Consider the following 112,087-nt stretch of genomic DNA (forward strand, 5'->3'; position numbering starts at 1 on the left):
GAGCTGGAGAGGGCTACCGCGTCGGCGCCGGTCGTATGGAGGTGCGCGATGAGGTGCGAGGTGGGGAGCTGGGCGCCGAGGTAGTCGATCCGCCAGCCGCGCAGCTTCAGGACCTCGGCCAACAGACGGGCAGGCAGCGCATGCCATTCACCATCGACGCAGGCCACCGTGATGCGGCCCCGAGAGATTGCGGTGCGGGCGGCGGGGTGGACTCCGAGGGAGGTGATGACCCTTTCATTGATGGCGGTGGCGGCGTGCTCCTGGGCCACGCTGATCCGGTTCTCCGCCCATTCCTGACCGACCTTGCCCTGTACCACTGCGATCACGTCGAGCAGGATGCTCTCCGGATCCGCCCCTTCGTCGAGGGCGCGGAGTACCAGCTCGATGGCGGAGTGCTCGTCTCCGCCAAGGGCGGCGTTCAACAGCCGGTTCGCCAGCCGATCCGGGTGGCGACTGCCCGGGAGGGAGGGAAGGGTGCTCGTGCTCATCCGGTGAACCTGCCCCGAGTGTGCCCGTTCACCGCGCTCAGATGGTGGGTGCGGGGCGCTGCGATCACGACAACGGCCATGTCGTCGTGACGCCGGTTGCCCAGCCACTGGGCGGCCAGCATCTGCACGTGCTCGACGATGCCTTCGGCGGTCATCCCCGCACATGCGGAGAGGGCCCGCTTCAGGCGCTCGTCGCCGAACAGGGCGTCGCCCATCGGCCCGCCCTTGGCTTCGGTGATTCCGTCGGTGTACAGGACGCAGCACTCCCCCGGCGCGAGGGTGACGGCAGTGGTGCGGGCGGATACCTCTCTGATGGCTCCGACCAGGGTGCCGCGAGTGTCGGCTTCTTCGACGGTGCCGTCCCCCCGGATGATCAGCGGGGTCGGGTGGCCTGCGCTGGTCAGCTTGAGGTGCACCTCGTTGCCCCGGAGAACGGCGGAGGCCAGAACCAGGGTCGCGAACCGTGCGTGATGGGAGTTGAGGAGGGCGGTGTTCAGCAGCGAGAGCATCCGCTGGTGGTCATCCGCCAAAGGCAGCAGGGCGTGCAAGGTACTGCGGATCTTGCCCGTGAGGACGGCGGCCGCGAGGCCCTTGCCGCACACGTCCCCGAGAGCGACCAAGGAGGCTCCGCCCTCGGTGGCAGGGTGAACGTCGTAGAAATCCCCGCCGATGCGCTCATGGTCGGCCGACGGCCGGTAGCGGCCGGCGAAATCCACTCCGGAGACCTGTTCCAGGGTCGGGGGCAGCAGCTCCCGCATCAGCACGTCGGTGATGGCGGTCTGCTCCGCGTAGAGGCGGGCCGCCGACATCGCCGCTCCTGCACGAGCGGCGAACAACCGGGCGAAGACCTCCTCCTCCTCGCTGAAGGAGTCGGTCTTCGCCTTGCGAAGCAGCACCAGCGCCCCGGCCGGGACACCGTGCCCGGGCAACGGGGTGATCACTATCGCTCCGACCGGCCCGAAGCCCTCGGGCACCAGCCACTGCGGCGCCGTCGACGGATCGATCCACCGGGAGGGCACCGGCGGAAACCCACGCAGCGCCTCGCCCAGACCCGGCACGTCGTCCGGGTCCACCGTCTCGTGCGAAAGTTCGGGCACGCCGCCCCGCAGGCAGGTCACCACCGGAAGCCTGCGCCCACGGCTCGGGGCGATCGCGAGCGCCGCATCCGCAAGACTCTCAGCGGCCATCTGCGCGGTCACGTCCATACAGCGCCCCAGATTGAGGGTGGAGAGCAGGGCGCTGGACGCCTTGGCGAGGAAAGCGGTCCGCTCCCGCTCCGTGTGCAGGGCGTCCCGAACGAGCTGGTGATCGGTGTCATCGACCAGCCACCAGGCCACCGTGCCGTCATCCCTCACACGCGGGTGGGCCTCGAAACGGCGCCCGCCGATCACCCCGGACAGCGCTGGATGCGCGTCCCGCGCACCGTACGAGCCGGGGAGATCCACGGTGCGGTGCGCTGCGGCGAGCCAGGCCGGAGCCACATCGACCAGAGGTGTCCCGGGCGCCGCGCGTGGCAGGAGCACGGCGGCCGCGTCATTGCGTTGCACGAGGGCGCCGTCGACGTCGACGACCAGGACAGGGTAGGGGGCCGTGCCCCACGGGAAGTCAGCATCCGGCTCCGCGATGGGGCGTGCTCGGGTGTGATCCAAATAAGCAGGATCCGCTGTGCGGATCCCTCACCTCATCAACTCGACGGAAACGTTGCTCGAAGGCAACAATCTCTCACGTCGTCGGCCTCTGGCAAGCGGCGGCCTCCTCGTCACTCGCTCAGCCGCGAGGATTCGAGCCGCCATCGACTGTCGCCACATGAATGCGAACGTCCGGCGGCCGGTCGAAGCCCGGTCGGCGCCAGACGTTCTCGGCACTCACAAGAAGCGGCGGATCGGCAGGACAGCCGCTTCCCGGACCCTGTGTACGAGGTCGCGACGCTTCCAGCGGCCGGGTTCGATCAGCACGCTCCTCTCTCGGTCTTCATCGAAGTGACCATCGAGAGTGGCGGTGAAGTCGCGGTCGAGAACGGCGAGCATCACCTCCTCGTCGTGGTCGAGCGAGCGCCGATTGAAATTGGTGGAGCCGACCAATGAGGCCACCCGGTCGATCGTGAGGGTTTTGGCATGCATCATCGTTGGCTGATACTGGTAGATCTTGACACCGCAGGCCGTCAGATCCTCGTAGTAGCGCTGCCCCGCCAACTGGCAGACACGCTTGTCGGTGTGCGGTCCGGGCAGCAGGATCTCCACCTCCACCCCGCGTCGGGCGGTCTCGCAGAGCAGCCCGGTGAAGTAGGCGTCTGGGGCGAAATAGGCGGTAGTGAGGCGGACGCGCTCCTCGGCCGACTCCAGGACGACACGGATCAGGGTCTGCATGTCCTGCCAGCCGAAGGAGGCGGAGCCACGGACGACCTGGACGACGGAATCGCCGTGGTGCTCGCTGCCGATGAACCGGTCTCGACCGTCGAAGAGTTCGTCATGGCACTCGGCCCAGTTCTGGGCGAAGGCGGCCGCCAGGCCGTCGACGGCGGGTCCGGTGACCTGGACGTGGGTATCTCGCCATTCCTTCTCGTTGCGGGCGTTACCGCACCACTCCTGCGCAATACCGACGCCTCCGGTGAACGCGGTGCGCTCGTCGACGACGAGGACCTTGCGGTGGCAGCGGTGGTTCTGCTTGAACGGTGAGAGGTAGAGCGGCTTGCGGAACCAAGCCACCTCCACCCCGGCTTCGTCCATCAGGTCCAACTCGTCCTGCTCGATGAGCCGGCTGCCGAAGCCGTCGAGCATGACCCTCACCCGCACTCCGACACGGGCGCGCTCGGCGAGCGCCTCGGCGAACCTGTGTGCGATCTCACCGCGCCAGTAAACGAACGTCATCATGTCCACGGTGTGCTCCGCCCCCCGGATCGCACCGAGCATCGCATCGAAGATCTCATCGCCGTTGCGCAGCGGAACGAGAGTGTTCCCCTCGGTCGCCGCGATGCCGATGAGCCGTTCCAGTCTGCGTCTGAGCCGCAGTGAACGCTCCTCGCACAGATCCACGGCCAGGCGATCCTGACCGTCCAGCGGTATACGTTCGATTGTCTGGGTCATGTTCCACCTGAGGTGTGTGGCGTGGACGGCGAGCCCACTGCTGGTGATTCGGTACGGCGATCGAGCGGCGAAACGGCTTGTCTCACGAGGAATTCGCTCATGCGCAGCTGCCGCCTACCCCCTGAATGCCCGGAGATTCCCCCCGGGGGCTCCCCCTCCTGTCGGTGGGGCATCCATCCGACGTGAGTACGGGCACACCACGGACAGCGGTACCCGCCGGCCTCTTGTCGCCAACCATTCCCGCCGACCGCACCACGCCCTAGACTGCGACCGCTCCAGGACTTGACGATCATCAGAAGGGCGTGCGAGATGAAACGGGCACTGATCAGCACATTCGCGGCCGTGGCGTTAGTCGTGTCCGGAGGGAGTGTCGCCACCGCTTCCGACGGCGCTCCGCCGCGCACCACGCACGGCCCTTGCCAGTACACACAGACCCCGGACGAGCCGCCCGCGCGCTCTGTTCCGCTGCCGCCCGACCCGCGGCGCACCCCCAGTCGTGGCACGGTTGACATGGCTGTTCCGACCAGCCAGGGCCCGATCCCGCTGCACTTGGACCGGGCCAAGGCGCCGTGTACGGTCCAGAGTTTCCTGCACCTGGCACGGCATGGGTTCTACGACCGCACGGTGTGCCACCGTCTGACGGCTTACCCGACGCTCAAGGTCCTGCAGTGCGGCGACCCGACCGCTACCGGTGAGGGCGGGCCCGGGTACAAGTACAAGGACGAGCTGCCGGTGGACCTGCCGCCCGCACCGACCGATCCGACCGGCGCGCGCCGCCTCTACGGGCGCGGCCTGCTGGCAATGGCCAATGCCGGTCCGGACACGAACGGTTCACAGTTCTTCGTCGTCTACGGCGACTCCGCGCTGCGCCCGAACTACACGGTGTTCGGCACGGTCGGCCCCGACGGCCTGGCAACACTCGACAAAGTCGCCGCCGGAGGCATCGAGCCGACCGCGGAGAACCCGGCACCTGTCGACGGCACACCCGTACTGCGGACCGAGCTGCTCCGCGTCCGGCCGTCCTGCTGGCATTGACGCATCGCGGCGGAGCCGCGGCCGCGCAGCCTGCCGGGACCTCGTCCCGGCCGCCGCGGTGGCCTCTGCCGGGGGTGCCCGCGCCCCGTCCGACCACCGTCCTCCCTGCTCCGCAACTGGAGCAGGGGCTGGTGAGTCATTCCTACTGCGACACACCCTTGGAGACCTCTTCGCCGAACTCCTGACCGGGGTCCATCGCTGTCGGATCCACCTCGGGATCGGTAGCCAGTCCGTGCAAGACGCGCGGCGAGGTGCAATCCTGCCGGCGGCTGCGTCCTCGCATACCTCAGGGTGGCTCGGCGCGAGGCCGAGCCACCCTGGGACGGAGGAGCGGGCGCGTTGGCAGGCCGTGACCTCCGAGGAGGGGAACTTCACCTACCGGGTGGCCTGGGCCGGGCGGTCACGCCACCAGCCCCATACCCTGACGCGGTTCAGCCCTTGGCGACGCCGAGTGCAGCTTCCGCATTCGGGATGCGGACTCGCCGGGTGCTCGATGCCGCGACGTCGCCAGCCCGACGGCTCACCACGGCCCGAAGCCGCACGCTTCAACGTCGCCGCCGTCACACCCGTCCCGCACCGCCGGCTCGTCACAGGTGAGCCGTGCCGCGGCACGCAGCTTCCGCAGCACCTCGGCCAGCCCGCACACCTGTCCGGACCAAGGCCATTCGTGCCCGCCCAGCAGTTCGGATCCGGACCGCTGCCGTCAGGTCAGGACCGCGGCCAGGGCGCCGGTGACGGCGGCGGCCAGGGTCAGGAAGGCCGCGAACGCGGCGGCGGCGCGCAGGCACGCGGCCGGGTAGGTGGCGCCGTCGAGGCGGGCGAGTTTCCCGGCCACCGCGGCGACGGCGAGGGCGCCGATCAAGATCAGGCAGGCCGTGAACAGCACCACCGTCAGAACAGACATGTCGAACTCCTCGAAAGGACGGATCGGTTGGTGGACCGACCCTCTCGAATCGGGTGTGCGACAGGGTTCGGCCAGGCGAAGATGAACACTGCTGAACAATGGCGGGCACATTGGCCGGGGGAATTCATGAGCGTCGCGGACGAGATGCCGGAGCCAGTCGAGGGGTCTTGCGAGGCCCTGTCCCAGTTGCAGGCGCAGTTGGGGAACGCGTTGGCCTCGACGGGGCAGACGGTGACCTCACTGGCGAGGAAGGCCGGGCTGGGGCGTACGAGCGTGAGCAACGCCCTGCACAAGCCGTACGTTCCGAGCGCGCGGACCGTGGCCGCCTTGGCGCAGGCGTTGCGGCTCGATCAGGAAGGCCTGCTGAGGCTGCGGCGGCAGGCGGAAGCGGCCCAGGAGCACAGGCCGGGCGATCCGGGCGGGCCGGGGCCGGGCGTTCCGGCCTCGTTGGGCAGGCCTTCGGCGGGTGTTGGGAGCCGGGTGGCGGGGCAGCAGGGTCTGCTGGTGGGGGCGCCGCCGCTGGAAGCATCGGCGTTCCAGCCCCGCGAGGGGCTCCGGGAACGCATCGATGCTGCCCGTGCGGGGGGCGCGGTGGTGCTGACGCAGGCCAGGCGGGCGTCGGCGGGGGTGCTGTCGGGTATGGGCGGGGTCGGTAAGTCCCAGCTCGCCGCGCAGTACGCCCACCAAGCCGTGGCCGAGGCGACCGGGTTGGTGGTGTGGGTCCCGGCCGGCGAGCACGCGCAGCTCATCGCCCTCTACGCGCAGGCCGCCCTGCGGGTCGGGGCAGTCGGCGCGAGCGGGCAGGACCCCGAGCAGGACGCGCGCGTCTTCCTGGAGTGGCTGGCCACCACCGACCGGTCCTGGCTCGTGGTCCTCGACGACGTCAGCGACCCGGGTGTCGTCGGCCCGTGGTGGCCGCCGGCCCGGCCCGGCATCGGCTGGACTCTGGCCACGACCCGCCTGCACGACCCGCGCCTGACCGGCGGCGGCCGCGCCCGCATCGAAATCGACGTCTACACTCCCCAGGAAGCCGTTGACTACCTCCAAGAACGGGTCACCGGTGACGGTGGAGGACATCTCCTGGACGGGCGGGAAGGCGAGGTCGCCCGTGTGCTCGGCCACCTCCCACTCGCACTGGGCCACGCGGCCGCGTACCTCCTCGCCGAGGAACTCACCTGCTCCCAGTACCTGACCCGCCTGGCCGACCAGGCGCTGCGGCTGGAGGACGTCCTACCGGAGTGGGCGGATACGGAGGGCTACCAGCGGCAGGTCGCCGCTGCCCTGCTGCTCTCCTTGGACGCGGCCGAACAGGCCGGCCCGGAAGGCGTGGTTCTTCCGCTCGTACGGCTGCTCGCGCTCCTCGATCCCAACGGCCACCCGGAATCCCTCTGGACCACCCCACCCGTCGCCTCGTTCCTCACCGCGGCGCGGGGCCAAGAGGGCAAGCCGGCGACCACAACGGAGGAGGTGGTGCGCGCGTTGCGGGTTTTGCGCCGGTACGCGTTGATCACTACCGACCCTCACACCCCGCACCGGCAGATCCGGATGCACGCCCTCACCGGCCGCGCTGCCCGCGAGACCACCCCCACCAGCCAGCATCCCGACCTCGCCACCACTGCCGCCGACGCCTTGGTCGCGATCTGGCCGCCCACCGATCTACCCCGGGAGCTCGCACAAACGCTGCGAGCCAACACCACCACGCTGCTCCAACACGCCGAGAAGCAACTCTGGCAGGGCGGCATGCACTGGGTGATCCTCGCCAATGGGCGCAGCCTCAGAGCCGGCGGCCTGCATCAGGACGCCCACAAGTACTGGACCTCGGTAACGGAAACGGCCACGCACGTACTCGGGCCCGACCACCCCGACACCCTCAGCGCCCGTGCCAACCTCGCCGCCACCTACAGCGACCTCGGACGCCACCACGACGCACTCACCCTCCAAGAAGCCGTCCACGCCGACTGCGAACGCCTCCTCGGGCCCGACCACTCCGACACCCTTGGCGCCCGCGCCAACCTCGCCGTCACTTACCACCGGCTCGGGCGCCACAACCACGCGCTCGCCCTCCAGGAAGCCGTCCACGCCGACTCCGTACGCCTCCTCGGGACCAACCACCCCAACACCTTCTACGCCCGTGCCAACCTCGCCGACACATACCGCAACCTCGGGCGCCACCACGAAGCACTCACCCTCGAAGAAGCCGTCTGTGACGATTCCGAGCGCTTTCTCGGGCCGGACCACCCCGACACCTTCAACGCCCGCGGCAACCTCGCCGCCACCTACTACCGGCTCGGGCGCCACCACGAAGCACTCGCTCTTCTGGAAGCCGTCCTCGCAGACCGCGAACGGCTCCTCGGGCCGGACCACCCCAGCACCCTCCTCGCCCGAGCGAACCTCGCCGCCACCTACAGCAACCTCGGGCGCCACCACGAAGCACTCACCCTCCAAGAGGCCGTCCACGCCGACTGCGAACGCCTCCTCGGGCCCGACCACCCCAACACCATCACCGCCCGTGCCAACCTCGCCGTCACCTACAGCGGCCTCGGGCGCCACCACGACGCACTCACGCTCTTGGAAGCCGTCCACGCCGACTCCGAACGCCTCCTCGGAACCGACCACCCCGACACCCTTGGCGCCCGCGCCAACCTCGCCGCCACCTACCACCAGCTCGGGCGCCACCACGACGCACTCACGCTCTTGGAAGCCGTCCACGCCGACTCCGAACGCCTCCTCGGAACCGACCACCCCGACACCCTCCACGCCCGTGCCAACCTCGCCGTCGCCTACAGCAACCTCGGGCGCCACCACGACGCACTCACCCTCCAAGAAACCATCCACGCCGACTGCGAACGCCTCCTCGGAGCCGACCACCCCAACACCATCAGTGCCCGCACCAACCTCGCCGCCATGTACAGCGGCCTCGGGCGCCACCACGAAGCTGCTCGCCTCCGGAACGAAGAACCGTAGTGCCGGCGAGGCGGGACGCAATCGTGCGCACTTGCACCCTCGCCGCACCGCGGGGCGCGACCATCCTCGACATCCACCCGGCTCCTGACGAGGGCACCCGTCTTAAGGCCGTCACGGCCGGGTGACCCGGCACGGCGAGGACGTCGGCCGGATGGCTGGCCACACAACGACGGGGCTGGGCCCGGCTGAACCGTGGTCGCTCGCGGCCGCGCGATACTTCGCGGTGTGCGGGACCGGGCGGGCAGATCGACGGACGACGGTCGGCGAGTTCCTGCGGAGCGCTTCCTCTCCCTCGGTGTGCTGCCGTCGGCCCCGTCGGGCGCGGCGTATGCGCGGGTGGACGTCGAGGACGGCACCGCCGACACCGAGCAGGCGGTCGCCGAGAACGTCCCCGGTGACAGGGTCCACGCGGGGGTGGGGTCCGCGTGTCCGGTGAGGACCGGGCGGGAAGCCGGTGACCGGTGGTCTACCTGCTGGAGATGGCCGCCCGGGCCGGACGGCTGGGAAGTCCGTGCCCTGGACGCCGGCAGCGCCTCTACGACTCCGGTCGCCTCCGCCCGCGGGGGATGCTCAGCTTCTCCGATGCCCGCATCCCCGACTCCGCCGGAGGAGTCCGCGCGGATTCGCCGGGGGCACCCGTCGAGACCGTCTCGGCGGGTGCCCGTCACTTGCCCTGGTCGGCCGACGTTGGGCGGGGGCGGGTGCCGCTACTCGGCGGCCTTCGCACAGGTCACCTTCGCGAACTTCGAGGTGACGGTGTACGTGTCATTGGGGACGCCGGTGAACTCGAAGAACCCGTCCTGGATGGTTTGGGTGGTGTTCACGGCGGCGCCGGAGGAGTTCTTCAACGTGACCGTCTCCGCCACCGGGAATCCCCTGCCGGACACGCCGTAGGTCGTTCCAGGGCCCTTGGTCACGGTGCACTTGATCGCGGCCTCCTCGTCCGACACCCACTTCGGGCAGATCGCCCTGGTCCGACCTCCCGTGGCGCTGTAGGTATCGTTCGGCAGCCCCGTGACCTCGAAGAAGCCTCCTGTGATGGCTACGGTCCTGCGCACAGTGGTGCCCTGTGAATTCCTTACGGTGATGCGATCGCCGGATCTGAACCCATCGCCCGACACGCCGAACGTGTTGTTGGGGCCTTCCGAGAGGAAGCAGGTGGCGCCGGGTGCGGCCCGTTCCGCTGCGTCGGCCGTCATCACGGTGACACCGGTCCACCCGCTGAACGCCACAGCGGCCACGACCGCAGTGGAGAGGGTCTTCCTTCGCATGAGATGTCCTTCCTCGACTGAAGGCAGTCGCTTCGCTTGAGCAGGGCCCCGCCCGCGCGCGTCTCCCGTGCCTCGCGTAGGAGTGACGGGGTGAACATGTCTTCTCAGGGAGCTCGCCTCTGATCGGCTGGCCTCAGAGCCAACGGGTAATGCTCGGGGCCCCGGTCTTTGCCTGGGGCGGTTGAGGTGTCGGCGTCTTCGACCTCGGCGGCGAGGGAGCGCAGTTGCTGACGACACGTGGAGGTCTGTGATCACCCGCACCCCCAGGGGCGGCCTCCATCCGCTCCCCACTATTCCACTGGGAGGGGCGGGCCGCATGTGGGCGTGGTCGGCGGCGCCGGGAGCGCACCAGGGCCCTGCCGCCCGCCCCTCGACCGGGTCTGCCAGCCGAACGGCTCGATGGCGTAATCGGTGGTGACGAAGGGTGACGGTAGCCGTTGACGCTGCATGGATGATGTCAACGGCCTTGTGGCGTGGTGATTTCGGGACCTGCGTCGCTGGTCGTCGAGGATGTGGCGGACGACGGCGAGTTCATCGGGGTGCGGGCTCGGACGCGGGGCAAGCCGATGCCGTGCCCGGTGTGCGGGCAGCCGACGGGGCCGGTGCACAGCATCCACCGACGCACGATCGCGGACCAGCGGTATGAGCGCTCTGGTCGCCTGGCTGGATACCCCCGCGGCTGAGACCTCCCGTTACCACCTGGCGACCATGGGGGTGCATCGGTACCGCTGGCCTGTCCATAGGAGCGCAGGCCGACGATTGAGGGCCAGGCTGCCGTCCGGACCCGGCCGTCGCGCGGCGCCCGCAGACCGCCTACGGGCTGCGTACAGAACTTCGCGGCTGCGTCCTCGGCGCCCCTGTCGTAGCCCGCCTGCCACTCGGGGTCGGCCTGGCCAGTGGAATTGGGCGGGGTGGCCTGACAACTCACCCGGATCCTGACGAAGATGAAGTCATAACCCCTGACCCATATGGCGCTCTTGCCGGCCTTGGGGTTGTCGCTCTAGCCCTTGCAGAAGGTTTTGGCCGCCAGTTCGGCACCCTTGTCGTAGCCCTTCTGCCAGTTCGGGTCGACCTCCCCGGCGGTCTTGGGTTGGGTGGCCTGGCAGTTCGTCTTGATCTGCTGGAAGGCGAACTGGAAGCCCTTGTCGTACTCCGCCTTGGCGTCGTCCCCCTCGGTCTGAGCCCTGCCCCCCGTCTGCGTGCAGGGGTAGCTCTGGGTCTGCGACCCGTACGGGACGGCGGCGTACGAGCCCGCCGGGAGAGCCGGCACCTCGAACGTTCCCTCCGCCGTCGCCTCAACCGTGACCTCCTTCTTGCCGCTCGTCTCCTTGACCACGACTTTCCCGCCGAATCCGCTCCCCTTCACGTTGACGTGATCGGCAGCGCCAGGGAACGGTTCCACGGTGCAGGCAGGGATGGCCGGTGCCTGTGGGACGGCCGTGGCGATCGCGACAGCGTAGGGACAGAGGGCGACCGAGCAGGCGATCAGCGGGCTGAGGGCGACGAGACGGGTGCGCCGGGTCATGGCTTGTCTCCAGTGGGGTTCAGGTGCGGAAACCTTGGCTGTGAGCGCGGCGCCGGCGGCAGTGGGGTCCTGCACCGTGGGGCACATGGGGACCGCGGCCTTCGCGGCGGCGGCGCCTGCAGCTGCACCAACACGGGTGTGCCGGTTCGCGGCCCTCCTCTCATGATCCCGCTCCGGTCTGACGGTGTCGACCGGAGCCCGACCCGCCGGGCAGCGACAGCGCGCCCCTGCCGGCCAACGACGCGCTTCCTCGTGTCTGGCGAAGCAGAGGGACCGCAGGCTGCCGTCTCCGTCTCCTTGGAGGGGCCTCATCACTGGCGAGGCCCGCGGGCGGCCTGCGGGAAGGCGCGCCGGGGGGCGCCGCAGGACTCTCTCCCGGCCACGGGGTCAGCCTCTGTCAGGCTGTGTGCAAGCCCGTTGGCGCTCCCCGTTCCCAAAGCTCTTCTGCGTGGTCGGCGAAACGATCGAACATGCCCCCGTCCGACTGGCGGCGAAGGTGCAACATGGGCGAGTCGTGTCCGATCACCCGCGCCAGGTGTGGCGTCACGAGGGCATCGTGATCGAACTTGAAGACGGACAGGCTCACGTGGTTCACGGCGTCTGACGCGTCGCTGTAGCGCGTCTCCAGGCCCTGCAGAGGACCAAGGCGTTCCAGCGCTTCCAGAGTCATGCGGATGCGAGTGGAGACGGTCAGGGCGGCACCTTCGATGACTTCACGCTGGCGCGTCACTTCGCCGTCGGGATCCCCGAGCAGGAAGCGAACCCGGCAACCGGAGCCGGCTTTGCGACGAACGATGTCGGGGAAGGCGGGGATCATGGTCCAGAAGAAGTAGTTGGTGTAGCCGCTGAACATCAGGTCCGAGGTGGATCCGTTGACCAGCCGCGCCCACACCGTGGACGGGCAAGCCGACCGGTACGGGTAGCTGTGGACCAGCTCTCGGTCGTTGCCCACCTTGACTCGGGTCGTCACTGCTTCCGGCCAGATCATCGATTCGTCCACTCCCAGAACCCGGCAGGTGTCGTGCCTGTTTCGCGCGTGCGGGATCAGCGCTTCATTCGAGATCCAGCGTTCCACGGTCTTCGCGTTGACGCCCACTTTGGCGGCTAGTTGGCGTTCGGACACCCGCGCCAGCGCCATAGCGTCTCGTAACGCAGTGTTCAAGGCTTCTCCCGAGGACGTTTGGGCGTTCTTGCACACTACCGTCAGACGTCTTAACTGTCCCTGCACGTAGGGGAGATACGTCCCGGTCTCGGGTGCACGCTGTTGGTCCGACGAAAGGCATGTGGGTCGGGAACCGAGGCGGAGGGACTGGGATGGTCAATGGATTCGGTGATGATGGAACGTCGGATGGCGGTGTCCGAGGCCTTGTGACCTGGGCGCTGCCGGTGCTGGAGCCGACGCCGACCGAGGGATGCGAGGTGTGCCAGGCACTGGCCGGACAGCGGGCGGAGGCTCGTGGCCGCAGAGACGTGTTCACGGTTTCAGACTGCAACGTGGAGTTGCGCAACCACCCGCACGAGCGTTGACCATGACTGCCGGCTGGCACTACGACGAAGAGTTCTCTCGTGAACTCAGGCATGCAGTCGATGAACAGGCGCGACTGGCTGACGAGATCGCGTGGACGGAGTCCGCGGTGACAGCCGTCGGCTCCCTGGCCTGGTGGATGGAGTCGCTCGAGGACTCTCATCCCACGCCCTCCTAGACCGTTTCTTGCGCATCATCCGACCGAGGTATGGAGGCGGAGGCAACGTACGTTTCATCCCGTGGCGTGCACAGCTCGGTCAGTTCTAGGCTCGACGCCATGCACCGTCAGTCCGTATCCCCGCCGTTGACCGAGGAAGAGCTGGTCATGGCCGAGCACGAGCTCGGTGTGTCATTCCCAGCCGCTTACCGTGCGCACCTCAAGGAGGCGAAGCCCTCCAAGCCGGTGTACCGGCCCTGTCGAAAAGAGTGGGGCTGGGATTGGGGCGCGGACCGTCCGACTCTGACGGAGCTGCTGCCCCTGCCCTTTCCACACCCCGACTCGTACGTGAACGCGAACGCCGACCTGGACGCACGCGAACCCCGCCTGGAGGGCTTCGTCAACCGGGAGGCCCACGCGGATGCCTGGCAGGCCTGGGACAGGGAATGCGAGGCCTTCGAAGACCGGAAGACCGCCGGAGCCGTGATCCTGCAGGACCACGGCTGCGGCTTCTACACTCTGCTCGCGGTCACCGGTCCACTCGCAGGCACGGTGTGGTGGGATGGTCGCGCCACCTGCGACCGGATCATCCCGCTGTCCCTGGACCACATGGGCAGCGCCCGCCCAGCCACGTTCAGCGAGTGGCTCCGCCACGACTCCTGGGACTTGCTCCCGCCGGGCTGGGGCAGGTTCTCTCGCTCCAGCTCATAGGCTGGCTTGGGAGATGTTCCGCTGCATGTAGGCCTCGCGCTCGAAGGCCGGCCGACGGCCGCCCCTGCTGCCGAGTCGTCTGCGGTTGGCGCGCCGGTCGGCCGACTGCGGGACCACGGCCCCGATTCTGCGTCTGCGCAGGTGCTCACGGACCCCGCGGGACGAGTACGCCTTGTCGGCCCAGACGACGATCGGGCGGGTTCCTGGCCTGCCCTTTCGGCCTCGTCACCCGGACTGCGGCCATGACCCCGGGGAACGCCGGTGCGTCACCGGGCTGGTGGGTGTGGGGATGAATGCGAGCGGCCGGCAGCGGCCGTGGCCAGCGAGGCGGGTCTTCAGGTTCTGCCGCCTTTCAGCGCGCCGAAAGCCGGCCGCTTCTCCCCCACCGCGGCGAGGGTTTGGGCGAGGTAGCGGTGGAGGGGGAGCGTACGGCGGGTGTTCGGTCCGGGTATGGGCGTGCCGGAGGAGGCTGGCTGCGGTGGCGTGGTCCTTGCATGGGCGACCCGGTGGGCGCGGCATGCGCGGCTCGCGAGCATGGCGGCACCGACGCAGGAGACGTCTTTGGTGTGGGCGCCATGAAGGTCGGCTGACGCCGATCCGCGCGGGTGCGGGGTGGCGATAAGGCAGTACGGACTTGATGGCGGCGGCCAGGCCATGGGTTGACGAGCTGTGGTCAGAGCTTCCTAAGCATGTCCTCTTCGGCTTTGCCCCGGCCTCCTGTTTGGGAGGTGCGGCTCATCGGCGCCTGCTGCCGGCTGATCGAGGGCCAGGACGGGAAAGCGGCCGATGCCACGATCAGGCCTCGCGGCCTTTCACCTGATTGATCTTGGTCTGCACTATCTCGTGCAGTGCCGCCGGGTCCAGAGACACGAAGAGTTGCTCGGGCAGGTCGACGTCCAACACATGCGCCTCCTGGTCCGGTCCCGCGACGATCTGGGAGTAGACCGGAATCACGACTTCCGCTCCCTCTCCACCCTGCTGTATGGCGGGCCGGTAGGAGAACTGCGGCGCCAGGGGATCGCCCGGCTCGACCACCTGCTTGGTGCCGACGACCGTCCCGTCCGGGTCCGTAATGACAGTAAGTCTCACTCTGGGCATCGCACTCACCCGTTGGTCAAGGTCGCGATCCGAATGTTGTAGGTGACCGTAGCGTTGGATCTGTTCGTCACCGTCATGGTGTACTGCCAATTCCTCAGGTCCAGGTGCGGAACCCCGCCGATGGATCGGATGGATCCCACCCTGCCCTGGTCTGTGACATCGAGCCAGCCCAGGAATTTCGGCTCCGTCGCCAGTGTCCCGTAGCACACGCCAACGTCGTAGAAATCCCCGAAAAAATAGGTCTCGATGAGTGCTCTTCCTGATGCGATAGTTGAAGGTGGGCCGATGTCCACAATGTTTACCGGCATCTCACGCCCTCCCTAGGAGTCGCTGAGTTGATTGCCACACGACAGGTGACTAGACCTGTACTTTCATTGAACCTCAGGCGACCTCAAGATGCCCGTTCGAGCCACGATCTGATGGGCTCGCCGAACCCGTGCCCAGTCGCCGGAGCATCGGAGCCTGGCCCTATGCACGGGCTGTGGGTTCCGGCACAGATTTTGGGGAACGGTGCGCACGATGGGCCCCTGCCACGAAACAGGCGCGCCGTACCCGCCACCCTGGCAGCTGGCACGGCGGCGGATCAGATCCAGTGGTAATTGCTGTCGTCCATGGTCGGCAGCAGTGCCCGGGCAGCATCGAGCGGCGCCGTGGGAGTAACGAGTGCGGCGAGTGGGACCGGTGGGAACAGCGCCTTGTCGGCCGTGTCCTCGTAGTGGTGCCAGGTGAGGTGGCCGGCGCCAGCAGTGTCATCGTGCTCAACGGTGCGCAGACGAGCGCGGGTGGTGTTGTCGATGTGGACGCGGAAGACGAGGTGGAGTTTGCGGGGTGGGGTGCTGCCGGGGCGAGTGACCATGGCGTCCTGGATCCAGGTCAACTGTGGAACGCTGCTCGCCTCTGCGAGGTCCAGGCCCAATTCTTCGTCGAGTTCACGTGCGAGGGCTTGCTGGATGGGTTCGCCAGGTTCGACGTTGCCACCTGGCAGGGTGTACTGGTCCTGGCCGTTCTTCGTGCGGCGGATGAGGGCGATCTCGTCGCCGTTGAACAGGGCTGCGGCTACGCGAATCTTGATATGGGTGAACGGCTCGGCGGAGGTCACTGACTGGTTTCTCCTTCGATGGGCGAGGTGCGGTGGCGCCCCTTGGAGAGGCGGCGCAGGCAGATGATGCAGCACGCGAGTTGCACAAGCTCCTGATGCAGGTCAGCGCGGTGTTCGTAGCGGATCCGCAGGCGCTTGAACTGGTGCAGCCAGGCGAACGAACGCTCGACCACCCAGCGCACCCTGCCGAGACCAGACCCGTGGGCGACGCCCCGGCGGGCGATCATCGGCTTGATGCCGCGCTTCCACAGCAGACGGCGGTACTTGTCGAAGTCATAGCCCCGGTCGGCGTACAGGCGCCGCGGCTTGGTTCGAGGACGTCCCCGGCGCCCTCGAACCGGTGGGACCGCATCCAGCAGCGGCACGAGCTGGTGACGTCGTGTCGGTTTCCGCCGGTGAGCGTGACCGCGAGCTGGGTTCCATGACGATCGACGACCAGGTGATGCTTGGAGCCGGGGCGGGCGCGGTCGACCGGCGACGGGCCGACGTGATTCCCTCCTTTGAGGGCCCCCGGACGTGCGAACCGTCCACGGCGCAGTCGTCCAAGTCCAGCAGGACCGCGCGACGCAGCTCGGTCAGCAGGGCGGCGTGCAGACGGGGCCAGACTCCGGCTTCGGTCCAGTCCCGCAGCCGACGCCAGGCCGTCACCCCGGAGCAGCCCACGACCTCGCGTGGCACGTCGCGCCAGGCCACGCCCTTACGCAGGACGTGGACGATGCCGGCCAGGGCGACCCTGTCCGGGGCCGGGAGCCGTCCGGGATGGCGGTGCCAGCGCGTTGGCCGCACCGGCAACAGCGGGGCTATCCGATCCCACAGCTCGTCGGGTACAAGGTTCATGGCCACAACGCTGAAGCTTGCCAAAGAACCTGGTTGAGCACACCGGGCTGGGTCGACATACTCCCCGGATGACCAACACCGGAGCCGAAACCGCTGAGCAAGGCTGGGACGTTCCCTGGTACCGCGTTCGCACAGACCGGTTCATGGCGTCGTTCCTGCCCCGTGCGGTCGAGGATCTGGGCACCGTCCGCAACGTCGACGTCGAGGTGCGGCTGACAGCGGATGACGCACGCTGGAGTGCGACCGTGTTTACCCTTGCTGAGGTCGATCGCCTGATGAAGCATTGGTCTCGAACGGGCGAAGAGCTGGGCGGGCTCTACCCCTGGTGTTCCGGCGGCCTGATCGTTCGGGACGCCGACATCGGCAACATGACTCAAGTGCTCGTCGGCCTGCTCGACTCCGGTGCTCTCACGCAGGTCCTCCAGCGACTCGACGAAGAATGACCGCACCGACCCCATTCTGAAACGATCAGTAACGCTTGTCGCAAGACTCCTTGATCATGAGGCCAGGCTCGACCTCGAGTAGAGCCCCGAACAGATCGCGGCCCACCTGCGTGCCCTGTGCCACGAGACCATCTACCGCGACCTCTGCGAGGGCGCGAAAGGCGTCGTGAGCAGGGCACTCACCAAGGAGCTCCGCACCGGCCGGCCTCTGCGCAAGCAGCGCCGCAAGGCTGACCAACGCGCCCGCGGTTCGCGGTGCCGGGACACTCATCGACGAGCGGCGCACTGTCGTCGAGCTCCGCGAGCGCGCCGGCGATTGGGAAGGCGATCTGATCACGGGACACAGGAACCGCACTGCCGTCGCCACGCTCATCGACCGCCGCGCCCGCTACGTCCGCCTCGTCTCCCTGCCTGACGGCCACGGTGTGCTCGTCGCCCCACCGAGGCAGCTCCTGGCAGCGCGACACCAACGAGAACACGAACGGCCTGCTGCGGCAGTACCTACCGAAGGGCAGCGACCTGTCCGTTCACACACCCGCCGACCTCCAAGCGACCGCCTCGTCCACCACGCCGAGGGCCGCACCCTCACCGGCTACTCCTACTGCATCTGCCAACGACGCGAACCCCTCGTCAAGGAAACCGCGCACACCGCGACTGAACCAATCCCAGGGGGCAATTCTGCGGGAGGGGAGCGTGCTCAATTCTGCGGGAGCATTGACGCCTTTCGCTCGCCCGCGACGAACACGAGCTGAACGAGGCTACCGGGCCTTCGCAGGGCGGCTATCGCGCCTGCTTGCAGATCCCATCGCGCGGCGCTGGGGCGAACGGGCCGTCGACGGTGGGCCCACCTGGGACCGTACGCCACCGCACAGCTCGCGACGTGCCTACGCAGGACCGTGGGCGACCGGTCCCGCACGAGGCACTCCTCCAACAACGAACCCGAACCTGACGGGCCCGTCCGGGCAGAGCGTGCGAGGACCGGCCGGCGCCCAGCGACGCCAGTCTTTTCAAAGGCCCCGCGCGGTCGGAGGTGTCTCGTCCGCGAGGGGCTTGCCCACCAGGCTCCGCGGCCACTCCCCAAGGCCTGTGCCGGACCTCAGAACTCGTCCGGCTACCAGCGCTGCCCGCCGTTCTCGGTGTCGAACGTGTAGAAGCGGTGATGGTCGAGCAGGTCGGCCGGGGTCACGTTGTTCCACGGGCTCAGGACGGACCGCAGGTCGACCACGTTCGTCGTCCGGACGGCAGGTAGGTAGCCCGACTTCGGGTGCTTCGCCTGCCACTCGGCCCACAGCTTGTCGATGAAGGCGTGGTGCAGCCAGAACACCGGGTCGTTGGGAGAGGCAGCGGAGGTCATCTGGCCGCCGACCCACACGTGCACCCGGTTGTGCAGGTTGACGCCCCGCCAGCCCTCCAGGGCGTTGCGGAACCCGCTCGAGGCGCTGTTCCAGGGGGCGGAGTCGTACACCGGCAGGGCGATCACGGAGTCCACGTCGGCCCGCGTCGGTAGCTGCGGGGTCCCGGAGCCGAGGCCGCGTCGCAGGTAGGTGCGCCGGTCCACGCCCACCGTCAGGGCCCACTTGCCGCCTTGGAAGGCGAACGGCCCGTCGAGCACTTGGCCGTCGCGCGCCCGGCGGGTGCCACCCATGAAGTCGGAGGCCCACAGGGAGGAGTTGGCCGTACGGTCGGCAGTCCAGTCCCAGTAGGGAAGGGAGACGTTCTTGTCGATCCGCTGGAGCGCCGACTCGAAGTCCAAAAGGAACCGGCGATGCCAGGGCAGGAAGGAGGGTGAGCGGTGGCCCGTCCGGTCGCCGAAGTCCGAGTCGTTCAGCAGGTACCAGTTGTGGGCGTTGACGTACCGGTCGTAGATGCCCGTCCGCTTGAGTTCGAGGACCGCGTTGACGAAGGCGCTCTTCTCGTCCGGCGTGAGGGTGGCCTGGTTCTTGCGGACGGTCACAGCTTGGCCTCTTTGGCGGTGAAGGGGACGAGGTCGGCGCCCTGGAGCTCGCGGACGGCGGCCCGGGCGGCCGAGACCGGGTCCGGGAAGGTCTCGTAGTGGTTGACGACGGTGACCCAACTGCCGTCGGCGTTGGGCATGATGTGCAGGTCGTTGCCGTCGACCTTGACCGTGGGCATCGCCATGCCGTGGTGGCCACCCGGGCCCACGGTGATCTGGATGCGGTGGCCCTCGTAGGTCTCGTCGATGGTGCCGGTGGGCAGGGAGACGGGCGCTCCGGACGGGCCGGCAGCCCCCGAGGCTCCGGCCGCCGGCGCCTGGGAGGCCGACTTGGACGAGCAGGCGGCCAGTCCGGCGGCCGCGGCAACGGCGGAGCCGAGCCCCAGCGCCTGTCGGCGAGTGATCATGTTCATGGCTTGAATATGTATCAGAAGCCTTCGAACAGTTGATCGATGGCCCGCGCATTTACGACCCGGTCGGGATGGGACGCCGGCGGGTGCTGCCGCTGCCGAGTTCATCTTACGTGGTCATGACAGCAGGGGCAGGTCGGGCCGGCCCCTGCGGCTTCTCCCGGCCTGTCGCTACCGTCGCGATGGACGACCCGCAGGGCTCGACGAGCCAGAAGTGCGCCGCAGACCGCATCGTGCTGACCGGCGACAACACAGCCGGCACACACCCCGCCGAATGACGCGTCGTCCAGCACCGCGGCTGCCTAGGGGGCGTCTCGCCGATCATGCCGGGCTCGCGGCGGTGGGCACCGCGCCTCGCCGCGTTGTCCTCGGTCGCCGACACTCCGCGTCGCCTCCCTCGTCCGCCTTGCGATCCACGGCGCCCACCGCCGCTCCCTGATCCGGCCTGATCGACAAGACACCCCCTAGGGGTTTTGGCTCGTACACCAGCCGAGTCGTCAGCATCAGATCGACCGCAGCATGAAACCCTCCCGTATCCAGGTGGGGAATCCTCCGCCTCCGAACCGCGAAGAGGACGACCCCGTCATGAACCGTACTAGGCAGGCGATCCACCTGGCCCGACACCTGTCCCAGCTCACCGCCGTCCGCGTCGAGATAGCCCACGACAGCGGTGCCCGGTGGAGCCTCCAGTGGCAGGACGGCCCGCGCCGCGAGGAGATGCGGGCACACCTCGAAGCCGCTCTCGCCGCCGATGACCGCTACACCGCCATGCGCGACCGCACGATCCATTGCTTCCGCTCGCAGACGCGACAGGCCTGGGCGGCGCGGGCCGCAGCCGCGCGCCGCGAGGGGATCCTCTCCTCGGCCATCGCCGACATCGCCGACGTCGCCGTACACAAAGGCGGACAGGAGTCCGACGAGGCGAACGCCCTGTGGCGGTACGTACGGGAGCTGTGGGAGAACGCCTCCTACCCGGAACGGGCCAGCGCCCCCGAGGACGTTCCCCTCATCGAGCAACTCGTGGTCGCCAGTACCCGGGAACTGCCGTCCGGAGGCCACACGATCAGCGAGCTCTACATGGCGCAGGCACTCCTCGCGCAGTGACGGGGGCAGGTGTCGGCGTCCCACCACTCGCGGGAAGGAGGCCGCGCACGGGCTGTTCGGGCGCGAGCGGGCGGCAGCCTCGAACCCGGGTGGACCTGCCCGTCACGGCCGTGGCTTCGACCGTACGGGTTCCGCCGCCGCCGGGCCAGCCTGTCGGGCGGGCGCCCGCCGTGGCGCCGAGTAACCTCCCGTTCGTGGTCTCCAGCTCCCGGAACACGGCCGTCGCCGGTGTCCTGCACGGGGCGACGGCAGCCGATGCCGCCCGCCTCGCGGCTGATCCCGCGCTGAGCGCGGTCATCGTCCCCGACGGCCGCCGCGAGCCGTGGCTGCAGGAGCTGGCCGAGCTCGTGGCCGGGGAACGGCTGGTCATCCCCCGCACCACCCTGCCCTCGGTCACGCCCGACGAGTTCGCCGGCTGGGCGCACACCGCACTGGTCGTTGCCCCCGCCTCCGTTGCGGCTCCCCTCGTCGACGCCATGGCCGGGATCCTGGCCCGGGTCGTGGACACGGCGGGGACGGACAAGGCGATGGTGCGCGTGTTCACCGAGGCCCCCACCCGGCGGTGCGGCTTCCACGTGGACACGGTGCCGCCGCAGAGCCCCACGGTCGGAGCCGTACGGGTGTACAACGGCCCGACCACCGAGTACGTCGCCTGCGAAGACGTCCTCGGCATGGCCGAGTTCTACGCCTACCTCGCACGCCGCGAGCGGTTGTCGCGGCAGGCGGAGCGCGAGCGACGGGCCGACAGACCCGATGGGAGCGCCCTCGCCGAGCTGTGCGCGATGGACGGGAGCCCCTCGTTCCTGCGGCCGGGTGCCGTCGTCCGGCGGGTGCCGGCCGACGCGACCGTCTTCTTCCGGCACCTCGACGTACGACGGCACTGGTCCGTGCATCCGGTGACGGACGTGTGGATCCACCGCTCCCCCATGCGCGGCACGGCACGGCTGGTGCTCAACGTGTCCCCGGTCCCTGGTCGGGGGTGAGCAGCACGTGCGTGAGGGAGCCCGGCAAGGAGTCGTCCAGGGCGCTCAACAGGCGCAGGACGCGGGCCCCGGCCCGGGCCGGCCCGTGGTGCGCCGCGAACCAGGCCCGGGGCCGCTGTCGGGCGTCGAGCACGGCCCGTACCGCCGCCACCGCGTCGTCCTCCCCGTCGAAGAACACCCCGGTGAACGGGTTGACGTACTGCCAGCCGCCGAGGATCGCCCGGTTGACGACGACCGGCACGTCGAGGCACAGGGCTTCGGCGAGCACCCGTGGCGAGGCGTCGAGCACGGCCGGTACGAACAGGGCCCGTGCCCCCGCGATGACCGCGAGCAGCCGCCGCCACGGCAGCGGCCCGACCATGCGTACGCCGCAGATCGGCTCCGCCCCGGGCGGCGCGTCGACCACCAGGATCCGCAGCCCCGTCTCCCGGGCCAGCCTGCGCAGGCAGCGCGCGGCGAGCGGCCAGTTCTTCGCCTCCTGCCGCCACGGCTCCCGGCCGGACACGTGCACGATGTCGGGGCCTGCCGCCCCCTCCGTCCCAGCCCGGGCAGCCCCGACAGCCCCGACAGCCACTCGGGCCGGATCCACGCGGAGCGGGTCCGTGAAGTCGGACTCGCTCGTCAGCAGCCGGGGGCCGTCCGGCGGCAGGAAGTGCTCCGGATCCCGGAAGCAGTGCAACCACGCCTCGCACAGCAGCCCGTAGTCGCGCTCGTCCCGCCAAGGCGGCCCGGGGAACCCCAGGTAGCTGGTGACTCCGGCGAACCGGACGCCGGCTCGGGCCAGGGCGGCCAGCCGCAGGTGGTGTGTGTGCGTCACGACGGGCGCGCGGACCAAGACCCACGGCAGGCTTTCGCCACCCGGCCCGGTCACCCGCAGGAACGGCGTGTCCCCGCCCGGAGCCGCGGCCACGCCGGTGCCCGTGCCAGTGCCGGTGCCGGTGCCGGTGCCGGTGCCCGTGCCGGTGTCCGCGCCAGTGCCCGCGCCGGTGTCGGGGCCCGTACCCGCAGCAAGGTCCAACCGTCGTCCCCCCACTCGAATCGGCAGGAGAGGCCATGATCCCGACCATCAGACGCGACTTCTACACGGATGGCAACGGCGGCACGCGGATCGAGATCTTCGACGAGCTGAGCGAGACCGCCAAGGCGGCCCTGTACACCTTCTTTCGAAGGGTCGGCGCACCCCACCTGATGGACGAGGTCGTCCTGCCCCTGTTCTGCGAAGGCGATTCGCAGGTCTTCGCCGCTGTCCGGGACCGGCCTTGGCCACCGTGGGGGCTGGGCGCCCGCAACATCGTCGCCTGCGTGCAGACCCACTTGGTCGGCGACGGATGCTGGGGCCTGAGCCCCGTGCACGTCGCCGACGAGGACCTGACGAACGTAGGACTGTGCGCCGCCGTGTACAAGGAAGCCCTCGAGACGCTGGCCGTCGACCCGAACGCCGAGGTGCACTACCTCATCGCCGAGGAATCACGGCTGGCGGACCTGACGCTGCGCCGCGTCGGCTTCGAGCGGACGGAGGACGCCTTCCTGACCGAGGCCGCGCGCTACCTCACGTACCGCATCCCGGCCGGTGAGCTGCTGAACCGGCTGGGCCTGGCCGAGGCCGACACGGTCGACGTGCTCGCGGGCGCCCTGGACGACGAGGTGTTCGCGCTCAACGCCGCCTTCCACAACACGGTCTACCTGGGCTCGCGTGCGGAATGGGTGGTGGACCGGCCCTCCGTCCCGTCCGAGATCGCCCGGCTGGTCCGCGGCGGCCACTACAGCAAGCCCGCCGGCGTGCCGACGGGCACCGGCCGCTACGAACGGGATCCGGTCGCCGAGGTGGCCCAGGGCGTACGGGAGTTCCTCAGCGCATCGGAACACGACGAGTTCCGGGCGTACGTGCTGGACCGGGAATCCGACTTCAAGCCCGCCACGGTGCGGATGTCCGGATCCGGCGGGGCGGCGGTGGTGGACGAACGGGTGCGCCGCAGCCTGGTCCTCGACGAACTGGGCCCCTACGAAGCCCTGTTCACGGAGCGCATCAAGGAGCACCTCCAGCAGATCAGCGGCCGGCTGAACCTTCCGGCATTCCCGCTGGGCCCCATCGAACTCCAGGTGACCGCCAACGGCGACCGGGACTACTTCGGAATGCACCGCGACAGCGACGACGGGGACACCCGCGAGCTGACCTTCGTGTACTTCTTCTCCGGAGAGCCCCGCAGGTTCTCGGGCGGGGAGCTGCGGGTGTTCGAGACGGTCCCGGAGGACGGGAGGGTGGTCGCCACGGACCGCAGCCAGACGATCGTGCCGCGCGCCAACCTCGCCATGTTCTTCCCGAGCAGGCACGACCACGAGGTGCTCCCGATCCGGGTGCCGAGCAAGGCGTTCGCGGACGGCCGCTTCAGCGTCACGGGCTGGATCCACCGGCAGTGAGCGACCGGGAGACCGGAGCCACCCGGGCGGGGGCGGCGCGTGCCGCCACACGGGCCCGGGGCCGGGCCCAAGACCAGGCCGGGCGGGCCGAGGCCGGTGCCGACGCCCTCGCCTGGGCCGTGGTCGCCCGCGTGGCGCTCCCCTCCGGCCGGGCACGCCCCGAAGCCCGCGCCCTGCACCACGCCCCCTTCCCCCGGGTCGCGGGACTCCTCGCGCGCGCAGTGCGGCCCGAGGCAGGCGGCGTACGCGCCCGGTACCTCTTCGCATCCGAGCCCGCGGCGGCGGCGTTCCGGGGCTCGCACGACCCGGCACTCGGCCGTCTGGGCCCGCCCGTCACCGGAGCCGTACGACCGGTCTCCGCGGCGGCGGCGCCGACCGCCTGCACCGCGCCGGTGATCATCGTCGCGCCGCCGCGCTCGGGCAGCACGGCCCTGTACGAAGCCCTCGCCCGGCACCCCGGCCTGTGGACGGTCGGCGGAGAGAGCGAGGGCGTCATCGAAGGCGTACCGGAGCTCCATCCGGCGGCCGGCGGGTACGCCTCGCACGCCCTGGACGCCGCGCACGCCGACCGGTGCGGCGGAGCCGTACGCGCGGGCTTCCTCGCCGGGCTGCTCGATGCGCGGGGCCGGAACCGGCCGGACCTCGGCGGCCCCCTGGATCCGCCGCCGAGGCTGCTGGAGAAGACCCCGGAGAACTGCCTGCGGCTGCCCTTCCTGCTGCGGCTGTTCCCGGACGCCACCGTCGTACACCTGCACCGCGACCCGCGCGACACCGTGGCCAGCATGGTGCGGGCCTGGACCCACCCGGGGTTCGTCAACATCCCGGACCTGCCCGGCTGGCCCCGGCGGGCCTGGCACCTGCTGCTGCCGCCGGGCTGGCGGCGAGGGCTCGGCGACGACCTGTCCAAGATCGCGGCCCGCCAGTGGGCGGCCGCCACGGAAGCGGTACTGGACAGCCGTGCCGCCGGGCCGCCCGGCATCCGCTGGGTGGATCTCGACTACGCCGAGCTGAGCGCGGCTCCGGCCCGCACGATCCGGTGGCTGGAGCGTGAACTCGGGCTGCCCGCCGGTCCGCCCGGCCGGGACCTCCCGCTCTCCGCGACGACGATCACGCCTCCGCGCCCCGGCAAGTGGCGCAGTACACCCGGCTTCGACCCGTCAGCCCTCGACACCGTGGCGTCCACTTGCCGGCGCCTGGCGAACGGACGTACCCCGCCCATGCCCCGAACCGTCCGCGGCCTGCCCCGGCGCCCTTCCTACGTGTGCTGGCTCGACGAGGGCGCCGCGGAGGACGCCTCCGCGGATGACGGCTCCGCGGTCGCCGGCTCGGCGGACGAGGCCTCGGCCCCGATGCCCGGCCCCGAGCCGGAACACCCGCTCCTCGACCCGGCCGTGGTCCTCCAGGACGGGGTCACGATCCCCTTGGGCCTCGCGGGCCGGGCCCGGTTCCGGGACCGGTTCCTGCCCGACCGGCCGATCCTGTGGACCGACGACCCGTCGACCGGCGCACTCACCCCGTTCTGGGTCTCCCTCGAAGACTTCTGGGCGCTGCGCACCCTGGTCCCGGGACGGCCCCTTTCACCGGCGCTCCCCGCGCGGCTGCGCGCCGCCCTCGCCCGGGCCGGGGCGCTCGGGTCGGCCGAGCTGCGCGCCCGGGACGCGGCCAGGGCCGAGACCGCCCGGGCCGCGGCCGCCGCGGACTTCGAGCGGAGCGACGTGTGCCGGATCGACCGCATGGTCCACCCCCGGCACCGCTTGGCCCTGCTCGACTACTACGAGCGGCTCATCGCCACCGGCTCGTGGCCGCTGGGGGACGCCCAGGTCGCCGGACGCTACGGCTGGTACAACGAATCCCTGTCCCGCTTCTTCCACCACCAGTTCCGCGCCCTGGTGGGGCGGATCGCGGGCCGGCCGGTACGCGCCTCGTACTCCTACGTCTCGGCGTACCGCGGCGGCGCGGTCCTGGGCCGCCACGTGGACCGGGAACAGTGCGAGTACACCGTCTCCCTGCTGCTCGGGGAGTCGGGCCCGGGCATCGAGGGCGGTTGGCCGCTGCACCTGGGAACCCCGCAGGGCGAGGTCAGCCTCGTCCAGCGGCCCGGTCAGGCCGTCCTCTTCCGGGGGACCACGGTGCCGCACGGTCGGCCGCCGTTGCCCGACGGGAGCACGCACACCTCGCTGCTGTTCCACTACGTTCCCGCCGAGTTCCGCAGGACCCTGTACTGAAACGCCTCCTGCTACGGCTACGGCTACGGCTATTGCACCGCGAGCAGGCCGATGCTCCGAGCCTCGGCCTCCCGGACCTGCGGCGCGATGCGCTCCCATCCGGTGACCGTGCGGCGTCCGACGGGCGGCTGCGTGCGCCGGCGGGTCCGGGTCAGGCCCGCCGGCGCCGGGCCCGGCCCGAACACGGCAGCCGCCGCGTCCGCCGTCAGCAGCATGTCCCAGACCAGGTGGACACGTTCGGCGGGGCCGCCGTTCTCGGCGGCGTGCACGCAGCCGTGGTTGACGAGGTACACCGATCCGGCCGCCAAGTGGTGCACGTCCCCGTCCAGCGTCAGCGTCGCCGCGGGATGGGTGGTCAGGGGCAGGTGAAAGCGGGCCCGGATGCCTACCTCGCCCGACCGCGCCCGTACGACGCTGTGCTCTTCGTGCGGGGACAGCGAAGCACCCGGCCCCAGTACGTTGACCCGGAAGTTGACCAGGTGTGGCAGGGACCCGATCAGCGCGGCCAGGGCGGGGTGGTGCGCGCCGTGGTGGAAGCGCTTGCCGAAGCAGGACAGGTCGTGGTCGCGGGAGAAGTCGTCGCAGCGACCGGAGGCGTTGAGCAGGCTGTACTGCTCGACCCGGCCGCGGGGGCCGGTCCACGCCGTCACATGGCCGGGGGCTCCGGCCAGCGAAGGGCGCTGCCGCGATCGCAGCAGCGCCACCTCGGCGGCCAGGCTCGCGGCGGTGTCGGGCCCGGCCTCCAGCAGCCGCAGGCAACGGATGCCGGGGCGGTGGTAGTTGGCGTCCCGGATGCCGTGGAGGATCTCGCGCAGGCCCTGGTCCACGTCGTCTTCGTGTGCTGTCAACGGAACGGGCACCTCTCCAGGAGCAGGTCGAGGTCCGGAAGTCGCGCCGGAAGCGTCGCGAAATCGGCGAGCGCCGCCGAATCCAGCCCCGCGCCTGTCCGGCCGACGGACACGGGCGGCGGGACCGGCACCCCGACCGAAAGGAAGTAGTCGTGGAACTTGCTCCCGTCACCGCTGGGCAGGTCCCGGTAGCGGATCCAGACGGCGGGGATCCCGTAGGCGTGGCCGAGGATGATCCCGTGCAGGCTCGACGAGGCGATCAGGGGCGCCCGTACGAGCTGCTCGACGACCTCCTCGACCGGCCGCTGAACGTCGACGAGCCGCCAGCCGGCCGGAGTGCCGAGCCGCGCACCGGCCTTGTCGGCGAAGTGCGGCACGACGGCGGGACGCCGCCCGGTACCCCGGCCACCGCGGGGCAGGAAACGGGGAACCAGCAGGGCGGGGTCACCGTAGACCGGCGGACAGGCCGCCCCGGAGCGCAGGGCCGCCTCCCGGGTGAGGGGGCCGCGTACGGCGACCAGCTCGGCCCGCGGGTCGATGTCCTCACCGGCGCACATCACCCCGGCTCCCCAGACGACGGCGCCCGGTCCCGCGAGGGAGACCACGCTGCCGGTGACGAAGTGCTTGCGCCCCGGCGCGTGCGGCGCGACCCACCGGGCCGGGGCGCCGCAGATCCGCCGGACCAGCCAGGGAGTGAGCCTGTCGCCGACATTGCCCTGACTGGGAGCCCGGCACCAGAAGGCGGGCACAGCCTCGACCACGGCTCCGATTGTAGTGAGCGGACCGCGCTGTTCATCCGCACCTACCACGGTGACGTCGCCTGGTTGCGCTACGCGCTGGCCGCCATTCGGAGGTGGTGCCGGGGCTTCTCGGAGGTGGTCGTCGTCACCCCGCGGACCGGGGCGGCCGCCGTGCGCCGGTCCGTCGGCGACGGGGTCCGCCTGGAGGTGGGCCCGGACCACCGCGACGACTACCTGGGTCAGCAGGTCAGCAAGCTCTACGCGGACCAGCTCACCGATGCCGACCTCATCTGCCACGTCGACTCCGACATGGTCTTCTTCCGCCCCGTCACCCCCGCCGACCTGCTCGTGGACGGGCGTCCGTGGATCGTCCGCCGCCCCGTCACCGAACTCGGCCGGCACCGGCCCTGGCTCGCACCGACGCAGGACTTCCTCGGCCACCAGGTGTTCTTCGACTTCATGCAGCACCCGCCCTTCACCTATCCGCGCGCGCTTTACGGGGAGCTGCGCGCCCTGTGCGCGGATCGCCACGGGATCCCGCTCGACCGGTACGTGGCGGGCCGCCCGCCGCGCGGGTTCTCCGAGTTCAACGCGCTCGGCGCGCACGCGCACGCGGCTCACCGGGCGTCGTTCACCTGGTACGACGCGAGCTCCGGCGCGGCGCCGGAGCTGTGCCGCTGGTACTGGAGCAGGGCGGGCATCGACACCCGCCTGCGCGAGGAGCTGGACCGGGTGGTCACCGGGCCGGTCGGCGTAACGGAGTGGTGGACACCGACCCCGGCTGGAAGCGTGGCAGCCGCGCCATCTCACGACATCGGAGAGAGGTACCCGAAGTGGAACAGGCACAGCTGACGCTCGACGAGGTACTCGAATACGTCAAGAACAGGCCGGACACGACGCGCACCTACCAGGTCCCGCAGGGGGTGATCGCCGCCCTCCCGCTGACCGAGCCACCTCACATGCGGCTGCTGGACACGTCGGAGATCCAGGAACTGGCCGACTACCTCGACACCTCGCCGAGCTCGCTCAAGGGCCCCTTCAAGGTGTTCGACGCCACCTGCTCCTCCTGCGGGCGCCGCATCACGTTCCTCGACTTCGCGAAGACCGCGGTGGACCTGGGCATGCACGCGAAGGAGGCGCTGCGCTCCGTACTGACGGGCAAGAACGGCGAATGGATCACCATCCGCGGCCGCGACGGCGGCCGCCCGGTGGCCTGCGCCCAGTGCGGCAACGACGTCCCGCGCCTGAAGATGAACGGCTCGTACTCCGAGTACTCGTCGAGCTCGTACGCGTACGCCTGACCACCCGCCGGCGTCAGTCTCCCCGGCCGCCGCCGGGGAGGCGGTGGCCGGGGAGGCGGTGGCCGGGGAGGCGGTGGTCGGGGAGGCGGTGGCGCGGCGGCCGCCTCACGCGCACTCCACCCTCTCGCCCACGGGCGTCCAGCTGGAAGGGCCCTGAGCGCCGACTGCCCTGACCTGGAAGCAGTGTTTGACCTTCGGGTCGAGATGAGGAACCGAGAAGGTCTTGGTGTTCGCGTCAACGCCGAAGTTCTGATTGAGAGTCGTGTTGCGGACTTCGTAACCCGTTTCGTTATTGGCGTTGTCGTCCCACTCCACCCGGACGGTCTTTTCGCTGCCGACAGGGACCGCCGTGGCGATGACGTTCGAAGGCTCGTTCGACCGTCCGACGTCCACTCCGGCCGCCTCGTGCGTTATCGAGAAATCCGCCGAGGTGGAATCGTCCGAGAGGAACTCGTGGTTCTTCACGCTCAGATGGTGCGTGCGGACCTCGCCCATGGGAGCGGTCTGTTCCCGGTGCGCATCGATCCATCGAGGTCGTTGTTGTCGCAGGACGACTCCCTCGTAGAGGTACAGCGCCCCTCGCGGAGTGATCGTTTCATCCCTGTGCGCGGCGAGCGCCAAGGACTCCACCCATCGGTCCGCGCGCGCATGCGGGGCGTCCGGTGGTGGGCGTCGATCCCGCAGACCCCATCGGGGCCGGTCACGAATCCGTAGGCCATGGACACCCGGCAGTCCCCCGCCAGGATGGGCGACACGGAGGCGTCAGCCGTCACTGCTGTCCGCCATCACCGGAGTGGAGCCCAGTAACGAGCTCCAGGACCATCGCGGGCGGCGCCCCTGCCTGCCCCTGCCTGCCCCTGCCTGCAGGCCAGCCATCACGCTCGAGGGCCGACCAGAAGGTTTTCGGGACTGCAGGACAGATTCTCCAGGGGCCGTTCACAGTCGGTACTTGCGTCACGTTGCCGGGCTGCCCGCCGGCGGCCGCCAGAACAAGAACCTGGCAGGGCTTCTCGCCTCGGCGCAGGACCGCGAGCACGGTGTCCTCGACCCATTCATCGAGCACGTGCAGCACCGCTTCCATGCGGACTGCACCGGTTCGAGCGAGCTCTGGCACGAGTTGGTCGCCCTCGGCGGGTACGGGATCCCCGTACCCGCCGATGCTGGTGAGGAAGGACCTGCACGGAACATCTCTGCGGTGCTCGCGTGGCCGCGTCTCGCGGTCCGACGCCGTCGGCCAAGGCCGCTCCGGGCAGATCAGCTGCTACACGCTTTCAAGGGCGAGCGCGACTTAGACATCAGCCCAGGCGGAGCTGATGAAGCAGTTGCTCACCTCGACCAGACTGGTCCGGGCACCCCAGGGGCCGTAGAGGGTCGTACGGTACGGGTACCGGTCCGAGTCGCAGTAGACACCGACGCGCACGGGACCGTCCCCGGAGCACAGGACCGACGCTGCACGCTTGTTTTCGGTGATCACGGTCGAACAGTTCCAGCTTGATGCGCTCGCGGAAGTGGACATCCCCAACAGGCTGGTCGCGGTCAGAGCGCCTGCGGCAATGGCCGATGCCGATGCTTTGAAGATCTTCATGACTCCCCCGGTTTCCTGGTGCCGGCCGCTGCTGCGGCGCTGGCTCGTATCGATCGCCACGACCGTAGGACCAACCCCCGTACCGGCCCGAGTACGCACCTCAGGCTGTGTCACGTAGGACGGCGCTTCGGATTCCACGCCATCGCGGCCCGCCGACCTCAGCCGCCGACCCGATCGTCATCCGAGGCCGTGCACGGTTGCTCAACCCTGCGGGCAGCAGGCCCTCGGCGCGGCCCCGCCCCGGCGCGCTCTGACCTCCACCACCCGGCGCCGGGCACCACCCGTCCTGCCGCACGGTTCACGGCGACGGCCCCCTGCGCCCGGATGGCTCGTTTGCGGTGCCCCGTGTCGTGGTGTGGACTCGGAGGTCGGGAGAAATCGGAGCACGGGGGAACCCACCGAGAGGAAACCGCTGATGTCGCCGAGCAAGCCGAGCATCGTGTTCGCCCACGGCCTGTGGGCCGACGGGTCCTGCTACAGCAAGCTGATCCCCGCCCTCCAGCGCGACGGGCACGAGGTGGTGTCCGCCCAGAACGCGCTGGACTCGCTGGATGGGGACGTCGACGCCGTGCGCCGGGCGCTGGGCCGGGTCAGCGCACCGGCGATCCTCGTCGGCCACTCGTGGGGCGGCTTCGTCATCACGGCCGCGGGAACCGACGAGCGGGTCGCCGGGCTCGTCTACATCGCCGCCTTGGCCCCGGACGCCGGGGAGACTCCGCAGGACCTGATCGGCAAGTTCGACCCGCCGCCGCTCTTCTCGCACCTGGACGCCGAGGACGGTCGGCTGTGGATCGCCCGCGACGGCATCGCCGACTTCTGCGGAGACCTCCCGGAGGCCGAGCAGCAGCTCGTATGGGCGACTCAGGGCTCGGCGGCGGAGGCCGTGCTCGGCGCCAGCACGAACGACCCGGCCTGGCGGACGAAGCCCAGCTGGTTCTGCGTGACCGGGCAGGACCACGCGGTCGTACCCGAACTCCAGCGCTTCGAGGTCGAGCGCATGGGCGCCACGGCGGTCGAGGTCGACTCGTCGCACGTCCCGATGCTCTCGCGGCCCGAGGCTGTACTGGACCTCATCCGGCAGGCCGCCCGCTCCGTGTGACCCGGGGCTGCCGATCGGCGGCCCGCCGGCCCATGACAAGCGCCTACGACGAGCGGACCGCCCGGGACGGTGGTGGTCGGCGCCGGTGACATCTGCACGACAGGTCCGTGTGCAGCAATCGGGGTGGCGGAGCGGGACGCGCATTTTTCCCGCTCTGCCCTCCGACACCTGGTCCGACCGCCTGCGCTTCAGGTGTGCCAAAGGGGGTGCGGCGGCGGAGGGAGACGTCGCGGGCACGTCGGCGGAGACCAGGTCAGGCCGGATGAGGCACGGAAGGGCAGGGTGCCGGGCAGCGGGCAACCCCATGAGGCGAGCCGTGAACACGCACCAGGGCTTCCGAAGGTACTGCGGATCGGTCACCATGTAAGTCGGTCGGCGATCCGAGGATGCGGATGAGCGAGGGCGGGGACGTTCGGGACGGGCAACCGGAACAGGTCGGACCCGTGCCGTGGCTGGCGCTGGCCTGCCTGGTCGGACTGCTTTTGGCCTACCTCGTGCTGACGAACTTCACCTCAGAGCTACGGGCAGCGCTGTGGGGCGAGCCCGGGACCGTGGCCCAAGCCGACTGCCGGACGTACGACAACACCGTGGCCAACGCGGGAACGTCGACGTTCTGCTCGGCCACCTTCACCCCCGACAACGGCGGCTCCTCGTTCGAAGTCCCCGTCGAGGGCGACATCAGGTCGCTGCCAGTCCATGCGTGGCTGGTGGACGGCACCTCCGGCACCGCGTACGTCTCACCGACGGCGTGGATGGGGGTGCTCCCGGTGGGGCTCGCCCTCCTCCTGGCCGGCCTCCCGGTGGCGGTGACGGCGAAGCACGCGCGCCGCGTCCACGCACAGCGCACCAGGGCCCGCTTTCAAAGATCAAAACCAGAACAAGCTTGAGGCACCGGTGACGGCGGTGGCCTGGTAGGACTCGTAGCTCTTGTCGTGGTGAGCGGCCAGGCCGCTCCACCGCTCAGTCTGCGGCCCGTACATCGCGCGGGCGTCCTTACCCCCGGCCTCCGGTGCGGTGGCGGACGGTGCGGCGGGCGCGGCAACGCAGGCAGGGGCCTCATGGGTTACGCCGGGTGAGGGAGATGTTCAGGGCCGTGGCAAACACGCACCAGGCGGAGTACGGCAACAGGGCGCGGGCGGCGACCGGGTCGGTCCGCGAGGTGCGGCGGATGAGTTCGGCGTTGCTGAGGTCGAGGATCAGCGTGCCGGCCAGCGCGGCCCGTGGGCTTCGGCGGCGGAAGAACAGCCACGTCCATCCGGCGTTGAGTGCCAGGTTCACCCCGAACGAGGCGGCAAGGCGGGCACCCTCCCGCCCTCGGGTGCGGCCGAGCGCATGACCGGCGGCGAAGGCGATCGAGGCATACAGCGGCGTCCACACCACGCCGAACGCCCACGACGGCGGCTGCCACGCGGGCTTGCGCAGGCTCCGGTACCAGGCGCTGTCGGCATCGACAGCAACCGAGCCCGCCGTCGCAGCCGCCGCTACCACCACGGCGGCTGCCGCATACCGCTTCCAAGAGACGGGCAGCGCGATGCGGCGGGAGTCCTCACTGATCAGCCTCATGAGCAGATGCTTACCCCGCGCTCATCGCCGCTCACCACACCGCCCTCCGCGCCGGAAGCCGCCAAGGCTCGGCGGGGCGGAGACGGCCGGACGGCAATCCTCCAAACAGGCCAGCAGCATGGACCGCGGACCATCCTCGGCGCCCGGGCCGCCCGCAATCGGCCGTTGCCTCCAACACCCGGCGCCGGCCCCGTGACAGCGGGTACCTTCGCCGCCATGACGACCCCCGTGCTCGATCGCCGCCCGACCCCAGGGCCCACCTCCACTCCGCCGCCGGGGCGGCCGTCCACCGGCCCGCCCACCCGGCCGGACAAGAACCCGCCGTTCCCGCCGAGCAACCCGCAGCAGCCCCCGCCCGGGCGCTGAGTCGGCATGCGTGTCGACCGGCTCCCCTTCGACGAGCTTCCCGAAGCGACCCGGCAGGCGATCGCCGACCGGGTCGGGCCCGGCTGCCCGCACACCGAGGTGGAGAACGGCACCAGCTCCGCACTCGCCTCCCTCTTCTGGCCCTCGGAGTCGGACACGGAGATGGTGTTCGTCAAGGGACTGCCTCTCGACCACGAACGGATCGGCGAGCTCGAAGCGGAGGCCGCAGTCAACCCGCACCTGCCCGCCAGCGCCCCCAGGATGCTGTGGCAGCAGGAAGCCGGCGGCTGGCTCCTGGTCGCCTTCGAGGGCGTCAACGCGAGCGCCTGGGCGTGGTTCGGCGACGGCAGCGGCCACCTGGAGCCGATCGCCGCCGTGCTGCGCGAGCTGAGCCGGTACCCCGCCCCGAAGGAGGTCCGGCTCACGCCGTGGGAGCGGTGGGCCGCGTACTGCGACCCGGCAGACGAGCCGCTCCTGACCGGGGACCGGCTCGTGCACTCCGACCCGGCCGCCTCCAACTTCATGGTCGAGCGCAGCGGCCGCGTGTGGATGATCGACTGGGCATGGGCGATGCGCGGGCCCGCCTGGATCGACACCGCCCTGTGGGGCATGCGGCTCGTCCTGGACGGCAACCAGACCCCCGAGCAGGCCGCCTGCTGGGCGCGGACCGTCCCCGCGTTCGCGGCCGCCCCCCGCGAGGCCGTGGTGGTCCTCACCGAGGCCGAAGCGCGGTCCTGGGAAGCCTGGCAGGCGTACGGGACGACCGGGCTGGAGGAGACGGTCAACGCCGCCCGGGCCTGGGCCCGGTACTGGGCCACACCCTGAACCCGGAGCGCACCTGCGAGAACGGCACCCGCGAACTGGTCCCCGCGGAGCGGCAGCCAGGACCGGCCTGGCTCCGACGGTCAGGCCGCGGGCGTCGCGAAGTCGGTGGGCATGGTGGGGACCGACGGCCCCGGCAGGATCTTGATCGAACGGATGGGGGCGCCGCTGAGGAACATCCCGTAACCCATCGGCGACGTCGCCGTTGCCGCCCCCGAGCAGGCGTCTCCCTCGTAGGCGTTGATGGGCGTCGTGGCGTTGTTGCTGACGGAACTGAACGTGCTGCCCTCGGGAGCGTCGGGGAACAGCTCCTTGACGGTGTAACAGTGGTTGTCCACCGGGTCGTTGATGGAGACCCTCGGGGCGGTCATGAGGGGGTTTCCCAGCGTGACGGTCACACTGCCGTAAGCGCCTGACGCGGGGGCCGGGCCGCCACGGCCAAGGCGAGGACGAGGGCGCTTCCGGTGGTGACGAACGACAGTCCGGCCCGGCGGCCGAAGGGCAGACGGGGCATCGAAACCTCCAAGGCGCTGCGACATGACGCGCCATACCCACACCACTATCCCCCGGGCCCTCCACCACCGCATCGCGTCACCTTGGTCCAGGTCGTGCTGCTGACACTGCGCACCCTGCGACTCCGCCGTGGGGCAGCGAAACCCGCCCGCGGCCGTACGAACCTGGGGCGAACCACATCGAAGCCGTTCGAGTGGTCGTACGGACGGAAGGCAGAAGCACCAGGGTGTCGTCACCCCGCTCCACTTGCCCGGCCCGATCATGCGTGCCATGGATCCTCGTGAACTCCGCGCGACACGGACCTCCTGGCGCCCATGGGCCATCGGGATGGCGGTGGCGGCCCTGCTGGCGGCAACCCCGTCGTACACGGCGGCGGCAGAGCCGTTCCCCGGCAGGGCCTCGGTCGGCAGCAACGGCACGGGCACGGTGTGCCCACCGGATCACGGCGGCCGCGACGCCCCCCACGGCGATGCTGCCCTCCCTGGGGGCCCTTGCCAACCCCCACACCACTGCGGCCCCTGCCGTCCCCCGCGCCACTGCCCGGACGGGTCGCCCGACTGCGACGGACCGGGTTCGCCCGGGACCGGTGCGGTCACGGTGATCAAGGAGGACGCGACCACGGGCGACCCTCTGGCCGGCGCGGTCTTCCAGCTGTGGGAGGAGACCAACGGCATCCCGGGTCTCCAGACCACCGGCGCCGACCCGGACACCGGCATCTCAGGCCCTTGCACCACCGGGGCGGACGGCGTGTGCTCTCGTACGGAGCCCTTCGGCACGTACTACTGGCTGGAGACCCAGGCGCCGCCCGGGTACGAACTGCCTTTGAACCCGGTGTTCGGCCCCCTGCCACTGTGGCAGGGGAGCGCCGATGACGGAGTGACCGTCATCGCCGAGAACACGGTGGAAGTCGACCCGCCCACGAGGGCGTGACCGCCTCCCCGAGGCACTTCGGGGAGCCCTGATGATCACGGCGGTCCCGGCGGCTCTGATCGCGCAACGCGCACGGCCCGACACACACCCGGTGCAGCAACCCGACTGATGTGCCGGCAACCGGAACCGGAGTGATCGGGCCGACGTGAACGCCGTTGACGGGGCTTGGTGTGCACAGACGGAAGCGGGGGCGGCGCCCTCACCCCTGAGGGCCGGTGAGCCTCCCGGCCTCGGGCCGCCGCCTCAGGGGCGGAAGGCCTCACTCATGTCTCCGGGCTCGGTCTCCAGCGCCTCGCGGTCGACCGTCAGCATGACGAGGAAGAACACCCCGCCCACCAGGAGGAGACCGGCCACGATCACGACGGAGACGAAGGCCTCTCGCGGTGAGACCAGCACGAACAGCGCGGCGAGCGTCCACACCAGGGCGGCGATCGCGACCGGGAGCTCGAAGCGTCCGAGGTCGAACGCGCCCTTCTTGCGGCCCAGTCGCCCGCGCACCGCCAGGTAGAGGACGATCGTCGCGCCGTAGATGAGTGCCGGGAGGATCGTCGATGCCGTGATCAGCTCCAGCAGCGCTGCGCCCGGCAGCGCGACCATGAGGACGACTCCGAGGGCGAAGACCAGGACGGTCGCCGGGACCGGGGTCCGCGTCCGCGGGCTGACCCGTCGCATCAGCCGATGGGCCGGGAAGCGCCCATCGCGCGCCATCGCGAAGACAAGGCGCGCGCACGCCGTCAGAGTCACGATCCCGGCGCCGAAGAACGCGAACGTGATGGCGACCAGCAGCGCCCGCTCCATGACCGGACCGAGCTGGTCACGCATGATGGCCGCGACCGGTGATCCGCCGGCGGAGATACGTGGAATGTCCTTGATCGCGACGGTGAGCGCGATCAGGAACAACATGCCCAAGGCCGCGGCCGCCACGACCGATCCCACGATCGCGCGCGGAACGGTGCGGTGCGCGTCCTTGGCCTCCTCGGCCAGGTTCGCCGCGGAGTCGAAGCCGACCAGCGTGGCCAGGCCCATGATCATCGCCAGCATCAGACCACCGCCGACGGCGAAGTAGTCGGGAGCATGCGCGGCGATCCCGCGTGAGGTGAGGTTGTCCGCCGCGCCGTCGCCGGTGACGAGAACAGCGATGGCGAGCGCGATCGACACCACCACGACCAGGGCCACTTCGATCGCGACGGCCGCCGTGTTGATGACGCTGACGATGCGGGTGGAGGCGATGGCGAGCACGGTCTGGACGAGCAGCACCACCAGTGTGATCACCCGTGCGGCGTCCTCGTCGGGCTCCATGCCGGCGAGCGGCATGAACGCCTGGCTCGCCAGCGCGTTGTCGACGGCCACCACGGCGACCGCCAGGAAGCAGAAGGAGAGCCAGCCGAACCCCCAGCCGACCTTCGGGGTCGCCAGCCGCGAGGCCCACTGGTACGAGGAGCCGCTGAGTTCCGCGGGTCCGCCGGAGCCTTTGCCACGTCGGCCACCTCGCCTCTCCTCGGCCGCCAGGCTTCCAAGGGCAGCGGCAGGACCCGACCCCAATGTCCTCCTCCCGGGCACCGCATTCCGAGCCTGGTGGCCGCCGCACACGGGCGACCGCCCGAATGGGCGCCTCTGCGATGACGGCAGCGCCGTACCGCCGGGCTCGGTCTGAAGCCGACACGGTCGTACGGGCCCGTACGCCGCCCTCGGAGACCGGCTGGGCCGCTACGCGGAAGCCTTCCGCAAGGGCCTGCTCGCCCTGGCGCTTAGTTTCGTGCGGATCCGCAGTCCACACCCTGGACATACCGACGGCAGTGGGCCCGCGCCGGGAGCGTTCCAGCGCGCCCAGCACGGGAGAAAGCACGTGGAGGCAGTGATGGGCGTCAACGACAACGAGCAGGAGCGCACGATCCGGACGAGCGAGCAGGGGACGCGGGTGCACGGCCCCAGGGTCTTGGTGGCGGGGGCGAGCATTGCGGGACCCGCCCTGGCCCACTGGCTGCGCCGGCGGGGGGCCGAGGTGACCGTGGTGGAGCGGGCTCCCGAGCTGCGTCCCGGCGGGCAGGCGGTGGACGCACGCGGGGTCGCCAAGGAGGTCATCGAGCGCATGGGGCTGGACGCGGCGGTCCGCGCGGCGTGCACCGACACCGCCGGCGCGCACACCGTGGACGCGGACGGGCGGGTGCTGGAGACCTTCCGCGTGGACGACCACGGTGGCGACGGGTTCATCGCGGACATCGAGATCCTGCGCGGGGACCTGTCCCGGGTGCTCTACGACGACACCCGCGACGGCGTCGAGTACGTCTTCGGCGACCGCATCGCCGAGCTCGCCCAGGACGCGGACGGGGTCGACGTGGTCTTCGCAGGCGGCGACCGGCGGCGCTTCGAGCTGGTGGTCGGGGCCGACGGGCTGCACTCGGAGCTGCGGGCCATGGTCTTCGGGCCGCATGAGCGGTTCCTCCGCCACCTGGGGCACGTGCTGGCGTTCTACAGTGTGCCCAACGAGTTCGGGCTGGACCGCTGGCTGCTCGAGTACCAGGACCAGGAGTCCGGGCGGTCAGCCCTCCTGCGCCCCATCCAGGACGCCACCCGGGCGATGGCCATGTTCTACTCCGCCTCGGGCGACTTCGACGTCGACGTCGACGTCGACGTCGACGTCGACGTCGACCACCGTGACGTCGCGGCCCAGAAGCGCCTGTTGCGTGAGCGGATGGCTGGCCTGGGCTGGCTGGCCCCGGACATCCTCGCGCACTTGGACGACACCCCGGACTTCTACCTCGACCAGGTCGCCCAGGTGGTGATGGACCGCTGGTCGAGCGGACGGGTGGCGCTGCTCGGGGACGCGGCGTTCAGCTCGTCACCGATGTCCGGACAGGGCACCGGGCTGGCATTGGTCGGCGCCTACCTGCTGGCCGGAGAGCTGGCCGCCGCCGAGTGGGACCCCGACACCGGCTTCGCCCGCTATGAGGCGCGGATGCGTACGTTCGTCGAGGCCAATCAGGAGATCGGCCGACTGAACGCCCGCAGCCGCGACGTCCTCGGGCCGGACGCCGAGCCGCGCCCCGATTTCGCCGGCGAACGGTTCACCGAACTGGTCGGGCGCGCGATCAACGGCATCGAGCTGCCCGACTACGCGGGGACACCGGACTCCGCGGCCCCCGCCGGATCCCCGACCACCTCGTCAGCCAAGCCGTAGGCGTCACACGATGGCGAAGCCCGGAGTGCCGGTCGACCTGGGCGCCCACCAGGCCCCGGTCAATCCTCGACGGGACCGGTCAAAGTCTGCCGGACATGCGCGCGGAATGCGGCGGTGGCCGGGTGGCCCGGGACGGCGGGCGCCAGGAAGTGGACCGTGACGGGCCCGGCGTCGGTGAGCGGGAGATAGCGCACTGCGGGAAGGGGATGGCTGTGGCGGGTGGCCTCGGCCGTGATGCCGACGGCCTCGCCGGTGGCGATGGAGGTGAGCCACTCGTCCACGTTGGAGACGACCCGGGTGGCCGCCGGGCTGCTGCCGGCCGGCCACAGGGCGCTGCTGGTGGTCGCGGCCGTCGCGCACAGCACGACGGTCCGGCCGGCCAGGTCCCGGAGGGCGACCTCGGGGCGGGCCGCCAGGGGGTCGTCCCGGCTCACGGCGGCGACGCGTGGTTCGCTGTAGAGCGGCAGGACGGCCAGGTCCGGCGCCGTCCTCTCGGGCAGCGCGCGCAGGAACACGGCGTCGACGGACCCGCGGAGAAGGGCGGTGTAGGGATCCGCCAGGTGGTGGACCTCGACCGGAGTGCGGGGGTGGTCCTGGCGCCAGCCGCGCAGGAGATCCACGGTGTGTTCGCCGAGGGCTGCCCAGGCGAAACCGATGCGCAGGGGCCGGGTGGAGCCGGCCGCCTCGGCGAGGGCGTCGTCGAGCTCGCCGAGGATGCGGTCGGCGCGTTCCTTCAGGCGCTCACCCTCGGCGGTGAAGGCCAGGCGGCGCGTCGTCCGTTCCACGAGACGGGTACCGACGCGGTGCTCGAGCTGGTCCAGCGTCCTCGACAGGGCGGGCTGGCTGATCCCCAGGACCGCCGCGGCGCCGGTGATGGACCCCTCGTCGCCGATGGCGGCCAGCGCCCGCAGGTGCCTGAGCTCGACATTCATAACCCGAAAGCATGACTCCTGTATGGAAGGTATTTCCCTGACCGTGGGGAGGGTTCCTAGCATCGAGCGCATGCGAATCCTCCTGATCGGCGCCCACGGCCTGCTCGGCACGGCCGTGCACCGGGCACTCACCGCCCGCGGCCACAAGATCGTCACCGCCGGACGTTCCAGCGGCGACCTGCGGTACGACATCACGGACCCGGCGCAGATCGCCGCCCTGTACGAAGCCGCCGGGCGGGACGGCCACCTGGACGCGGTGGCGAGCGCCGCCGGTTCGGTCCCGTACCGGCCGGTGGCCGAGATGACCCCGCAGGACTGGACCGACGCCTTCCAGGGCAAGGTACTCAGCCAGGTCGAGCTGGTCCGCCGGGGCCTGGACCGGCTGTCGCCGCGCGGCTCGTTCACGCTGATCACCGGGGTGCTCGCGCGCAGCCCCATCGTGACGGGCGCGGCTGCCTCGCTGGCGAACGGCGCGGTAGAGGCATTCGTACGGGCCGCCGCGATCGAAATCGCACCGCAGCGGATCAACGCGGTCAGCCCGACGGTGTTCACCGAAGCCCTGGACGTGTACGGCGACTTCTTCCCCGGCTTCGCCCCGGTGGGCCTCGCGGAGGTGGCACAGGCGTACGTGCGCTCCATCGAGGGCGCGGAGACCGGCCGGGTTTTCGAGCTCGGGTCCTGAACCGCAGCCGGCTCACCCTGTAGCCGCGAGAGGGTGACCCAGGCCGACCTAGTAGCCCAGCCAGACGATACCCAAGACGGACAGCCGGCGGGTGAGGCGGTTGGCCACGTAGACGACGGAGAGCCGGCCGACGGACGCGGCTCGGACATCTTCGCCCTCGGGGTCGCCGGCGTTCCACTGGGGCCAGCCCCACGGGGAGCGCACGGCGATGTCGAGAACGTCGCGGACCGTTTCCCTGGCCGGCTCAGGGAGGTCGGCGAGGGTCTTTGCGGCTTGTGGGGACAGGCGCACCGACCACGGTTGTTCGGTCACGGGCGCGCACCGAGGACGTCGTCGAGGTCCACGCAGTCGGCCTCATCCTGGTCGGGGTCCATGAGGGCGTCAACGGCCGGGGCCGCGACGACATGCAGCTGCCAGGTGCGGAGCACCTCGTGCAGGGAGGGGCAGGCTGAACGCATGGCGGGCGTCCTCCAAAGCTTTCACCCAATCCTGATCCTGCTCGAATGCCGGCACCCACTGTTCAGGCCGCCGATCCCACTGTGCGTCAAACAACGATACGCATCAGCCAACGATCAGGTGATCTGAAGGAAGCGTTTAGCTGCAGTCCCACATGAACCGGCCTTCAAGGTGATCGGAGCTGAGGAAGAGGAAGCCGCTTCCGTAGCCGAAGTTGAGGAAGAACGGGTCGGTCTTCGCCTCACCCCGATCCTCGAACTGGCAGAGGAACAGCCAGGACGGGTCGATGCCGAAGGCCTGGTCGTTGGGGTAGATGGCCTCGCCCCCCAGGAAGTCCTTGGGCCACTCCTCCTCGGGGAACTCGATGTCCGGGCCTTCGCCTCGCAGGTACCGGGAGCAGGCGGCGGCCTGGTTCGCCGCCTCGTCGAGTTCAGTCGGTATCGGAGCCAGGTCCGTCAGCCATTCGACGGGAACCTCCGTGTAATCCGGACCCCACCGCCACAGGGTTCTCCCCTGCGTGCCGGGGGAGCCGACCGACGCGAAGGACGGTATCCGCCCACCCGGCTGGACCAGAACGACGGCCTCGCCGTCCTCCGGTGCGCTGCCGCCCATGTCCATGCCCTCCTCGTGCAGGAACAGGTATGCAAGGCGCAGCTCGTCGCCAGGCACCCGGAACTGGCCGATGAACACAAGGGGCTCGCCCGAACGCGGATGCACCGGCCAGGCCGGTCCGTCCAGCCAGACCGGCTGCCCACCGAACTTCGACACCGGTTCCGTGACCGGCTCGCGCGCAGCCCGGAAGGACATCCGCAGCCGCGGCAGGAAGGCTGCATCGTAGGGGCCCGCGGCCTGGCCCGTCGGCTCGGAGATCACGCCTCCGACGCTACGGCACCCCACCGACAGCACCCGGCCTGGGTGGTCTCCTTTGATCACGCCTGACGTGCAAGATCCGAAAGGACGACCCAGGCCTGCCCGGCGAGGGGATCCCTTCACGTCTCGGCGCGGCGGGACTTACGGTTTGTGGGTCACCCAGAGCAGTTCCGCCGGCCAGCGGTGTGCCCAGTCGGGTGGGTCGGTTTCGTTGTAGCCGTTGGGTGTTCCGGGTTCGGGCCGCGGCTCGATGAGGTCGTCGATGACGAGACCCGCGCCGCGCAGGACCTTGACCCAGTCGCCGTAGGTGAGCTGGTAGCTGGTCGCGCCGTCGTCTTCGGCGATGGTGTTCAGCCCGAAGTAGTCCGTCTGCAGCGTCGTGGTCACGCGGCCGGCGGCTTCGTCGTAGCAGGCTTCGAACCATGGGCTGGCGACGTTGAACACCAGGCGCCCGCCTCGGCGCAAGACGCGTGCGGCCTGCGGGACGGCCAGGTGCGGGGGCGCCCAGCTGAGCCCACCGAAGTCGCAGAACACCAGGTCGAAGCTGTTGTCGGCGAAGGGGAGTTGTTCGGCGGCGCCTTGCACGAGCGGGTAGCGGGCCGCCCCCATCGCGCGGACCGCCGCGCCGAGTTGGGCCTCGGACAGGTCGAGCCCGACCACGGCGGCGCCCTCGGCGGCGAGCACCCTGGACCACTGTCCGGCGCCACAGCCGAGTTCGAGGACGCGCTTGCCGGTGACGTCGCCCAGGGCGTGCAGGTGCGCGTCGGGGATGGAGTACATGCCCCACAGCCGGGGTGTGGCGCCGATTTGCGGGTCGTGCTCGCGCTGATAGGCGTTGCTGATCCGGTTCCAGAGCCGCCGGTTGGCGGAGGTGCTGTCCACGCACCGACTCCAACACCGCCTGCCAGGACAGTCAACAGGATTACGGCACCGGCCCGCCCTCGGGGTACCGGCCCCGGCTCGGCCCATCATCCGCCGGACGAGCCCTGGCGGTCTCGATGGCGCGCCTGCACCAGCTCGCCGCTGGCCGGCCGGCACCGCTGCCCGCCGCGGTCGGAGCCCATCTCGTGCGACTGGCGCGCTGGGGATTCACGCCTCGTAAGATCCGGAGCCGGGCCTAGGATTGGCCCATGAGCACGGCAGACGACGACCGCATCGCCCTCGACCTCCTCGACGCCCACCTGGAAGACCTGTGGCGGGCAGCCATCGAACTCCAGCGGGGAAACCGGGCCGTCGTCCCCGAGACGCCGCGCGAGCCGGGTGGGGCCGCTGCGGGCGGTGGGGCCACGGAACTCCTGCGGTGGGGGTACGCAGAGCTGGCCGGCATTCCGCGCTCGCCGGCCGACGTGTTCGCCCGCAGCGTCGGCAGCACCCTCATGGAGCTGCGGCGGCGCCGGAGCCCCTGGAACGCGGCAGCCCTGCGCCTGCTGGATGACCCGTACGTCTTCCTCGCCACCGGTCCGCGCCGCCATGAGGACTGGGCCGAGGACGTGCTCGCCCTGATGCACCGCGAGGTCCCGGACCCGCGCGGCTGGCTGCGGATCGACGGTGACCGTACCAACAACGCTCGCTACGCCGTGCCGGCGTACCCCTTCGAGCCGCCGCCCGCCGCCGAGTTCCGGGACCGCCTGCACGAGCTGGAGCCGGCGGGGGCCGTCACCGCGCTCGCCGTCATGGCGGAGGAGTGGAACGAAGGCCGGCCCGTCCGAAGCCGGCCGGAGCGCGATGCCCTGCTGGCCGACGCACGGTTCCTGCTGGACCGCTACGGCCCGGACGCCCGGTTCTGGACGAATGCCCGGGACGCGGCCTCGGACCCCGCCCGGGACTTCGTCCAGGCCGGCCTGGAAGGGACGAGGGTCCACGGGTTCATCACAGGCGAGTACATCAACGGCCTCGACCTGTTCGAAGAACTGGGCCTCATCGCCGTGTCCGACGAAGAGGTCGGGGTCTTCTGGTCCTTCGGCGCATACTGACACCGGCTCCCCTGCACCTGGACCCGTCCAGATGCTACGCAGGAGGCCCCGGAATCGACGGCACCTTGACGGCGCCCCGCCAGCCTCGCCTCAGTCACGCCTCGAAGCGGTTGCCCATGCCGGGAGCAGTGATCAGATGGCGCGGGTGCGATGGGTCCGCTTCGGAGCCGTGGCGGGCGGAGACCGCCAAGACGGGTACCTGCGACCACACGCGCAGTCGCTTGATCACATCGATCCCGTCCATGTCGGGAAGCCCTGGGTCGGGCAGGACCGCGTCTCAGCGAGTTGTAGACCTCTCCGGCACACAGCCTGTCGAGGCGGAGTCAATCCGTGTCGGATGTGGCCAGTAGAAGATCACACTCCCGTCCGGGCCACGCCGGCATCAGAGCCGCGTCAAGGACTGGACGGCTGTCTTGAGCCCCGCCTCGCAAGGCAGTTGGATGAGTGATGTGAACAGCGGTCTGCGCCACGACGACCGGCCACCGCATACGGTGCGCCCGGCCTCGCGCGCTGCTCACCTGCCGGTGCGCTGACGCACCGTTCCCGAACCGCGGCCGCCCGCCCCCGCCCGTATCGCGGACGACCGCTTCCACCCGGTGCCTGCCCCGCCGGGCAGGCACCGGGCCTCACCTTGCGTCGTACGACCGTGGCGAGCGCGTGGCCCCGGCCGCCTGCACCACCGAGGAGCACCCGATCCGATGCCCGGACTGGCCCGCCGAGCTGCTCGTCGGCCATGACGCCTGAAGGCGAACCCACCCCGGGACGGGTCGGCCGCCCGTCGGGCAGCGCCCCGCTCCCCCACACCACAGCCCGCGCACCACAAGGGAGAGTTGATGATCGAAATCGCTCCGCGGCAACTGCCCACCCTGAGCCGGTGGTTTCCCACCGGCTCCCCAGGTCTCGGGGCACTCGCCGAGCACGTACTGACCACGGGCGCCGGCTGCTGGTGGGCCGATCGTCCCGACCGGCCCCGGGTCCTCGCCGTCACCTGCGCGGACCACGTGCTGCTGCGCGGCGACCCCAGCGCGCTCGCCGCGGATGCCCTGGCCCGGTTCGCGGACCAGTACGTCGAGACGCCCTCACGCTTCCGGCCCGCCCTCGGCTCCGCGTTCGAGCGCGTCGTCCCCTGGGAACGGATGCTGTACGTCCACCAGGCTCAGGCATCGGTATCCCTCCCCCGTACGCCGCGTGGCGTGACGGTGCGGCGGCTGACACCCGAGGACGTTCCGGCACTGGCCGAGCTGGACTCCGAGAACGCCTGGATCCACGCCAGTTGGGGTGGCCCCTCCCGGCTGGCCGCCTCGGGCCACTCCTGGGCCGCCTTCGCCAAGGGCCGGATCCTCTCCGTCGCCTGCACCTACTTCCTCGGCAGCGCTTACGAGGACATCGCGGTCGTCACCGTGCCCGACCACCGCCGCGAACGTCTCGCACTGGCCTGCGTCGCCGGCTTGGCGGCCGATATCCAGGCACGTGGGCGCACCGCGAGCTGGTGCTGCTCGCGCGACAACCGACCCAGCCGGCTTCTGGCCTGGACGGCCGGATTCCGGCTCACCCGCGAATACGTCCACCACGCCACGGGCCGCGCCCTGGCACGCGAGGCCCGGGCAACGCCGATGCCGGCATCGGGCGGGGCCGCAGCCTTGGCCTGATGGCCGACTCGCCATCACGCCCGGCATCGACGTGCCGAACCTGGAGACCGTGCCGGTGCTGCAGGCCAATGCCCCTCTGCTCGAACGGTCCTGGCGAACTTGGCCGGCAACGCTGTCCGCCACGCCCCCGCAGACCGTCCGGTGCTGGTGACGGCGAGCGCCCTGGCCGGCCGGGTCGAGGTCAGGATCGCCGACCGGGGCCCCGGAATCGCCGCCGACGACCGCGAGCGCGCCTTCGAGCCCTTCCAGCGCCTCGGCGACCGCGACAACACCGCCGGACTCGGCCTCGGCCTCGCCTTGGCCCAGGTCTCATGGCTTCCTACAGGCCTTGCGCACGGGCGCAGTTGGATCACACGCTCTTCCACGAAGCGGCGCCCCGGACCCGGTGGACGCGGCCTATGATCACGGGGTGATTACAGCTCGGTCGCGTTCCGACGGCCAGTCGACCACCTCGCGGGTAGGCCGACTGGTCGCTGCCGGGCTGGCCTTGCTGCTGCTCGGGCTGGTCGGCGTCTGCTGCTCCTTGACGAAGCACGGCAGTGAAACGGCGGCCATGCAGGTCGCCTCCGCCTCCTCGGCGAACACGGAAGGCCTGACAGAGATATCTGCCGCGGGCTGTCCCGAGGGCGAAAGCCACTCGGTGGTCGAGGGAGCGCGCCGCTCGAGTGCCCCGTCAGGCACGGCGGACAAGCACGATCTCGCCGAGGCGCTGTACGAACGGCGGACTTCTCCGAGCGTCTGGCGTGCGCGGCCCACCGAGCAGTTGAGGCGACCCCCTGCCGCTTCCTCTGACCAGGTCAGATCACAGGTCGTCCTTCAGGTGTAGACGTCGGAGCTTTCCGACGACACCCACGCGCGCCTTGCGGAATTCACAGATTTGCCCACTACGCGGCGTTATGTTCAATGCGCCTCGGCTTCCGGCTTCGAATTCCTGCCACCGGTGCGCGCACCCGCCCATGTCGCTTCCCACCCTCGCGGCCGAGGAAGTGACTGCAGCTCGGAGGATCTGTGCTCCGCCTGTCCCCGCCGCGCTCGACCCGCCGGGTTCCTTCGTGGCCGGCAGTTCTGCTGGCCTGCGCGCTGAGCGTGCTGCTCCTGGCCGCCGTGCACTGTTCGTCGTACCTGTCCAACGACGGCCACCAGCACCTGTCCCTGTCCGCACCGGCTGCGCCGGACGGGCACACGGAGCCCTCCGGCGAACAGGAGCACCCGGACCGCCCGCAGCACGATCACGGCGCCGCGTGCGCCTCGCCTTGCCTGACCACGTGGGCCTCTGCGAACGAGGTCCAGCGTCCGGCCGATGGGTCGGCAGACCCTGCTTCGTCGGAGCTCAGAGGGCTGGTTGTGGAGCAGGCGGCCTCGGCGGCCTTCGCCTCCGGTAGATCATCCATAGCGCGTACCGGCCGTTCCGTGCTGGCCGGCGTTTGCCGGTGGCGGATTTAGGCCGCTCGTTCCGCAGCCGCGCGCGGCTGCCGCATGCCGATCCGGCCGGGGCCCTGTCCTGCTGATGCCCGGCCGGTCACGGCATGCCACGCGAACGAGTAGCCGAAGCCATCACCGAACGAACGAAGGCACAGCCATGCATTCTTCGACCACCGACACGTCGTCCACGGGCCGCTTGGCCCTGTCGGAGCTGGTGGGCAACACCCCGCTCCTGCGCATCTCCGAGCCGCTCGCCCCGGCGGGCCGGGGCTTCTGGGCGAAGCTGGAAGGCTTCAACCCCGGCGGCATCAAGGACCGCCCCGGCCTGCACATGGTCGAACGGGCCCGCGCCCGCGGCGACCTGAAGCCGGGCGCACGAATCATCGAGTCCACCAGCGGAACCCTGGGCCTCGGTCTCGCTCTGGCCGGCATGGTCTACGGCCACCCGGTCTCCCTGGTCACCGACCCGGGCCTGGAGCCGTCCATGACCCGGCTGCTGACGGCGTACGGCGCCCAGGTCGACATGGTCTCCGAGCCGCACCCCACGGGCGGCTGGCAGCAGGCCCGCCGCGACCGGGTGCAGCGGCTCATGGCGCACCACACGGACTCCTGGTGCCCTGACCAGTACAACAACCCGGACAACACCGCCTCGTACACCCCGCTCGCCCTTGAACTCGCCACCGAACTCCGGCACATCGACGTGCTGGTGTGCAGCGTCGGCACCGGCGGCCACTCCGCGGGGATCTCACGCGTACTGCGGCAGCTCTACCCCGAACTGACGCTGGTGGGGGTGGACACCATCGGCTCGACGATCTTCGGGCAGCAGGCCCGGCCGAGGTTGATGCGCGGGCTGGGGTCGAGCATCTACCCCCGCAACGTCGCCTACGACCACTTCAGCGAGGTGCACTGGGTCTCCCCCGCGGAAGCCGTGTGGACTTGCCGGCAGCTGGCCGGCTCCCACTACGCCACCGGCGGGTGGAGCGTCGGAGCAGTCGCACTGGTCGCGGGCTGGCTGGCCCGCTCGCTCCCGAAGGACGCGCGCATCGCGGCGGTCTTCCCCGACGGCCCCCAGCGGTACCTCGGCACCGTCTACGACGACGGGTACTGCGCGGCCCACGGCCTGCTCGACTCCCCGCCGGCGCCGGAACCGGACCTCATCGGCCGCTTGGACGAGAAGGAGGTCACCCGCTGGACCCGGTGTACCGCCGTCGTCGACCCGCTCACCCTCGGCGGGAGCCGTGAGAACGAGGCCGACGTGAAGCAGGCGTCGCACCCGCAGGAGCAGGCCCGGTGAAGAACACGATCGCTCAAGTCCGCTCGTACGACGGCAGCGTTCAGCTGTTGATGGTCAACCAGTTCACCATCAATCTCGGCTTCTACATGCTGATGCCCTACCTGGCCACCCACCTGGCCGGGCCGCTCGGCCTGGCCGGATGGCTGGTCGGTCTGATCCTCGGCGTACGCAACTTCAGCCAGCAGGGCATGTTCCTCATCGGCGGGACACTGGCCGACCGCCTCGGCTACAAGCCCATGATCATCGCCGGGCTCGTGCTGCGCACCGCCGGCTTCGCGACCCTCGGGCTGGTGGAGTCCGTCCCCGCCCTCCTGGCCGCGTCCGCCGCGGCCGGCCTGGCCGGCGCCCTCTTCAACCCGGCGTCGCGCGCCTACCTGGCCGCCGACGCGGGCGAGCGCCGGGTGGAGGCCTTCGCCCTGTTCAACGTCTTCTACCAGGCGGGCATCCTGCTCGGCCCGCTGGTCGGCATGATCCTTACCGGCGTCGGTTTCAGGGTCACCTGCCTGGTGGCTGCCGCGATCTTCGCGATCCTGAGCCTCATCCAGATCCGGGCCCTGCCGGTCCGGCGTCCCGATCACACGGACGCCCCCGACGGGGTCCGCGAGGGTGTCCTGCGGCAGTGGCGGGGGATCTTCACCAACCGTCCCTTCCTGCTGTTCTCGCTCGCCATGGTCGGCTCGTACGTCATGTCCTTCCAGGTCTACCTGTCCTTGCCGCTGGAGGTCAGGCGCCTGGGCGGCGAAGGGCAGTTCGCAGCGGCCGCGGTGGCGGTCCTCTTCGCGGTCTCCGGGCTGAGCACGATCGCCTTCCAGACCAAGGTGACCGCTTGGTGCACGGCCAGGATGGAACCGGGCCGGGCGCTCACCTGGGGGTTGCTGGTGATGGGGACGGCGTTCGTCCCGCTGCTCCTCGCCTCGGCCGTGCCGGTACCGGACGGCGGTTCGGGCCTGTGGCTCCTGGCCGGGCTGCCACCGGCGCTCTCCGCACTGCTGCTGGCACTCGGCACGATGATCGCCTACCCGTTCGAGATGGACACCATCGTGCGCCTCGCCGGCAACCGTCTCGTAGCCACCCACTACGGCCTGTACAACACCATCTGCGGAATCGGCATCACGGTGGGCAACCTGCTCACCGGCGTGGCACTGGACGCCGCACGCAGCGCCGGAGTGCCGGCACTCCCCTGGGCGGCGTTGGGGCTGCTCGGCATGGCTTGCGCGGCGGCGCTCTACGCACTGCACCGTACGGGTCGGCTGTCACCTTCCCGAGCCGAAGGAGGACGTCAGACCGTATCCGCCTGACCGGAGCCGGGACGTACGGACAGGGTGCCGACGGCCACAGCCGCCGCCCCCTGCCGCGTCTCGCAGGCTGACGCGGGCCACGCCGCACAGGCGTGCAGGCCTACAGGTTGCGGTGCGGTCGGCGGAGCTTCGCCGATCGCACCCGCTCCGCCCTCACGGACGCGCTCCTCGGCGCTCTCCGCGGAGAACGGCCCTCCGGCACCGGCCTCGCCGGCGGAACTGGGGAGCCACCCCACGCTGTCCCCGGCGGCCACCGCACGAGTGATCGCCGCCGCCACCGGGCCGCGGTCCGCCGAGGACCGCCGAACAAGAAGTGGCAGCGCTGGCGCTGCTCGCCGCGGTGGGGCTGCGGCGGCTCTCGGCCCCGGGTGCGAGCGTGGGCTGGGCGACGGCTCCGTAAGGGGTCAGCGGGCGGGAGTGTCCCGTACCGGATGCTTGCTCAGGATCGAGACCCGGTTGAAGGCGTTGATCGTGATCGCGGCCCAGATCACGGCGGAGATCTGGTCGTCGTCCAGCACCTGCCGCGCCTGCGCGTACGCCCGCTCCTGGGCGAGGGCGTCGGCGGGGTGGGTGGTGGCCTCGGCCAGGGCCAGGGCGGCGCGCTCGCGGTCGGTGAAGAGCTCGGTGTCCCGCCAGGCGGCGAGCACTCCGAGGCGACGGGCCGTCTCCCCGGCGCGCAGCGCGGCCCGGGTGTGGACATCGAGGCAGAAGGCGCAGCCGTTGAGCTGGGACACCCGGAGGTTGACCAGCTCGACCAGGATCCGGTCCAGGCCGGCCTCGGCGGCCGTCGCACGGACGGCGTCGACGGTCTTGACCAGCGCCTGGTATGCCGCGGGGCTCTGCTTGTCGAGGTAGATCCGGCCGCTGGTCCGGTGGGTTTCCCCTGCCCGTGCCGTCTCGATCACGCTGTGCTCCTTCGTCAGTTGTCCCGGGTTGCCTTCAGGACTATGATCACCCATAGTTGTTGAAAGCGAAACTACTTTTGGTGGGAGAGGGGCCGGGAGATGGATCACACGGAGGTCGGGACCGAGGCCGATGTCGAGGTCCTCACGGCCCGGCACGTCCCGCTGGGCGGCCCGCGGGCGATGACCGTACGGCGCACCCTGCCGCAGCGGGCCCGGACGCTCATCGGGGCCTGGTGCTTCGCCGACCACTACGGTCCCGACCGGGTCGCCGACTCCGGAGGCATGGACGTCGCGCCCCACCCGCACACCGGGCTCCAGACCGTCAGCTGGCTGTTCACCGGGGAGATCGAGCACCGCGACAGCCTCGGCACCCACGCCTTCGTACGACCGGGCGAGATCAACCTGATGACCGGCGGCCACGGCATCAGCCACACGGAGGTCTCCACCCCCGCCACCACCGTGCTCCACGGCGTCCAGCTCTGGGTGGCCCTCCCCGGCGAACACCGCCACGCGCCACGCGAGTTCCAGCACCACGCGCCCGGGCCGCTCCGCGTCGACGGGGCGGAACTGCGGGTCTTCCTGGGCACCCTCGCCGGCGACACCTCCCCCGTACGCACCTTCACCCCGCTCCTCGGCGCCCAGGTCCTGATCGACGCCGGCGCCACGGTCACCCTCGACGTCGACCCCGGCTTCGAACACGGACTCCTCGTCGACGAGGGCGACGTCCGCCTCGAGGGAACCCCCCTGCTCCCCGCGGAACTCGGCTACGCCGCCCCCGGCCGCACCACCCTCACCCTCACCAACGACTCCGACCGCCCGGCCCGCACTGTCCTCCTGGGCGGCCCGCCGTTCGAGGAGGAGATCGTGATGTGGTGGAACTTCATCGGCCGCAGCCACCAGGACATCGCCGAGGCACGGGAGGAGTGGGAACGCGCGTCCGACCGCTTCGGCACCGTCGACGGCTACCCCGGCGAGCGACTGCCCGCCCCCGCCCTGCCCAACGCCGTCATCGCACCCCGCAAGAACCCCACCCGCCACTGACCCCGCACCGAAAGGACCATCGCCATGAGCGAGCAGACCGCCACCGCCCCCGTCGTCCGCCGCGTCGACGCCCGCCACCGCTACGAAATCCTCATCGACGACGACCGCGCCGGCCTGACCGCCTACCGCGACCGCGAGGGGCAGCGGGTCTTCTTCCACACCGAGATCGACGACGCCCACGCCGGCCGGGGACTCGCCGCGATCCTCGTCGAGCAGGCCCTGACCGACGTCCGCGCCTCCGGGATGCGGATCGTGCCCGTCTGCCCCTACGTGGCCAAGTTCCTCATCAAGCACCAGGAGTTCGCGGACATCACCGACCCCGTCACCCCCGAGGTGCTGACCTGGCTCGATGCCCGGCTGGGGCGCTGAGTTCCGGGCGGCACAGCGCGTAGAGTGAGGTCGGGCGCGGCGTGATCACGAGGAGTACATGTGACCGCGGTCAGCCTTGAGCACTCCACCGTCCCCGCCGACACCGGCGAGGTGACCCTGCTGATAGCCCGTCGGGTCGACCCCGGGCACGAAGCCGTCTTCGAACGGTGGGCGAAAGGCATCCTGGAAAGCGCGGCCGCCTTCCCCGGACACCTGGGGTACGGGCTCTTCCGCTCCTCCGGCGGCGACGCCCCCTGGTTCCTCGTCCACCGGTTCCGGAACGCGGACGCCTGCCGCGCCTGGCAGGAGTCCCCCGAGCGGGCGGCCTGGTTCGCCGACTGCCGGGGACACCACCACACCGAGATCGCCCGGCGCACCCTGACCGGCATGGAGACCTGGTTCGCCGAACCGGGCTCGACACGGCCGGCGCCGCCCCGGTGGAAGATGGCCGTCAGCGCGACCCTGGCGATCTACCCCATCTCCGTGCTCGGCGGCCTCTTCCTCATGCCGCACCTGACCGCACTCCCCCTCCTGCTCAACAGCCTGATCACGGCCGCCGTCTTCAATGTGCTGATGACGTACGTGGCGATGCCCGCCGTGAGCAGACTCCTGCGCGGCTGGCTCACGACGTAGCGGCCCGCGACGGCCCAGCCTCGACGAGCACGCGGCGACCGGGCACGGCGACGTCATTGCTCCCGCCGATCGCGCGCTACGCCATCGGCCGCCCGGGCGCCGTGACCGAGGCATCGCAAAGGCACCCGGCCGGCATGGTCGGGGACCATGCCGGCCGGGTGCCGGAAAGCGCGGGGCGCCTGTCCTACTCGATGATCGTGCTGAACAGGGCCAGCGCGCCTCCCGCAGCGACACCCGCGGCGATGAGGGCGTCGGGAACGCGATGCGTGCTCAGGTAGGTCAGGCCTCCGGCCACCGCGGCTGCAATCAGGCTGAGCACGAAGATCAGAGCGGCGCGGAGCGAGAGGAGGGCCTGGTTGCGCGGTCCGGGCATGGTGACGGGTCCTTTCGGTTCGGCCGGAGCAGGCAGATCCGGCGGAGCACGGTGCCTCGCTCGCCCGTGGTCGGGGCGGCGCGATCGGTCTGAAGCCAGACTGGACTTGGGCGTTCGCAAAACAGAGAGGTGGCTTTTGCGACCGGTGACCGTCCGGTTCTCACGCGCCGGACTCCGACCGTCGGATCGGCCGCTACAGTGCGGGACATGGGGGTGGTACGCGTGCGGGTCGCCGTGGTGGACGAGCGCGAGGACGTCCTGGACGGCCGTGTCGGCTGGCTCCGCGCGGCCGGACACACCGCCGTGGGCTACAGCTTCGAGGCGGCGTTCGAAGAGACGGACTGGCACCGGTTCGACACCGTCGTACTGGACGGCCGGGACGACCGGGAGCATCCGATACTGATGGGCAGCGGTGAACTGCCCGACCGCTTCCTCGGGCCGAGGGTCGCACAGCGCATCCGTGAACTGGCGGGCAGGGAGCGGCCCGTGATCATCCTGGTCAGCTCGTACGCGCGCACGCATCCCGAACTCTCCCTGCGGTGCCAGGAGGCCGGGGTCGACTACGCCTTCGACTACCTCGACGTGCCGTCCTCGGCGCACTTCGTCCGCGCGGTGGAGTCGCCACTGGACATGGGCCCCCGGAAGCCGGTCGACTGGCGTGCCCTCGGATTCGTCGCGCCACCGCGGATCGGGGACGCGCTCGCCGCCGCGGAGAACAGCAGGGCCGCTCCTCCACTCGTGTCGGACGGCGCCTCGGCCGTCGGCGTTTCGCCCTACGAACGCCGACGCCTGCGCGAGACGCTGGGCGGCCTCCTGCCCGTCCCGGTGTTCCGTACCGGCGAGCGGCGGCGGCTCGCGCACGGGAAGGAACTGCGCTCTCTCCTGCGGCGCTTGCTCGGACTCAGGGCGACGGACGATCCTCACGGCGCCCGTGACGGCAGTCAGTGAGCGGTACGTACGAACGCGGCAGAAGCTCGGACCCTCATCCGCGGCGGCGGCAGCGATCGATGGTTGCGTTCGGTCTGCCGAAACGGCATGCCGTCGTCGAGTCAGCCACGTCATAGTGGCCCTCATGGGTGTTGTCGGCTGGGTGGGACGTGCCTTCTCCCGGGTCTACTGGCGGGAGGAGCCCCTTGTCGACTCGATCAGGGCGCATCTGCCGGTGGGGGGCAGCGTCATCGACGTCGGGGCAGGGGGATGTCGCATCGCGGAGCTCCTGGGAGTCGACGGACGGTTCTCGGTGACAGCGGTCGACGTCGTCGACCACAACGTCACCGAGGTGCCGTTGCAGCTCTACGACGGGGAACGACTGCCGTTCCCCGACAAGTCGTTTGACGCGGCGCTGCTCGTGTTCGTACTGCACCACGCCGAGCACCCCGAAGCCCTCGTGCGCGAGGTCCTACGGGTGACCCGGTCGACGGTCGTCGTCATCGAGGACGCACCCGAAACACGTGCGGAACGATGGTGCTGGCGGGCCTGGGACTACTTGCTGAACCACGCCGCGCACGACGACATCGGGGTCGCGCACCACGCACGAAACGTCGGACAGTGGGTCGCGTTCCTCCGATCCTGCGGAGCCGCCCCCTCATCAGCCCGTCGCTTCCGGGCCCTCTATCCGGTCCTGCGGTCCTATCCGCACGTCGTACTGCCCGTGTCCATCGACGCCAAGACGAGCGGGTGAGGTGAACGGCGGGCCTCGACACTCGCTCCGCCGGGTGCCGGCGGACCCCCGCTCCGGCCTCCCCGCCCGGGTTCAGATCAGCCGGGCGGTTCTCAGTACGCGCATCGCCTCCGCTGTGCCCCGCTCCCCCGCGGCTTCCGCGGAGATCCGGATCGCCCGCCGCTGATACTCCGCCGCCTCGGGCGCGCAGGTCATCGCCGTCATCATCCGCGCGAGCCCGGCGCTGTCCAGCTTCCGCCGAGGCACGGCGATGGGTCCGACGCCGAGCAAGGCGAGCCGACGGGCGTAATAGTGCTGGTCGAACTGGTGCGGGACAGCGGTGGAGGGGACGCCCGAGCGCAGCGCGGTCGTCGTGGTGCCGGCCCCGCCATGGTGAACGACGGCGGCGGTACGGGGCAGCAGCCACGCGTGCGGAGCTTCGTCCACTGCGTAGGCCGTCGCGCCGACACGGCCCGGCGCCATGTCGGAGCCGCGCGGCACGGTGGTGACCAGGCGGACCCCCGCGGCTGCGGCGGCGTCGAGGAACAGCGGGATGTCGGAGGCCAGTCCGACGCTGCCGAAGCTCGCGAAGACGGGGGCGGGACCCTCGTCGAGGAACTTGGCAAGACCGTCGGGCACGTCCTGGTCGTCGGGTGCGGGCACGTGCCATGGTCCCGTCAGCCGTACTCCGGGACCCCAGTCCGTGGCCGCGGGGACGAGGAGGGGGCTCGCGGCGAGGAGGATGGGAACGTCGGGGGGAACGAGGAAGGAGCGTTCAGTGCGCCGCCGGGGCAGGCCCAGTTCGCGCCGCGCGGCGGCGCCGCCCGATCGGGACCACCAGACGCCTGCCGCCCATGCCAGGGTGCCTCCCGCCCGGTTGAGGACACTGCTGTGCGCGGGCCTCAGTGGTTCGATGAGGCTGGGCCCCTCATGTGTGGGCAGGCACGGGGCGAACAGGGCCAAGGCGATGCGGCATCCGAGTGCCGCGCGGAGCGCCAGCGCCGTGTCGAGGGTCAGGATTCCGCTGATGACCGTGTCGGTGGGACGGACCCGGGGCGTCACTGATCGCGCGATGTCGGTGGCGACGCCCCGTAACCACAGGCCCACGCCTGCCACGGCCACGATCGGATGGCGGTGCGCGTGCGTCATCGCCCAGTCCATCTGCCGGGACCCTCTCCCCGGGCGGGGGAGTCTCGCCCGCATGGACGCGAAGTCGATGCCTGCGCGGCCGACGAGGTCCCGGAAGTCGTCCAGCGCGTGGATGGTGACGTCGTGGCCGTCCTGACGCAGCGCCCCGGCAAGGGCGACGCACGGCTCGACGTCCCCTCGGGATCCGAGGGCGAGAATCAGTACACGGCCCATCAGAAACTCCTCGCCCGGGTGGAATGCACGAGGCTCTGATGGCTCAGGGCTTCGAGGGAGGACCGGGCCTCCATGAGCAGTCGGGCGGGAACCGCCACGTCGTGCTCGCCTTCCGCGCGGCCCACCATGACTGCGGCCAGCTCGATCTGACGCTGCAGCAGGTTGATCTCCTCCTTGAAGCAACGGGCCCTGATGTCATCGGCGGTGGCTTGGAGCTGTCCCACCCACCGGTCGTGCAGACGCAGGCCCAGGTCCCTGTTCCTGTTGTCGAAGGCCAGGACCGTCATGACGACGCTGGCCGGAATGATCAGCGTGCCGATGACCGATCGGAGGGGTGGAGCGCCGTATGGATTCATCTGGACGGCGACGAAGGTCCAGGCCAGGCAGAAGGCGACGGTCCACCGGCGGAGGCGGGGTGGCAGCTCGGGCCAGACGATGCCCACCATGTAGAGCGTGCCGGTCAGCCCGATGATCGCGGGGACGATGATCCGGCCGTCCGCGAGCCTCCAGTGGACGGGCAGCACGGCCGTCATTCCCAGGACGAGGATGGCGGGAAGCAGGGTCGTGAGCCAAAGCGTGCGCATCCCCGCCCCGAGGCCCTTCTCCCGCCTGCGTCTTCTTCGTCGCTCGGCCGTGAGGCCCAGCGCAGCGGTGGTCGCCATGGTGAGGAGGACGGGAGCCAGGGGCAGGTCCGCGTAGATCGGGTTGACGAGGGCGAGCAGGGAACCGGAGCCGAAGATCACGGCTGCGGGCACGAGCGCCAGCTTGCGTCCTTTCGCCGGAGGGACGTGCACCGTCCGGCCACCCACGGAGAGCCGGGCCTCACCGGTGACGGCGTCGCTGAAGAGAACCTCCGCACGATGCTGCCCCGTCAGGTCCAGGGCGTTGAGCTGGGCCGTGAACGCCTCGGCCTGGGCGGGGGTCAGTACTTGGAGGCCTTGCTCCCTGTCCATCTTGAAGTGCAGGTGCTCCGCGACGGCGGGCCGGCCACGACGTTGCGCCGCCGCCATCTCCAGGAGGACGTCCGCCAGGTACCTGGCCTGCTCCCGGGTTCTGTCGGAGAGGTACTCCTGTTCGCGGCGAAACTCGTGACGGGCTCGACGTGCCACGTCTCCCAGCTTCAACTCAAGCTGGAACCAGGTGCGGTTGAGCGACTCCGCCACGGCTCCGCCGCGGCCGAGGAAGAGGTCGTTGCGCGTCTGCAGGGCGACCATGGTGCGGAAGGCTTCCCGCTCCGCCAGGAATCGCCTCTGGTGCTGCCGTCCGGCGAATTCGGTCACTGCGAACGCAGCGGCCCCGATGACCAGCATCCACGCGCCGTAGAAGAGGAGTTCGAACAGGTACGGGTCGGCGCCGGCCCCGACACGGGTGAGGTACATGACGCCGTCCACCGTGGCCACGTACAGGGCGCCGAGCGGCAGTCCCCGTACGGCGATGAGCTCGATGGCGGTCGGGACCAGGAAGATGAGCACACCGGAGTACGGCCAGGTCGGAGGCACGGCGAGAGCGCCCAGGCACGCGTAGAGCAGGTCGAGCGGAACACGCGCCTTCATGAGGTCGCGCCCCGATCGGTGCAGCCGCCAGGCGACTCCCGCGTCGACCGCCGCGGCAAGGAGCGTGATCGCGAGGACGAGTGGGCGGTCCTTGACCCAGCCCTCCGCGGAGACGACGTTGAACACGTAGAGAGGTGCCCGCAGACTCACGAAGAGAGCGGCCCGCGCACTGGAGAACGTCATGCGCCCCAGATGATCCCTCGCCAGCTCCGCCAGCTCCGCCATCGCCGCCCGCCAAGCACGCGCGGACGGGGCTCCATTGCACCGGCCGCATGAAGCGAACATCATGTCCCACCGAGAACGCCCAAGGACAGTGGTATGCGGATTTGGGGATCCCTTTCACCGAATTGAACGCTTTCACTCACGAAGCACCCTCGGATCGCCGTAGTCTGCCCCGGTGCCAGCACTGGTCGTAGTGAACCCCCACGCGACGGGCGTCGACCGCGCCCGGCGCGACCATCTCCTCAACACCTTGCGCGGGGTCACACGGACCGAGTCGGTGGAGACCACCGGCCGCGGTCATGCCGTCGCACTCGCCAGGGACGCGATGCGGGGACGGGAGGTGGACGTGGTGGTCGCGCTCGGCGGCGACGGCACGGTGAACGAGGTCGCGAACGGCCTCCTCGCTGACGGGGTCCACGATCGCATCCCGGCCCTGGGCGTGGTTCCGGGCGGCGCGACGAACGTTTTCGCCCGTTCCCTCGGGCTCCCCCGGGACTTCCGGGCTGCGACCGACGCCCTGCGGCGCCATCTGCACGCCGCGCAGTACCGCACGATCGGGGTCGGCAGGGTCGACGAGCGGTACTTCCTCTTCGCCGCGGGGGTGGGCCCGGATGCCGCGATCGTCGCGGATGTGGAGGTACAACGTGCACGGGGGCACCGGTCGAGTCTCTCGCGCACCGCAGGCACGGCGGCACGCCATCTCCTCGTACACTCCTCCCCCGGCCTGCGGCTGGAGCGGTCGGGCTTCCCACCGTGCAACGGCCTACGGTGGCTCGTCGTCGCGAACAGCGATCCCTGGACCTACGTGGGCCAACGGCCGCTGCGCGCCACGCCGCAGGCGTCTTTCGACACGGGGCTCGATCTCTGCGCCCGCCGGACGACGAACCCGCTCGCCCTGATCCGCTCCGTCGTCCGAATGGCCGGCCGGACACCGTACAAGCCCTGCCCCGGTGAGCTCCTTGTGCATGACGTCGACCGATTCGCCGTCCGGTCCGACCGGCCCGTGGCCGTGCACGTCGACGGCGATCCCCTGGGTAACCGCGGCTACCTGAGGTTCGCGTCCGTGTCCCGCGCCCTGCGTGTCCTCGCTCGCTCGCCTCTTGCCCAGGAGGAACCCACATGACGCTCACGTATCGTCTCGCTCTGGCCACGGCCCGAGTCATGGTGGAAGGGCGCGGACCACTGAGTGTCGACGGGGCGGACCACATCCCGCGCTCCGGCCCGACCCTGATCATCGCCAATCACGACACGCCACTGGACGCCCTCGTCGTCGGCGTCGCGGCACGCCGGCACCGGCAGGTCAGGTTCCTCGCCAAGCGGTCCTTGTGGGAACGACGGCCTCTCGGCGCCGTGCTGGACCGTCTCCAGCAGATCCCCATCGAACGCGGACGGCAGAAGGGCGGCTTGGACGCTGCGGTAGAGGCGCTCCGGGCCGGCCACTGCGTCTGTGTGTTTCCCGAGGGGACCCTTTCCCGGGGTAGGACATTGCGCGTGCGCAGTGGCGCCGCCCGCCTCCTCGCAGCGGTGCCCGAAACCCGGCTCATCGGGTGCGCCGTCACGGGCGCCGGGGCCCTCACGTCGCTTCGGCACCGCCCACGCGTGCGGGTTGCCTTCCTCCCCCACTCGCGCGAACCCCTCCAGGCAGGCTACGAGGCCAGCATCGAATCGGTCGAGAACTCGATGCGCGCCATTCGCGCGATCGCGCCGCCCTGGCCGTGAGACGTGCCAAGTCAACACGCAGCCTGTAGGCGGACGTACGGATCTCCGCCTGCACCACGTCTGGAGCGGGCAGCTCCATACACCGGGGAACCCCTCCGCTCCTCGCCGGGGCGGTACCGGCTCGGCTATCGTGCGTGACCATGTCCATACAGGGGGAGTTAGACGGGGGCCGATACGTCCTTGACCGCGAGCCGATCGCGTCGGGCGGCATGGGGACGGTGTGGCGTGGCTACGACCGGAAACTGAAGCGTGCCGTTGCCGTGAAAGAGCTGCGGCTCGCCGAAGGGTTGAGCGAAAGCGATCACGCCCGACAGCGGGCACGGGTGATGGTCGAGGCGCGGGCCGCGGCCCGTCTGGACCACCCGGGGATCGTGCCGGTGTACGACGTGATCGAGGAGGACGGTCGCCCGTGGATCGTGATGCGTCTGGTGTCCGGGCGGTCTCTTGCGCAGGAGGTGGAGGCGTCGGGGGCATTGAGCCCCCAGCGGACGGCTGAGATCGGGCTGGCGGTCCTCGCCGCCCTGGAAGCCGCCCACGCCGAGGGCATCCTGCACCGGGACGTCAAACCGCAGAACGTGCTCCTGGACCCTGACGGCAAGGCAGTACTGACGGACTTCGGAATCGCTTCCCTCACGGGCGCCACCCAGCCGCTGACCGCGACGGGGATGGTCGTCGGCACGGTGGGCTACACGGCTCCGGAACGGCTGTCGGGATCCGAGGTGGGCCCCAAGGCGGACCTGTGGTCGCTCGGCGCCACGCTGTACTACACGGTCGAGGGACGCCAGGCCTACGATGCCGACGACGTCGTTGCCGTGATCGCCGCGATCGTCTCCCGCGATCCGGAACCGATGCGACTGGCCGGCGAACTGGCGCCCGCCATCGAAGGGCTGCTGACCCGCGGAGTCGGCACGCGATGGAACACGTCGGAGGCCAGGGCGTACCTGCAGGCGGTCGCCACGGGCAGGCCGGGCCCCGCCGCGACGGCGTTCCTTCCACCGGGTCCGGAGGCACCGACCGAGACGGCTCCTCGCCCATCGGCGGACAGCCCTCCCCCGGCTACGCCCAGGGACGGTGAGATCTCCCCCGGGGGCGCGCGCCGCTCGCGCGGGATAACGTGGCCGATGGCCTCCGCGGCGGCCGTCGCGGCCCTGGCGCTTGCTGCCGGAGGGGTGGCCGTGGGCATGCAGCTGAACGATGGCGGCGCGCCCCCGTCGCACGGAACCCCGACTGTCTCGGCGCCTTCCTCCGAGGCGAACAGGTTCACCGCGGCACCCAAGATCTGCCAGTCGGGCCTCTTGCGCACGGATCACGTTGACAAAGTGCTGGCAGGGGCAGAGCCCAACGGCGGCCCGGTCGACACCGCGGCTGTGAACCAGTGCGAATTCAAGGGCTTCGACGGCCGCACTCTCCACGTGGAACTCATGGTCCACGGCAGCGTCAAGTCGGCCGAGAACCTCCTCAAGGAACGCCCCTACATCTACACGGCCCGGGGAGTCGACAGCCCCCCGCAGAAACTCGCACTCGGGGACCAGGCAGACGTCACCTGGGCCTACAACACCACGTTCGAAGCCCGCGTCCGGATCAGCAACCTCACGATCAACATCCACGGTCTCTCCGGCCAGTACGGCGGCATCTCCGAGAGTCAAGCGATGCCCTTCGTACGCGAGGTCGTGGCAGCGGCGGAAGCCGAGGCCCGGCCGGCCGCCTAAAGGAAGCGGTCGCCGACTCAACGGCTGGCCCGTCTGTCCGCACGGCAGTGCGGGCAACCCGTTGTAGCCCCCACTGACCCGTACAACGCCCTCACGGCGGGGCAGACCGGCCTTCGACTCCACGTTGGCCTCGCGGAGGCGGCCGACCGTCGCGCGCGACGCCGACTGCCTCGCCACTCGTATGGCGCTGAGGTTCCGGACGAACGTCGCGGAGGTTCAAGTACGCGCCGTGTCGGTATTCCTAAGATTCGACGGCAGAAGGGAAAACCCGGGCTGTTCCTGGACGGGTGCACACCAAGGACAAGAGACTCGTGAAACAAGAGAAGTCCAGCCGCATGGCCGTCATCGCAAGTGCCGTCGCCGACATGGACATCCCCAACGGGGTGATCGGCAATGGCCGGACCAGGCACGCCCAGGCCCGTCGGACCAAGGTGATCGTTGTTGTCACCGGGTCACCTAGCCCGGAGGCGGCCGAGCGAGGCACAGGGCCGATCTGAAGAGAACCAACCCAACTTTTCGGCCCCCTTTAGTACATGCAAGCAGTCAGCTCTTTGATCGTCGAAGAGCCTTTTCTTGAAGCCCGGTGGTCGCACAGTGCTGCCGTGGGAAGCGGAGACATGATGGGCCAGAGTCCTTATGACTATGTCGTTGTGGGAGCGGGGACAGCGGGGTGCGTGATTGCCTCCCGGCTTTCGGAATGCCCCGGCGTGCGGGTGCTGTTGCTGGAGGCGGGAGCCCGGGACGCGACCGAGGCGATGGCATCTCCTTGGGGATTCCTGGGGTTCGACCCGGCATCCCTCTGGCTGGGCGCCTCGACCGTGCAGGCCGGTACGGGCAGGGCCGCTGACGTGCTGCGCGGCAAGGCGCTCGGCGGATCGTCGAGCGTCAACGGCCTCTACCACCTGCGGGGGCACCGCTCCGGTTACGACGAATGGCCCGGACTCGGCGCTCCGGGCTGGGGTTTCGACGACCTGCTGCCCTATTTCCGCCGCAGCGAGAGCACGCGCGGGCGTGATGCCTCCCTACGGGGCACCGACGGGCCGGTCGTGGTCGCCCCGGTTCCGGAACCCCATCCCCTGGCCACGGCGGGCGTCGACGCCGCGGTACAGGCCGGGTTCACACGCGCCGATGACATCGGCGGCGGGCTGGAGACCGGGTTCGGGTGGAGTGACATGAATCTGCCCGGCGGCTCCCGTCAGAGCGCGGCCGACGCCTACATCCGCCCGTTCCTCGGCCGGCCGAACCTGGACGTCGTCACGGACGCGACCGTGCAGCGGCTGCGCATCGCCGCGGGCCGCTGCACCGGCGTCGAGTACACCGTGGGTGGCGAGCACCTGTCCGTCGAGAGCGCCGAGGTCATAGTAACCGCGGGGGCCATCGGCTCCGCGCACCTCCTGATGCTGTCAGGGATCGGCCCGGCACGACACCTCGGCGAACACGGCATCGGCGTCGTGGCCGACCTGCCGGGAGTGGGATCCCATCTGCAGGACCATCCGATGGCGGGCGTGGTGTACGAAGCCAGCCGGCCCGTACCGTTCGTTCCCGGCAACCCGCCGGCCGAAATGATGGGCCTGCTGTACAGCGACCCTGCCGCGGCCCGGCCGGACCTTCAGGTCTACGTCGTCGCCGCACCGCTCCCGTCTGCATGGGGCCGGCAGCCGGCCAACGGCTACTCCATCGCCTTCTCCGCGATGGCTCCGCACAGCAGCGGCACCGTGCGCCTGGCGGATGCCAATCCGGCCAGCGCTCCCGTCGTCGACCCCGGTTACCTGAGCGACGACCGTGACCTGGAGGTCATGCGCAAGGGCCTGGCGGTGGCACGCCGCATCGGGGAGGCCGACGCGTTCGCCGACTGGCGCAAGCAGGAAGCGGTGCCGGGCTCCGGAACGAGCGGCGAATCCGCGGAAGAGTTCATCCGCAAGGCCACCGGCCCCTACTTCCACTTCACCGGCACCTGCCGCATGGGAACCGACGCCGATGCCGTCGTCGACCCTGCAGACCTTCGCGTACATGGGATCGCCGGACTGCGGGTCGCCGATGCCTCGGTGATGCCGTCCATCCCCTCGGCCAACACCAACGCGACCGTCTACGCCATCGCCGAACGGGCCGCCGAACTGCTCGGCTGAGCCTTCTTCCGCGCCCAGGGCGCTTCCACAACGCGCTTCAGCCCCCCGTCGTGCGCCGAAGACGGCCCGGACCCGAACTCATCGCGGGGGTAAGACACGCAGACGCGCGACACCATCACAGTTGCATGCGAGTAATTCTTTCCGTTCTTCACATGCATTTGAAGTTAATCATCGGGCTATATACCTTCGAGGTGAAAGCGCGAGAAGCACCGCGCAGTTCGACCCCGATCGGCCTCATCGCCTCATCCCCCCTCCTCAGACAGGAGCACCACCATGTTCGAAACACTTCAGACCACTGACGTCGTCACCTCCGACGCCGACCTGCTCAGCCAGACCGAGATCGCCGTGCGCGCCGCCGGTGCGGCGCTGCGCGAGCGCTTCGGCGACGTGGTCCGCTACGAAACCCGCGAAGAGCTGATGGGCGCGCTCGCCGCCAACGACGACACGGCCCTCGACATCCTGCGCCCCCGACTCACGGTCCTGCGCCCGAACGCCCGCTGGGTGGAGGACGAACTGGACGGCGGGGCGCTGCCGCCCGGCGAATGGTGGGTCGTGGACCCGGCCGAAGGCAACGTCAACCACCTGCACGCCCTGCCCGAGTGGGCGGTGACCGCCACCCTCGTACGGGAGAACCAGCCGGTGCTCACCGCGGTCCACCTCCCGCTGACCGGCGAGACCTACACCGCGCTCACCGGCGCCGGCGCCTACCTCGACGGCCGTCCGCTGCACGTCTCCGCGACAGCGGATCTCGGCCTGGGCATCGTGGCCACCAGCCAGGCCCGGCCGGACGAGGACGAGAAGGTCGTACGGCGCGTCGGCTCATCGATCACCGCGATGCTCTTCAACGCGCTCGTCGTCCGCACCGCCGTACCCGCGACCCTGCACCTGACGAACGTGGCCGCCGGCCGGATCGACGCCTTCTGGCAGTTCGCCGGCGCCCGCGCGGACCTGCTGCCCGGCGCGCTGCTCGTCACCGAAGCCGGCGGACAGATCTCCGACGCCGAGGGCCGTCCCTGGACCCCGCAGAGCGAGAGCTTCCTGGCCGCCGCACCGGGCGTCCATGCCGAAGCCGTCGCCTCCCTCTCACGCTGACCTCACACCACAACCCGCACCCCTTACCCCGTACTCACGCAAGGAGCACAACACCATGACCACGATCGCAGTTCTCGGAAACGGCCGCGTCGGCGGCAACCTGGCCACAGCCCTCACCCGGGCCGGGCACGAGGTGACCGTCGCGGACCGCGCGCCGGGGGCCGTCGCCGATGCCGCCCGGACTGCCCGGATCGTCATCAACGCCACCCCGGGCGCCGGCACTCTGGAACTTCTCGCCGCCCTGCGCGAAGAGCTGCACGGCAAGATCCTCGTCGACGTCTCCAACGCCACCGTCGACGGACCGGACGGACTGCCCGCCGACCTCATCTACCCCGGCTCGAGCCTCGCCGAAAAGCTCCAGGAAGCGCTCCCCGCAACGCACGTCGTCAAGACGCTCAACACCATGCTCTTCCCGGTGATGACCGCGCCGGCCACGCTCACCCAGACACCAACCGCCTTCCTCTCCGGCGAGGACCCGCTGGCCAAGCAGACCGTCCGCGAACTCCTCACCGATCTCGGCTGGAACAAGGAATGGATCACCGACCTCGGCGGGATCCAGACCGCCCGCGCCACGGAGGCCGCGATTCTGTTCGTGCCGCACGTGATCCGGTCCAGCGGATTCGCACCTTTCGCGATCTCGATCGCCCGCTGACTGTCGAGCCGCGCCAGCTGCCGGTAACCGCGGGCGGCGCCGGCACGGATGGGTTCCCGGTGGACACGACCGCGTCCGGCACGGTCGGACTTGGGGGCGGAGTTGACGTTGACACGAGGTCGTCGTACGTGAACTTCCCTGAAAACCAAGGTGCCGGCATCCGGGTCGACGGCCGGGTGCGGCAAGCTGATCTCGGCCGAGACGGCTCGGCAAGCACGATCGGCGTGGCCCGCTGGCTGGAAGACGCCCGGATTCGGCTGCGACTGCACCGCTTCGAACGCCTCGTCGGTGAGGGGCGGTTCGGCCCGTTTCGGCTACTTCTCGTCGGCCAACGAGTCAGCCGGTTCGCTCCGGCTGGACCGGCCGGTACCCGCGTGCAAGTGCACACTGGCGTGCGCCGGGTCGGGCGCTCCTCCGTCACCTTCGGACAGGAGGTCATGGTCGGCGACAAGCATGTGGGCAGCGGCGACGCGACTGTCGTGCTGGCCGACGACTCGGGGCCGCTCCAGCTTCCGGCCGAGCTGATCGCCGATCTCGACGAGATGCAGCTACCGCAGACAGAGGTGGCAGGAAGGTCGGCAGCCCCCCGTCTGCTCCCAGAGCGCCTGCACCGTGCCCACTACTCGTACTGGGCCCCGCTGCGTTCCCGGATCGGTGACGTCGACTCGAACCAGCACGTCAACTTCATCGCACTGGCCACTTGGTACGACGAGGCCGTTGCCGCATTCACCTTGGACTCGATCGGTACGACTGCCGGGGGCTCGGTGCCGGATCTGCCGCCCTGGTCGTACCAGATCCAGTACCTCGGTGAGGTGACCTACCCGGGCGACTACGAGATCGCGCTCACGGTCCGTTCCGTCGACACCGGGTCCGTGCACTACGAGCTCGGTGTCTTCCGAGGCAGCACCTGTCTGGGCGTGGCAGATGCCATCGGCCCACACGGCGAACTGCGCGCCAGTCAGCTGCCGTTGCCTCCGGCGGAAGCTCTGACCGAGGTGGCGAAGAAGTCCCGGGGCGTCGAAACGAAGCCCGCGGCCGGCAGCTCGGACTCCGGAGGGTCCTCGCTGGAGCCGGTCGACGAACGACAGTCGGTGCTTCGCACCGGCGCCGCCGACCGGCTTCCGTGACCGAGAGGCGAGCCTGGTGTGATGCCGTACCTGTCACAACGGCCCACCTCGGCGCCATTTCAGCGATCACGTCGGTCGACATCCCGGTGATGTCCGGTCGCTGATGATCGCTGGACGAGACGCGTTCCTCCTCACCACACGACCGTGATCAACGATCGCGCGCTCGTTGTCTCACCGCCAACCCATGTACGAACTCATCAAGGAGTACCGAGCGCGAGCGCGACCCCTGACGATCAGGCTGCGAGAAGCCTGATCGTCAGGGGTCGCGCTCGTGCTCGTCGCCGTACTGGGCGAACCGACCACCGCGGCGCGTACTCAGGCGATCAGCTCGTCTCCCGCCGAATCAGAAGCATCAGCTGTGCCACCTCTCGACCGCTGCCCTGCGAGCCGTCTATAGGAAGATTGACACGGTGTCCACATGGGTCACGGCGGCGTCCTGCGGAACACGATCACCACAGGACGGCGTTGAAGCAATGAGTACGAGAGGATCGCAGAGGGATGCACGGTACTGGAGCGGAAGTCGACCACGTGCGCGGTGTGTTCGCAGTGGACTCGACCGCCCCGGACGCCGCACCGCGGGGACTCGACGCTTTCCGGCGCGGGTGGGAGACGCAGGTCGGCGACGATGTCTTCCAACTGCCGGCCTTCAGCCCGGACACGGTCGGTGACTTCCGGGTCAAGGGCAACGTGGCCAAGGTGCACGGCGCGGCGATCGCCGATCTTCACGCCGCGTCGGCAACCCGGACCGCGGACGTCCCGGGCGGCGATCAGGATCTGGTTGCCATGTACGTCGTGCGGCACGGCGCATGGACTCTGGGCGGCCCGCCCGGTCACGGCGACCAGACCGTGTCGGCCGGGCAGTTCCTCGTCCGGCACCTCGGGGGCCTGACGGCCTTCGAGACGTCGGCGCACCTCACGGCGAAGTTCCTCGTCCTGCCTCCCGGCGAGCTCAAACCCCTGCTCGGGAGCCGGGCCGTCACCGGGCCGGCGGACTCGGCCGAGATGCGCCTGCTGTCGGCCCTCACCGACATGATTCACGCAACCGTGGCAGACCTCGGCCCGGCCGGTGTGGAAGCTGCCGAAAGCACCCTGGTCGAGCTGACCAAGGCCGTGGCGAAGGGCCGGTTCGACGACGTGGAACCCCGGTTGGCTCCCGCGCTCACCCAGGCAGCCAAGGACCTCGCGGACCGTCGACTCGCTGATCCCGAACTCTCCCCGACGACGCTTGCCCGTGAACTGAACGTCTCCGTCCGTACGCTGCACCGGGCATTCGCCGCGGTGGGTGAGCAGGTGACCACCTACATCCGGCACCGGCGACTGCATGAGGCCCGGCTCGCCCTCGTCGCGCCGTCAGGACGCCTGAGTATTTCGGAACTCGCCGCACACTGGCAGTTCGCGGACGGCAGTCACTTCACCCGAGCCTTCAAGAAGCACTACGGTCAGACTCCCACCGAGTACGCCCGCTCGACCGAAGCAGCCTCGCTCTCGCCGAACGGGCACCCGCCGGGCCGCGGGCTGGGATGACTTGCCCGAACCGCCACGGCGGCAACCCTGCCTGGGATTGGGCAAGCCGTCCCGCTGACCATGTCTTTCCTACCGCCTGGTCATAGAGGTGCCCGGCGGCAAAGTCAGTGCTCTCCCTTATTTCGTCCTGGTCCTCCGTTCGGCCCCATGAACAGGGCAAGGGGCGCCAAGATGACGACCATGAACAGTAGAGATGAGGGCCCGTTCGATGCTTCGTCCGACCTGACACTCCAGGCCGCGTCAAAGTTCCTGGCCCTACAGAAGGCGACCGCGGACGACGCCATGGATGAAGCGCGCAAGCAGCAGGGAAGAAGACTGAACCGGCCCATCTTCGAGGCCCGACGCAAGGTCCGTCGCTCCGAAGTCTGGTTCATCGGGGGACTGGCCTTGGTCGCCGCGGTTGCCTACGCGATCGCGTATGTGACACTCCGAGGCCTCATCGCGCGAGTCCCCGAACAAGGGTTCCAGATCTCCGACACCGCTCAGGTCATTACGGCTGTCAGCACTCTGACCACCGCGGTGGCGGCGGGGATCGCCGCAATCCTGAAAGCGTACGCCTTGCTGATGGAAGCACGTGCCGACGTCATCAGGGCCAGGGCCGGCCTGCCACCTGCCAACGAGCCGAGCGCTCAGCCGGCCGAGGGAGATCCTCCACTCTTCTGACATCGCCAAACCCTGAGGTCAGCGGGGAAGACATGGAACAAGCCGGGGCCTCGTGCGCCCTCGTGCAGGCGTTGGAGGCCCCGGCTCGCGAAGGGGTGTGCGTCAGCTGCCGGCGGAGAGGTTGCCCGACAGGACCGGGATGTTGTCCAGGATGTGCGAGAGCGGCTCGTCACCCTTGGCCTGGGTGGAGTTCTCGGTGCACTGCTGGTTCATCGGGTTGGACAGGACGTTGATGTCCTGGACGCCGACGTTGGCGAGGACGGCCAGCAGCGACTGGGCGTTGACCTTCGCCGGCAGGCCGATGCAGGGCTTGTTCAGGGTGCCCTGGACCAGGCCGAGCTGCGGGCTCATCGCGCCTTCGGTCTTCTGGTTGCCGTAGATCTGCTGGGCATTGTTGCCGTTGACGGAGTTGACCCCGTTGTCGTTGCCGATGGCCATGGCCGGGGCCGCGACAGCAGCGCCCGCACCAAGGATCGACGCGGTGGCGGCGGCCGTAGCCATCATCTTCTTGATCATCAGTGGTCCTTCTTGCTTATGCGAGCGCATGACGGTGAGCACTTCGATCAACGACGGGACCCCGGGCAGGTTCTGCCACTTCACCCGATCGCGCCCTCCCCCGCCCGCGCGAAGGAGGCCGCGACCGACGCGCAGGGCCAAGCACTCGCCGCGCGCCGCCTGCGAGCCTGCCGCGCTTCGCCGCGTTCTCGAGGGCACCCGGGTACGGGGCCCAGTACGCGCGGAGCCTCTCCGCCCCACAATGCACAGCACCCGGACTGGGCGGGCTGGACCGACGAGATCCGAAAGAGACGATCTAGCCGGGCCGCCTCTTCGACAGTACGACCGTCTCTCCGGCATCGGGATCGCCCATGAGTACGAAGAGTTCCGGGTGTTCGTCCGTTCCCGCCACCTCCCAACTCAGGTTCGCGCTATGGCAGTTGGGGATGGCCAGGTCGACGCCCGCCCGGTGACCGTGGGCTGCTTCCAGGGGTTTCCACGTCCCGTGGCCCGAGCAGTGGTCCACAACCTCGAACCCCTCGTAGACCGGCAGTTCCCGCGCCGTCACCTCGCCCTGGGCGCCGAGTTCCAAGTGGACGCCGTCGCCTGCCCACTCGCCGACATAGTCTGCGCGCGCCAGGACCGGTGGCTGGTACGCCGGCGCGGTCACCCCGAAGGCGAAGGCGATGACCAACGCGGGCGCGATGAGAACCAGCGCCCACCGTCGCGCCCTGACCTTGGGCACCAGCCGCATCCGGGCGTACACGGACGCCCCCACGGGCAGCACCCCGAGGGCCGCGATCCAGCCGAACGTGGCGGCGTACGCGGTACCGGCGATCCACGAGACCGGTACGGCGTACCCGGCCGCGAGCAGACCCAGTGCGGGCGGAGCCCACCATGGCGCGGGAATCCGCGTGCGCACGCCGACCGCGTTCGATGCGACCATCACCGGCGTGGTGAAGAGCAGGCTGTGCGCGAAGCCCAGCGCCAATCCGATGCACGGCCCGAGGACCGCCTGGACGACGAGCCAGAAGAGCACCGCGATGGCGCCACCGTATCCCCGGCCGTAGGGTTCGTCCGCCAGCGCGGCAAGCTGCGCGTACAGGGCCGCACAGATCAGCTGCACTCCTCCCACGACCTCGGCGCCCGGCGCAATGGCGCTCCAGTCATGGGTTCTCCGGCGTTCCGTAGTGCCGACACGGTTCCGCATGACGAACCCCCCGAGAACTTCTTGAACACGTTCAATTGATGTGCACCTTACACCCGCACTGTCAGACGGGTGTGCCACAGTCCGTGCATGTTCGAGATCGTGGTGAAGACGGAGAACCGGGAGCGGCACGTCCGCGTGTCCGCCGAGGAACTGGCCGGGCTGGTCCGGCGGATCGGTGGCGACGGTGACCGGTTCCTGGTGCTCCAGCGGCTACCCGACCTGCCCGACGTCTTCGCGCAGGTCTGGCACGAGGCCGGCGGCGACTACACGCTGGAGTACCGCGACGGCGCCCCTGACCGGCACTTCGAGACGGTGGCCGACGGCTCCGAGGCCGTGATCACGGCGCTCGCCGGGTGGGCCCGCCGGGAGGCCGGCTGGGAAGCGGGACCGGCCTGGTCGCTGCTGGACATGGGCCCGGTCCACGAGGTGCCGCCGCTCGACCTCGACGAAGACCGGCAAGCGGAGTTGGAGGGCCGCGTCCGCGAGGCACTCACCGGCGGATACGCCTCGCGCGCCGAACTGACCGAGCTTGCGGAGGAGTACCTGGTCACCCCGGAGCACCGGCCCGTTTCGCGCGAGCAGGCGCAGGCGCTGGCCGACCGGCTGTGGCTGGAGCGGGTCGCGGAGCAAACCGCGTGGGAGGGCGAGACCGACCCCGAGCGGCTGACCCGCGCGTTCACCGCCCTCGAGGAGGCCGGAATCACCGCCCGCGAGAACTTCACCTGCTGCCGAAGCTGCGGCCAGTCCAAGATCGGCGGCGAAGGCCGTCCCGACGCCCGCGGCTTCGTCTACTTCCACACCCAGTGCACGGACTCCGCCGCAGCGGGGCACGGCCTGACGCTGCTCTTCGGCGGCTTCGACGGCTCGGCCGAGACCACTGTGGCCATCGGCCACGAGGTCGTGGCCGCCCTCGGAGCAGTGGGTCTCCGTACGGAGTGGGACCACGACCCGGCCCGGGCCATCACGATCACACCCCTGGACTGGCGCCGCCGCCTGGTCGGCTAGCTGCGGTCTGGAGTGCTCGTTCCAGACGACGAGCCAGGCCCGGATGTCGCGTTCGAGTGCCTGGACGGAGCGGTGGACGCCTCGGCGGAGCTTCTTCGTGGTGAGTTCGGCGAACCACCGCTCGACCGGGTTCAGCCACGACGAGCCGGTTGGGGTGAGGTACCGGTGGAAGCGCAGACGCACGGCCAGCCACGCCTTCACGGCCCGGGAAGCAGGGCCCGCAACTCGTCGGGGGTGGCGGGCCCCGGGGCACGAACGGGCTCGCCGACGTCAGCAGGCCAACTGGGAAGGAAGCATTCGACGAAATCCGTGAACTCGACCCGCAGATAACGAGAGTCGGACGGCTTCAGCCGGCTCAGCTGGCGGCTGTCTGCCCACAAGATCTCGAAATCGGCAACCGTACCCTCCGCTGGCCAGTATTCGACCTCGCTCGGCAGCAGCAGAGCTGCAGAGCTCCCTCACGATGATCGCCTCATCGACACGGCACTGCCGCTACTTCTCGTGAACATCCGCTACCCGGATGCTGACCAACCGCTGCTGGAACTCAGCAATAGATTTAGTAAATGTCGTGAGAACCCTTGTGATGACGACAGGTAGGGCGAGCACAAATGAGCCCAGAGCTGGGCTCCTTGTAGTCAGGGCAGGGATAGTCAGGGTCAAAGCATTTCAAACAGCGAATGCCCCCTTCACTCGGCCCCAAGAGCTCACGCGCCCTCTTGTGCACGTCCAGAAGTCGCGCCTCAGCCTCTTCCATCTCAGCGAGAATTTCTCTCTGAGCGTCAGTCAGGTTGGAGTCGGCAGACACCGCTATCACGCCCCTTCCAGCCGGGCGTCGCAACCTCACGGACCGTCTTCTCTCGCGACGCCCTACGTTTCCACCATTACACCGGTGGACCGCCGACGCACCCCCTGGCCACTGCGCGACCACGGTAGACGCAGCTCAGTGCACAGGCGCGACAGGATGCGGCCGCCGCGGGAAGGCTCGTCGTCTCGTGCCGCGTCCATACCGGGTTCGCCCCGGAGGCGAGCCCCGGTGCGAGCCGGATGCGGGGGACGGGGACAGCCGTCTGGCCCGCGCACGTCGACCTGATCCTGGCCGCACGGGAGAACGGAGCGGAGGATGACGATCCGCACGAAACGGGTGCGGAGACCATCACCGACGCCCATTTTCTCAAGGAGGGTGGTGGAGGCGCGCGCGTGCACCTGGGATTACAGGACGTGGGCGGCTCGATATCTCGTTTCAACCGCACATATATCGTGACCGCAATAGACCTGGCCACGGATGCCGTGGGGCGACCTCGCAGGCGGCGCAGGCTGCTTCGACCAGGGCCACTTCGGCCACGAGTTCGGGGCGTTCACCGGGCTCACGCCGACCCGGAACGTTGAAGTCCGGCGACCGTTCCTGCGCGGACATCCCGGCCACTCGCTGGACGGCCGGCCACTGCCAGGCCGATTGATTTCCTACCGGAGCGACAGCTCACGACACGCTAATTTGGGGCATCCCAGAGCGGAGGAGAGCCCCGTGGGCAAGGTGGTCATGTACAGCTCGGTGTCGGTGGACGGCTTCGTCGCGGACGAGGATGACCAGCCCGGACCGCTGTTCGACTGGTTGTCCAGCGGGGACGTTCCGTTGGACGAGAGCGGCGTGCTGAAGGTGTCGCAGACGTCCTACGACTACATCCGGCCGTACTGGGACCAGATCGCAGTCACGATCGTCGGCCGCCACGTCTTCGACCTGACGGACGGCTGGGACGGGAAGCCGCCGGGCGGGATCGACCACGTCGTCGTCGTGTCGCACCGGCCAGGGCCCGCGGGCTGGGACCCCGAGGCGCCGTTTCACTTCGTCGACGGCGTCGAGGCAGCCGTGGCCAAGGCGCAGGAGCTTGCGGGTGACCGCCTGGTCGAGGTCGCCGCCGGCGACGTCGGTGGCCAGGTGCTTGCCGCGGGCCTGATCGACGAGGTGCGCATGGACGTCGTGCCCGTCGTGTTCGGGTCCGGCAAGCGCTACTTCGGGTCGGTCCACGCGCAGCACCTGTTGGATGATCCTGACGTGGTGATTCAGGGCAACCGGGTCCTTCACCTGCGCTACCGGGTGCGCCGTTGACCGATCTGAGCAGGTACGCGAAGAAGTCTGCTACGAGCGGTGACACAAGATCGGGCCTCCGGCTGCGTTTGCGGATCGCTGTCCCTGGTCGGGCAGCCGACGCCGATCCTCCTCGCATTCGGGGCGCCTCGGTGCGCGGTCCGTTCGGGCCGGCCGGGGCCGCTTGTCGTGCACGGTCCCCGGCCGGGGCTCAGACGGTGAGGTGCTGCTTGGTGCCGGAGCCGCCGGCCGTCGCCTCGGTGATGATGCCGTGCTGCTCGTCGTCGGGGCGGCCCTTCTTGGGAAGCAGGAAGGTGATCACTAGGAAGGCCACCAGCAGGCAGGCCTGGACGATCAACGCGCGGTGGAATCCGCCGGTGAAGTCACCGCTCTTGGCCTGGGCGAAGAAGACCGACCCGAAGACCGCGACGCCGATGGAACCGCCGACAGCCTGGACGGCCGACAGGACACCGGAGGCGGATCCGATCTCGTCGTCGTCGACCGCGGCCAGGATGAAGCTGAACAGGGCGGCGATCACCATGCCGGCGCCGACGCCCGCCACCGCCACGCCGGGAACGACGTCCCAGATCGAGAACGCGGCGGTATCAAGGCCGTCGAGCTCGAACCACAGCACGGCCGCGCCGGCCAGCTGGACCAGCGGTCCGATCTGCAGCACCTTGCGGCCGATCTTGTCCGCGAGGAAGGCGCCGCTCACCGCGCCGCCGATCGCGGTTCCCACCGCGAGGGGCAGGTTGCCCAGTCCGGCCTCACCGGCGGTGAAGTGCCGGCCGATCTGGAGGAACAGGGTCAGCACGAGCTGGGTGCCGATGAGGCCGCCGAAGAACAGGGCGATGCCGCCGAGCCCGACGGTGAAGGCCGGCTTGCGCAGCAGGCCCGGGGTCACCAGCGGCTCGCGGCCCGCGACGGCCATGCGGCGCTGCTGAAGGGCGAAGAGAGCGAAACCGATCACCGAGCCTGCCATGGACAGCCACGTCCACAGCGGCCAGTCCTCCTCCTGCCCTTGGTTCAGCGGCAGCACCAACAGAGCGCATGAGATCACGACCAGGGCGGCGCCGGTCATGTCGACCCGTACCGTGCGGTCGCCCGCCTTCTTGGGCACGAACCTTGCGGCGGCGATCAGTGCCGCGATGCCGATGGGCAGGTTGATCAGGAATACCGACCGCCAGCCCAGGCCGAAGAAGTCGCCCTCGATGAGGAAGCCGCCCAGGACCGGGCCGATGATGCCGCCCAGACCGAGGACGGGTCCGAAGATCGCGAAGACCTTGGTGAGCTCGGGGCCGGAGAAGTTCTCCCGCAGCAGACCCAGGCCTTGGGGCAGCAGCATCGCTCCGGCGGTGCCCTGCAGCAGGCGGAAGGCGATCAGCGACTCGATGTTCGGCGCGACCGCGCACAGCAGCGAGGTCGCGGTGAAGGCCGCGAGTCCCACCAGGAACATCCGGCGCCGGCCGTATCGGTCGCCGAGCCGGCCGCCGAGCACCAGACCGGCGCCCAGGGTGAGGGCATAGCCGCCGATCGCCCACTGCAGTCCGACGGAACCTGCACCGAGGGACTTCTCCAGGTCCGGCCCGGCGACGTTGACGATCGAGGCGTCCAGGAGATCCATGATCTCGGCCACGATCATCACCGCCAGGATCAGCCACCGCCCGCGGTAGGGCTCGGTCGTCTCGTCAGGGATGGGGGACGGGTCACGCACGCCAGATACCTCCATGGTGAAGTAATTCCACGATGAAGGTAAATTGATGGCGGTAGGTTGTCAAAGCGGGATGAGCGTGGGGACCCCATGACAGGAGAGAAGGGCGGAGGCATGGACGAAGCAGTGCGCGACGGTGTCGCGGAGCAGCGCGAGCAGCTGATGGAGTCGCTGAGGATCTACGGCGGCCACTACGCCGAGCTCAGCCGGCGCTTCGCCGCCTGGCTGGGCCTGCACTCCACGGATGCGACCGCGGTCCTGGAAATCGCCGCCGCCGAGGAGCGTGGCACCCCCCTGTCACCGGCGCGGCTCAGCGAGCGGATCTCCCTGTCCACGGGTGCCACCACCGCACTGCTGAACCGTCTCGAAGCGGCGGGGCACATCACGCGGGCCCGGGAGCACTCCGACCGGCGCATCGTCACGCTGCGCAGCGGCGGGCACATCCAGGAACGGGCGGACGAGTTCTTCGGCCCGCTCGCCCACCGCCTCGACGCCGCGATGTCGCACTACCCGCCCCGATTCCTGGAACAGGTCGAAGCGTTCATGACCGACCTGAACACCACCATGGACAGCCACCTCACGGAACGGGATGCGGTGACACCGCGCTCCCTTCACACCCCTGATGGACGAACTCCCTGACGGGCTTGCTCCCCGCCGCCCAGCCGGCTTCCTCCAGGTCTTGTCCGGTGGATCATGTGATCGCCTCGCGTGGACCATTGTGTTGGTCATGAGGCGGGGCGATCTTACGAAGGACGAGTGGCTGCGACTTGCCCCGCATCTCCCCAACTGATGCTTTCAGGATGAGATCCGGAGGCAGCGAAGGCACATGCGGTGCAGCCGGTTGAGGCGAGGGCCTGTCCGGCTTGCCCATGCGACTCTGTCTCACAGCCTGACCTGCGGCGGCCGGCAGCCGCACGGACTTGCCCGTCCGGTCTGGGCGCCGTGCATAGTGTGCGCATGGATCGATTCGTGGGTCAGGCCCGCCTCGAATGGTGGGCCAATCACGCCATGTGCCTTGAGAAGTACGACATCGACATCACCGTCGCTGTCGACGCGGTCGGCGCGTGGCGGGCAACCGGTCGGCATGCCAATGCCCTCGACACGACCCAGCGCGAGGGTTGGGACTTCCTCATGGAGATGGACCCCTACTTCTCCATGGTGTTTCCCGGCGAGGACAACGGCAGGATCTTGGTGAGAGTCTTCGAGGCAGCGGATGGGACTCTCACCCTCACGGAGGCGCCGGACGGGGACGGTTCGGTGAACATCACCTTCAACGTTCCCTGAGTTCAGCCCCCAAGGACGGGAATCGACTTTGCCACCCTGCCGGCGCCTCCGGCATGCCGCCCCTCACTGATCTTTCAGAATGAAGTTCGGAGACGGTGAAGGCATGTGAGGCTGCAGGCCAGTTCGAGCAGGCCCTGGTGCAGATCCGCGCGTCATTCGTAGCGGATGCAGAGCCCCTCGAGCTGGTCCAGCCGGGCGACGGCCGGCTTCAGCTGTGAGTCCACAAGCCGGGCCCGGCGCTCCTGGCAGAGCGGATTCCCACCGGCCCGATATCGGCAGCACGTTCGATGGCTTCTCTCCACCGAGACTCCGGATTGAGACACTGTGGCCGGTGTCGTGAGGCGCTCCTCTGGTCGGTCGGTCCCTTCACCAGCGAACGGCGGTGAAGTCAACCGGGCGAGGCTGCAGCTGGCGGGTGCGCTCTGCCAGTGTCCTCAAGCGCCGTGACATCTCGTCGGCGGACAGCCGGCGGCGATCGCCGTGGCCCGGCAGAAGCCATTCGAACCGGAGCCGTCCGGCCGTCCTGGCCAGTGAGATCGCCAATTCCTCAATGGAGTACCAGGTCACACTGTCCGCGACTTCCAGATCGCCGGTGGTGCGTGACCAGTAGAAGCTGTCCCCGCTGAAGCAGTACCGGTCGTCCGCGAGGTAGAGCACGCTGCCCTGAGTGTGGCCGGGCAGCGGGTGGGCGATGACTCCCTCACCGATCTCCAGAGGCTCGAGGCCCCGGATCACCTCGTCCGCGTCCGGCGCCGCATCGAGGTCGCCCTCGTGGATCCACAACCTGGCGCCGAAATGGTCCGCGTAGCGGCGGCCGTGTGCAGCGTGATCGCGGTGGGTGAGCAGGACGTCGGTGATCGGACCCACTGCCGCGTAACGTTCGGCGAGTTCACGGCTCCAGCGCGGTGTGTCGATCATCATGACCGTACGGGAAGGCCGCAGAAGCAAGTAGGAATTGGCCCCGGCCGTGTGTTTCGAGTTGTGCCCACACAGCAGCACGCCGCTGTCCAAGGCCATCGGAAAGGGGTCGAGTCGCTGGTCCGGCCGCCCGGAGGAGGGCCGGATCGAACGGGTGGGGCAGGCGAAGACGGCTGCGTGTAAGTCCCGTGTTTCCTTTTCATCTCGCGGCGGGCGCAGGATCTGGGACCTTCCAGCAGCCTCGCCGATCAGATCGGGTGCGAGCTGTCGTGCGACATCGCAGTTGAAGCAGCGCTCATCCACATACCAGCCGTCCACGGCACGTGTCCTTCCAGGGGGCAACGCCCCGATCGGGGGCGCCTTTCAGGAATACCCCACCCGCGTCAGGAACCGGTAGGCCCTGCCAATCTTGTACTTCCGGCCCCAACGCGATCTCCCGACCCGGTCGGTGCCAAGGTCATGTCGCCGTGAGACGCGGATCTGCAAGGGCACTTGGACCCACGAGCAGAAATCCCGCCTGGCGCAGTCAATAGACCAGCGCTTCACGGTCCGGACCGGGAAAAGCCCAGGTCGCGAACGAGGGGCGGGGTACGGGTACGAGGTACTCAAGAGCGGGTTCCTCTCGGCGAGCGGCACCTGTAGTGAACCGTTTCGCCGACCCGGCAGTCCCGCCGACACACAGCAGCACACGGACGCCACAAGCAGGCACCAGATAGCCCCGCGGCCTGGGCAGCGAGGATCCCGGAAGGATGCGGCACAGTGCTGCAGGGCGCCTTCCCTCGGGTAACGCGAGGAAAGAGTTCTCAGTGCCGGTGTCGGGCCGCAACAGGTGCGGTCCCGACAGGGTTACGCCACTGCTTCAACGGTCACCGTGATGGCTCGTCCGTGTAGGTGAAGCGCCAGGATCTCCATCTCGACGAGCGTACCGATGAGACCGGTCTCGGCGAGTTCCGCGGCCTGCGCTCTGGCCTCGCCCGGGGACAGTGCCCGCGCACCGCGGAGGGCTTGCAACACGGGAACGATGCTCGGCACGTCTCCAGAGAGGCGAAGCCGCGTGGGCCCGTGCGCTTGCAGCAAGGCCTGCCGAATGTGCTCGGGCGTGACGGGCCCACTGTCCTGCTCGCACCACCCATTCGGGCAGTCCGCGCATCGTCCTTCGGTGCCCCAGCAGAGCATGCCGCGGTGGAAGAACTGGCCGACGTCGCAGGTCGTCGTTCCTCCGCATGCACTGCACCGGCCGGTGACCTGTACTCCTTGCGTGATCACAGGGGCTCCTCAGCGTCTTGGGGCAGTGCTGAGGGGATCCTGCCGGAGAAGTCGGCTTCGGTCGATCAGGTTTGCGATCGGGGAGAAGCCCTGGCTGACGGTTGCCGCTGGTGGCGTGAGCTCCTGGTGCCGCGGGAGCCGAACGCGACGCACGGCCTGTGTTGCCTTTGGACCTGGGCGGGGCGTCTTCGCTGGTCGCGGGCTTGTCCAACAGCACCTTGGAGACGCCTTGGACGCCTCCCGGCCGGCCGGGACGCCCTTTCGGGCGTCCCGGCTCATGAGCCTAGGCAACCGCGGCCCAGCCGCGGATGATGGCGGGGCGGCGCCTCGGCGCGGCCCATGCGGCACGATCCTCACCAACAACTCCCCCACCCGACCCGACCCGCCGTCTCCGGCGACGGCGGTCGTGCGGGGCACCCGGGCTTCCACGGCAGGTCAGGCTGCGGCAGCGAGGGTGTCGTCGAGCCAGTCGTAGATGCGGGCGATGGACAGGCGCATCGCACCGGGGTGGCAGTGCGCGCCGGCGCCTTCCTCCGTGGTGAACAGCATGAGGGTCCTGGGGCAGGTCAGGTGGTCGTAGAGCTGCTCGGGCTGGCCCTTGAAGAACATGTCCTCCTCGGCGTCGCACACGAGGGTGGGGCACTGGATCCGCTCGGCGATCCCCCCGGCGAGGGTGTAGTCCAGGTAGGAGGCGTTGAAGGCGCGGGGGGTTTCCACGCCCATGACGTACATGCCGTGGTTGATCGCCCAGCGCGCGATCGGGTCCTTGGTCATGGCCTGCTCGAAGGCGGCGTCGATTTCCGGAGCGGACTCGGCGCGCAGGAGCCGTTCGGCCTCCTCGCGGGTGCCGGGAACGTTGCGTACGACGGTCTGGCCGAGGTCGTAGAGACCGTCCACGGCGATCAGCGCGGCCAGGCGGTGCTCGAAGGCGGCAGCCCGGGGGGCGAGGATGCCGCCCATGCTGACGCCGAGGAGCGCGATACGACTGTCGTCGACCTCGGGAAGGGTCTCTGCGAAGTCCACCACGGGCGTGATCACGTTCTCCCAGTCCGGGCGGAAGACCAGGCCCTGGTGGTGACGCGGGCCCGGCATGCCGGGGCCGTCGAATGTCAGCACGTTGTAACCGCGCTCGACAGCGGCCATCGCCCCGAAGAAGTGCAGCTCCTCCGCGGTGCCGTCGAAACCGTTGTGCATGATCAGCGTCGGCCGGGGCGTCCCCGAGTCGTCGACCCGGTAGAAGTAGCCGGGCAGGGTCGTGTCCTCGTAGGGGATCTCGACCGGCTCGATGGCCGGGGTGAACAGCTCCGCCGCCGCCTTGAAGCAGGCCACCGAGCGGTCGTAGGCGTAGTCGTGGCGCGGGTCGCAGGGGTGACCGTGCAGGAAGAACTCCGCCGAACGGTAGTAGTTCGAGGCGCGCAGGAAACCGTCACGGGCACTGATGCGGTGACCGGCCGCCAGCGCCTCCTGCGCCTCCTGCGACACACGGTCCGCGGTAGCCATCCACTCGACGTACCAGCTGTCGTAGTCACCCTCGATGATCCGCTCACCGGTGGAGACCACCTCGCCGAAGTCCGCACCGCCATAAGCGATGTGGCTCATCGACCGCAGGGTCTCGTACCAGAACTGGATGTTGTTCGGGAACAGCAGCTGCTTCATCGGAATCTCCCATGATGTGAAGCGACGATGTGCGCTTCTCGGTCCTTGGCGAGCACGTTCGCTCGGGCCCTCGGCGCCACCTTCGTGGTGCGCTCTCCGGCGTGATCCAAGATTCCGACGGACCGCTGTCCACCTGCCAGGCCACACGGAGACGATGGCTGTCCACCCCTGTCCGCAGCTGTCCGCCCCTCCACTGTGGGAGGCGGTCGGCGCTCCCCCTCTGCGCCCTTCCCGTCACTCGCGGCAGTGGCCATCCCGTGAGTCGACGGGCCAGGAAATGAGTCGAATGTGGAGTCGCTCTTTGAGAAGGTCCTGAGTGTCCCGGAACTGCTGCGGAAGGAAGCCCGTGCCGCGTGCTGTCACATTGATTCGCTCTGCCTCCCTGTCCGATGTTGCGGAGTACGCCTACGCGGCCACGGCCCCGGCCGAGTCACGGCTGATCTTCCTGGCCGGAGCATGTCCTCTGAATGAGGATGGCTCCACTGCGGCGATCGGGGACGTCGCGGGGCAGGCGGCCAGGGCTGTGGAGAACATGCGGACCGCTCTGACGGACTCGGGCGCGTCACTGCACGATGTCATCAGCACCCGTGTTCTCGTTGCCTCTCACCGGCGGGAGGACCTGGTGACGGCGTGGGAGGTCGTCCGGGACGCGTTCGGTGACCACGACGTGCCCAGCACATTGATGGGTGTCACCGTGCTCGGCTATGACGGCCAGCTCGTGGAGATCGAAGCCATCGCCGCCGTGCTTGATTCCTGAGCCGACGGGCCATCCCTCACCGACGATCTGGCGGATTCCGTGCCCGCACGGATCCACAGGGCAGCCGACGGCAGAAACGGCTTCCAACTGGACACCGACTTCCCCGACCCGACCCGACCACGCGGCCCAGCAGCGACGCCGCCGAGGCACCCCGTGACCGACCTGAGCGCCCTCACCCGGATCTGCCCGGCTCCCAGCCCGGCCATGCACATCGCCTGGGAGCACGTCGAATCCGCCCTCGGTATGACACTGCCCACCGACTACAAGCAGCTCGCGGATCACTACGGCCCCGGCGCCTTCTGTACCTACATCCACATCTACCACCCCCACGGGCCGACCGAGTTCGTCAACCTCACGGGCCCCATGCCGGCCCGTATCCGCGCATACCTGCGCAAGGACTTCGACCAAGGCACCCACCCCGTCCCCTACGACCCGGGACGGCTCTTCGCCATCGGCGGCACCGACAACGGTGAACACATCTTCTGGATCACCGACCCCGTCCAGGAACCCGACCGCTGGCGGATCGCGGTCAACGAAGCCCGCGGCCCGCAATGGTTCACCTTCGACGGCACCCTCGCCGACTTCCTCGCCTCCGTGCTCAGCGGGCAGACCAAGGTCCCCCAGTTCCCCCGCGACCTCCTCGCGGGCGGCCCGTCCTTCACTCCCTCACACCCGGTCCTGTGGAAACCCGAACCGATCCCCGACCAGCCCCCGGTCGACACAGCCGCCATCCGCGCATGGGCCCGGGCCAACGGCTACTGCGTCCCTGCCCACGGACGAATCCCCTTCCAAGTCCGCGAGGCATGGGACCGCCACAGCAGCTGAACACCGCCGCCCCGAACAATGACGTCCGGCCTTCGTCGCCACGCTCGAACATTCGCACGTCACCTTATAGGCGACATCCATTCCAAGGTGCCCGATACCGGTCTCTTCTCCCGCGTACATTCCGGCTATGACACAGAATCAGAAATGGAACGCGTCGTCATCGATCGGTGGGCCGAGGGACGAGGCGGCTCGGACTGCACGGCTCAAGCGGCGGCTGGCGGCAGTGACCACGGCCGTGGCGGCCGGCGCCGTGATCGTCGGCGCCACGGCGATCGCCTCGGCTCACGAAGAACCCCACACCACCCGCGCGGCCGCAAGGAGCATCCACTCCGGCAAAGTCAACATCCCGGGCGAACAGGTCTACGACATCCCGCAGCGTCACCACGTGCTGGAGCCGGTGGACTATTCCAGCGGCCCGACCCCGCCCGTGGGCGGCCCGCATCACCCGACCTGGCAGAACGCGAACGGCGACGTGTACGACCAGCCGCTGCGCAACGAGCACGCCGTGCACTCCCTGGAACACGGCGTCGTATGGGTGACGTACGCCCGGTACGTACCACAGCGAGTGGTGGACGCACTCACGAAGAAGGTCGCGGGCATGCCCTATCGCATGATGAGTCCGGTTCCCGGCCAGGACGCACCGGTCAAGCTGACCGCCTGGGGCCGTCAGCTGTCCGTCACCTCCGCCGACGACCCACGGGTGGACCGATTCTTCGCGGCCTACGTCCAGGGACCGCAGTCACCCGAACCGGAAGGACCCGTCACCGGCGGCAGGACGACTCCCTGAACGAGGCAAAGCCCCGCTCACGAAGAAGCCACCACCAGCCACAGCCCGTCCGGGATGACTGTCCCGCCTGGGTCGCCGAACCGGGCCGCGTTGTCGGAGGGTGAGCGCCTGCCAAAGACGTCTGCGTGACGTGGCGGCCTGAACTTTTCAGAGGCCGTTCGGCCAGGGCGGGAGCACCGTACACCGCAAAGGGGCGCGCAGTTGTGGAGACAGCGCGATCGGCGGCCCGGCTCATCAGGTGTGAATGAGCCAGGCCGCCGATTCGTCTCGCCGGGGAGTGGTGGAGTACGGGACTCAGTCGGTGCAGGTGGTGCCGGGCGCGGGCAGCGTGCGGGTGGTGAGGTAGCGGTTGGTCGCGTCCTGGACGCACTTGGAGACCAGGAACATGCTGTAGTCGTCGCCTTCCCGGCTGAGGACGACGCTGCCCGGCAGCTGGGCCGCCATGGCCGGACCGGCGCTGTGCGGGGCGAGGGCCTGGTGGGTGGACTGGACGATCAGCGCGGGCGGCGCGCCGTGGACCGGGGCGCCGGCCTTGACCGGCTGTGCCGGTGCGGGCCAGCCGAGGCAGCCGGCGAGGGCCTTGTACGAGCGTACGGCCCCGCCCAGGTGCGGGGAGATGCGGGCGAGTTCGTTCTGCAGGCCGGCGAGCTGGGCGAGGGTGCGCACCGGTCGTGCGTTGTCGAGGCAGGCGGGCACCTGTACCTGGACCTGGTCGAGGGTGTCGTCCGGGTCGTGGGTGAAGTCCGTGGTGTCCGGGCCCTTGGTGAAGTCGGCCGCATCCTTCTTCTCCGTGGCCCTGACGATGGCGTTGGCCAGCTCCGGCCAGGTGAGGAAGGAGACGTTCAAGTAGTCCTGAGTGGCCTCCCGGATGTCCTCACCGGTCAGCGGCTCGTGGGCCCTTCCCTTGGTCGGGATGGGGTCGCGGTCGGCGCCGGCGACGAGGGCGTCGTACTCGGCCGCGACGTCCTTGCCGTGCAGAGCGCAGTCCTTCGAGGCCTGGCACCAGGCGACGAAGCGGTTGAAGGCCGTCTCGGCGGTGGCCGCCTCCGCCTTGACCCGCTCGAGCGGCGACGTGGTGTCGTCGAGCGCGGTGTCGAGGACCATGGTGCGCAGTCTGCCCGGGTAGAGCTTGGCGTAGGTGCGGCCGAGGAGGGTGCTGTAGTGGATGCCGTACCAGTTGACCTGGCGCTCGCCGAGTCCGATGCGTACCGCTTCGAAGTCCTTGGCGGTGCTGGTCAGGTCGACGTGCTTGACGAGGGGGCCGTTGCGGCGCAGACAGTCCGCGGCGAAGGCCTGGTTGTGGCGGACGAGCGTGTCGTAGGCCGCCTGGTCCTTGGGGAAGTGGCTGACTCCGGCGGGCTTGGGGGCCTCCGCGCACAGGATCGGGCTGCTGTGTCCGATGCCTCGCGGGTCCACCGCGACGATGTCGAACTTCCGGGTCATGTCCCCGCCGATGGCGGGCAGTCCGGCGTGCATCGCCAGGCGCAGTTGTTCGATCGAGGAGCCGCCGGCGCCGTCGTTGAGCAGCAGGGTTCCCTGGCGGTGGGCCTTGTCGTCGGCGGGTCTGCGGACCATGGCGAGGGTGAGCCTGTCGGCGTCGGGGTGGGACCAGTCGACCGGCACGCTCATCGTTCCGCACTCCATGTTCTTGAAGTCGGTGTCGGCGCAGGCGTGCCAGGCGATGCCGCTCGTGGAGGGCTGGGGGGCGCCCTCTTGCGGCTGGGCGAATGCGGTGGTGGCGGCGGTGGCCAGCAGGGCGGTCACGGCTGCGGTCCAGGCGGCGTACGTGCGGGTTCTTGTCATGTCACTGTTCCTTGTGGGGTGGTGATCGGTGGTCCGGTGGTTGTTCAGCCCTGGGGTTGGGCGTCGTTGAGGGTGGTGCCCGGGAGGGTGGGCCGGGGGGCGTCGATGGTGGTCCGTGGGCCGGTGCGGCGTGTGAGGAGAAGAGCGAGGAGGGCCGTGGAGGCCAGCACCGCGGCCGAGACGGTGAACGCGGTCCGGTAACCGGCGGTGAGTGCCTCCACGTGCGGTTCGTGCAGCGCGGCGTGTGTGGTGACCGAGCCGGCCAGGGTTGCGAGGGCGGCGAGTCCGATGGCGCCGCCGACCTGGCGGGTGGTGTTCACCAGTGCCCCGGCCAGGCCCACGTCCTGTGGCGGGACGCCTTCGACGGCTAAGGCGGTGAGCTGGACGAAGGCGATGCTGAGGCCGAGCCCCACCAGGATGCTCGGGCCGAGGATGTCGGCGAGGTAGCTGCCGTCGGAGCTGATCCGGGACAGCCACAGCAGTCCGGCGGCCTCGGCGAGCAGGGCGCCGGTCACGGTCGCGGTGGCACCGAAGCGGCGGGACAGGCGCGGCGCGAGGGTGGAGCCGTACATGTTCGCGGCGGCGAGCGGGAGCTGACCGGCGCCGGTGGCCAAGGGGCCGGATCCGAGGACCTGTTGCTGGTAGAGCGGGAGGAAGAAGAACAGGGCGATCCATACGGAACCGAGCAGTGCCATCAGCAGGTTGCCGGCGGCGACCCGGCCTGTGGTGAACAGCCTCGGCGGTATCAGGGCATCGGGGCGGCGCAGCTCGATCACGGCGAAGCCGGCGAGCAGCGCGATGGCAGCGCCGAGGGCGGCGAGCACCCGGGCGTCCGTCCAACCGGCGCCGCGCGCGGTGGTCAGTGCCCAGACCAGGCAGGTCAGGGCGAGGGTGACGGCGGTGGTGCCCAGCAGGTCGAACCGTCCGGACTGACGTGCGTCCGCGGCCGGCACGAGAGCGGCCACCGCGGCCAGGACCAGTGCCGATCCGAGTGCGACGGTGTGGAAGATCCAGGGCCAGCCCCACGCCTGGGTCAGCACTCCGCCCAGCAGGACGCCGCCCGCTCCTCCTGCGCCGGATACCGCTCCCCATACGCCGAGTGCTTTGCCGCGTCCGGCGCCCGAGGGGAACTGCTGCATTGCCAGGGCGAGCGCGGCCGGGGCGGTGGCTGCGGCGCCGACCCCCTGAGCGGCGCGGGCCGCGATCAGCACGCCCGGGGTGGCGGCCAGTCCTGCCGCCAGTGAGGCCCCGGCGAACAGGGCCAGGCCCGCGATCAGGACGCGGCGCCGGCCGAGGAGGTCGGCCGCTCGGCCGCCCGCCAGGAGCAATGCCCCGAATGCCAGGCCGTAGGCGTTGACCACCCACGTGGTTCCGGTGTCCGAGAGGCCGACCCCGGTACGGATCTGAGGGAGCGCCACGTTGACGATGGAGGTGGCGAGCATGACGGCGAACTGGCTCGCGGCCAGCGCGGCCAGTACGGCACCACGGCGGAGGGTAGGGCGGTGGGCGGGCGGACCGCCCCGGAAGAATCGGTGGTTCATGCTGGTCCGGTCCATGGGGGTGTGGGGACCGGGGCCGCCGGTGAGACGGACGGCGGCCCCGGTGGCTCGGGGCGGGGGAAGGGGGGAAGGGGGACGAAGGTCCGGCGGAGCGGTCAGGAGGGCAGTTCGGTGTCGGGGATCCAGTGGCCGTGGATGCCGGCGGGCACCCTGCGGGGAAGTTCGACGGCGGCGACGGTGCTCAGGTCGCCCGCGTCCAGGACGAGGAGTTCCGAGGTGTCGGCTTTGACGTCGCTGACGATGGTGAGCAGGTAGCCGTCGTCCTCGGCGGTCCCGCCCTCGGCGGGTGCGAAGACGGCTTCGCCGGGCATCCGGCCCTCGCCGTGCGCGAACAGCCGCTGCTCGCCGGTGCGTGAGTCGAGCTTGGCGGTGTGGTAGCCCGACAGGCCCGCGCCGGGGAAGGCGATGGCGTAGCTGTAGCGGTAGTCCGCACCGGTGTGGGCGTCGTTGATCGCGGGGAACTCGGTGACCAGGTCGTTGAGGGATTCGGTGGTGACCGTGCCGGTGGCGGGGTCGATGACCCAGCGGTGGAAGGTCGAGCCGGCGTTGGGGGTGGTGCCGTAGCCGGGAGCTCCGACCCACCACTTCCACGAGCTCTCCCAGGCGGAACGGTCGAAGCGGGGTGCTTCGAGGACGATCCGGCCTCGTGCGTCGGTGTAGGCGTTGGCGACGTGCAGCAGCACGGCCTGGTCAGGCACCTCGAACCAGGTGGTCCTGCCTCCGGCGCGCGGGAGCACGCCGATGCGCAGCGGGACGTCGTCGTGCCAGCGGTAGGGGATGCCGGACTGCTCCGCGTGGTCGAAGACCACCGGCGAGTCGATGAAGACGACGTGCTCGCGGGTGATGGCGAAGTCGTGCATGAGCGACGGGCCGGCGCCCTCGACGATCTGCGACCTGACGATGGCGCCGGAAGCGTCGGCCACGTAGTGGGTCAGGTGCGGCGGGAAGGGGCTGTAGCTGAAGAAGTGCAGCTCACCGGTCTCCGGATCCTCCTTCGGGTGGGCGGTCATCGCGCTGGTGAGCTTGCCGCCGAAGTCGTACACGCCGATCGTGTCGAGGTCGGCGCTGACCTCCCAGGGCAGGTTGGCCTCCTGGAGTGCCAGGTAGCGACCGCCGTGGAAGATGATGTTGGTGGCGGCGGCGCTGACTTCGAGTTCGGTCCCGGTGAAGGGGACGCCGTCCAGGAAGGGGGTCTTCACCCAGCGGTTGCGGTACCACTCGGCGCGGCCGTCCTTGAGCCGGATGCCGTGGAGCATGCCCTCGCCCCGGAACCAGTGGGTGGGGGTGACACCCGGCTTGGGGTTGTGGCCGTTGCGGAAGTAGCGGCCGTTCAGCTCGGGCGGGAGAGTGCCCCGCACCCGCAGTTCACGGCCCGTGATCTCGTCGGTGACGGGGGAAAAGTGCTCGCTGATGTAGGGCTTGTCGAGAGTCATGGCCATTCTTTCCGGGTCGAGAAGGCCGAGATGAGTGTCGGCCGGTTCCGTTCGAACACCCGTATCGTCGTCCGGAGCCGCCGTCGGTCACGTCCGTCTTTCCGCTCGTGGCGGGTTACCCGAAAGTCGTACTCGGCCTGCCCGGTCGTGTGACGCTTCGCCAAAGGGGCTGGGACGAAGCGGGCGTCGGGGGGTGGATCGGGCGTGCCGGTGTCGAGGCCGAAAGCGATCCCCGGCGCTGTGCGGTGCGGCTGGGGCAACGCCATGGTGCGAGCCACTGGTGCAGCGCGGGCGCCAGGGAGGCGAGGGGGCGGCGGTGCGCTGCCCCCTCGCCGCCGTGGATGCGACAGCGGCCTCGCTGCTGGCCGACCGCCGCCTGGCAACCCGGCGCCGAGCCGAGGGCCACCGGCCGGGGCCGTCGCCGTGGTCGCCTCGCCGGCGGCAGTTCCTGCCCGGCCGCGGCGGGGTCAGGCGAGTTGGGCGTCGTGGGCGATGATCGCGACCTGGGTGCGGTTGGCCGCCTCGAGCTTGGTCATGATCCGTCCGATGTGGACCTTCACCGTCGACTCGCTCAGGTACAGGTCTCCGGCGATCTCTGCGTTGCTCAGGCCCCGCGCGACCGCAGCGGCGACCTCGCGTTCCCGGTCGGTGAGCGCGGTCAGCCGACGACGAGCCGTCTCCGCCGTGTCGTTGCCGGAGAAGGCGCTGAGCAGTCGCTTGGTGATGCGCGGCGACAGCATCGCCTCGCCGCGGGCCAGGACGTGCACGGCACGGGCCAGTTCCCGAGGCGGGGTGTCCTTGAGCAGGAAGCCCGCCGCGCCCGCGCGCAGCGCCGCGTGGACGTACTCGTCGAGGTCGAAGGTGGTGAGCACGCCGACCGCGGGCGGGTCGGGGGTGGCGAGCAGTCGTCTGGTGACTTCCAGGCCGTCGACGCGGGGCATTTGGATGTCGGTCAGCACTACCTGCGGACGGTGCCGGGCGACCAGGTCCACGGCGGTGTCCCCGTCGCTGCCCTCGGCGACCACTTCGATTTGCGGGTCGGCGTCGAGGATCATCCGTACGCCGCTGCGGACGAGTTCCTCGTCGTCGAGCAGGACGACCTTCACCGTGGAGCCGGGCTGGTCATCTATCACGCGGACTCCTTGGCGACGGTGGACACGAGCGGAAAGGCTGCGTGCACACGGTAGCCGCCCTCCAGGGTCGGGCCGGTGTGGAGGGTGCCCTGGACGAGCGTGACGCGTTCCCTCATGCCGAGCAGGCCGTAACCGGATCCGGGCACGGCGTGGCCGGCCGGGCGCTTGCCGCCGCGCCGGTTGGTCACGGTGAGCTGCAACTCGCCCTGCTCGTCGACGAGACGGATGTCGACGCGGGCGTGCGGGGCGTGTTTGGCCGCGTTGGTGAGGGCTTCCTGCGCTACTCGGTACACGGCTCGGCGCACGGCCCCGGTGACCACGGGGAGTTCCGCGGCCGCGTGCAGGTGGATGTTGGCGCCGGTGGCGACGCAGTCGCGCACCAGCGCGGCCACGTCCGCCTGTACGGAGCCGTCCGCCTGCACGCCGCGCACACCGTCCGCAGACTCCTGCTGGTCGTGGCGCAGGACGTTCAGGATTTCGCGCAGTTCCGTCAGGGCTTGGGCGCTGACGTGTCGGATGACCTCGGCGGTCTCGATCGTGCGTTCGTCGGAGGCGGTCACGCTCAGCGCGCCCGCCTGCAGGGCTATGGTGCTGACGCGGTGGGCGACCACGTCGTGCATCTCCCGGGCTATTCGCCGGCGCTCGGCGGCGACCGCCCGCTCGGCGAGCAGGTCCCGCTCCCGCTCGGCCTGCCGGGTGCGTTCACGCAGCGCGTCCAGCAACGTGTGCCGCTGGCGCATCCACAGCCCGGCCAGGACGGGGAGGGTCAACCAGGCGGTGGGGAAGAAGAGTTGGTAGAAGACACCGTCTTCCGGCGTCGGATCCCAGGCGACGATCACCGTGCCGGCCGCGGTGAGGAGGAAGGACAGCAGGGTGCGCCAGCGCCATCCCCACTGCCGGGCCACCGTGTAGCACACCACCACGGCCGGGAGGGCTCCCCAGCTCCAGCAGAACAGCGGCATCGCCATCACGGGCAGCCACGGGAAGCGACGGCGTACCAGCAGGGTCGGCAGAGCGACGAAGAAGGCGAGGAGCCTCCAGGGGCTGCCTCCGGTGGTGAGAGCCGGCACCGCGCATCCGGCCACCGCGGCGACGTCGAGGGCGAGATACGCGGGTCTGCTCTCCCACCAGGACAGCCAACGGCGGTCCGGTCGGGGGACGAAGATCTTCACCGGACCGGATCCTAGCCGGACGCGCCGGGCCGTCACAGGTCCCGTCGGCAGAACAGGACGCCGGCGGCGCTCAGCAGCACCGTGGTGAGGACGGCCAGCGGCAGCATCAGCAGCCACTGCGGTCCGCTTCCGTCGCCTGCCTGGGCCTGCGCCGCGGCCGCGCCGAACGGGGCCAGGTTCCGGCCGAAGCGGGTGGTCACGACCATCAGGTTCTCCAGCAGGACCGGCCAGAGGATCACCACGGCGATCGACAGTGTCGAGTTCCGGGTCAGCCCGGCCAGCGCCAGGCCCACCAGTGCGCACAGCACCGTATGGAGGACTCCGGCGCCCCCCATCGCGAGAGCTTCGGTCAGGGGGAGCGAGGTCTTTCCGAGTATCGGCACGCTCAGCGCGTTCACCAGCACCATGACCGCGGCGACAGCCGCGGTGACCGCGCCGGTCAGCGTCGCCTTCGCCAGCAGGATCCCGCGGCGGTCACCCAGCGTCAGCACGATCCGGGTGATGGTGCGGTGTCGATACTCCCCGCCCAGGGCGTTGACGCCGAACGCGGCCATGAGCACGAACCCGACGAGGGTCACACCCACCATGCCGCCGGCGAACTGACGCGGACCCGACGTCCCGTCCCGGCCCACCACCAGGTCGACCAGCACCTGCGCCGCCACCGCCGAGCCGCACAACACCCACGGGGTGCGCAGCGAGCGCAGGGCGACCCACTCATAGGACAAGGCCCGGCCGAACGCGCCGCCCCGGCCGGGCGCGGCAACGGGCGGCGGGGAGGCCGCATCGCAGGCGGGCGTGCTCCGGGCGGTCATGCGGCCGCTCCCCGGAACCGGGTCAGGTCCGCCGTGGCCGCGAGGAAGGCGTCCTCCAGACTGCTGCACCGCGTACGCAACTCCCGTACCGCCAGCTGATGCCGGGCGGCGACCGCGCCGACGCGTTCGGCGTCCAAACCGATCACGATCAGGGTGTCGGACTCATCCGCCCATGCCTGCGCTCCCTCCTGTCGCAGCAGGGCGGCCAGTTCGGCCGAGCGGTCGGCGCGTACGACGACCTCGGAGCGGGTGTGGGCGGCAACGAATTCCTCGACCGGCTGCGCGGCGATCAGTCGGCCCCGTCCGATCACCACCAGGTCCTCGGCGAGCGTGGCCATCTCCGACAGCAGGTGCGAGGAGGCGAACACGACCCGCCCCTCCTCGGCGAGCCTGACGAGCAGGCGACGCATCCAGTGCACGCCCTCCGGATCGAGGCCGTTGGTCGGCTCGTCCAGGATCAGGTACTCCGGATCGCCCAGGAGCGCCGTGGCCAGCCCCAGCCGTTGCCGCATGCCCAGGCTGAGGCCACCGGTGCGGTGGTGACGTACGTCGTCGAGGCCCACCAGGGACAGCACTTCCCGTACCCGCCGATCCGGCAGGCCCGCGCCGGCGGCGACCATCCGCAGGTGGTGGTGGGCACTCCGGGCCGGGTGCACGGCGCCCGCGTCCAGCAGCGAACCAACCGTCCCGACCGGGCAGCCGATTTCCGCGTATCGGAAACCGTCGAAGGTGGTGCTCCCCTCCCCGGTGTCCAGCCCGAGCATCAGACGCATCGTCGTCGACTTGCCGGAGCCGTTCGGCCCGAGGAATCCCGTGACCACCCCCGGCCGCACCGTGAACGACAGACCGTCCACGGCAAGCGTGTCGCCGTACCGTTTCCGCAACCCCTGCACCCGCATCACGCCGTTCCCGTTCCCTTCCACCGGTACTCGCCCCCATTGGACGAACGGTCTCCACACTCCGCCACACCCTCGGGGCGGGGCATCACACCACCGGGCAGGCCCGGTACGACTTTCGGGTGACCCGCAACGAGCGGAAAGACGAACGCGAACGGAAGCGGCGCGCGGCGACGATACGGGCGGTCGAACGGAAATGACCGACACAACGCCCACCAAGGAACACGCCGATGAACGCGCTCGCCGCCGTACAACCCGCCCATCTCCAAGCCATGGGAGACACGGGCCGCCTCGCATTGGCCGGAGGAGCGATGGCCATCGCTCTGGCCACCGCGCTCGCAGCCCTCCTCCTCGCGGTCGCAGCCCTGTTGAGCGTCCTACGCTCCGAGCACTGCAACGCCGCGAAGGCCCTGTGGGTGGTAATCGTCCTCGCAGCCCCCTTCCTCGGCAGCCTCGTATGGTTCGCCCTCGGACGCCGCGGCACCGAACACCGCAAGGCATCCCGCTGACCGACCACCGGGCACGGCCGTCGTCTGCGTAGCTGACGCTGTCGGGGTTCTTGGAGGCTCGCAGGCCAGGTTCGCCGGCCTGCCATCGGCCCCGCAGCGCCCCCTCCGGCCCGGCCGGCCGTACCCGACAAGGAACTAGTCTGCGAAGCGGCCGCACAGCCAGTTGCCCGGCTCTGCGGGATCGTCGCTGATCCAGAACTGGCGCCACAGCAGCGCGAACTCCTCGCGGCTGAGGTGCCCGTCCCCGTTGAGGTCGAGCAGCTCGAAGACCCCGTCCAGCGGGACCGGCCGCCCGCTCCAGGTCTCGACGAGCCTACGGTGCTCGGCCGGGGAGATCACCCCGTCACCGTTCTCGTCGACCGCCTCGAAGACGGTTTCGGCAGTCGCCGTGACGGTCGCGACCATGGCGGGCAGTTCATCCACCAGCGCGAGCAGCTCGCCCATGTCCACTGCCCCGTCGCCGTTGGCGTCCCCGCGTTCCGACAAGGCCGCCCACCACCCCATCAGCAGTGACTCCAGCCGCGCCCGCAGCTCCGTCTCGGCCGCCACCCTCGGCAGCCGCTCCCAGCGCTCGACGAGCGCACGGAAGTCCGCCTCGCGCAGGAAACCGTCCCCGTCCGCGTCGAATGCGGCGAACATCTCCTGAAGCTTCCGCTCCTGGAACCGACTGGCCACAGCAACCTCCCCCACACCCCGGAACGAGCCCTGACGGCCCGTCATCCTAGGGCGCACCGCCCTCGGGTCCCCACCGGCACATACGCCCGACGCCTCACCCGTTCGGACCACTCCCGGCTCACTCACCACCGACCCGCAGCCACCCGACAAGCTCTGAGCCCGCCCGGCGCGCGCCGGGTTCACCCTTCTGGAGCGGGGGCTGGAGAGCCCGCCACCAGCGCCTCCACCTGGGGCCGCAGCGCCGGCTCCGCGCACAGCATGAAGTGATCGGTCCGCCGCAGGTCGAACACCCCCCTCACGCCGTGCCGCCGCGCATGCGCGACCAGATCGTTGAAATGCGTCTCGAAGCGGGTGGAGAAATGGATCCGCACCGGCCCCGCGCACACCGACCGCAGCCGCTCGCACCGGCGCACGAACCGCTCGTAGGACCCCACCTCCTCCGCGTCCTCCCACACCTCGCCCGCGTACCGGCACACCTGGGCCAGGTCCTTCCCGGCGATCCGGTGCAGGTAGTCGCAGAAGTTCGCGAAGGCGTCCAGGTCCCGGGTCCCTGCCACGATCCCGCGCAGTGCCGCCGCCGGATCGGAAAGGTCCAACCCGGCGAGGGCCCGGGTGACGGGGAGGGTGGACCGGTTCATGTTCGGGTCCAACAGCAACACGCCCGCGAGCGAGGGCCGTTGTTCCGGACGCTCCGCCCACCGCTCCGCGAGACGCAGCACCGTGTCGGCCCCGTACGAGAACCCCACGAGCACGAGCCGCTTGCCCGGGTGGCGCCGGGAGAGGGCCCTGATGGCGCCCGCGATCAACTCGGTGTGCGTGGCCAGGCCGATCGGCCGGTAGCGCGCGTCCCGGGCTTCCTCCGGATGGTGACCGAACGCCGTCAACGCGACGGTGTGCGGCCGGGCCGAGGCCATGTACGGGCGGAACTCCGAGGCGTCCGTGCCCAGACCGTGCAGCAGGACCACCAGGTCACGCGAGGCCGTGGCCCGCTCCAGGTAGCGCAGTCGGCGGCCAAAGACCATGTGGTCCGCCGGCAGGTCCACATCGAAGTCGTCGGCACTGATCTCGAAGGACCCCTCGACCACCGCCGGCCCCGCGTCCCGACCGCGCGAACCCGCCCTGCCGCCCCACCACCCGAGGCCGAAACCGACGCTCGAGGCGAGGAGCGCGACACCGGCCGGCGCGACGGCATGCGACCCGACCCAGGCGAGGACGGCGCGGGCCTCGTCCGAGTAGATCCCGATCAGGATCCCCAGCACGCCCCCGACTCCGGCCAGGGCCGCACGCACCCGGGTCACCACGCTCGTGGCCGGGCCAGGGCCCGGAGCCGTCATCCCGCGCCCCCCCGGCCGCGCCGATGCCCGCACCCCTGTCCGTAACCGCACCCCATCACCCCGTTCTCGGCGTCGCGGCCCCCGTCGCACCGGTGTGCGCATCCCCTACCCTCCGGGTGGGCAGGCGAAGCCCTTCCGGTTCCCGGGCCTCGGCCAGGCTGGCCGGCCGACCGACCGACCTACCGACCAGTCCAGCAGGACCTACTCGGTCTCCGCCGGGCGTCCGGAAGATGGCGGTCCGCGTCAGCCGCAATGGCCGGTCACCGCTGTCGCCCCGGATGCGGCCGTGGTGTTCCCGGTGCCGGTCACCGCCACCCGGGCCGGGCCGGGCCGGGCCGGTCAGCTGTAGTCGATCCCGCTGAGGGCGTCGCTGCCGTCGCCGTCGGCGGAGGCGTTCCCGGTCCGGTCCGCCCTCGCCGATCCGCCGCCCCGACCCGCCGGACGCCTCACCCCGGTGACTGCACGACCCCCGCCGCCGGCCCGCGCCCTTCCGGTCCGGACGGCCACGTCGTCCGTACGGCGTCCCGGAGTCTGGACCAGCGCCCAGACCAGGGCCGCGATGCCGACGGCCGCCTGGACCGAGGCCCCGGCCAGTTGCCCCGCGTCGGGGCTGTCCAGCAGCCATATCAACGGCGTGGAGAGGACTCCGACTGCCGCCAGCACAATGACCGTGATCTTCCACCCCTGCGACATACGGGCCCCCTGTCATGACGTGTCCTACTCGCTGATGGTCCGCCACTTCGCGCCGTATTGCGAGGGATTCGCCAGAAGGACGCACTGCATCCGACGGACCGCCGGCCGGCGTGCAGAGCACGGGCCGGTCGTGAAGGCTGCAGGGCGCGAAACCCTCGCCTGTTACCCGGCAGTAAGGAATGATGGCGGCGACCATCCACGAGTCCGGGGGCTGAGACAGCGGTGAAGAGTTTCGACGAACAGACAGTCGTGCACGCCTTCTCGGACGACTCCCTGGGTGAGTACGACGCCGTCGGTCTCGCCGCGGCGATCCGGCGGGGCGAGGTTTCCGCCGCCGAAGCCGCCCGGGACGCCGTGGAGCGTGTACGGAGGGTCGAGGCACGGCTGAGCGCGGTGCAGGCAAGCGTGGACAGCCCGGCGCCCGCTGCCGCAACGGACGGTGCCTTCGCCGGGGTTCCGACCTTCGTCAAGGACAACACCGATTACCTCGGCCTGCCCACCGGGCACGGCAGCGCAGCCTTCCGTCCGAGTGCGGCACGGCGGAATGCGCCGTTCACCCGACAGTTCCTGAGCAGCGGCGTCACGGTGCTGGGCAAGACGCGGCTGCCCGAGTTCGGATTCAGCCCGACCACCGAGTACGAAGGCGCCGAACCGGTTCGCAACCCCTGGCACACCGGGTATTCGGCAGGCGGTTCCTCCGGCGGCAGCGCGGCTCTCGTCGCCGCCGGAGCAGTGCCGATCGCACACGCCAACGACGGCGGCGGCTCGATCCGGATACCCGCCGCCTGCTGCGGCTTGGTCGGCCTCAAACCGACCCGGGGCCGGGTCGTCGCGAACGCCCAGAGCCGCCAGCTGCCCCTCGACCTGGTCTGCGACGGAATCGTGAGCCGTTCCGTTCGGGACGCCGCCGCGTTCCTCGCCGCCGCCGAGAGGTACCGGCGCAGCCCCGGGTTGCCGCCACTGGGCCTGGTCGAAGGCCCTGCGGGGCAACGGCTGCGCATCGGGTTCCTGCTGGACTCACCGAACGGAGTCCGCTCCGACCCCGCAACGCGCGCGGCGGTCACCGAGACCGTGACCACGCTCGAGCGGCTCGGCCACAGCGTGGAGCCCGTGGAGTTGGCCATCGATCCGAGTTTCACCGACGACTTCCTCGCGTACTGGGGGATGCTCTCCTTCCTCGTCGGCCTCACCGGCCGGACCCTCGGGTCGGACTTCGACCGGCGCCTGATGGACGGCCTCAGCCGGGGACTGCGCGAGGACTATCTGCGCAACTGGCGGCGCACCCCCGGAGTACTGCGGAGGCTCAAGCGCACGAGGGAGGCGTACGCGGCCTCGTTCCGCGGGCTCGACCTCATGCTCTCGCCCGTGCTCGCCCACACCACGCCTCCGATCGGCCACCTCAGCCCGACGGTCCCCTACCCGACCCTGATCGAACGGATCCTCGCGTACGTGGCGTTCACACCGGTCGACAACGTGGTCGGCACGCCCTCGATCTCCGTGCCTACGGCCGGCGCCGCAGAGGGCGGGCTGCCCGTCGGCGTGATGCTCTCCGGCCGCCCCGGCGGTGAACGCAAGCTTCTGGAGATCGCGTTCCAACTGGAGGCCGACCGCCCGTTCCGGCGCATCCAGGACCAGTGAGACCGCCGCCTCGCTCGTGCGAGCCGCCGCCGTGTCGCCGGCGGCCTCCGGCTCGCGTGAGTCCGAGCCGCCGTACCGACTCGCCTCCGGGGCCGTCCGGCCCCGGTCAGCGGACCAGAACGGCCTCCCCGGACTTGGGTACGACAGCCGTCCAGCCCAGCTCGTCATCGATCCGGTCGCGCAGGGTTTCAGCGGCGCTCTCCTCGCCGTGGACGAGGTAGGTGGTGTGCGGGGGTGGGGCGGCGCGCAGCCATTCGATGATCTGGTCGGCGTCGGCGTGCGCCGAGAAGTACGGGACGTCGGCGACCTCGGCGCGTACGGGGACGTACTCGCCGAACATCTTGAGCGTGCGGGCGCCGTCCAGAGGTCTCGGGAGCGGGTGCCGGCGGCGGCGACAGCTCGGGCGAGCGGGCCCGAATGGCGTCGCGGTAGACGTCCAGTGCGGCCAGGGCCATCGGTCGACGTAGACGGGTACGCGGCGTGGCAGGGTGCCGTCCCCGCGCAGGGTGGCCAGCTCGTGCAGGACGACCTCGGTACGGTCGATCGCGAAGGCCGGTATGACCACGGTCCCGCCCCGGGACGGCGCGCGGGTGATAGCCGAGGCGCATTCGCGTCGCGCGCCCCGGTGGTCGTGGCGGCGGTTCCCGTACGTCGACTCCGTCAGCAGGACGTCGGCGCCGGAGAACGGCTCGGGCGGCAGGAGGAGCGGGTGGCCGGGGCGGCCGAGGTCGCCGCTGACGGCGAGGGTGCGGCCGTCCTCCGGGTCAGGTGCGCCCAGGCCGAGCCGAGGATGTGCCCGCCGTGATACAGCATCAGCTTCGTACCGGCCATGATCTCGATCTCGCCGCCCACCGGTACCGGGTCGAAGTACGTGATCGTGTGGTCGACGTCGTCATCGTCGTAGAGAGGCTTGGCGGGCCGGTGCTTCGACCAGCCGTGCTGGTTGGCGTGCTCGGCGGCCTCCATCTGGAGGCGGGCGCTGTCGCGGAGCAATGAGGCGGGCCGGGTGGCCGGTTCATATGCGTTGGGCGCGGTGCAGGAGGGGGTGGAGCCCGTGGCGTCGCAGAGCGGCCCGGGCGGCGTTCGCACCCGGGGCACCGTGCACGCCGCCGCCGGGGTGAGCGGCCGCGGAGGCGAGGTAGAGGCCCTTGACCGGTGTCTCGGGCCTGCCGGTGCCCGGGGTGGGGCGGAAGATCGCCTGCTGATGCAGGGCTGTCGTCCCGTTGTTGATGGCGCCGTTGTGGAGGTTCTCGTCCATGGCCTGGAGGGTGGTGGGGGCCAGGATCCGGCGGGCGGCAATCCGGGCGCGGAAGCCCGGTGCGAACCGTTCCACCTGCGCTGCGATGCGATCGGCCATGGCCTCCTGTTCGTGGGCGCCCCAGCTGCCGGTGATGCCGTCGGGGCCGGCGTCGGCGGTGATGCGTTGTGGGACGTGGGTATAGGCCCAGGCCGATTCCGTGCCGGCCGGTGAGCGGGTCGGATCCGCGGTGGTCATCTGGCCGAACAACGCGAAGGGTTCGTCGGGGACCTGTCCCATGGCGATCTGTGAGGCGAACCGGGTCAGGCCGTCGACGCCGTCGGCCACGTGGACCGTTCCCGCTCCGGCGGCCTGCGGCGCCGTCCACGGCACCGAGCCGGTCAATGCCCAGTCGACCTTGAACGTCGCAAAATCCCACTGGAAGCGTTCCAGGTCCCGCAGGAGGCGGGACGGCAGGTGTTCTTCGCCGACGAGGTCCCGGTACAGAGTCGGGGCGGACGTGTCGGCCAGTACGGCGCGGCGCGCGCTCACGGTCTCTTTGCCCTCGGTCCTGACCCCGACCGCCGTGCCACTGCGTACGACAACGGAGGCGACGCGCTCCCCGCAGCGCAGGACGCCCCCTCGGCGCCGGAGGCGGCTCACGAGCGCGTCGGTCAGGGCGCCGGCGCCACCCACGGGCACGGGGAAGCCGTGGCTCTGGCCGAGCATCGACATCAGCCAGCCGAATCCGCCGCTGCCGACGGCCTCCGGGGCCAGGTCGGCGTGCAGGGCGTTGCCGGCCAGCAGGAGCCGGCCCCCGTCCCCGGCGAACTCCTCTTCGCCCAGGCGGCGTACCGGCAGGGCCAGGTTGCGGGCCAGCCGCAGTCCCCCTGCGGCGCGGAGCCTGGCTGCCAGCCGGAGCCCGGAGCGGACCGGCGGGAAGGGAGTGAACAGGGCCTGCACCAGGTCCGGTCCGACACGGCTCCACACCTCGTACATGTCGCGCCAGGCGTCCGCGTCGGCCGCCGCGAACTCCCCCAGCCCGGCTGCCGTCTCCTCCATACGGCGCTCCAGCACCGCGCACCGTCCGTCCAGGAGGGGGTGGGCAAGTACGGATGGGGCGTGGCTCCACCGCAGGCCCTCCGCGGCGAGGTCGAGACGCGCGAGCACCGGGGAGGCCGCGGCCAGCGGGTAGAAGGCACTGAAGAGGTCCGACACGTAGTCCGGATGGACACCGCGGTCGCTGCGCACGGCCCCGCCGGGCTCCTGCTGCGCCTCCAGGACCTCCACGCTCCATCCGGCGTCGACCAGGAGGTTCGCGGCCACCAGCCCGTTCGGGCCCGCGCCGATCACCACCGCGTCAGGCATGACGGACCTCGCGGTGGTCGTTCTCCACGAGCCTGGCCAGGCGGGCCAGCATGCCCCGGTGCCTGAGCTGGAGCGCCGCCTCGCTCACGGGGTTGTGAAAGGTCCCGCCGAGGCCGCGCAAGGGGTGCTCGTCGCAGACGACGAGGGTCTCCTCGCCCCACGGCCGGAGCTGCAGGAAGATTCTCGCCGTGCCCAAGGCCTTGAACGATGCCTCCAGTTCAAGCTCACGACCTGGCTCCTGGTGGCGCACCGTAGTCACCCCCTCGGCCGACCAACGGCCCAGACGCACGGTGTAAAGGAGCTGGGAGCCGACCTCGGGCCATGCCTGATCAAGTGGCGTGGAATCGGAGGGGCCCACCACCCACTCCCCGTAGCAGCTTGGATCCGCGAGTACCGCCCAGACAGCCGACGGCGAACGGTGAATCAGCTGGTTCCGTACGGCCATGAGCAGGTCCTTCTCGTGGAAGGGAGAATGCGAACTCGGTGGGTGCGTGCCCTGCCTCATTGCATGCGCCTCGGGCCGTCGACTGCGCGAGTGCAGCAGGAAGAAGGGACTACGTTTTCACGCGACCCGGTGCACTGGTTGGTGCCGGAACAGCGCTAGCCGGCGCTGCGCTTGCCGGGCGGATCCTGAGGGTCCACGCCCGTCGTGGCGGACGCGTCCTTCGTTCCGCTGGGCCGCTGGGAGCGACCGCGGGGGCCCAGGTCGTGCATGCCCTTCTCCCCGGACCCTTTGCTCTGGTCCTCGCCTCGTTTGCCGTGGCTCTTGACCGGCTTGCCGTGGGGGTTTCCGGCCTCTTCCTTGGAAACCGCCGGTTCGGGCCCCTTGGCTGGGGCGTATTTCTCCGGGTGGAAGGAACGATGGGCGCTCGGGTTCTCTTGCTGACGGGTCTCGTCCACATCGGGCGACCAGCCGTGCTGCTTGGTGCCCTCGTGGGGACTCGGTCCCTTGCCGTGCTTCGGCTGGGACGGCTTCGGCTGCTTCGTCATGGCCTGGCCTGCTGTCTTATTCGGGAACTGCGCGCATAGGTACCTGCGCGTTTGCCATTGGTCTTCCCATCGTCCCACCGTCCATGGGAGCGGTCGCGTCGACTCCGGACCAGGCGCCCCGGTCAGGCCGCGGCTGTTCTGCGCGCGAGCTCGCCCACCACGTCGGTCAGGCGCCCTCTCCGTAGACGGGCGGCGCGCTGTCTCGCGGCTCCGCCGCCCGCCCTCACTGCCCATCGCGGCCTGGTCGGCGAGGGGCTCGATCCGGTGCGGGGAGAGGAGGGCAGGGGATGGCCGTCCGTTGTCGATGTCGGGCAGCAGTGCGGTGGCCAGGCCTCGCACGAGGGCGGTCAGCAGCACGACCGCATCGAGGTCGGCGTTCACGTCGCAGACGCGGATCTCCAGCGTCGGTACGTGCTCGGACGGGCGGGCGTGCCAGTAGATCATCCGGCGGTCCAGCAGGGTGCCGCTGCGGACCAAGCGGCCGGCGAGGCGCTCGTGGCCGGGCTCCGAGCAGGGGCGCGGGGCCGACGCCCGGCCAGCGCGCCCACTCGGCCGATCGGTGACTGGCCCAGCCGGTGTCCCGACCTCGGGAGAAGGGCGAGTCGGCGGCGATCGCCTGGAGTGCCGGGGCAGCCAAGGTCGCATGTGGTTGGCCAGCGCGAGCGCCTGGGCGTGTCCGGTTGCGCCGACGTGGATGTGACATCCGCACACCATCCCGTCGTACCTGCCCACCAGAGAGGACCACCGGCTGCCCATCCGCTCGTAGCGCTCGCCGGGGGTCACCGTCGGCGGACGCCCCGGTGGGACGGCTGGAGTGCCGGTGGCGACGAGCAGGCACCCCTCACCGGCCGCGGCCTCGGCCATCACCCGCCGCAGCAGGGCAAGTTCGGACCTGAGTACGGCCAGTGTCGCCGTGGGCGGGTGCACACCTCGACCTGTGGTGCGAAGAACTCCGTCTGCGCCTGTTCGCCCAGGAGCGGCACGGCGGCTTCAACGACATGGGGGCCCCGGCCCACGGGCATGCCCGTACGCCGGTCCACGAGCAGGAATTCCTCCTCGACGCCCACCATCATCCGGCGGCCTACCTGCGGCCGGCCGGCCTGTACCGGGCAGACGCCGCGTACCGGAACGGTCACCATGGCACACATGGAGTAGCCCTTCGCCGAACGGGCGGGAGCGTGACCGGCAGCCCCCAGCTGTCCTACGATGCGGTTGGGGGCCTCGGGACAAGCAGGACCGGAGGGCACATGCTTGAGCAGGGCCGGGAATCGGAGGCTGATCTGATCAGCGTCGCCCAGCAGCGGGCATTGCGGTCGGTCGGCCTGACGGCTACCTCCGATACCGGGATGGACCGGTTCGCCCGCCTGGTTTCACGAGTGCTGCACGTACCGGTGGCCTTCGTCTCGCTGGTCGAAGAGAACCGGCAGATCCTGCCTGGACTGATCGGTCTGCCGGAGCCCTGGGCGGGGCGTCGCGCGCTGCCGCTATCGCATTCGCTCTGTCGGTTCGTGATGGCCTCAGGGCAACCCCTCGTCGTCCCGGACGCCCGCGCCGACGACCGTCTCAGCAGCCACCCGGCCGTCACGGACCTCGGAATCATCGCGTATGCGGGATTGCCGCTGACCGATGCCGACGGGCTCGTCCTGGGCTCCCTGTGCGCCATCGACCACCAGCCCCGTACGTGGGAGCCGGGCGAGCTCTCCGACCTGCAGGATCTGGCCGCCGCCTGCTCCGCCGAGTTGCGTCTGCGCATCCTGTCCTCCCAGAGCCGGTCCGCACAGCAGGTGCTGGAGAGCGCACGAGCCGCCGCCGAGCAGGCCAGAAGCGATGCGCAGCGCCTGGAGCAGCAAGCCCAGGCCGGCATGGACCATGCCGAGCTGCTGCTGAGGGCCTCAGAGGAGCTGGCCCAGACGTCGGGGCTGGAGGACGTCCGGCGCCGGGTACGGGACCTTTTCGTCGGCGCGGGGAAGCCCTCGTACGTCGGCCTGCTGATCGCCGACAAGGACGAACTGCACCGGGTTCCCGACCCGGACATCGAGCACTCGGTGGAACGGGAGGTTCTCACGCTGCCCGTGGCCGCGGCGTTCCCGAGCACCCGGGCCATGCGGGAACGGCGGGCGGTCTTCGTACCCGACCGTGAGGCGCTCGTCGCCGACTACGGCCCCGAGGCGGTCGGGTTCTTCGACCGCATGGGCTTCACCACGGTCCTGTGCCTGCCGCTCTGGGGCAGCCGCGCCCTCCTGGGCGTGCTCGTGATCTGCTGGGTCAAGCGACACGAGGTGGGCGTCACCGAGCGGGCAACCCTCACCGCAGCGTCCGGCTACATCGCGCAGACCGTGGAACGCGCCCTGTATCTGGACGAACGGATCTCGGTCGCCCGGCAGCTCCAGGCCGCCATGCTCACCGACCTCCCCCTCGCCGACGGCATCGAGATCAGCGCCCTGTACCAGCCGGCCGCGGACGACCACATGATCGGCGGAGACTGGTACGACGCCTATCACCTGCCCCGTGCTCCCGCCTCGGACGGTGAGGCCTCGGCGCTCCTGGTCACGGTCGGCGACATCACCGGCCACGACATGCACGCCGCCACGATCATGGGCCAGATCCGCAGCATGCTGCGGCAGGCCACCCTCGACCATCCGCCCTACAGCCCCGCCACCGCGCTGACGGCCCTCGACGCGGCCTGCTCGATCCTGCCCATCGAGACCAGCGGCACCCTCGTGCACGCCCGCCTCGACCCCGTCGACGGCAGCCCCGACTGGACGCTGACCTGGTCCAACGCCGGCCACCCGCCGCCCCTGATCCGTACTCCCGACGGGCACGTGACCCAGCTGCTCGAGCACGACGTACTGCTGCACCGCTCTCTCGGGCCATGCGACCGCAGGGACCACCGACGCCCCCTACTACCGGGCTCGACGCTCCTGCTCTACACCGACGGGCTCGTCGAACGCCGCGGTCACGACATGGACGCGGCCGTAGCGCAGCTCATCGCCCTGCTCGCCCGCCACGGGGGCCGTTCCTTGGACGAGTTGCTCCGCCGGATCAGCAATCGGCTGGCCGACCCCGCGCCTGAGGACGACGTCGTCCTTCTTGCCGTGCGCACCCCCGCAGCGGCGTAGCCATAGCGGTGCGGAGACGCCAGCGGCTACAGCGCCTCGGCTTCACTCTCCGGTTTCGCAGGGCACTCGCCGAGGTGCAGGCCGCACTGACGATCGTCGAGTCGACCTCTCGGGGGTCGCGTACGCCGACTCCGGTCTGGTCCGGCTCCTCCTGGAGTCGCATCACCGGCTTCCCCCGTTCACAGGGGCCGGCCTCCTGCCACCGCAGCTTCGCTGGCTTCGGAGCTCAGCGGCGCCGCGGGGACGCTACGCATCACGCCGGACGTGGATGCGGCGCGCGAGGCCTGAGGCCGACGCGGTGCTCCCTGTTGACGACTCCCTGCTCCGCTGATGCTCGGCCAGGGGCGTGCGCAGTTCGCTGCGTTCGCGGGTCCAGGCTTCGCGGATGTGGCTCGCGAGACGGTCTTCGAGCAGGACGGTCGCCGACGAGCGCGCCGCGCAGGGCCCGGTGCAGCCCGAAGAGGGACATCAGGTTCACGGTGGCGAGCAGCGGCGCCGGGGCCTGCTCCAGATGGCGGCCGTAGGCGGGATCCAGGCCGAGGTCGGTCATGAGGTCGGCGAAGAGCCGTGCGTGGATGCGGTCGGCGCGGCCGGCACCGAACTCGTCGTACTCGACGGCCACCATCGCCGCCTTCGCGCGGCCGGTCAGGCGGGGGACGACCCAGACGTGCGGGTCGGCCTCCTTGAGGTGGTAGAGGGAGCGCAGGGCCGCGTACTCGCGCAACTGCCAGAGCTCACCCTCCGTTTCGAGGTGGTGGCTGAGGCTGTCGGAGAGGTCGACGGGTTCGACGAGCAGAGGGGCGAAGGCGTCCTCGACCGACCGGGGCGCGTCGGCCAGCTCGGTGCGCAGGGCGTGCAGGAAGCGGGCCTCGATGGCCTGGCGCAGGCGCAGCGGGTCCGGATCCCATTCCCGCGCGTCGTCCACCTCCTCGAAGCCGCGGTAGTGCAGTTCGTACAGCAGGTAGAGGGCGAGCTGGAGGTCGTCGCCCCACGGGTCCGCCTTGAGTACGGCGCCGGGCGCGTACACGGGCGGGGTTCCCGTCCGCAGGGCCCCAATGACGGCGTCGGACAGGTCGCCCCGTCCCTCGACGAGGCGGGGGCCGGCGGCCGTCACGTTGCTGGTCGGGCCGGGAGGGGTCATTCCGGGTTCCTGTCCTCGGTGGGCGATGCGGCTCGTTCGCGGCGGCGGTGGCTGGTGTCGCACCACGGATACGTACGACTGCGGCGGCAGGTACACACGGCGACCATAAAGCGGTCGGACCGGGCGACCGTCCCGTCGTCCAGAACGATTTCGACCGGCCCCTCCACCAGTACGGGGCCCTGGCACTCCAGGGTCACCCGGCGGGCGTCCGCTCCGACGGGGACGACGGGAACCGGGCACGCGATGGGTTCAGGGACGCCGGGCACGGATGACCACCAGCTCTTCCCGTTCTTCGGCCTCGGCCGCCAGACCCTGCTGTTCGAGCCAGGTTCGTCGCGACCGCAGGACCGGGCCCCACGGCACGGAGGCCGTCGCCGTGACTTCAGCGGACATCCCGGCCCCCGACAACCGGTCGAGGGTCCCCTCGGCGCCGCACATCCCCGAGTGGACCATGAGCAGGATCCCGCCAGGCCGCAGCAGCGCCGGGGCGTCCGCACAGATCCGGTCGATGATCGCGCGCCCGTCGAGTCCGGCGTCCCACGCCCGTTCCGGCCCGCGCAGGGGCGGCCTGCTGTCGGGAGCTGGGACGTAAGGAGGGTTCGAGAAGACGACATCGAAGCGCCGTCCCGTGGTGAGGGCCGCGAAATCCCCGTGCAGGACACGCAACGCGAGGAGCCGGGAGCGAGCGGGACTAGGTCCTGCTCGGTGCCAAGACGGTGATCGCGGCGACGGCGGCGTGGGTCCTGGCGCGCCACCTGCTGCCGCCGGCCGTGTCGACGTTCGCGCCGTTCACCGCGCTGGTGGCACTGCAGGCGACCGTGTACCGCTCGGTGCGCGACTGCCTCCAGTACGTGCTGGCCATGGCAGCGGGAGCCACGCTCGCCGCCACACTGGCGGCCGCGGCCGGCATCCACGGCTGGACGTTCGCGCTCCTCACCCTGTTCGCGCTCTGCATCCGCAGGATCCGGCGCTTCGGGCAGCAGGGCACCCAGGTCGCCATCGTCGGCTTCTTCGCGCTCTCCTCAGGACAGGGGCAGGTCGACTACATCGGCCAGCTGGTCGCCTCCGTAGGCATCGGCGCTCTCTGTGGCCTCGCCGCCCACCTCGTCCTTGCTCCCGCCCGCCACACCGGACATCGGCAGCAAGCCGTCACCGACCTTTACACCGTCATCGCCCAGCGCCTCGACGACCTCGCCGACACCCTCGAAGCAAGCGATCCCGACCGGAATCACCTGCGCCAATGGCGCCGCGACTGGCGCAGGCTGTCCGCCGAGTGCGAGCGCATCCGCCACACGATCGAAGCCGAGATCGAAAACGGCCGCATGAACCCACGCCCAGCGGTCAGCGGCTCCGGCGCGGCCCTCCCCCGCGCTCGGGAAGCAATCACTGTCGCCGAACGCAACTCCATGACCCGAACTCTGGACTACGCCCTCGACAGCGGGGAAATCGGGAGTCTCCCGGCCACCTTCCATCCCCGCTTCAGCGCTGTCCTGCGCGCTGTGGCCAAGGCGATGGAGGTGATCGGACAGGCGTCACACACCGATCCGTATCTCCTCGACGCGAAGATCGACGAAGCTGCCGGGGAACTCAACTGCGTGGAACAGGAGGAACGGAGTGGTCCTGCCCTTCAACATCGCCTGCGGCTTCTGCAAGCAGTGCGAACAGGGCCTCACCAACTACTGCCTCATCATGCAGCCCAAGCCGGACATGGCCGGCGCCGCGTACGGCTTCGCCGAGATGGGCCCGTACCAGGGCGGCCAGGCGGAACTCCTGCGCGTCTCGTACGGCGACTTCAACGCCCTGCGCCTGGGCGAGGACGCCGCCGAGCGCCGGCTCGACTACGTGATGCTGGCCGACATCTTCCCCACCGGCTACCACGCCACCGAAATGGCCGGAGTCAAGCCCGGCGACCAGACCATCGTCTACGGGGCGGGCCCGGTCGGCCTCATGGCCGCCTACTCCGCGATCCTCAAGGGCGCCGGCCGTGTCTGGGTCGCCGACCACCAGCCCGACAGGCTCCGGATCGCCGAGGAGATCGGCGCCATCGCCATCAACACCGCCGAGCAGGATCCGGCCGAGGTCGTCAAGGAAGCGACGCTGGGGCTCGGCGCGAACAACGGCTGCGAATGCGTCGGCCATCAGGCGCACGACCCCCGGGGCAAGGAGGACGCGACCCTCACCATGAACGGGCTCATCGATTCCGTCCGGTTCACCGGTGGCATCGGCGTGGTCGGCGTGTTCCTGCCCGAGGACCCGGGAGGCGCCGAGGCCCAGGGCGAGCTCGAAGCCCGGGGGAAGGTACCGCTGGACTTCGGCATGCTGTGGTTCAAGGGCCAGCGCCCCGGTACCGGCCAGGCGCCCGTCAAGCGCTACAACCGGGCCCTGCGCGACCTGATCGCCGGCGGCAAGGCCGAGCCCAGCTTCCTCGTATCGCACGAACTCAGCCTCGACGAGGCGTCCTCGGCGTACGAGCACTTCGACAATCGCGATGACGGCTGGACCAAGGTCGTCCTTCACCCCAACGGCAGCAACGGCTCCAGCCACCGCTCATCCGCCTCCACGCGAGGCAGCAGGAGCGCGGGAGACGGCTCCTCCCATCAAACCCTGGAGGAGCTACGTCGAGAGGCGAAAGCGCAGGGCATCGAAGGCCGTTCCCACATGAACAAGGAGCAGCTGCAGCAGGCCCTCAACCATTGAGCATCGACCGACGGGCGGCTTGGGCGGCGGTTGACCCACGACGCGAATCAGTGGCCGAGGGCGTTCTTGAGCTGCTGCTTGGTCATGGTCGAGCGGCCCTCGATGCCGCGCTTCTTCGCCTCCCGATAGAGCTCGTCCTTGGTGCGCTCGGAAGAGCCTCCGCCTTCGCTGCCGGACTTCTGTCCGCCGCGCTGTGAGGCTGACTTCCCCTGCGTGGAACTGCGGCTGGCCGTCTTGCTCTCCCCCGACCTCGCTCGTTCCTTGTTCACTGTCCGAGACGCCATCTCCTTCGCCCGGCCCTCGGACATGCCGCGCTTCTCACCGGACTCCTTGATGTGCTCGTACTGCCGCTCACGCTTCGGGCTCGAACCTCGGGGCATGACCAAACCCTTCATCGACGGTGTCGTGTCACGGTCATCGTGCGCGCACCCGCCGTGCCTCGCATCTCGTCGAAGCGTGACAGGTCCGTAGGTGAGCGGGATGCCGCTCACCTCGGACCAAACGGGGGCACAGCGTCCTGGAGCTCGACACCCTGGCTTTGTTCACGAGAACCGGTTCTGGCACACATTCCGTGAACGATCTTGCTGGCCCTCGGTCGGCAGGAGGAACGCATCACGTGAGTTGCGCGGATTGGATGTCACACGAGGCTGGTGGAACCCGAGCGTCGGCGGCCAGCTGCGTATCCCCAAGTACGGCCAGTCACGACGGCACCCTCCATGGCTGGTGCAGCGGTGTCGGACGTCTGTCGGTCATGGACAACGACTGTCGGCGCTTCGTCGGTGGGTGCAGCGACCTTGGGGATGCGGTCGGTGGCGTCCATGAAACTTCATGCCGTCCACGACCGCCCGTGAGACCCGTGCGTGGGGAACCACCAAATGAGGGAGAGCCGATCGTGAATCAGTCGCTCGTGGATCGTATGTGGGAGTACATGAACGCCGGCCTGGCCATGGACGTGGAGAGGCTGGATGCCCTCTACGACCCGAGCTTCGAGAACATTCGGTTCGACGAAGAAGGCCAGGTGGTGACCCTGACGAAGGACCAGTTCATGGCGCGCTTCCGTGCACTGCGGGACCGGGGATTGAAGGTGGGTGAGTCACTCGACGACGTCCGTCTTCTGGCCACCAGCGTGTACGACGGCCATGGGTCGATCATCATGCGCCGGGTAGAGGAGGGGGTCCCGGTGCTCTACAACTTCGTCTGGCGGTGGCAAGACGGTCGCTGGACCACGCTCCTGCGCGAGTTCACCTTCCACAAGGACATCACCAACCTGGTCAGGATGATTGAGTCCGAAGGCTCGCCCGCCTGACCGCCTGGCTGCCTCCGGAGGACCAGCGTTGCCCGACGATGGGACGCCAGCCTCACGTTCAGTAGTCATCGGCGGCCAGGTGACCCCCCTGTCATTTGGCCTACGACAGGGAAGTCGAACTGGCCGCTGACATCCGATTCAAGATCGTTCATGGAATCTGCGCCAGAACCCGAGAACCGACAGCAGATGTTCACCACGCCGGGAGGCGGCAAAGAATCGAACAGGGGATACCCGTGAGCTTGGCGGCCGTGCTGGCCTCCAGTCTTCGGCGTACCTCGAAGGGTCGCGGTCCCACCTCCCGGTGGGATCACGACACGGAGCCGGTGGCTCGGAGAGTCAGAGGGTGCGGCCGAAGTACGCGGCGATGCGGTCGAGCGCGGGAGCGCCCTCCGAGGCAGCCTTGGAGGGGCCGAACACGCCCGTCGCACCACGGAACTCATCGGGGTGGTTGCCGTACCAGGTCTGGAAGATCGCTGCCACGGCGTCGGGGGCGCCGGTGCGGTCCTGGCCGGTGGCGGTGGCGAGGCCCCAGCCGTGCGGGACTGCCTCCAGGAGGCTCAAGTCGGCCAGCCGCGGGCTCAGGCCTCCGCCGGGCAGCGGCATCTGCCGCTGGAGCGCGCCCTCGGTCTGCCAAGCGGCCAGAGCCTCCTTGGCGCCCTCGGCGTAGACCTCGCCGGGCTGGCGGTCGCCCATGTGGTACTGGGCGAACAGGGCGAAGTCGGGGTCGTCGCCCTGGGCGAGGCCCTCGTAGTAGGGGTTGCCGGCCAGCATGTGGTTGACCAGGGTGCAGACGTCGAAGTCGTCGCACGGGGTGGGCAGCGCGTAGCGGCCACCTGCGCTAAGGCAGCCCGCCTGGCCGATTCGAACACCGCCGGCGCGACTGCCTCCCGGCGTGGTGAACATCTGCCGTCGGTTCTCGTGAACACAGCCAGCACCCTGGCGGATTGAGCCAAAGGGGATGAATGGCACCTCTTGCGATATCAAAGCGGGGTGTGCGGGTAGCCGAAACATCATGGCCCCCAACACTCACACTCCGCTCCGTGCTGTCGCGCTCGTCTGCACCCTGTCCCCCTCCCCCGCTCCGTCGAGCTCTCAGCTGCTGGCCGAGCAGACCATGGCCGCGCTGGCCGAGCACGGTGTCACCGGGAAGGCCATCCGGATCGCCGATCACGACGTGAAGCCCGGTGTGAAGACGGACATGGGCGACGGGGACGCCTGGCCGGCGATTCGGGACACCATCCTGGGCTGCGACATCCTCGTCCTCTCCACGCCCATCTGGCTCGGGCACCCCTCTAGCACCGCCCAGCGGGTCCTGGAGCGGCTGAACGCGGAGATCTCCGAGAACGACGACGAGGGCCGGATGCTCACCTACGGCAAGGTCGCCGCGGTCTGTGTCGTCGGCAACGAGGACGGTGCGCACAAGGTCAGCGCCGACCTCTTCCAGGGCCTGAACGACGTCGGCTTCTCCCTCGCCCCGAACGCCGTCACCTACTGGGTCGGCGAAGCCATGCAGGGCACCGACTACCAGGACCTCGACAACACCCCCGAGAAGACGGCCGCCACCACGGCCACGCTCGCCGCGAACACCGCCCACCTCGCCCGCCGCCTCAAGGCCGCCCCCTATCCGGCGAGCTGACCCACCGCTCACCCAGCGCGCCACGGAGACCGGAGAAACGAATGTCGTCCCACAAAGCGCCCCGCCCGTCCGACCCTGTCACCCGCCACCCGCGCCCACCGTTTCCCGACCAGGAGCAGGAACCCCCTGGCTCGACGGAGGAGATGGATCCCCGTCCGGACCACGGCGAGGACTCCTACCAAGGCCACGACGTACTTCTGGACCGGGTGGCCCTGGTCACCGGAGGCGATTCCGGCATCGGCAGAGCCGTGTGCCTGGCCTTCGCACGTGAAGGCGCGGACGTCATCTTCACCCACATGCCCGAGGAAACAGACGAGGCGGCCGAGACCGCGCTGCTGGTGCGCGAGGCCGGCCGCAAGGCCGTTCCCGTTCTATGCGACATCCGTGACGAGGCACAGTGTGAGGCCCTGATCGACCGCGCCGTGGGTGAGCTGGGGCGCCTCGACATCCTCGTCAACAACGCCGCCTACCAGATGTCCCAGCCCGACGGGATCGAGGCGATCACCACGGAGCAGTTCGACCGGGTGATGAAGACCAACCTGTACGGGATGTTCTGGCTCTCCCGCGCGGCCCTCGTCCACATCCCGCGTGGCGGATCGATCATCAACACCGCTTCGGTCCAGGGCTACCAGCCCAGCCCTCACCTGCTCGACTACGCGATGACGAAATCCGCCATCATCTCCTTCACTCACGGGCTGGCTCAGATGCTCGCGGAGCGCGGCATCCGCGTCAATGCCGTCGCCCCGGGGCCGGTCTGGACGCCGCTGATCCCGGCGACCATGCCCGACGTGACGGAGTTCGGCAAACAGTCGCCCCTGGGCCGAGCGGCCCAGCCGGCCGAGATGGCTCCTGCCTACGTCTTCCTGGCCTCAACCCAAGCCAGCTACATCACCGGAGAGATCGTCAATGCCACCGGCGGCACCCCCCTCCCGTGACCCGTCGCAATCAGGTGCGCGGCTCCCGCTTCCAGCCGCCCCATCCATCCGCACCCACGAGGAGAACGATCATGGCGAAGCAGCAGTCGGCAGATGACGCCGCCAGGAACGAACTGCCGGGTCAGCCGGGCCCGGTAGCCCCGCCCGTAGCGGAGCCCACGCAGCCGGGGGAACCGCTGCCCCCGAAGCCGGACCAGGACGGCCCCGAGACGGTGAGCCCCACCGGGCAGCCCACCGGAGCGGACCAGGCCCGCGTAGCGCAGAGCGGCGCGTACCTGACCACCGCCCAGGGCACCCGCCTGCCGGACACCGACCACTCCCTCAAGGCCGGGGCGCGCGGACCGGTTCTCCTCCAGGACCACCACCTGCGCGAGAAGATCACGCACTTCGACCACGAGAGGATCCCGGAGCGGGTCGTTCACGCGCGGGGCGCAGCAGCCCACGGCGTCTTCCAGGGATACGGCACCGCCGGTGAGGTGTCCAAGGCCGCATTCCTGGCCAAAGACGTGGAGACGCCGGTGTTCGTGCGGTTCTCCACGGTCCTCGGCTCGCGCGGATCCGCCGACACGGTGCGCGATACCCGGGGGTTCGCGACGAAGTTCTACACCGAAGAAGGAACCTTCGACCTGGTCGGGAACAACATCCCGGTGTTCTTCATCCAGGACGCCGTCAAGTTCCCCGACGTGATCCACGCCGGGAAGCCGCATCCGGACCGCGAGGTCCCGCAGGCGCAGAGCGCGCACGACACCTTCTGGGACTTCGTCTCCCTGCACACCGAAGCCACCCACCACACCCTCTGGAACATGTCCGACCGCGGCATCCCGAGGTCGTTCCGGATGATGGAGGGCTTCGGCGTCCACACCTTCCGCCTGGTCAACGCGGCCGACGAGAGCGTGCTCGTGAAGTTCCACTGGAAGCCGAAGCTCGGCGTCCACTCCCTGGTCTGGGAGGAAGCACAGCTGATCAACGGCATGGACCCCGACTTCCACCGCCGCGACCTCTTCGACGCCATCGAAGCCGGCGCCTTCCCACAGTGGGAGCTGGGCATCCAGGTCTTCCCCGACACCGACGACCAGACCTTTGAGGGAATCGACCTCCTCGACCCGACGAAGATCGTCCCGGAGGAGCTCGCCCCCGTTCAGCCCATCGGGCTGATGACCCTCAACGCCAACACCAAGAACTACTTCGCCGAGACCGAGCAGGTCGCCTTCCACCCCGGCCACCTCGTGCCCGGCATCGACGTCACCGACGACCCGCTGCTGGCGGGCCGGCTCTTCTCCTACCTCGACACCCAGATCAGCCGCCTCGGCGGCCCCAACTTCGGTCAGATCCCCATCAACAGGCCGCACGCCCCTGTCAACGACATGCTCCGCGACGGCATGCACCAGACAGCCGTCCACACCGGCATCGCCCCCTACCGGCCCAACAGCCTCGACGGAGGCTGCCCCTTCCTCGCCGGATCCGACATGAGCGCCTTCGTCGAAACCCCCGTGAAGGTCCCGGCGGCGAGCAAGATCCG

General features: G+C 70.1%; 106 protein-coding genes and 9 pseudogenes (2 of these 115 only partly in view). 54 read left to right on the forward strand and 61 right to left on the reverse strand.

Going from position 1 to position 112,087, the window contains the following annotated elements; translation table 11 throughout:
* The 3 genes from ACFYZS_RS04325 to ACFYZS_RS04335 form a co-directional block, all read right to left on the reverse strand.
* A protein-coding gene (locus ACFYZS_RS04325; RefSeq protein WP_389006649.1) for a B12-binding domain-containing protein crosses the window boundary here: on the reverse strand, positions 1 to 488 show its beginning. It extends 607 nt beyond the left edge of the window; only the first 488 of its 1,095 coding nucleotides appear in the window; it begins with the start codon at positions 486 to 488; its stop codon lies beyond the left edge, outside the window.
* A complete protein-coding gene (locus ACFYZS_RS04330; RefSeq protein ID WP_389007533.1) occupies positions 485 to 2,062 on the reverse strand; it encodes a PP2C family protein-serine/threonine phosphatase in 1,578 nt (525 codons plus the stop codon). Before ACFYZS_RS04330 ends, ACFYZS_RS04325 begins: the two co-directional genes overlap by 4 nt.
* A gap of 291 nt (positions 2,063 to 2,353) precedes the next feature.
* Complete coding sequence (locus tag ACFYZS_RS04335; protein WP_389006652.1) at positions 2,354 to 3,571, reverse strand: phosphatidylserine/phosphatidylglycerophosphate/cardiolipin synthase family protein; 1,218 nt, start codon at positions 3,569 to 3,571, stop codon at positions 2,354 to 2,356.
* A 309-nt stretch (positions 3,572 to 3,880) separates the two neighbouring features.
* Here ACFYZS_RS04335 and ACFYZS_RS04340 point away from each other — a divergent pair, with 309 nt between their 5' ends.
* Complete coding sequence (locus ACFYZS_RS04340; protein WP_389006655.1) at positions 3,881 to 4,606, forward strand: peptidylprolyl isomerase; 726 nt, start codon at positions 3,881 to 3,883, stop codon at positions 4,604 to 4,606.
* Between the two features lie 703 nt (positions 4,607 to 5,309).
* On the opposite strand, the gene ACFYZS_RS04345 is transcribed toward ACFYZS_RS04340, so the two are convergent.
* Positions 5,310 to 5,510, reverse strand: coding sequence for a hypothetical protein (locus ACFYZS_RS04345; protein WP_389006658.1), 201 nt, complete (start codon positions 5,508 to 5,510; stop codon positions 5,310 to 5,312).
* Positions 5,511 to 5,636: 126 nt separating this feature from the next.
* Between ACFYZS_RS04345 and ACFYZS_RS04350 the strand changes: the two genes are divergently transcribed.
* Positions 5,637 to 8,474 (forward strand): tetratricopeptide repeat protein, encoded by a 2,838-nt coding sequence (locus tag ACFYZS_RS04350; protein ID WP_389006660.1) that lies wholly within the window; start codon positions 5,637 to 5,639, stop codon positions 8,472 to 8,474.
* A gap of 707 nt (positions 8,475 to 9,181) precedes the next feature.
* On the opposite strand, the gene ACFYZS_RS04355 is transcribed toward ACFYZS_RS04350, so the two are convergent.
* Positions 9,182 to 9,745, reverse strand: coding sequence for a hypothetical protein (locus tag ACFYZS_RS04355; protein ID WP_389006663.1), 564 nt, complete (start codon positions 9,743 to 9,745; stop codon positions 9,182 to 9,184).
* 476 nt (positions 9,746 to 10,221) lie between these two features.
* Here ACFYZS_RS04355 and ACFYZS_RS04360 point away from each other — a divergent pair.
* Positions 10,222 to 10,380: pseudogene (locus ACFYZS_RS04360) on the forward strand (ISL3 family transposase); the annotation flags it as partial.
* 365 nt (positions 10,381 to 10,745) lie between these two features.
* Here ACFYZS_RS04360 and ACFYZS_RS04365 read toward each other — a convergent pair.
* Both ACFYZS_RS04365 and ACFYZS_RS04370 read right to left on the reverse strand, forming a co-directional pair.
* On the reverse strand, positions 10,746 to 11,270 hold the full coding sequence (locus ACFYZS_RS04365; protein WP_389006666.1) for a hypothetical protein: 525 nt from the start codon (positions 11,268 to 11,270) through the stop codon (positions 10,746 to 10,748).
* Between the two features lie 397 nt (positions 11,271 to 11,667).
* Entirely contained in the window at positions 11,668 to 12,408 is a 741-nt protein-coding gene (locus ACFYZS_RS04370) for an XRE family transcriptional regulator (protein WP_389006669.1), read from the reverse strand.
* 664 nt (positions 12,409 to 13,072) lie between these two features.
* Here ACFYZS_RS04370 and ACFYZS_RS04375 point away from each other — a divergent pair.
* Positions 13,073 to 13,663: an SMI1/KNR4 family protein gene (locus ACFYZS_RS04375; RefSeq protein WP_389006672.1), complete on the forward strand. Its 591-nt coding sequence runs from the start codon at positions 13,073 to 13,075 to the stop codon at positions 13,661 to 13,663.
* A gap of 795 nt (positions 13,664 to 14,458) precedes the next feature.
* On the opposite strand, the gene ACFYZS_RS04380 is transcribed toward ACFYZS_RS04375, so the two are convergent.
* The 4 genes and pseudogenes from ACFYZS_RS04380 to ACFYZS_RS04395 all read right to left on the reverse strand — a co-directional run bounded on the left by ACFYZS_RS04380 (position 14,459) and on the right by ACFYZS_RS04395 (position 16,697).
* Complete coding sequence (locus tag ACFYZS_RS04380; RefSeq protein WP_389006676.1) at positions 14,459 to 14,752, reverse strand: hypothetical protein; 294 nt, start codon at positions 14,750 to 14,752, stop codon at positions 14,459 to 14,461.
* A gap of 14 nt (positions 14,753 to 14,766) precedes the next feature.
* Positions 14,767 to 15,069 carry a hypothetical protein gene (locus ACFYZS_RS04385; RefSeq protein ID WP_389006679.1) on the reverse strand — a complete coding sequence of 101 codons (303 nt, stop codon included), beginning with the start codon at positions 15,067 to 15,069 and terminating at the stop codon, positions 14,767 to 14,769.
* Positions 15,070 to 15,344: 275 nt separating this feature from the next.
* The gene (locus ACFYZS_RS04390; RefSeq protein ID WP_389006682.1) at positions 15,345 to 15,860 is read right to left on the reverse strand and encodes an NUDIX hydrolase; all 516 of its coding nucleotides are present in this window, start codon (positions 15,858 to 15,860) and stop codon (positions 15,345 to 15,347) included.
* Positions 15,857 to 16,697, reverse strand: a pseudogene (locus tag ACFYZS_RS04395) (IS5 family transposase). The gene ACFYZS_RS04390 and the pseudogene ACFYZS_RS04395 overlap by 4 nt, the downstream one beginning before the upstream one ends.
* Positions 16,698 to 16,765: 68 nt before the next feature.
* Between ACFYZS_RS04395 and ACFYZS_RS04400 the strand changes: the two are divergent.
* A complete protein-coding gene (locus tag ACFYZS_RS04400; protein ID WP_389006685.1) occupies positions 16,766 to 17,140 on the forward strand; it encodes a hypothetical protein in 375 nt (124 codons plus the stop codon).
* A 1,111-nt stretch (positions 17,141 to 18,251) separates the two neighbouring features.
* Here the strand turns inward: ACFYZS_RS04400 and ACFYZS_RS04405 are convergent.
* Positions 18,252 to 19,094 (reverse strand): tyrosinase family protein, encoded by an 843-nt coding sequence (locus tag ACFYZS_RS04405; protein ID WP_389006687.1) that lies wholly within the window; start codon positions 19,092 to 19,094, stop codon positions 18,252 to 18,254.
* A complete protein-coding gene (locus ACFYZS_RS04410) occupies positions 19,091 to 19,507 on the reverse strand; it encodes a tyrosinase family oxidase copper chaperone (protein WP_389006690.1) in 417 nt (138 codons plus the stop codon). Before ACFYZS_RS04410 ends, ACFYZS_RS04405 begins: the two co-directional genes overlap by 4 nt.
* A gap of 582 nt (positions 19,508 to 20,089) precedes the next feature.
* Here ACFYZS_RS04410 and ACFYZS_RS04415 point away from each other — a divergent pair.
* Both ACFYZS_RS04415 and ACFYZS_RS04420 read left to right on the forward strand, forming a co-directional pair.
* Entirely contained in the window at positions 20,090 to 20,608 is a 519-nt protein-coding gene (locus tag ACFYZS_RS04415; protein WP_389006692.1) for a hypothetical protein, read from the forward strand.
* Positions 20,609 to 20,802: 194 nt separating this feature from the next.
* A complete protein-coding gene (locus ACFYZS_RS04420) occupies positions 20,803 to 21,591 on the forward strand; it encodes a hypothetical protein (RefSeq protein ID WP_389006695.1) in 789 nt (262 codons plus the stop codon).
* Here the strand turns inward: ACFYZS_RS04420 and ACFYZS_RS04425 are convergent.
* The gene (locus ACFYZS_RS04425; protein WP_389006698.1) at positions 21,560 to 22,609 is read right to left on the reverse strand and encodes a hypothetical protein; all 1,050 of its coding nucleotides are present in this window, start codon (positions 22,607 to 22,609) and stop codon (positions 21,560 to 21,562) included. The two genes, ACFYZS_RS04420 and ACFYZS_RS04425, sit on opposite strands and share 32 nt — an antisense overlap.
* Before the next feature lie 35 nt (positions 22,610 to 22,644).
* Between ACFYZS_RS04425 and ACFYZS_RS04430 the strand changes: the two genes are divergently transcribed.
* Together ACFYZS_RS04430 and ACFYZS_RS04435 are read left to right on the forward strand one after the other, a co-directional pair.
* Positions 22,645 to 24,009: a 2OG-Fe(II) oxygenase gene (locus tag ACFYZS_RS04430; protein WP_389006702.1), complete on the forward strand. Its 1,365-nt coding sequence runs from the start codon at positions 22,645 to 22,647 to the stop codon at positions 24,007 to 24,009.
* A complete protein-coding gene (locus ACFYZS_RS04435; protein ID WP_389006705.1) occupies positions 24,006 to 26,234 on the forward strand; it encodes a sulfotransferase in 2,229 nt (742 codons plus the stop codon). Before ACFYZS_RS04430 ends, ACFYZS_RS04435 begins: the two co-directional genes overlap by 4 nt.
* Positions 26,235 to 26,263: 29 nt before the next feature.
* Here the strand turns inward: ACFYZS_RS04435 and ACFYZS_RS04440 are convergent, their stop codons facing one another.
* Together ACFYZS_RS04440 and ACFYZS_RS04445 are read right to left on the reverse strand one after the other, a co-directional pair.
* The gene (locus ACFYZS_RS04440) at positions 26,264 to 27,082 is read right to left on the reverse strand and encodes an aspartyl/asparaginyl beta-hydroxylase domain-containing protein (protein WP_389006708.1); all 819 of its coding nucleotides are present in this window, start codon (positions 27,080 to 27,082) and stop codon (positions 26,264 to 26,266) included.
* On the reverse strand, positions 27,079 to 27,843 hold the full coding sequence (locus ACFYZS_RS04445; protein WP_389006711.1) for a polysaccharide pyruvyl transferase family protein: 765 nt from the start codon (positions 27,841 to 27,843) through the stop codon (positions 27,079 to 27,081). The genes ACFYZS_RS04440 and ACFYZS_RS04445 overlap by 4 nt, the downstream gene beginning before the upstream one ends.
* A gap of 63 nt (positions 27,844 to 27,906) precedes the next feature.
* Here ACFYZS_RS04445 and ACFYZS_RS04450 point away from each other — a divergent pair, with 63 nt between their 5' ends.
* Positions 27,907 to 28,674: a hypothetical protein gene (locus ACFYZS_RS04450; protein ID WP_389006714.1), complete on the forward strand. Its 768-nt coding sequence runs from the start codon at positions 27,907 to 27,909 to the stop codon at positions 28,672 to 28,674.
* Positions 28,656 to 29,123 carry a hypothetical protein gene (locus ACFYZS_RS04455; protein ID WP_389006717.1) on the forward strand — a complete coding sequence of 156 codons (468 nt, stop codon included), beginning with the start codon at positions 28,656 to 28,658 and terminating at the stop codon, positions 29,121 to 29,123. The genes ACFYZS_RS04450 and ACFYZS_RS04455 overlap by 19 nt, the downstream gene beginning before the upstream one ends.
* A gap of 105 nt (positions 29,124 to 29,228) precedes the next feature.
* Here the strand turns inward: ACFYZS_RS04455 and ACFYZS_RS04460 are convergent, their stop codons facing one another.
* Positions 29,229 to 29,744, reverse strand: a complete 516-nt coding sequence (locus ACFYZS_RS04460; RefSeq protein ID WP_389006719.1) for a fibronectin type III domain-containing protein — start codon at positions 29,742 to 29,744, stop codon at positions 29,229 to 29,231.
* Between the two features lie 148 nt (positions 29,745 to 29,892).
* Positions 29,893 to 30,204 (reverse strand): hypothetical protein, encoded by a 312-nt coding sequence (locus tag ACFYZS_RS04465; RefSeq protein ID WP_389006721.1) that lies wholly within the window; start codon positions 30,202 to 30,204, stop codon positions 29,893 to 29,895.
* A gap of 376 nt (positions 30,205 to 30,580) precedes the next feature.
* On the opposite strand from ACFYZS_RS04465, the gene ACFYZS_RS04470 reads away from it, so the two are divergent.
* From ACFYZS_RS04470 to ACFYZS_RS04480, 3 genes are all read left to right on the forward strand, one after another.
* Positions 30,581 to 30,826 (forward strand): hypothetical protein, encoded by a 246-nt coding sequence (locus ACFYZS_RS04470; RefSeq protein ID WP_389006724.1) that lies wholly within the window; start codon positions 30,581 to 30,583, stop codon positions 30,824 to 30,826.
* A 297-nt stretch (positions 30,827 to 31,123) separates the two neighbouring features.
* Complete coding sequence (locus ACFYZS_RS04475; protein ID WP_389006726.1) at positions 31,124 to 31,807, forward strand: alpha/beta fold hydrolase; 684 nt, start codon at positions 31,124 to 31,126, stop codon at positions 31,805 to 31,807.
* Between the two features lie 392 nt (positions 31,808 to 32,199).
* The gene (locus tag ACFYZS_RS04480) at positions 32,200 to 32,694 is read left to right on the forward strand and encodes a hypothetical protein (RefSeq protein WP_389006729.1); all 495 of its coding nucleotides are present in this window, start codon (positions 32,200 to 32,202) and stop codon (positions 32,692 to 32,694) included.
* 169 nt (positions 32,695 to 32,863) lie between these two features.
* Here ACFYZS_RS04480 and ACFYZS_RS04485 read toward each other — a convergent pair whose 3' ends face one another.
* The gene (locus tag ACFYZS_RS04485; protein ID WP_389006731.1) at positions 32,864 to 33,370 is read right to left on the reverse strand and encodes a TspO/MBR family protein; all 507 of its coding nucleotides are present in this window, start codon (positions 33,368 to 33,370) and stop codon (positions 32,864 to 32,866) included.
* 372 nt (positions 33,371 to 33,742) lie between these two features.
* Here ACFYZS_RS04485 and ACFYZS_RS04490 point away from each other — a divergent pair, with 372 nt between their 5' ends.
* Positions 33,743 to 34,561, forward strand: a complete 819-nt coding sequence (locus ACFYZS_RS04490; RefSeq protein ID WP_389006734.1) for a phosphotransferase family protein — start codon at positions 33,743 to 33,745, stop codon at positions 34,559 to 34,561.
* 80 nt (positions 34,562 to 34,641) lie between these two features.
* On the opposite strand, the gene ACFYZS_RS04495 is transcribed toward ACFYZS_RS04490, so the two are convergent.
* Complete coding sequence (locus tag ACFYZS_RS04495) at positions 34,642 to 34,929, reverse strand: hypothetical protein (protein ID WP_389006737.1); 288 nt, start codon at positions 34,927 to 34,929, stop codon at positions 34,642 to 34,644.
* 739 nt (positions 34,930 to 35,668) lie between these two features.
* Between ACFYZS_RS04495 and ACFYZS_RS04500 the strand changes: the two genes are divergently transcribed.
* Positions 35,669 to 36,001, forward strand: coding sequence for a prealbumin-like fold domain-containing protein (locus ACFYZS_RS04500; RefSeq protein WP_389006740.1), 333 nt, complete (start codon positions 35,669 to 35,671; stop codon positions 35,999 to 36,001).
* A 243-nt stretch (positions 36,002 to 36,244) separates the two neighbouring features.
* On the opposite strand, the gene ACFYZS_RS04505 is transcribed toward ACFYZS_RS04500, so the two are convergent.
* Positions 36,245 to 37,543, reverse strand: a complete 1,299-nt coding sequence (locus ACFYZS_RS04505) for an APC family permease (protein ID WP_389006742.1) — start codon at positions 37,541 to 37,543, stop codon at positions 36,245 to 36,247.
* A gap of 304 nt (positions 37,544 to 37,847) precedes the next feature.
* On the opposite strand from ACFYZS_RS04505, the gene ACFYZS_RS04510 reads away from it, so the two are divergent.
* The gene (locus tag ACFYZS_RS04510) at positions 37,848 to 39,179 is read left to right on the forward strand and encodes an FAD-dependent monooxygenase (protein WP_389006745.1); all 1,332 of its coding nucleotides are present in this window, start codon (positions 37,848 to 37,850) and stop codon (positions 39,177 to 39,179) included.
* Positions 39,180 to 39,238: 59 nt separating this feature from the next.
* Here the strand turns inward: ACFYZS_RS04510 and ACFYZS_RS04515 are convergent, their stop codons facing one another.
* Positions 39,239 to 40,111: a LysR substrate-binding domain-containing protein gene (locus ACFYZS_RS04515; protein WP_389006747.1), complete on the reverse strand. Its 873-nt coding sequence runs from the start codon at positions 40,109 to 40,111 to the stop codon at positions 39,239 to 39,241.
* Between the two features lie 70 nt (positions 40,112 to 40,181).
* Between ACFYZS_RS04515 and ACFYZS_RS04520 the strand changes: the two genes are divergently transcribed.
* Positions 40,182 to 40,793: a short chain dehydrogenase gene (locus ACFYZS_RS04520; RefSeq protein WP_389006749.1), complete on the forward strand. Its 612-nt coding sequence runs from the start codon at positions 40,182 to 40,184 to the stop codon at positions 40,791 to 40,793.
* A gap of 48 nt (positions 40,794 to 40,841) precedes the next feature.
* Here the strand turns inward: ACFYZS_RS04520 and ACFYZS_RS04525 are convergent, their stop codons facing one another.
* The 4 genes from ACFYZS_RS04525 to ACFYZS_RS04540 form a co-directional block, all read right to left on the reverse strand.
* Positions 40,842 to 41,105, reverse strand: a complete 264-nt coding sequence (locus ACFYZS_RS04525) for a hypothetical protein (RefSeq protein ID WP_389006752.1) — start codon at positions 41,103 to 41,105, stop codon at positions 40,842 to 40,844.
* Positions 41,102 to 41,251, reverse strand: a complete 150-nt coding sequence (locus ACFYZS_RS04530) for a hypothetical protein (RefSeq protein ID WP_389006755.1) — start codon at positions 41,249 to 41,251, stop codon at positions 41,102 to 41,104. Before ACFYZS_RS04530 ends, ACFYZS_RS04525 begins: the two co-directional genes overlap by 4 nt.
* A gap of 136 nt (positions 41,252 to 41,387) precedes the next feature.
* Positions 41,388 to 42,122 carry a hypothetical protein gene (locus tag ACFYZS_RS04535; RefSeq protein WP_389006758.1) on the reverse strand — a complete coding sequence of 245 codons (735 nt, stop codon included), beginning with the start codon at positions 42,120 to 42,122 and terminating at the stop codon, positions 41,388 to 41,390.
* A 138-nt stretch (positions 42,123 to 42,260) separates the two neighbouring features.
* A complete protein-coding gene (locus ACFYZS_RS04540; protein WP_389006761.1) occupies positions 42,261 to 43,001 on the reverse strand; it encodes a class I SAM-dependent methyltransferase in 741 nt (246 codons plus the stop codon).
* A gap of 248 nt (positions 43,002 to 43,249) precedes the next feature.
* Between ACFYZS_RS04540 and ACFYZS_RS04545 the strand changes: the two genes are divergently transcribed.
* Entirely contained in the window at positions 43,250 to 44,092 is an 843-nt protein-coding gene (locus ACFYZS_RS04545; RefSeq protein WP_389006764.1) for a hypothetical protein, read from the forward strand.
* 160 nt (positions 44,093 to 44,252) lie between these two features.
* Here ACFYZS_RS04545 and ACFYZS_RS04550 read toward each other — a convergent pair.
* Positions 44,253 to 44,369: pseudogene (locus ACFYZS_RS04550) on the reverse strand (DNA-binding response regulator); the annotation flags it as partial.
* A 556-nt stretch (positions 44,370 to 44,925) separates the two neighbouring features.
* Here ACFYZS_RS04550 and ACFYZS_RS04555 point away from each other — a divergent pair.
* The 4 genes and pseudogenes from ACFYZS_RS04555 to ACFYZS_RS04570 all read left to right on the forward strand — a co-directional run bounded on the left by ACFYZS_RS04555 (position 44,926) and on the right by ACFYZS_RS04570 (position 49,755).
* Positions 44,926 to 45,741 (forward strand): GNAT family N-acetyltransferase, encoded by an 816-nt coding sequence (locus ACFYZS_RS04555; RefSeq protein ID WP_389006767.1) that lies wholly within the window; start codon positions 44,926 to 44,928, stop codon positions 45,739 to 45,741.
* A 64-nt stretch (positions 45,742 to 45,805) separates the two neighbouring features.
* A pseudogene (locus ACFYZS_RS04560) lies at positions 45,806 to 46,047 on the forward strand (sensor histidine kinase); the annotation flags it as partial.
* A gap of 1,273 nt (positions 46,048 to 47,320) precedes the next feature.
* Positions 47,321 to 48,457: a PLP-dependent cysteine synthase family protein gene (locus tag ACFYZS_RS04565; RefSeq protein WP_389006770.1), complete on the forward strand. Its 1,137-nt coding sequence runs from the start codon at positions 47,321 to 47,323 to the stop codon at positions 48,455 to 48,457.
* Positions 48,454 to 49,755: an MFS transporter gene (locus ACFYZS_RS04570; RefSeq protein ID WP_389006772.1), complete on the forward strand. Its 1,302-nt coding sequence runs from the start codon at positions 48,454 to 48,456 to the stop codon at positions 49,753 to 49,755. Before ACFYZS_RS04565 ends, ACFYZS_RS04570 begins: the two co-directional genes overlap by 4 nt.
* A 404-nt stretch (positions 49,756 to 50,159) precedes the next feature.
* Here the strand turns inward: ACFYZS_RS04570 and ACFYZS_RS04575 are convergent, their stop codons facing one another.
* Entirely contained in the window at positions 50,160 to 50,660 is a 501-nt protein-coding gene (locus ACFYZS_RS04575; RefSeq protein ID WP_389006775.1) for a carboxymuconolactone decarboxylase family protein, read from the reverse strand.
* A gap of 99 nt (positions 50,661 to 50,759) precedes the next feature.
* Between ACFYZS_RS04575 and ACFYZS_RS04580 the strand changes: the two genes are divergently transcribed.
* From ACFYZS_RS04580 to ACFYZS_RS04590, 3 genes are read left to right on the forward strand one after another with little or no spacing between them, the layout of a single operon-like run.
* A complete protein-coding gene (locus ACFYZS_RS04580; protein WP_389006777.1) occupies positions 50,760 to 51,701 on the forward strand; it encodes a pirin family protein in 942 nt (313 codons plus the stop codon).
* 24 nt (positions 51,702 to 51,725) lie between these two features.
* Complete coding sequence (locus tag ACFYZS_RS04585) at positions 51,726 to 52,070, forward strand: GNAT family N-acetyltransferase (RefSeq protein ID WP_389006780.1); 345 nt, start codon at positions 51,726 to 51,728, stop codon at positions 52,068 to 52,070.
* 60 nt (positions 52,071 to 52,130) lie between these two features.
* Positions 52,131 to 52,703 carry an antibiotic biosynthesis monooxygenase gene (locus ACFYZS_RS04590; RefSeq protein ID WP_389006783.1) on the forward strand — a complete coding sequence of 191 codons (573 nt, stop codon included), beginning with the start codon at positions 52,131 to 52,133 and terminating at the stop codon, positions 52,701 to 52,703.
* Between the two features lie 184 nt (positions 52,704 to 52,887).
* Here the strand turns inward: ACFYZS_RS04590 and ACFYZS_RS04595 are convergent, their stop codons facing one another.
* On the reverse strand, positions 52,888 to 53,076 hold the full coding sequence (locus ACFYZS_RS04595; protein WP_389006786.1) for a hypothetical protein: 189 nt from the start codon (positions 53,074 to 53,076) through the stop codon (positions 52,888 to 52,890).
* A gap of 207 nt (positions 53,077 to 53,283) precedes the next feature.
* Here ACFYZS_RS04595 and ACFYZS_RS04600 point away from each other — a divergent pair, with 207 nt between their 5' ends.
* Together ACFYZS_RS04600 and ACFYZS_RS04605 are read left to right on the forward strand one after the other, a co-directional pair.
* Positions 53,284 to 54,024, forward strand: a complete 741-nt coding sequence (locus ACFYZS_RS04600) for a hypothetical protein (RefSeq protein ID WP_389006788.1) — start codon at positions 53,284 to 53,286, stop codon at positions 54,022 to 54,024.
* A gap of 124 nt (positions 54,025 to 54,148) precedes the next feature.
* Positions 54,149 to 54,757, forward strand: coding sequence for a class I SAM-dependent methyltransferase (locus ACFYZS_RS04605; RefSeq protein WP_389006791.1), 609 nt, complete (start codon positions 54,149 to 54,151; stop codon positions 54,755 to 54,757).
* A gap of 72 nt (positions 54,758 to 54,829) precedes the next feature.
* Here ACFYZS_RS04605 and ACFYZS_RS04610 read toward each other — a convergent pair whose 3' ends face one another.
* Positions 54,830 to 56,098, reverse strand: coding sequence for a glycosyltransferase (locus tag ACFYZS_RS04610; protein ID WP_389006794.1), 1,269 nt, complete (start codon positions 56,096 to 56,098; stop codon positions 54,830 to 54,832).
* Complete coding sequence (locus ACFYZS_RS04615; protein WP_389006797.1) at positions 56,098 to 57,834, reverse strand: hypothetical protein; 1,737 nt, start codon at positions 57,832 to 57,834, stop codon at positions 56,098 to 56,100. The genes ACFYZS_RS04610 and ACFYZS_RS04615 overlap by 1 nt, the downstream gene beginning before the upstream one ends.
* Before the next feature lie 214 nt (positions 57,835 to 58,048).
* Between ACFYZS_RS04615 and ACFYZS_RS04620 the strand changes: the two genes are divergently transcribed.
* From ACFYZS_RS04620 to ACFYZS_RS04665, 10 genes are all read left to right on the forward strand, one after another.
* Positions 58,049 to 58,996, forward strand: a complete 948-nt coding sequence (locus tag ACFYZS_RS04620) for a diacylglycerol/lipid kinase family protein (protein WP_389006800.1) — start codon at positions 58,049 to 58,051, stop codon at positions 58,994 to 58,996.
* On the forward strand, positions 58,993 to 59,592 hold the full coding sequence (locus tag ACFYZS_RS04625; RefSeq protein WP_389006803.1) for a lysophospholipid acyltransferase family protein: 600 nt from the start codon (positions 58,993 to 58,995) through the stop codon (positions 59,590 to 59,592). Before ACFYZS_RS04620 ends, ACFYZS_RS04625 begins: the two co-directional genes overlap by 4 nt.
* A 140-nt stretch (positions 59,593 to 59,732) precedes the next feature.
* Entirely contained in the window at positions 59,733 to 61,301 is a 1,569-nt protein-coding gene (locus ACFYZS_RS04630) for a protein kinase (protein ID WP_389007534.1), read from the forward strand.
* A 287-nt stretch (positions 61,302 to 61,588) separates the two neighbouring features.
* The gene (locus ACFYZS_RS04635) at positions 61,589 to 61,798 is read left to right on the forward strand and encodes a hypothetical protein (protein ID WP_389006806.1); all 210 of its coding nucleotides are present in this window, start codon (positions 61,589 to 61,591) and stop codon (positions 61,796 to 61,798) included.
* Between the two features lie 54 nt (positions 61,799 to 61,852).
* The gene (locus ACFYZS_RS04640) at positions 61,853 to 63,427 is read left to right on the forward strand and encodes a GMC family oxidoreductase (protein ID WP_389006809.1); all 1,575 of its coding nucleotides are present in this window, start codon (positions 61,853 to 61,855) and stop codon (positions 63,425 to 63,427) included.
* Positions 63,428 to 63,700: 273 nt separating this feature from the next.
* On the forward strand, positions 63,701 to 64,519 hold the full coding sequence (locus ACFYZS_RS04645; protein ID WP_389006812.1) for a 3'(2'),5'-bisphosphate nucleotidase CysQ: 819 nt from the start codon (positions 63,701 to 63,703) through the stop codon (positions 64,517 to 64,519).
* A 55-nt stretch (positions 64,520 to 64,574) separates the two neighbouring features.
* The gene (locus tag ACFYZS_RS04650) at positions 64,575 to 65,171 is read left to right on the forward strand and encodes an NADPH-dependent F420 reductase (protein ID WP_389006815.1); all 597 of its coding nucleotides are present in this window, start codon (positions 64,575 to 64,577) and stop codon (positions 65,169 to 65,171) included.
* Between the two features lie 128 nt (positions 65,172 to 65,299).
* Complete coding sequence (locus ACFYZS_RS04655) at positions 65,300 to 66,298, forward strand: hypothetical protein (RefSeq protein WP_389006817.1); 999 nt, start codon at positions 65,300 to 65,302, stop codon at positions 66,296 to 66,298.
* A gap of 687 nt (positions 66,299 to 66,985) precedes the next feature.
* A complete protein-coding gene (locus ACFYZS_RS04660) occupies positions 66,986 to 67,822 on the forward strand; it encodes a helix-turn-helix domain-containing protein (RefSeq protein ID WP_389006820.1) in 837 nt (278 codons plus the stop codon).
* Between the two features lie 171 nt (positions 67,823 to 67,993).
* Positions 67,994 to 68,485, forward strand: coding sequence for a hypothetical protein (locus tag ACFYZS_RS04665; protein ID WP_389006822.1), 492 nt, complete (start codon positions 67,994 to 67,996; stop codon positions 68,483 to 68,485).
* Between the two features lie 102 nt (positions 68,486 to 68,587).
* Here the strand turns inward: ACFYZS_RS04665 and ACFYZS_RS04670 are convergent, their stop codons facing one another.
* Both ACFYZS_RS04670 and ACFYZS_RS04675 read right to left on the reverse strand, forming a co-directional pair.
* On the reverse strand, positions 68,588 to 69,001 hold the full coding sequence (locus tag ACFYZS_RS04670) for a rodlin (RefSeq protein WP_389006825.1): 414 nt from the start codon (positions 68,999 to 69,001) through the stop codon (positions 68,588 to 68,590).
* A 295-nt stretch (positions 69,002 to 69,296) separates the two neighbouring features.
* Positions 69,297 to 70,190: a hypothetical protein gene (locus ACFYZS_RS04675; RefSeq protein WP_389006827.1), complete on the reverse strand. Its 894-nt coding sequence runs from the start codon at positions 70,188 to 70,190 to the stop codon at positions 69,297 to 69,299.
* An 87-nt stretch (positions 70,191 to 70,277) separates the two neighbouring features.
* Here ACFYZS_RS04675 and ACFYZS_RS04680 point away from each other — a divergent pair, with 87 nt between their 5' ends.
* Positions 70,278 to 71,195 carry a DUF6891 domain-containing protein gene (locus ACFYZS_RS04680; protein WP_389006830.1) on the forward strand — a complete coding sequence of 306 codons (918 nt, stop codon included), beginning with the start codon at positions 70,278 to 70,280 and terminating at the stop codon, positions 71,193 to 71,195.
* On the opposite strand, the pseudogene ACFYZS_RS04685 reads toward ACFYZS_RS04680, so the two are convergent.
* A pseudogene (locus ACFYZS_RS04685) lies at positions 71,178 to 71,399 on the reverse strand (IS630 family transposase); the annotation flags it as partial. The gene ACFYZS_RS04680 and the pseudogene ACFYZS_RS04685 sit on opposite strands and share 18 nt — an antisense overlap.
* Positions 71,400 to 72,717: 1,318 nt before the next feature.
* Here ACFYZS_RS04685 and ACFYZS_RS04690 point away from each other — a divergent pair.
* The gene (locus ACFYZS_RS04690) at positions 72,718 to 73,299 is read left to right on the forward strand and encodes a dihydrofolate reductase family protein (RefSeq protein ID WP_389006833.1); all 582 of its coding nucleotides are present in this window, start codon (positions 72,718 to 72,720) and stop codon (positions 73,297 to 73,299) included.
* A gap of 190 nt (positions 73,300 to 73,489) precedes the next feature.
* Here the strand turns inward: ACFYZS_RS04690 and ACFYZS_RS04695 are convergent, their stop codons facing one another.
* On the reverse strand, positions 73,490 to 75,007 hold the full coding sequence (locus tag ACFYZS_RS04695; protein ID WP_389006836.1) for an MFS transporter: 1,518 nt from the start codon (positions 75,005 to 75,007) through the stop codon (positions 73,490 to 73,492).
* A gap of 96 nt (positions 75,008 to 75,103) precedes the next feature.
* Between ACFYZS_RS04695 and ACFYZS_RS04700 the strand changes: the two genes are divergently transcribed.
* Entirely contained in the window at positions 75,104 to 75,628 is a 525-nt protein-coding gene (locus ACFYZS_RS04700) for a MarR family winged helix-turn-helix transcriptional regulator (RefSeq protein WP_389006838.1), read from the forward strand.
* A gap of 318 nt (positions 75,629 to 75,946) precedes the next feature.
* Positions 75,947 to 76,273 (forward strand): hypothetical protein, encoded by a 327-nt coding sequence (locus tag ACFYZS_RS04705; RefSeq protein WP_389006840.1) that lies wholly within the window; start codon positions 75,947 to 75,949, stop codon positions 76,271 to 76,273.
* 74 nt (positions 76,274 to 76,347) lie between these two features.
* Here the strand turns inward: ACFYZS_RS04705 and ACFYZS_RS04710 are convergent.
* The 3 genes and pseudogenes from ACFYZS_RS04710 to ACFYZS_RS04720 all read right to left on the reverse strand — a co-directional run.
* Positions 76,348 to 76,476, reverse strand: a pseudogene (locus ACFYZS_RS04710) (IS5/IS1182 family transposase); the annotation flags it as partial.
* Positions 76,477 to 76,639: 163 nt separating this feature from the next.
* Positions 76,640 to 77,509 carry an MBL fold metallo-hydrolase gene (locus ACFYZS_RS04715; RefSeq protein ID WP_389006842.1) on the reverse strand — a complete coding sequence of 290 codons (870 nt, stop codon included), beginning with the start codon at positions 77,507 to 77,509 and terminating at the stop codon, positions 76,640 to 76,642.
* Positions 77,510 to 78,892: 1,383 nt separating this feature from the next.
* The gene (locus tag ACFYZS_RS04720) at positions 78,893 to 80,113 is read right to left on the reverse strand and encodes an alpha/beta hydrolase family protein (RefSeq protein WP_389006845.1); all 1,221 of its coding nucleotides are present in this window, start codon (positions 80,111 to 80,113) and stop codon (positions 78,893 to 78,895) included.
* 346 nt (positions 80,114 to 80,459) lie between these two features.
* On the opposite strand from ACFYZS_RS04720, the gene ACFYZS_RS04725 reads away from it, so the two are divergent.
* The 3 genes from ACFYZS_RS04725 (at position 80,460) to ACFYZS_RS04735 (ending at position 82,482) form a co-directional block, all read left to right on the forward strand.
* Positions 80,460 to 80,870, forward strand: coding sequence for a RidA family protein (locus ACFYZS_RS04725; protein ID WP_373040821.1), 411 nt, complete (start codon positions 80,460 to 80,462; stop codon positions 80,868 to 80,870).
* A gap of 153 nt (positions 80,871 to 81,023) precedes the next feature.
* The gene (locus tag ACFYZS_RS04730; protein ID WP_389006847.1) at positions 81,024 to 81,695 is read left to right on the forward strand and encodes an SMI1/KNR4 family protein; all 672 of its coding nucleotides are present in this window, start codon (positions 81,024 to 81,026) and stop codon (positions 81,693 to 81,695) included.
* 127 nt (positions 81,696 to 81,822) lie between these two features.
* Complete coding sequence (locus ACFYZS_RS04735) at positions 81,823 to 82,482, forward strand: DUF3105 domain-containing protein (protein ID WP_389006850.1); 660 nt, start codon at positions 81,823 to 81,825, stop codon at positions 82,480 to 82,482.
* Between the two features lie 294 nt (positions 82,483 to 82,776).
* On the opposite strand, the gene ACFYZS_RS04740 is transcribed toward ACFYZS_RS04735, so the two are convergent.
* The 7 genes from ACFYZS_RS04740 to ACFYZS_RS04770 form a co-directional block, all read right to left on the reverse strand.
* Positions 82,777 to 84,285, reverse strand: a complete 1,509-nt coding sequence (locus tag ACFYZS_RS04740; protein WP_389006852.1) for an alpha/beta fold hydrolase — start codon at positions 84,283 to 84,285, stop codon at positions 82,777 to 82,779.
* A gap of 44 nt (positions 84,286 to 84,329) precedes the next feature.
* Positions 84,330 to 85,826 (reverse strand): MFS transporter, encoded by a 1,497-nt coding sequence (locus ACFYZS_RS04745; RefSeq protein WP_389006855.1) that lies wholly within the window; start codon positions 85,824 to 85,826, stop codon positions 84,330 to 84,332.
* Between the two features lie 113 nt (positions 85,827 to 85,939).
* Positions 85,940 to 87,277 carry a carotenoid oxygenase family protein gene (locus ACFYZS_RS04750; RefSeq protein WP_389006857.1) on the reverse strand — a complete coding sequence of 446 codons (1,338 nt, stop codon included), beginning with the start codon at positions 87,275 to 87,277 and terminating at the stop codon, positions 85,940 to 85,942.
* Between the two features lie 467 nt (positions 87,278 to 87,744).
* On the reverse strand, positions 87,745 to 88,332 hold the full coding sequence (locus ACFYZS_RS04755; protein WP_389007536.1) for a LuxR C-terminal-related transcriptional regulator: 588 nt from the start codon (positions 88,330 to 88,332) through the stop codon (positions 87,745 to 87,747).
* Between the two features lie 74 nt (positions 88,333 to 88,406).
* Positions 88,407 to 89,582, reverse strand: a complete 1,176-nt coding sequence (locus ACFYZS_RS04760) for a sensor histidine kinase (protein ID WP_389006860.1) — start codon at positions 89,580 to 89,582, stop codon at positions 88,407 to 88,409.
* A gap of 32 nt (positions 89,583 to 89,614) precedes the next feature.
* Positions 89,615 to 90,394, reverse strand: a complete 780-nt coding sequence (locus ACFYZS_RS04765) for a hypothetical protein (RefSeq protein WP_389006863.1) — start codon at positions 90,392 to 90,394, stop codon at positions 89,615 to 89,617.
* Positions 90,391 to 91,248: an ATP-binding cassette domain-containing protein gene (locus tag ACFYZS_RS04770; protein ID WP_389006866.1), complete on the reverse strand. Its 858-nt coding sequence runs from the start codon at positions 91,246 to 91,248 to the stop codon at positions 90,391 to 90,393. The genes ACFYZS_RS04765 and ACFYZS_RS04770 overlap by 4 nt, the downstream gene beginning before the upstream one ends.
* Positions 91,249 to 91,601: 353 nt before the next feature.
* On the opposite strand from ACFYZS_RS04770, the gene ACFYZS_RS04775 reads away from it, so the two are divergent.
* On the forward strand, positions 91,602 to 91,799 hold the full coding sequence (locus tag ACFYZS_RS04775) for a PLD nuclease N-terminal domain-containing protein (RefSeq protein WP_389006869.1): 198 nt from the start codon (positions 91,602 to 91,604) through the stop codon (positions 91,797 to 91,799).
* A gap of 135 nt (positions 91,800 to 91,934) precedes the next feature.
* Here the strand turns inward: ACFYZS_RS04775 and ACFYZS_RS04780 are convergent, their stop codons facing one another.
* From ACFYZS_RS04780 to ACFYZS_RS04790, 3 genes are all read right to left on the reverse strand, one after another.
* Positions 91,935 to 92,474 carry an EF-hand domain-containing protein gene (locus ACFYZS_RS04780; RefSeq protein ID WP_389006872.1) on the reverse strand — a complete coding sequence of 180 codons (540 nt, stop codon included), beginning with the start codon at positions 92,472 to 92,474 and terminating at the stop codon, positions 91,935 to 91,937.
* A 179-nt stretch (positions 92,475 to 92,653) separates the two neighbouring features.
* Entirely contained in the window at positions 92,654 to 93,763 is a 1,110-nt protein-coding gene (locus ACFYZS_RS04785; RefSeq protein ID WP_389006874.1) for a hypothetical protein, read from the reverse strand.
* A 384-nt stretch (positions 93,764 to 94,147) separates the two neighbouring features.
* Complete coding sequence (locus ACFYZS_RS04790; protein WP_389006876.1) at positions 94,148 to 94,501, reverse strand: hypothetical protein; 354 nt, start codon at positions 94,499 to 94,501, stop codon at positions 94,148 to 94,150.
* A 222-nt stretch (positions 94,502 to 94,723) separates the two neighbouring features.
* On the opposite strand from ACFYZS_RS04790, the gene ACFYZS_RS04795 reads away from it, so the two are divergent.
* A complete protein-coding gene (locus ACFYZS_RS04795) occupies positions 94,724 to 96,139 on the forward strand; it encodes an amidase (protein ID WP_389006879.1) in 1,416 nt (471 codons plus the stop codon).
* Positions 96,140 to 96,245: 106 nt separating this feature from the next.
* On the opposite strand, the gene ACFYZS_RS04800 is transcribed toward ACFYZS_RS04795, so the two are convergent.
* From ACFYZS_RS04800 to ACFYZS_RS04830, 7 genes and pseudogenes are all read right to left on the reverse strand, one after another.
* Positions 96,246 to 96,704 carry an MBL fold metallo-hydrolase RNA specificity domain-containing protein gene (locus ACFYZS_RS04800; RefSeq protein ID WP_389006882.1) on the reverse strand — a complete coding sequence of 153 codons (459 nt, stop codon included), beginning with the start codon at positions 96,702 to 96,704 and terminating at the stop codon, positions 96,246 to 96,248.
* Between the two features lie 95 nt (positions 96,705 to 96,799).
* On the reverse strand, positions 96,800 to 97,132 hold the full coding sequence (locus ACFYZS_RS04805; protein WP_389006885.1) for a hypothetical protein: 333 nt from the start codon (positions 97,130 to 97,132) through the stop codon (positions 96,800 to 96,802).
* A 22-nt stretch (positions 97,133 to 97,154) separates the two neighbouring features.
* The gene (locus ACFYZS_RS04810) at positions 97,155 to 98,744 is read right to left on the reverse strand and encodes a phytoene desaturase family protein (RefSeq protein ID WP_389006887.1); all 1,590 of its coding nucleotides are present in this window, start codon (positions 98,742 to 98,744) and stop codon (positions 97,155 to 97,157) included.
* Positions 98,737 to 99,249 carry an SRPBCC family protein gene (locus ACFYZS_RS04815; protein WP_389006889.1) on the reverse strand — a complete coding sequence of 171 codons (513 nt, stop codon included), beginning with the start codon at positions 99,247 to 99,249 and terminating at the stop codon, positions 98,737 to 98,739. The genes ACFYZS_RS04810 and ACFYZS_RS04815 overlap by 8 nt, the downstream gene beginning before the upstream one ends.
* 95 nt (positions 99,250 to 99,344) lie before the next feature.
* A complete protein-coding gene (locus ACFYZS_RS04820) occupies positions 99,345 to 100,178 on the reverse strand; it encodes a hypothetical protein (RefSeq protein WP_389007567.1) in 834 nt (277 codons plus the stop codon).
* A gap of 118 nt (positions 100,179 to 100,296) precedes the next feature.
* A pseudogene (locus ACFYZS_RS04825) lies at positions 100,297 to 100,437 on the reverse strand (glutamate-cysteine ligase family protein); the annotation flags it as partial.
* A pseudogene (locus ACFYZS_RS04830) lies at positions 100,422 to 100,598 on the reverse strand (glutamate-cysteine ligase family protein); the annotation flags it as partial. The pseudogenes ACFYZS_RS04825 and ACFYZS_RS04830, both read right to left, overlap by 16 nt.
* Before the next feature lie 383 nt (positions 100,599 to 100,981).
* Here ACFYZS_RS04830 and ACFYZS_RS04835 point away from each other — a divergent pair.
* On the forward strand, positions 100,982 to 102,853 hold the full coding sequence (locus ACFYZS_RS04835) for a SpoIIE family protein phosphatase (protein WP_389006892.1): 1,872 nt from the start codon (positions 100,982 to 100,984) through the stop codon (positions 102,851 to 102,853).
* Positions 102,854 to 103,106: 253 nt separating this feature from the next.
* Here ACFYZS_RS04835 and ACFYZS_RS04840 read toward each other — a convergent pair whose 3' ends face one another.
* Genes ACFYZS_RS04840 through ACFYZS_RS04850 form a run of 3 tightly spaced genes read right to left on the reverse strand, consistent with a single transcriptional unit; the run spans position 103,107 to position 104,660 of the window.
* Positions 103,107 to 103,994: an iron-containing redox enzyme family protein gene (locus ACFYZS_RS04840; RefSeq protein WP_389006895.1), complete on the reverse strand. Its 888-nt coding sequence runs from the start codon at positions 103,992 to 103,994 to the stop codon at positions 103,107 to 103,109.
* Entirely contained in the window at positions 103,991 to 104,260 is a 270-nt protein-coding gene (locus ACFYZS_RS04845; RefSeq protein ID WP_389006896.1) for a CDGSH iron-sulfur domain-containing protein, read from the reverse strand. Before ACFYZS_RS04845 ends, ACFYZS_RS04840 begins: the two co-directional genes overlap by 4 nt.
* Complete coding sequence (locus ACFYZS_RS04850) at positions 104,244 to 104,660, reverse strand: methyltransferase (protein WP_389006898.1); 417 nt, start codon at positions 104,658 to 104,660, stop codon at positions 104,244 to 104,246. Before ACFYZS_RS04850 ends, ACFYZS_RS04845 begins: the two co-directional genes overlap by 17 nt.
* 104 nt (positions 104,661 to 104,764) lie before the next feature.
* On the opposite strand from ACFYZS_RS04850, the pseudogene ACFYZS_RS04855 reads away from it, so the two are divergent.
* Positions 104,765 to 105,028 (forward strand): annotated as a pseudogene (locus ACFYZS_RS04855) (aromatic acid exporter family protein); the annotation flags it as partial.
* Here the strand turns inward: ACFYZS_RS04855 and ACFYZS_RS04860 are convergent.
* A complete protein-coding gene (locus ACFYZS_RS04860; protein WP_389006899.1) occupies positions 105,017 to 105,286 on the reverse strand; it encodes a hypothetical protein in 270 nt (89 codons plus the stop codon). The pseudogene ACFYZS_RS04855 and the gene ACFYZS_RS04860 sit on opposite strands and share 12 nt — an antisense overlap.
* 322 nt (positions 105,287 to 105,608) lie before the next feature.
* On the opposite strand from ACFYZS_RS04860, the gene ACFYZS_RS04865 reads away from it, so the two are divergent.
* On the forward strand, positions 105,609 to 106,691 hold the full coding sequence (locus ACFYZS_RS04865) for a zinc-binding dehydrogenase (RefSeq protein WP_389006901.1): 1,083 nt from the start codon (positions 105,609 to 105,611) through the stop codon (positions 106,689 to 106,691).
* Between the two features lie 47 nt (positions 106,692 to 106,738).
* Here ACFYZS_RS04865 and ACFYZS_RS04870 read toward each other — a convergent pair whose 3' ends face one another.
* Positions 106,739 to 107,071, reverse strand: coding sequence for a plasmid stabilization protein (locus ACFYZS_RS04870; protein WP_389006903.1), 333 nt, complete (start codon positions 107,069 to 107,071; stop codon positions 106,739 to 106,741).
* A gap of 512 nt (positions 107,072 to 107,583) precedes the next feature.
* Between ACFYZS_RS04870 and ACFYZS_RS04875 the strand changes: the two genes are divergently transcribed.
* Positions 107,584 to 107,997 carry a nuclear transport factor 2 family protein gene (locus ACFYZS_RS04875; RefSeq protein ID WP_389006905.1) on the forward strand — a complete coding sequence of 138 codons (414 nt, stop codon included), beginning with the start codon at positions 107,584 to 107,586 and terminating at the stop codon, positions 107,995 to 107,997.
* Positions 107,998 to 108,333: 336 nt separating this feature from the next.
* Here ACFYZS_RS04875 and ACFYZS_RS04880 read toward each other — a convergent pair whose 3' ends face one another.
* Positions 108,334 to 108,900, reverse strand: a complete 567-nt coding sequence (locus ACFYZS_RS04880) for a TIGR03086 family metal-binding protein (protein WP_389006906.1) — start codon at positions 108,898 to 108,900, stop codon at positions 108,334 to 108,336.
* Between the two features lie 109 nt (positions 108,901 to 109,009).
* Here ACFYZS_RS04880 and ACFYZS_RS04885 point away from each other — a divergent pair, with 109 nt between their 5' ends.
* The 3 genes from ACFYZS_RS04885 to ACFYZS_RS04895 all read left to right on the forward strand — a co-directional run.
* Positions 109,010 to 109,633: a flavodoxin family protein gene (locus tag ACFYZS_RS04885; protein WP_389006908.1), complete on the forward strand. Its 624-nt coding sequence runs from the start codon at positions 109,010 to 109,012 to the stop codon at positions 109,631 to 109,633.
* Between the two features lie 41 nt (positions 109,634 to 109,674).
* Positions 109,675 to 110,568, forward strand: a complete 894-nt coding sequence (locus tag ACFYZS_RS04890) for an SDR family oxidoreductase (protein WP_389006910.1) — start codon at positions 109,675 to 109,677, stop codon at positions 110,566 to 110,568.
* A gap of 71 nt (positions 110,569 to 110,639) precedes the next feature.
* On the forward strand, positions 110,640 to 112,087 hold the 5' portion of the coding sequence (locus ACFYZS_RS04895) for a catalase (RefSeq protein WP_389006911.1). 787 nt of this gene lie beyond the right edge of the window; the window shows 1,448 of its 2,235 coding nt (coding positions 1-1,448); the start codon lies at positions 110,640 to 110,642; its stop codon lies off the right edge, out of view.

This window comes from Streptomyces sp. NPDC001903 (assembly GCF_042891345.1).
Taxonomy (GTDB): domain Bacteria; phylum Actinomycetota; class Actinomycetes; order Streptomycetales; family Streptomycetaceae; genus Streptomyces.

Bases quoted from the DNA above. Each gene is read 5' to 3' on its own strand.
- ACFYZS_RS04885 (WP_389006908.1), top strand. From the start codon at position 109,010: ATGGCCCCCAACACTCACACTCCGCTCCGTGCTGTCGCGCTCGTCTGC.
- ACFYZS_RS04490 (WP_389006734.1), top strand. From the start codon at position 33,743: ATGCGTGTCGACCGGCTCCCCTTCGACGAGCTTCCCGAAGCGACCCGG.
- ACFYZS_RS04625 (WP_389006803.1), top strand. From the start codon at position 58,993: ATGACGCTCACGTATCGTCTCGCTCTGGCCACGGCCCGAGTCATGGTG.
- ACFYZS_RS04695 (WP_389006836.1), bottom strand. From the start codon at position 75,007: ATGGAGGTATCTGGCGTGCGTGACCCGTCCCCCATCCCTGACGAGACG.
- ACFYZS_RS04735 (WP_389006850.1), top strand. From the start codon at position 81,823: ATGACACAGAATCAGAAATGGAACGCGTCGTCATCGATCGGTGGGCCG.
- ACFYZS_RS04835 (WP_389006892.1), top strand. From the start codon at position 100,982: ATGCTTGAGCAGGGCCGGGAATCGGAGGCTGATCTGATCAGCGTCGCC.
- ACFYZS_RS04665 (WP_389006822.1), top strand. From the start codon at position 67,994: ATGACGACCATGAACAGTAGAGATGAGGGCCCGTTCGATGCTTCGTCC.
- ACFYZS_RS04585 (WP_389006780.1), top strand. From the start codon at position 51,726: ATGAGCGAGCAGACCGCCACCGCCCCCGTCGTCCGCCGCGTCGACGCC.
- ACFYZS_RS04790 (WP_389006876.1), bottom strand. From the start codon at position 94,501: ATGTCGCAGGGGTGGAAGATCACGGTCATTGTGCTGGCGGCAGTCGGA.
- ACFYZS_RS04650 (WP_389006815.1), top strand. From the start codon at position 64,575: ATGACCACGATCGCAGTTCTCGGAAACGGCCGCGTCGGCGGCAACCTG.
- ACFYZS_RS04675 (WP_389006827.1), bottom strand. From the start codon at position 70,190: ATGCGGAACCGTGTCGGCACTACGGAACGCCGGAGAACCCATGACTGG.
- ACFYZS_RS04480 (WP_389006729.1), top strand. From the start codon at position 32,200: ATGAGCGAGGGCGGGGACGTTCGGGACGGGCAACCGGAACAGGTCGGA.
- ACFYZS_RS04410 (WP_389006690.1), bottom strand. From the start codon at position 19,507: ATGAACATGATCACTCGCCGACAGGCGCTGGGGCTCGGCTCCGCCGTT.
- ACFYZS_RS04400 (WP_389006685.1), top strand. From the start codon at position 16,766: ATGACCAACACCGGAGCCGAAACCGCTGAGCAAGGCTGGGACGTTCCC.
- ACFYZS_RS04345 (WP_389006658.1), bottom strand. From the start codon at position 5,510: ATGTCTGTTCTGACGGTGGTGCTGTTCACGGCCTGCCTGATCTTGATC.
- ACFYZS_RS04565 (WP_389006770.1), top strand. From the start codon at position 47,321: ATGCATTCTTCGACCACCGACACGTCGTCCACGGGCCGCTTGGCCCTG.
- ACFYZS_RS04605 (WP_389006791.1), top strand. From the start codon at position 54,149: ATGGGTGTTGTCGGCTGGGTGGGACGTGCCTTCTCCCGGGTCTACTGG.
- ACFYZS_RS04335 (WP_389006652.1), bottom strand. From the start codon at position 3,571: ATGACCCAGACAATCGAACGTATACCGCTGGACGGTCAGGATCGCCTG.
- ACFYZS_RS04350 (WP_389006660.1), top strand. From the start codon at position 5,637: ATGAGCGTCGCGGACGAGATGCCGGAGCCAGTCGAGGGGTCTTGCGAG.
- ACFYZS_RS04615 (WP_389006797.1), bottom strand. From the start codon at position 57,834: ATGACGTTCTCCAGTGCGCGGGCCGCTCTCTTCGTGAGTCTGCGGGCA.
- ACFYZS_RS04630 (WP_389007534.1), top strand. From the start codon at position 59,733: ATGTCCATACAGGGGGAGTTAGACGGGGGCCGATACGTCCTTGACCGC.
- ACFYZS_RS04495 (WP_389006737.1), bottom strand. From the start codon at position 34,929: ATGACCGCCCCGAGGGTCTCCATCAACGACCCGGTGGACAACCACTGT.
- ACFYZS_RS04355 (WP_389006663.1), bottom strand. From the start codon at position 9,745: ATGCGAAGGAAGACCCTCTCCACTGCGGTCGTGGCCGCTGTGGCGTTC.
- ACFYZS_RS04670 (WP_389006825.1), bottom strand. From the start codon at position 69,001: ATGATCAAGAAGATGATGGCTACGGCCGCCGCCACCGCGTCGATCCTT.
- ACFYZS_RS04700 (WP_389006838.1), top strand. From the start codon at position 75,104: ATGGACGAAGCAGTGCGCGACGGTGTCGCGGAGCAGCGCGAGCAGCTG.
- ACFYZS_RS04580 (WP_389006777.1), top strand. From the start codon at position 50,760: ATGGATCACACGGAGGTCGGGACCGAGGCCGATGTCGAGGTCCTCACG.
- ACFYZS_RS04705 (WP_389006840.1), top strand. From the start codon at position 75,947: ATGGATCGATTCGTGGGTCAGGCCCGCCTCGAATGGTGGGCCAATCAC.
- ACFYZS_RS04755 (WP_389007536.1), bottom strand. From the start codon at position 88,332: ATGATCCTCGACGCCGACCCGCAAATCGAAGTGGTCGCCGAGGGCAGC.
- ACFYZS_RS04810 (WP_389006887.1), bottom strand. From the start codon at position 98,744: ATGCCTGACGCGGTGGTGATCGGCGCGGGCCCGAACGGGCTGGTGGCC.
- ACFYZS_RS04595 (WP_389006786.1), bottom strand. From the start codon at position 53,076: ATGCCCGGACCGCGCAACCAGGCCCTCCTCTCGCTCCGCGCCGCTCTG.
- ACFYZS_RS04530 (WP_389006755.1), bottom strand. From the start codon at position 41,251: ATGCGTTCAGCCTGCCCCTCCCTGCACGAGGTGCTCCGCACCTGGCAG.
- ACFYZS_RS04340 (WP_389006655.1), top strand. From the start codon at position 3,881: ATGAAACGGGCACTGATCAGCACATTCGCGGCCGTGGCGTTAGTCGTG.
- ACFYZS_RS04870 (WP_389006903.1), bottom strand. From the start codon at position 107,071: ATGCCCCGAGGTTCGAGCCCGAAGCGTGAGCGGCAGTACGAGCACATC.
- ACFYZS_RS04645 (WP_389006812.1), top strand. From the start codon at position 63,701: ATGTTCGAAACACTTCAGACCACTGACGTCGTCACCTCCGACGCCGAC.
- ACFYZS_RS04610 (WP_389006794.1), bottom strand. From the start codon at position 56,098: ATGGGCCGTGTACTGATTCTCGCCCTCGGATCCCGAGGGGACGTCGAG.
- ACFYZS_RS04765 (WP_389006863.1), bottom strand. From the start codon at position 90,394: ATGACCGCCCGGAGCACGCCCGCCTGCGATGCGGCCTCCCCGCCGCCC.
- ACFYZS_RS04840 (WP_389006895.1), bottom strand. From the start codon at position 103,994: ATGACCCCTCCCGGCCCGACCAGCAACGTGACGGCCGCCGGCCCCCGC.
- ACFYZS_RS04465 (WP_389006721.1), bottom strand. From the start codon at position 30,204: ATGGAAGCGGTGCTGCACGTGCTCGATGAATGGGTCGAGGACACCGTG.
- ACFYZS_RS04475 (WP_389006726.1), top strand. From the start codon at position 31,124: ATGTCGCCGAGCAAGCCGAGCATCGTGTTCGCCCACGGCCTGTGGGCC.
- ACFYZS_RS04890 (WP_389006910.1), top strand. From the start codon at position 109,675: ATGTCGTCCCACAAAGCGCCCCGCCCGTCCGACCCTGTCACCCGCCAC.
- ACFYZS_RS04815 (WP_389006889.1), bottom strand. From the start codon at position 99,249: ATGAGGCAGGGCACGCACCCACCGAGTTCGCATTCTCCCTTCCACGAG.
- ACFYZS_RS04600 (WP_389006788.1), top strand. From the start codon at position 53,284: ATGGGGGTGGTACGCGTGCGGGTCGCCGTGGTGGACGAGCGCGAGGAC.
- ACFYZS_RS04415 (WP_389006692.1), top strand. From the start codon at position 20,090: ATGAACCGTACTAGGCAGGCGATCCACCTGGCCCGACACCTGTCCCAG.
- ACFYZS_RS04820 (WP_389007567.1), bottom strand. From the start codon at position 100,178: ATGATCTACTGGCACGCCCGCCCGTCCGAGCACGTACCGACGCTGGAG.
- ACFYZS_RS04385 (WP_389006679.1), bottom strand. From the start codon at position 15,069: ATGCCGGTAAACATTGTGGACATCGGCCCACCTTCAACTATCGCATCA.
- ACFYZS_RS04430 (WP_389006702.1), top strand. From the start codon at position 22,645: ATGATCCCGACCATCAGACGCGACTTCTACACGGATGGCAACGGCGGC.
- ACFYZS_RS04520 (WP_389006749.1), top strand. From the start codon at position 40,182: ATGCGAATCCTCCTGATCGGCGCCCACGGCCTGCTCGGCACGGCCGTG.
- ACFYZS_RS04740 (WP_389006852.1), bottom strand. From the start codon at position 84,285: ATGACAAGAACCCGCACGTACGCCGCCTGGACCGCAGCCGTGACCGCC.
- ACFYZS_RS04555 (WP_389006767.1), top strand. From the start codon at position 44,926: ATGATCGAAATCGCTCCGCGGCAACTGCCCACCCTGAGCCGGTGGTTT.
- ACFYZS_RS04680 (WP_389006830.1), top strand. From the start codon at position 70,278: ATGTTCGAGATCGTGGTGAAGACGGAGAACCGGGAGCGGCACGTCCGC.
- ACFYZS_RS04720 (WP_389006845.1), bottom strand. From the start codon at position 80,113: ATGAAGCAGCTGCTGTTCCCGAACAACATCCAGTTCTGGTACGAGACC.
- ACFYZS_RS04515 (WP_389006747.1), bottom strand. From the start codon at position 40,111: ATGAATGTCGAGCTCAGGCACCTGCGGGCGCTGGCCGCCATCGGCGAC.
- ACFYZS_RS04545 (WP_389006764.1), top strand. From the start codon at position 43,250: ATGAGCACGGCAGACGACGACCGCATCGCCCTCGACCTCCTCGACGCC.
- ACFYZS_RS04745 (WP_389006855.1), bottom strand. From the start codon at position 85,826: ATGAACCACCGATTCTTCCGGGGCGGTCCGCCCGCCCACCGCCCTACC.
- ACFYZS_RS04750 (WP_389006857.1), bottom strand. From the start codon at position 87,277: ATGACTCTCGACAAGCCCTACATCAGCGAGCACTTTTCCCCCGTCACC.
- ACFYZS_RS04365 (WP_389006666.1), bottom strand. From the start codon at position 11,270: ATGACCCGGCGCACCCGTCTCGTCGCCCTCAGCCCGCTGATCGCCTGC.
- ACFYZS_RS04375 (WP_389006672.1), top strand. From the start codon at position 13,073: ATGCACCGTCAGTCCGTATCCCCGCCGTTGACCGAGGAAGAGCTGGTC.
- ACFYZS_RS04775 (WP_389006869.1), top strand. From the start codon at position 91,602: ATGGCCATCGCTCTGGCCACCGCGCTCGCAGCCCTCCTCCTCGCGGTC.
- ACFYZS_RS04370 (WP_389006669.1), bottom strand. From the start codon at position 12,408: ATGGCGCTGGCGCGGGTGTCCGAACGCCAACTAGCCGCCAAAGTGGGC.
- ACFYZS_RS04485 (WP_389006731.1), bottom strand. From the start codon at position 33,370: ATGAGGCTGATCAGTGAGGACTCCCGCCGCATCGCGCTGCCCGTCTCT.
- ACFYZS_RS04880 (WP_389006906.1), bottom strand. From the start codon at position 108,900: ATGTTCACCACGCCGGGAGGCAGTCGCGCCGGCGGTGTTCGAATCGGC.